Source organism: Streptomyces sp. NPDC058701 (assembly GCF_042715295.1).
In the GTDB taxonomy this organism is placed as follows: domain Bacteria; phylum Actinomycetota; class Actinomycetes; order Streptomycetales; family Streptomycetaceae; genus Streptomyces.
Window position 1 is genome coordinate 116720 of the sequence record NZ_JBHXSY010000006.1, and the last position, 114950, is coordinate 231669.

Genomic DNA, 114950 nt, shown 5'->3' on the forward strand with positions numbered 1-114950 from the left:
CGGGCTGCCCCGGACGTCGGTCGAGGTCGAGGCCTGGATGGCGCGCCTCAAGGGCTGACCCCGGCGGCTCGGCGGCCGCAGTCGACCGCGCGGCCGTCACAGCACCCTGCGATGGGCGGGACCCCGAACGGGGCCCGCCCATCGGCGTACCCGCGGCGCGCACGGCCCGGGCGGCTAGGACACCCTCAACAGCGCGCCGTCGCGCCACTTCAGCATCTTGTCGAAGCTCACCACCGCGCCGCGTCCCGGCCGGTTGCGGAAGCGCACGTGGTCGGAGAGTTCCGCGATCAGGTGCAGGCCCCGGCCGTGCTCGGCCAGGGAGGGTCTGCGGCGGGCCACCGTCGCGGCGGGGAAGCCCGGACCCGAGTCGGTCACCTCGATGCGGCAGCAGTCTCCGTCCAGGTAGGCCGTGACGTCGTACGCCCCGGCCCCGTCGTCCGGGGGGCCGCCGCACCCGCCGTGCTCCACCGCGTTCGCACAGGCTTCGCTCAGTGCCAGAGAGAGATCGAAAGAGATGTCCGGGTCCACCCCCGCGGTCTCCATCGTCCCCAGCAGCAGTCGCCTGGCGAGCGGAACGCTCGCGGCTTCGCGCCTCAAGTGGAGAGACCACCAGATGCTCATACGGATACCTATTGCCTCCCTCGGGGAGCGGTAAGCGCCCTGCGGCCGACGGAGCGCGCATTGACCTCGTTCAGCCGATGCGGCACTCCCGGGCCGCGGGGTACGCGGGGCGCGTGCGGCAGCCTGCCCGCAGCGGTGGCGGGGCGAGGGCCGGGGCCCGGGGTGTCCGTGTGCCGGGCGCGGACCGTCCGCACAAGGGGACTCATGGGACCTTCCGGACCTGCCGTATGGAGCGACTGAGCGCAGTGCGATGATGACCGGGCCATGACTGCCCCCCACGCGACGCACGCCGGAGTCGGCCTCCGGCTGATCCGGGCCGCGGTGTTCACCGCGGTCTGCGTCGTGCTGTCCGCGGCAGGGCACGCCCTGGCATCCTGCGCGACCGTGCCCTGGTGGTCACTGTGCATCGGCTTCGTCGCGGTGTTCTCGATTGCCGCCCCGCTCGCGGGACGCCGGCGCACCCTGCCCGGGCTCGCCGCCGGTCTCACCGCCGGACAGCTCGCCCTGCACGTGTTGTTCGGCCTCGGCCAGCACGGTGCCGCCGCCGCGCAGGCGCCGACGCCGAGCGCCGCCGACGCCTCGCTCGCGACGCTCGCCGCCCGGCTGGTGTGCGGCGGCAACTCCATACCCGTCAGCCCCGCTGACGCCCGGCAGATCCTGGAGACCGCCGGTCTCGACCCGGCCGCGCTCGCCGCCCAAGCCGCGGTGCAGGGCCACGGGGCGCACGCGCACCTCAGCCAGGCGGCCGCTGCGGCGCCCGACACCGGCCTGTTGAGCCCGGCCATGCTGGCCGGGCACCTGCTGGCCGCGCTCGGCGCGGGCTGGCTGCTCGGCCGGGGCGACGCCGCGCTGTTCCGGCTCGTGGACCTGTCCCGGCTGTCCCGCGAAGCCGCACCCGTACGACCGCTGCGTGCCGCGCTGGCCTTCGTACGCGCCCTCGGCGCCGGGCTCGCGGGCACGGCCTCCCGTACACCGCGGACCCGGCGGACCGGTTCCGCGCCCGACCCGTCCACCGGCCGGGCGGCCCTCCAGCACACGGTGATCAGGCGCGGGCCCCCCGGGGCGCTCGCCCTCGCAGCCTGACGCGGCACCCCCCTCCCCGAAACCGGGGCGGGAGCACCGGTGCCGCGAACTCCGTGCGCGCCCGCGTGCGGAGCCAACGCCACCCTGCTTCCGTGGAGTGTTTCTGCCGTGAAGACCTCTCGCGTCTCCTTCGCCGCCGCCCTCGCCGCCGGTACCGTCCTGGTCCTGTCGGGCCCCGCCTTCGCGCACGTCAGCGTGCAGCCCGGCGAGGCCACCAAGGGCGGCTACGCGACGATCAACTTCAAGGTGCCCAACGAGCGCGACAACGCCTCGACGACCCAGCTCGAGGTCAACTTCCCGGTCGACCAGCCGCTCACGTCCGTCATGCCGCAGGACATCCCGGGCTGGACCGTGAAGGTCGAGACCAGCGACCTCGACAAGCCGCTCACCGTGCACGGCAAGCAGATCACCAAGGCCGTCACCAAGGTGACCTGGTCGGGCGGCAAGATCGAGTCCGGCAAGTTCCAGCAGTTCCCGCTCGCCGTCGGCAAGCTCCCCGAGGACGCCGACCAGATGGTCATCAAGGCGATCCAGACCTACGACAACGGCGAGGTCGTCCGGTGGATCGAGGAGGCCAAGGAGGGCGCCGCGGAACCGCAGAACCCCGCGCCCGTCCTGAAGCTGACCGCCGCCAAGGCCGACGACCACCACGACGGCGGGGACAAGAAGGCCGACGACGCCAAGAACGCCGACAAGGACACCAAGGCGGGCCACGACGAGGCCGCGTCCGAGCACGGCTCCGACACGACCGCGCGGGCCCTCGGCATCACGGGCATCGTGGTCGGGCTCGGCGGTGTCGCCTTCGGCATCGCCTCACGCCGGCGCTCGGCCTGACCTGACGTACCCGCGGGCACTGCCCTTCGGACCATCCGTACTTTCCCCGATCCCAGGGACACCTCCTCATGCGCACCACTCGTGTGACGGTCGCCGCTCTCGCAGCGGCGGCCGCACTCACCCTCACCGCCTGCGGCGGTGAGACCGCCAAGACCGGTTCGGTCACCCAGATCTCCGGCGGCCAGAACGGCGCGAAGGCCGCGACCGTTCTGGACCGCCCCTTCGCCAAGCCGGAACTCGTCCTCACGGACACCAACGGCAAGCCGTGGAACCTGCGCGAGCAGACCAAGAACAAGCCGACCCTCATCTACTTCGGCTACACCCACTGCCCGGACGTGTGCCCGCTGACGATGAGCAACATCGCCGTGGCCAAGAAGGCGCTCCCCAAGGCCGACCAGGACAACCTCCAGGTCGTCTTCGTCACCACCGACCCCGCACGGGACACTCCCGAGTCCCTCGCTCCGTGGCTCCGATCCCTCGACCCGGCCTTCACCGGGCTGACCGGGGACTTCGCCGCCATCCAGGCCGCCGCACGCTCGCTCGGCATCGGTATCGAGGCCGCCACGACGGGACCCGACGGCAAGGTCGTCTCCATGCACGGAGCCCAGGTCATCGCGTTCTCGCCCAGGACCGACGAGGGCTACGTCCTCTACGGCGAGGGGACCACCGTCGACGACTACACCAAGGACCTGCCGAAGATCATCAAGGGAGAGAACCCGTGACCGCCCGCACCACCCGTACCCTCGCCGTCGCCCTCTCCCTGACGGCCGCGCTCGCCATATCCGGCTGTTCCTCCGACGCGGACCAGCCCGCGATGAAGGTCAGCCAGGGCTTCATTCCCGAACCGGTGAACGACGAGATGGCCGGCGCGTTCATGGTCATCAAGAACGGCTCCGCGACCGCCGACAAGCTCACCGGCGTCTCCTCCCCGCTCTCCGACGATCTCCAGATCCACGAGACGAAGGACCAGAAGATGCAGCAGGTCCCGTCCCTGGACGTGCCTGCCAACGGCGAGCTCCGACTGGAGCGCGGCGGGAACCACGTCATGTTCATGGGCCTGAAGAGCACTCCGAAGGTCGGCGAGAAGGTCACCGTCGAGCTGCGCTTCGAGAAGGCCGGCCCCGTGAAGGCCGAACTCGACGTGAAGGAACGGACGTACACCGCGCAGAACTCCAACGCCCACTGACGGACCGAGGAACCGACACGCCATGACGGCCACCGCCCCCGCACCTTCCGCGGCCCGCGTCCATGCCACGGCACTCCTGCCGCGGCTCGCGCTGGTCCTCGCAGCCCTGCTGGCAAGCCTGTTCACCGCGGCCTCCCCGGCCGCGGCGCACGCCGCACTCACCGCGAGCGACCCCAAGGAAGGGGCGGTGGTCGCCACGGCCCCCGCACAGGTCTCGCTCTCCTTCTCGGAGCAGGTCGCCATGGGCGACGACTCCATCCGCGTACTGGACCCCCAGGGCAGGCGGGTGGACACCGGCGAACTGCGCGACATGTGCAGCGGACACATCATTCGCTACGGCACCGCCCTGAACTCCGGCCTGCCCGAAGGGACGTACACCGTCGCCTGGCAGGCCGTCTCGGCCGACAGCCACCCCATCTCCGGCGCCTTCACGTTCTCCATCGGCGCACCCTCGGCCACCAACGTCACGCTCCCCACCCGGGAGGCCGGCGGCGGCCCCGTCGGCATCGCGTACGGGATCGCGCGCTACGCCGCCTACGCCGGATTCACCGTCCTCGTCGGCGGCGCCGCCTTCATCCTGCTCTGCTGGCGCCGGGGCGCCGCCGCGCGGCCGCTCCAGAAGCTCGTCGTGCGGGCATGGGTCACTCTGACCGCGGCCACCCTCGCGATGCTGGTCCTGCGCGCTCCGTACACCGGGTCCGGGCAGTTCGCCGACGCCTTCGACCTCGCCGGGATGAAGACGGTGCTGGAGACGAAGACCGGTGCCTCGCTCGTCTCCCGGCTGCTCCTGCTCGGTGCCGCCGCCCTGTTCATCGCGGTCCTCTTCGGTGTCTACGCACGGCGCCAGCAGGGCGCCGGAACCGCCGGTGAGGACAAGGACACCAGCGACCTCACCTTCGGCCTGGCGATCGGCGGCGCCGTGGTCTCGGGCGGCATCGCCGCGACCTGGGCCCTGTCCGAGCACGCCTCAACCGGGATCCAGCCGGGCATCGCCATGCCGGCGGACATCCTGCATCTCCTCGCCGTCGCCACCTGGCTCGGCGGTCTCACCGCCCTGCTCGTCGCCCTGTACAAGGTTCCGGGGATCGAGAGCGAAGCGGTACGGCGGTTCTCGAGGGTGGCGTTCGTCAGCGTGGTGGTGCTCGCGGTCACCGGCGTGTACCAGTCCTGGCGCCAGCTCGGCAGCTGGTCCGCCCTGACCGGGACGGACTACGGACGGCTGCTGCTCCTCAAGGTCGGCCTCGTCGCCGTCCTGGTCGGCATCGCCTACGTGTCCCGTCGGTGGACCGGTCGGTTGCTCGACGGGCCGCCGGACGCGGAGCGGGGGAACGAGCGGGCTCTCGCACCGCTCGTTGTTTCACGTGAAACAACAGGCGGTGTTTCACGTGAAACCGAGGGCGTTTCACGTGAAACGGAGGCCGTGACCTCTCCGGCCGACCCGAAGCGCGCCGCCCAGCTCGCCCGACAGCACGCCGCCCGGGAGACGGCACGCGAGAAGCAGGTCCGCGACGCCGATCCGGACCGCGCCGGACTGCGCCGCTCGGTGCTCGCCGAGGCGGGTGTGGCCGTGGTCCTGCTGGCCGTCACCACGGTGCTCACGAGCACCGAGCCGGGCCGCGCGGTGGAGCGCGAGGCCGGGCGCGGCTCCACCTCCACTGCCGTTCCGGACCGCGCGGTCAAGATCACCCTGCCGTTCGAAACCGGTGGCCCGAGCGGCAAGGGCGACGTCCGGCTCGAACTCGACCCGGGCCGGGTGGGCGCCAACACTCTGCACGTCTGGGCCGACTCCCCCGACGACCAGCCGCTCGACCTCCCCGAGGTCAAGGTCGCCTTCACCCTCCCGGCCAAGGATGTCGGGCCGTTGCCGCTCGTTCCCGACCGCGCCGCGCCGGGGCACTGGACGTCCTCCGGGGTACAACTTCCGCTGGCCGGAGAATGGCGCATCGACGTGACCCTCCGTACCTCCGACATCGACCAGACGACCGTCCAGAAGACCGTGAAGATCGGCTGAACAGCGTGACCGAGAGCACCCCCGACATCGAGATCTCCCGACGACGCCTGCTCGGCACCGTCGGCGCCGCGGGCGCCGCGGGGCTCGCGCTCGGCGCCGCCGGTGGCGCCTTGGCGCACGCGGCCGCGGCCGACGCGGGAACGGCGCCCCCCGGCGGTTCCGCCGGGAGCCTGTCCTCCCTCGGTGCCACCCAGGTCGCCTTCCACGGCGACCACCAGGCCGGCATCACCACACCGCTGCAGGCCAAGGGACATCTCATCGCCTTCGACCTCGCGGCGGGCGCGGGCCGCACGGAGGCCGCCGCGCTGCTGCGGCGCTGGTCCGACACAGCACGGCTGCTCATGGCGGGCAAGAGCGCCCCGGACGCCGACACGGGCATCGCCCTCGATGCCGGCCCGTCCTCCCTCACCGTCACCTTCGGCTTCGGCCACTCCTTCTTCGAACGGACCGGCCTCACCGGCCGTCGTCCCGTCGCCCTCGACCCGCTGCCGGACTTCTCCTCCGACCGGCTCGACGAGCGCCGCAGCAACGGCGACCTGTGGGTCCAGATCGGCGCGAACGACGGACTCGTCGCCTTTCACGCCTTGAGGGCTCTGCAGCGGGACGCCGGGCAGGCGGCCCGTGTCCGCTGGCAGATGAACGGCTTCAACCGGTCCCCCGGGGCCACCGGCACCCCGATGACCGCACGCAACCTCATGGGGCAGATCGACGGCACCGGAAACCCCAAGCCCGCCGAGCCCGATTTCGACCGGCGCATCTTCGTGCCGGGCACGGGTCCCGGTCCGGCCGAGCACGCCTGGATGGCCGGCGGCTCGTACGCCGTCGTCCGGCGCATCCGCATGCTCCTCGACGACTGGGACAAGCAGTCGCTCGCCCGGCAGGAGCAGGTCATCGGCCGGAACAAGGCAACCGGCGCCCCGCTGACGGGTGGCAGCGAGACCACCGAGCCGGAGCTCACCAAGATCGGCGCCGACGGGAAGCCGGTCATCGCGGCCAACGCCCACGCGCGGATCTCCGCGCCCGAACAGAACGGCGGGGCGGCCATGCTGCGGCGCCCGTTCTCCTTCCACGACGGGATCGACGCGGACGGCGCTCCCGACGCCGGGCTCCTGTTCGTCTGCTGGCAGGCCGATCCGCTCCGCGGGTTCGTCCCGGTCCAGCGAAAGCTCGACCGGGGGGACGCGCTGTCGGAGTTCATCCGGCACGAGTCCAGCGGCCTGTATGCCGTCCCGGCCGCTCCCCGTTCCGGGGAGTACGTGGGGCAGCGGTTGCTCGAAGGATGAACAGCGCCGCGGCGTGGAGCACCCCGGCACTAGGCTGATCACATGACGGCCACGCGCTTCACCTATCTCGGTCCCGAGGGCACTTTCACCGAGGCCGCCCTCCGTACGCTGCCGGAAGCCGCGACCCGGGAACTGGTCCCGATGGTCTCGGTGCCGGCGGCACTGGACGCGGTGCGCAACGGCGAGGCCGCGGCCGCGCTCGTCCCGATCGAGAATTCGGTGGAGGGCGGGGTCACCGCCACCCTCGACGAGCTGGCCTCGGGCAAGCCGCTGATGATCTACCGCGAGGTACGGCTGGACATCGCCTTCGCGCTGCTCGTGCGGCCAGGTACCGCCCTGTCGGACGTCAAGACCGTGACCGGGCACCCGGTGGCCCAGCCCCAGGTGCGCAACTGGCTCCGCACGAACCTGCCCGATGCGGTGTGGGAGTCCGCGGCCTCCAACGCCGACGGAGCCCGGCTCGTCCAGGAGGGACGGTTCGACGCCGCCTTCGCCGGCGAGTTCGCCGCCGCCACCTACGGGCTCGTCCCGCTGGTCACCGAAATCCACGACGCGGAGAACGCAGAGACCCGCTTCGTGCTCGTCGGGCGGCCGGCCCGGCCCGCCGCGCCGACCGGCGCCGACAAGACCTCCGTCGTGCTCTGGCTCGCAGACGACCACCCGGGCGCCCTGCTCGAACTCCTCCAGGAGTTCGCCGTGCGCGGGGTGAACCTGATGCTGATCCAGTCCCGGCCGACCGGCGAGGGCATCGGCAACTACTGCTTCGCCGTCGACGCCGAGGGGCACATCTCCGACCGTCGGGTCAGTGAAGCGCTCATGGGCCTCAAGCGCACCTGCCCCCAGGTCCGCTTCCTCGGCTCCTATCCGCAGGCCGGCGTCGCTCTGAGTGATGTACGGGCCGCACGGCCGGGAACCTCCGAAGCCGACTTCACTGCCGCCTCCGACTGGCTGACGCGCTGCCTGGACGGCAGGGCGTAGGGCTTCGTCCACTGTCCACAGAGTTATCCACAGGGCGCGATGGCAACCTGGGGACAAGTCGACAGAACAACACGACAAGGTCGACAAATCGGCTGTGGGTCCAGGTTTCGCGCTGGGGAGCGGAGGGTGAACGTTGTCACCCGCGCGTCGCCGATCAACTCGTTGGGGCGAGCCATTCCCACCCGAATGAGCGTGTGAGGGTGGTTTGAACCCCGAGTCGACCCAGCCGACTACAGAACAGGATTGATCTATTCCCCTATCCACAGAGGGGACGCACAGCCTGTGGATAACCTGGGGAAGGTCCCAATTCCTGTGGACAAAGAGCCTCCTGCCGCGCTGCTCAGGGCATGCCCAGCCGCCACCCCCGAGGTCCATTTCGTGGAAAGGCGCGACATTTATCGACCGCGGGAGAAGGACCTCTTCCGGCCGACCTGCGAGACTTATCCAATAGCGGCAATTGGGGCATAGTGACACGCAGCGTGATATCGGTGTGCTCCCCGGAACCCCAGCCCGGTAGCCTGGAGGGGTGATTGACCTCCGGCTGCTCCGTGAAGACCCTGACCGTGTCCGCGCCTCGCAGCGCGCCCGTGGAGAGGACGTCGAGCTCGTCGACGCACTGCTCTCCGCCGATGAGCGCCGCAGGTCCTCCGGCATGCGCTTCGACGAACTGCGCAATGAGCAGAGGTCCCTCGGCAAGCTCATCCCGAAGGCCTCTCCGGAGGAGCGGGCGGAACTCCTGAAAAGAGCCGAACTGCTCAAGCAGGACGTCAAGGCGGCCGAGTCCGAACAGAATGAGGCGGACGAGGCTGCCAAGCAGCTCCTGCTGCGGCTCGGAAACATCGTCCACGTGGACGTCCCGGTCGGCGGCGAGGAGGACTTCACCGTCCTCGAGACGCACGGGACCATCCGCGACTTCGCCGCCGAGGGGTTCGAGCCCAAGGACCACCTGGAGCTGGGCGAATCTTTGGGCGCCATCGACGTCGAGCGCGGCGCCAAGGTGTCGGGCTCGCGCTTCTACTACCTGACCGGTGTGGGCGCCCTGCTGGAGCTGGCCCTGGTCAACGCGGCCATCGCGCAGGCCACCGAGGCCGGCTTCATCCCAATGCTGACCCCGGCCCTGGTCCGTCCCCGCGCCATGGAGGGCACCGGCTTCCTCGGCCAGGCCGCGGAGAACGTGTACCACCTGGAGAAGGACGACTACTACCTCGTCGGCACCTCCGAGGTAGCCCTCGCCGCGTACCACATGGACGAGATCATCGACGCCGACAAGCTGCCGCTGCGGTACGCGGGGTTCTCCCCCTGCTTCCGCCGCGAGGCCGGCACGTACGGCAAGGACACCCGCGGCATCTTCCGCGTCCACCAGTTCGACAAGGTCGAGATGTTCTCGTACGTCGCGCCGGAGGACGCCGAGGCCGAGCACCAGCGCCTCCTGGAGTGGGAGAAGCAGTGGCTGACCAGCCTGGAGCTGCCCTTCCAGGTGATCGACGTCGCCACCGGTGACCTCGGCTCCTCCGCCTCGCGCAAGTTCGACTGCGAGGCGTGGATCCCGACCCAGGGGAAGTACCGCGAGCTGACCTCCGCGTCGAACTGCGACGGATTCCAGGCCCGCCGCCTGTCGATCCGCTACCGCGACGGCAAGAAGACCCAGCCGCTGTCGACGCTGAACGGCACCCTGTGCGCCGTGCCGCGCACGATCGTCGCGATCCTGGAGAACCACCAGCAGGCCGACGGCTCGGTGCGGGTGCCCCAGGCGCTCCGTCCGTACCTCGGCGGCCGCGAGGTCCTGGAGCCGATCAACAAGTGAGCCCGGCCCCATTCCCGTACAAGCTCGTCGCAACGGATCTCGACGGGACCCTGCTGCGCGGCGACGACACCGTCTCGGAACGCACCCGCGAAGCGCTCGTCGCCGCCACCGCGGCCGGTGCGGCGCACATCATCGTCACCGGCCGGGCCGTGCCCTGGACCCGGCACGTCCTGGACGACCTCGGCTATCGGGGGATCGCTGTGTGCGGGCAGGGCGCGCAGGTCTACGACGCGGGATCGCACCGGTTGCTGACCTCGGTGACGCTGGACCGGCAGATGGCCGGTCTGGCGCTGTCGAAGATAGAGGCCGAGATCGGTCCGCTGGCCCTCGCGGCCAGTCGGGACGGGATCGACGGCGAGGTCCTGATCGGACCCGGCTACCAGGTGCAGGAGGGTCTTCCGGCCGTCTACCTGGAGGACACCACCGCGGTGTGGACCGCACCGTTGAACAAGCTCTACATCCAGCACCCGGGCCTTGACGACGACGCCCTCGTCAAGGTGGCCCGGCAGACCGTGGGCAGCCTCGTCGACATCGTGATGGCGGGTCCGGGTGTGGTGGAGATCCTGCCTCTCGGCCTGACCAAGGCCACCGGCCTGTCACTGGCCGCTCGTCGGCTGGGCGTGAAGGCCGCGGAGACCATCGCCTTCGGCGACATGCCCAACGACATCCCCATGTTCGGCTGGGCCGCGCACGGGGTGGCGATGGCCAACGCCCATCCGGAGCTCAAGAGCGTGGCGGACGAGGTGACGACCTCCAACGAGCAGGACGGCATCGCGGTGGTGCTGGAGCGCCTGCTGAGCGCCGCCTAGCACGTACGACGGAGGAGGAGGTCCGGGGCTGCCCGCGCCGAAGGCGCGCTCGAAGTGGCTGCCCCGGACCTCTTGTTGCTCCCCACACGGCTCACTCTGCCCCGGGCGCCAGCCGCGGACCAGTGAATTTCCGCGCATCAGCCGTCAATCCGGCGGCGCCGCGGGAAGGGACGCGAGCATGGAGCACGGCGCCCCCGAAGGCAGTGCCCGGCTATCCCTGTTTCACATGAAACACGGGTCGTGTTTCACGTGAAACAACGCGACGGGTGAGTGGCCAGGAGAGCAGGCCGACCGCGAGGGCGATGGCGTGTCCGAGGTCGGTGAAGGTCCCGCCGGTGGCCAGAGGAAGTCCGAAGAAGGCCACCACCCCGGCGAGGTAGAACCATCTCCAGGGACCTGGCAGCCGGTAGGCAAGCACGCCCGCGGCAGCCGCGAGGCCGTAGCTGACGCCGATGTCGACGACGTGGGTCATGGTCCGCGGGGCTCGATGATCCTGAATGGCCGTCAGGAGGACCTTCTGGCTGACCAGGGTGGCGACGATGTGGGCGGTCGCGACGATCAGGAGCCAGCGCAGGGTGCCGAGCCAGCGCTCGACGGGTGCGTGGAAGACCTCGAAGAGCAGCGCATAGAGGGCGAGTGAGGCCGGGTTCTCGATCCAGAAGGCGCTGCTGAGGAGCGCCCGCACCGGATGCTGGACGAGCTGGTGGATGTTGCTGCTGTTGCGGTGGAGCAGGACATGGTCCACTCGGTCGGGCGCGATCACGACGACGATGCTGGTGACGGCGATGATCAGCAGCCAGAGATGCGTTCCGGGCGAGGAGCGTATCCAGGACAGCACAGGCCTGGAGGGCTCCGGCTCGGTGTGCTCGATCATGCACCGATGATGCCGTGTGCAACTGTGCCCCGCCCGGCCGGTGGGCCGGGCGGGGCACGGGGTCCGTCGTGGTGTGCCGAGGGTCGACCGGGGCCTATTCCTCGCCGGCCAGCGTGAGGCGGCGCAGCTTCTGGCCGGCGTAAACGGTGGCTCCGACGGTGACCACCGCGAGCAGGACCACCGCGGTGGGCAGGCCGACGGTGGCGTCGACGTATCCCTCGCCCGCGACCTTCTCGGCCAGGGAGAGGGCCCACTGCTGAACGCTGAGGGTCTTGGCGCCCGAGACCAGGCTGCCGAAGAGGGATTCCCAGATCAGCGCGTAGACGAGGCCGAAGACCACCGCGTGCCGGCTGACGGTGCCCAGCAGCAGGAACAGCGCGCTGTAGGCGATCGAGGCGACGAGGGCGGCGACCGTGTAGGCGATGGCGATCTGCTGGCCGTTGCCGTTGAGGATGAAGCCGGCGATCAGGGTGGGAATGGCGGAGAAGGCCATCGTGACGGCGATGGCGACGATCAGCTTGGTCATGATGATCGTCGGTCGCTTCACCGGCTTGGAGAGCAGGTAGACGATCGATCCGTCGTCGATCTCCGGGCCGATGGCCCCCGTGCCGGCGATGACGCCGATCAGCGGGACCATCGTCGCCAGGGCGAAGCCGCCGAGCAGGTCGGCGGCGACCTTGTCGTCCACCCCGGTGAGGGCGCGGACGGCGATGGCGATGACGATCAGCAGGGCCGGGAGGAGGAAGAGGATCAGCGCGCGGCGGCGGCCGAGCAGGGCCCGGTAGGTGAGCCGGGCAACGGTGGGGTTGTACATGGGTGCCAGCTCCTTCAGGCCGAGACGAGGTAGGAGAAGACCGACTCGAGGGACTCGTCGGAGGGCGAGACCGTCAGCAGCCGGATGCCGTGCGCGCGGGCGACCCGCGGCAGCAGTTCGGTGAAGCGTCCGAAGTCGACGGCCTGGATGCGCAGCGCGCCTTCCTTCAGGTCGACCTCGATACCGGCGGTGGACGGATCGGCGATCAGGGCCGCCGCGAGGATCCGGTCGTCGGAGGAGCGGACGAGATAGCGGTGGGGGCGGTCGGTCATCAGACGGCGGATCTTGCGGAAGTCGCCCGAGGCCGCGTGCCGGCCGGCGACGACCACCTCGATGTGGGAGGCCAGCTGCTCGACCTCCTCCAGGATGTGCGAGGAGAACAGCACGGTGCGGCCTGCATCACCCATGCGCCGCAGCAGGTCCATGAGCTGCATGCGCTGGCGGGGGTCCATGCCGTTGAACGGCTCGTCGAGGAGCAGTACGGCCGGGTCGTGGACCAGGGCGGAGGCCATCTTCACGCGCTGGCGCATGCCCTTGGAGTACGTGGAGATCTTGCGGTCCTGGGCGTACTCCATCTCGACGGTGGCCAGTGCCCGCCGGGCGGCCGCGTCATCGAGCCCGTGCAGTTCGGCATTGGCGACGACGAACTCGCGCCCGGTAAGGAAGTCGTACATGGCTTCGCGCTCGGGCACGACGCCGATCTGCTTGTAGACCTGTTCGTTGCGCCAGATCTGCGTCCCGTCGATCGTGACCGTGCCCGTGGAGGGGGCCAGGAATCCGCCCATCATGTTGATGAGCGTGGACTTGCCGGCGCCGTTGGGGCCCAGCAGCCCGGTGACGCCGGGGCCGATGCGCATGGTCACGTCGTTGACGGCGACGACGTTCCCGAACCAGCGGGACGTGTGGTCGATGTCGATGATGGTCACAGCCCGGCCTTCCGGTAGCGGGCCATCAGAGCGGCGTAGGAGCCGACGATGAGGCCGAGGGCGACGAGCAGGTAGACGAAGCCGGTGCCGGCCGCGGGGCCTTCACCGCCGGGGAAGGCGGAGGTGGCGCCGAGGAAGGCGGTCTGGATGCCGTCGATCAGGGTGATCGGGGAGAACAGGCCCATCCAGTCGATGGCTCCGGTGTTGCCCGTGCTGTAGGCGATGCCCTGGACCGCGGTCACGGCGCCGTAGGGGATCAGCAGCACGGCGATGATGGCGGCGACGCCGAAGCCGCGGCGCGGGGTGAGCGCGGCCATGATCAGGCCGAGGCCCGAGAACAGCAGCGACAGCAGAAGTACCGACACCAGTCCCTGCCCGAATCCCTTGGTCTGATCGCCGAAGTCGAACTTGGCCAGCAGCGAGCCGATCCACATGATCAGCAGCGGCGTGGCAGTGAGGATGAACAGGGCCGAGGCCATGGCCGCGAACTTGGCGACGACGTAGTCGACGCGCTCGATGGGCCGAGAGAAGTACAGCGGCACGGTCTTGAAGCGCAGGTCGCGCGAGACCGACTGGGGTGCCTGGGAGGCGAGGAAGAGCCCGATGACCACCTGGGTGGTCAGGGCGTACGTCGTGTACTTGATCGGCAGGTCGGTGCTGCCGGGGACGGTGATGGCCACCGCGACGAGGATCAGCGCGGGCACGCACATCACCGCGAAGAGGATCATCGGCAGCACCTTGGACTTGGCGGAGCGGCCGAGCCCGTACGCGCCCCGCAGGGACTGCGAGAACAGCGACTTTCGGGCGTAGGAGCGGCCGAGCCGGGCCCCGTCGTAGGACCGGTAGCCGATGTTGTGGATCTGGGTCGAGGTGTCAGGCGCCATCGGAACCGGCTCCCTTCTGCTGGGCGGTGTGGACGGACTGGTCGTTGTCGCGGAAGACCTCCGCGATGTGGTGGCGGCGCTGCTCCATGCGGACCAGGCCGAGGCCCAGGTCGGCGACGGTGTCGCGGACGGTGTCGTAGGTCTGGTCGCCGGTGGCCTCCACGAGCAGGACGTGGCCGGCGCCCGGCAGGCCCTGCTCCTCTCCCGCGTGGAGGGTGAGCCCCACCTCGGTGAGCGCCTTGCGCAGGGCGGCGGTGCCGTCCGGGTGCTCGTCGGAGTCGGTCACCTCGACCGCGAGGGTCGCGGTGCTCTGGGTGAAGTCGCTGGTGGAGCTGGAGCGCAGCAGCTTGCCGCCGTCGACGACCACGACGTGGTCGCAGGTCCGCTCCAGCTCTCCGAGGAGGTGGGAGGTGACCAGGACGGAGATGCCGAAGTCCGTGTAGATGCGGCGGATGAGTCCGAGCATCTCGTCGCGGCCGACGGGGTCCAGGCCGTTGGTGGGCTCGTCGAGGAGGACCAGCTGCGGGTCGTGGACGAGCGCCTGCGCCAGCTTGACGCGCTGCTTCATGCCGGTGGAGTAGCCCCCGATGGGGCGGTAGCGCTCCTCGTACAGGCCGACGTGGCGCAGGGTGTCGGCCGTCCGTTCGCGGGCGGCGGTCGGCGGGAGGCCGGACATGCGGGCCATGTGGACGACGAACTCGGTGGCCGAGACGTCGGGTGGCAGGCAGTCGTGCTCGGGCATGTAGCCGACGCGTTCACGGATGGCGCTGCCATGCGTGGTGACGTCGAGGCCGAGCACGGCGGCACTGCCCTCGGTGGCGGGGGACAGTCCCAGCAGAATCTTGATCAGCGTGGACTTGCCGGCTCCATTGGCACCCACGAGGCCGGTCACACCAGGCCCGATGTCCAGGGAGAGCCGGTCGAGGGCGGTCACTCGGGGGTACCGCTTGCTCAGGCTTTCGGTCGCGATGACAGTCACGGGTTCGACGTTAGTGGTCCGGACCCCGCGAATCGTCAGACCTTGAGCTGGCTCCCGTCTCCGCCTTCAGGCGTACGTGCCCGTACTGGAGGCTGATGTGACCCGGACAAGATTGTCCACAGGTCCGTGCACGGGCCTTGACGTGATCTCCAGTCATTGTCACATTCATCAGTGTCAGCTTACGGGCGCGTACGGCTACAGGGACGGACTGCTGGGATGGCTGGGGACACCAAGCAACGCACCGCGCAGCTCATTCCCGAACTGCGCGGGTTCAGGGAAGTGCAACGGCTCGCGTACGAGTGCGCGGAGGCCGTCGCCGCGGAGCTGCGGCCCGGGGTGACCGAGCGGGAGGCCGCGCGGATGCAGCGCGAATGGCTGCGTGAGCGGGGCGTGCGGGACTGGTTCCACCTGCCCTTCGCCTGGTTCGGCGACCGCACCGCCTTCGTGAACTTCAGAATCCCGCTGCAGTTCTTCCCGACGAATCGGAAGCTGGAGCCGGGGATGCCGTTCATCCTCGACATGGCACCGGTCTTCAAGGGCTACGCGGCCGACGTCGGCTACTCGGGCAGCCTCGGGCTGAACCCGGTCCAGGACCGGCTGATGTCCGATCTGCACGCACACCGCGTGCTGATCCTGGAGCAGGTGCGCGAGCGCCGCCCGCTGCGCGAGATCTACGAGAACGTCGAGCGGCTGATGACGCGCCAGGGCTACACCAACCGGCACCGCGCCTACCCCTTCGGCGTGATCGCGCACAAGATCGACCGGGTCAAGGAGCGGCGCTGGTCACCCACCGCGTTCGGATTCGGCACCCAGTCCCTGAAGGGGCTGGCGGGTGACGCCCTGCACGGGCACCGTGACGGCTGGTCCCCGCTGTGGAGCCCGTACCGCTTCTCCGACCACCCGCCGCAGCCCGGCCTGTGGGCGGTGGAGCCGCACCTGGGCTTCCGGGGCACCGGCGCGAAGTTCGAGGAGATCCTGGTGGTCACCGATTCCCGGGACCCCGGGGAGAGTGCGTTCTGGCTGGACGACGATCTGCCGCACGTGCGGCGCTGGGCTGAGGAGGAGGCGGCATGAGCGGGACGAGCGGGACAGGACCGGCGGGACTGGCAGATGCGCGCGAGCGCCGGGTGATCACCGGCGGCGTCGAGCTGTGCGTCGCCGAACTCGGCGAGGCGGGCCGGCCGACCGTCGTGCTGGTGCACGGCTACCCGGACAGCAAGGAGGTCTGGTCGGAGGTCGCGGAGCGGCTGGCGACGCGCTTCCACGTGGTGCTGTACGACGTACGCGGCCACGGGCGCTCCAGCGCGCCGCAACCGTTGCGCGGCGGGTTCACGCTGGAGAAGCTGACGGACGACTTCCTGGCGGTCGTCGACGCGGTCAGCCCCGACCGACCGGTGCACCTGGTGGGCCATGACTGGGGCTCCGTACAGGGTTGGGAGTTCGCGACGGTCGCCCGCACCGAGGGCCGGATCGCCTCCTTCACCTCGATGTCGGGGCCTTCCCTGGACCACTTCGGGCACTGGATCAAGAAGCGGATGGCGCGGCCCACCCCGCGCCGGGCGGCGCAGCTGCTCGGCCAGGGTGCCAAGTCCTGGTACGTGTACATGCTGCACACCCCCGTACTGCCGGAGCTCGCCTGGCGCGGGCCGCTCGGCAAGCGCTGGCCGGCCATCCTCCAGCGCGTCGAGAAGGTGCCGGCCGGGACCTACCCCACGGCGTCGCTGCCCACGGACGCCGCGCACGGCGCCTGGCTCTACCGGGACAACATCCGGCCCCGGCTGCGCCGCCCGCGCGCCGACGCCTACGCGCACGTACCCGTGCAGCTGATCACCCCGACCGGGGACGCCTTCCTGTCCGAGCGGCTCTACGACGACCTGGAGCGGTGGGCCCCGGATCTGGTGCGGCGGACCCTCCCCGCCAAGCACTGGGTACCCCGGACCCGGCCGGACCAGCTCGCCGCGTGGATCACCGACTTCGTCACCTCCCGGGAGGAGCCGTCCGCGCGGGCACCGCACCAGCGGGCTCCGGGCAGGTACGCGGACCGCTTCGGCGGGCAGCTCGTCCTGGTGACCGGTGCAGCCAGCGGCATCGGCCGTGCCACCTCCTTCGCGTTCGCCGAGGCGGGGGCCCGGGTGGTGGCCGTGGACCGGGACGGCGAGGGCGCGGCGCGCACCGCCGAGATGGCCCGGCTCGTCGGCGCCCCCGAGGCCTGGGGCGAATGCGTGGACGTCAGTGACGAGCAGGCGATGGAGAAGCTCGCGGTGAAGGTCGCCGCCGAGTACGGGATCGTGGACGTCCTGGTGAACAACGCCGGAATCGGCCTGTCCGGAGCCTTCCTCGACACCAGCGCCGAGGATTGGAAGAAGGTCCTCGACGTCAACCTGTGGGGCGTCATCCACGGCTGCCGGATCTTCGGCCGCCAGATGGCCGACCGCGGCCAGGGCGGACACATCGTCAATACCGCCTCCGCCGCCGCCTACTTGCCGTCGAAGACCCTTCCCGCCTACAGCACCTCGAAGGCCGCGGTACTGATGCTGTCGGAGTGCCTGCGCGCGGAGCTGGCCTCGAAGTCGATCGGCGTCTCCGCCATCTGCCCCGGCATCGTCAACACCAACATCACCGCCACCTCGCGCTTCGCCGGGGTGGACGAGACCGAGGAGAAGCGCCGCCAGGAACGCTCCTCGCGGCTGTACGGCCTGCGCAACTTCCCGCCGGAAAAGGTCGCCGACGCGATCCTGCGGGCCGTGGTGCGCAACGAGGCCGTGGTGCCGGTGACCCCCGAGTCCAAGGGGGCCCTGTGGATGTCCCGCTTCGCCCCGCGCACCCTGCGGGCCATCGCGAAGCTGGAGCCCCCGCTGTGAACCCGGGCGGGAGCGCGTACGCGATCGGTCCGCGCCGGGTGGCCATGGACTGGCAGGCCACTCGGTGCACCGGATACCCGGCGAGCGCGCCGCCACCCGCGTGATCAGCGTCCTGTACCTGCTGCTCCCCGCCGGGTAGCGGTGGTTCGTCCAGGTCTTCGTCCAGGTCTTCGTCCTTGTCTTCAAGGAGGCCCTGCCGCGGGTCACCGATCCGGAGCTGCGCAAGGACAACGGGCGGACGGCCGCGCTCTTCGCTCGGCGGCCACCACCGGGCGGTGGCCAAGGGGCTACCGCCCACCGGGAGAGAGCTGGGCACGGCCATACCCCGCTCCTTCCGGCGGTCGTACCATCCCTCGCAGGAGGGCTCGCTGCGCAGGGCGGTCGAGTACCTCGCGGCCTCGCCCGCCGCCCGGACCGCAAGCGGGTACGGTCGGCCGAGCCGCGATGTCGTAGGGAGCCAGGATTGTCCGAGCAGACGGTAGCCGAGTACCGGATCGAGGATCTGGCGCACCACAGCGGGGCCACGGTGCGCACGATCCGGGCGTACCAGGACCGCGGTCTGCTGCCGAAGCCGGAGCGGCGGGGCCGCTCCAACGTCTACCGGGACACGCACCTGTCGCGTCTGCGCCAGATCGCGGACCTGCTGGACCGCGGCTACACGCTGGCCTCCATCAAGGAACTACTGGAGGCCTGGGACGCAGGCCGCGGGCTCGGCGGCGTCCTCGGGCTGGTCGCCGAGGTGCACGGTCCGTGGACCGACGAAGAGGCGGCGTGGATATCCCGGGAGGAGCTGAACGAACGGTTCGGTGGCAGGCCGGACGACGACGCCGTGGGTGAGGCCTGCGAGCTGGGGGTCCTGGAGCGCATCCCCGACCGGCCGGACCAGTTCCTGGTGCCCTCCCCACAGGAGCTGGCGGTGGCCGCCGAGCTGTACGCGGCCGGCGTGCCGCTTGCGGCGATCACCGGGCACCTGCGGGAGCTGCGGGGGCAGGTGGAGCACATCGCCTCCCGGTTCCTGGAGTTCACCACCGAGCACGTCTTCGCCCGCTATCTCGGCGAGGTGCCGCCCACGGACGCCGACGCGGCGGAAGCGGCGACGATGGTGCGGCGGCTGCGGCCGCTGGCCCAGCAGACGGTCGACGCCGAACTGGCGCGGGCCATGCGCCTTTTCGCGACGCGCCACCTCCAGCAGCACCTCGGGGCACCCGGCGTCGTCCGGCCGACGGGGCCGTCGCCGGTGGCCCTTCCGGCCGGCACGGTGCGGGCCGTGCAGGAGCTGGTGGGCGCCGATCACGTGGCGGAGTTCGTCCGGGCCGCCACGGAGCGGGAGCTCCAGGCCCGGACGATGAACGATCTGGCCCGCCGGGGCGAGCGGTAGGGTCGGGTGCCGATCGACTGGCGGCGCCGGGTGGTGGGCGGTACGCGGCCCGTGGTGCGCCGCCTGTGGTTCCCGGTGCCGATCGGCCGGTAGTCCACAGGGCGATCACGCGTTTGCCGTCAAAACGTGCCCAAACGGCTGTGGACAACCGGCCCTTCCTGTGGGCAACGGGGTTCCGGCTGGACCGTTCCTCAACCGATGGTCTCGTACGACGCCTTGCTGGTGGCCGTGCCCTGCGCCGCTCCGGCCTCGGACAGGGACTCGGCCCCGGCCTCCTTCTCCACCGGGACGTCCACCACGACGTCCACCACGGCAGGCGCCGCGGCGACCGGGGTGACGGCGACCGGCACGACGACGACAGGAGCCTCCGCCGCCGAATCGTCCGTACGCGCGCCCCGGGCGCCTCCGTACAGCAGGGCCGCGAGGGCCAGGCCGACCGCCCCGCCGAGCAACTGGGCGGCGACGAAACCGGGCAGCGACTGCGGGGCGATGCCGGTGAAGGAGTCGCTGAAGCTGCGCCCGATGGTGCCGGCCGGGTTGGCGAAGGAGCCGGACGAGGTGAACCAGATCGCGGCGGCGATGTACGCGGCGACGGCGGCGGGTATGAGCTTGGCCCGCCCGATGCGCCCGAGGCCCTGGATGACGAGGACCAGTCCGGCCGTGGCCACGACCTCGCCGACCAGCAGATGGCCGCCGTCGCGGACCTGGGTGGCGAACGCACCCGGGAACCGCCCGAACATGGTCTCCGCGAGGACGGCGCCGCCGATGGCCCCGGCCGTCTGGGCCGTCGCGTAGGCCAGCGCCTCCCACCCTCCGAGCCCTTCCCCTCCGGTGCGCCGCGCCCACCAGGAGGTGAGGGTCACCACCGGGTTGAGGTGGGCTCCGGACAACGGCCCGAAGAGCGTGATGATCAGCCCGAGGCCGATGGCCGAGGCGAGCGAGTTGGCGATGAGGGCGACACCGGTGTCGCGACTGAGTTCGGCGGCCTGGATTCCGGAACCGACCACGACCACGAGCAGACCGGCGGTGCCGATCAGTTCGGCAACCGCGCGGCGTGGAAGAGAGGTATGGACTGTCATGGTTTCTCCCCTGGGGCAGAAGTTGCAGCGGAAAATGTATTCCGTATCTTGGAATCGCGATAGGGGGTGTCCACCCGTGTCCACCCCGGTCGCCGCCGCGAAATTCGCTGCCCGAACGGCCTCCGACCGGGCACCCTGAGGCCATGGATGACAAACGCACCGTGAAGGTGTCCAAATACGTATCGAAACACCTCCGGCATCAGCCGGAGCGCATCGGACTGGTGCTCGACCCGCGCGGGTGGGTGGAGATCGACGACCTGTTGCGCGCGGCCGCCGGCCACGGCTTCGCCATCAGCCGCGCCGAGCTCGACCACGTCGTGGCCGCCAACGACAAACAGCGGTTCGCCGTCGAGGGCACCCGCATCCGGGCCAGCCAGGGGCACACCGTCGCCGTGGACCTCGATCTGCCGGAGGCGGAGCCGCCCGCGTACCTCTACCACGGCACCGTCGCGGCGGCCCTGGACGCGATCCGCGCCGAGGGCCTGCGCCCGATGGCCCGCCACCACGTGCACCTGTCGCCCGACCGGGAGACCGCGACCCGGGTCGGCGCCCGCCGCGGCCGGCCCGTCGTGCTGAGCGTCGACGCGGGGGCGATGCGCGCGGCCGGGCACGTCTTCCGGATCAGCGCCAACGGCGTGTGGCTGGCAGAGGCCGTTCCGCCGGACTTCCTGCGTTTTCCGTAGCACTGTCCCGGTGGGAAAACACCGGGGAATTGTCAGATCATCCCCCTACTCTGTTCCCACTCCGGGATCCGTGAGGGGGGAACCTCGCGATCGCCGAACCACCCCTGAACGCACGCGAGGTGACGCCTTATGACGTCCACGTCCCCGTCCACGCCGCCCTCCTCGTCCGAGGCCCCGCCCGCGGACCCGTCCGCGCCCCACAGCTTCCAGGTCGATCTGCGCGGCCTGGTCGACCTCCTGTCCCACCACCTCTACTCCAGTCCGCGTGTGTACGTCCGCGAGCTGCTGCAGAACGCCGTGGACGCGGTCACCGCCCGCAACGCCCTCGACCCGGAGGCGGAGGTCCGCATCCGGCTGTCGGCGTCCGACGGGCGCGTGACCATCGAGGACAGCGGAATCGGCCTCACCTCCGACGAGGCCCACTCCCTCTTGGCCACCATCGGCCGCAGCTCCAAGCGCGGCGGCGAGCACGGACTGGAGGTCACCCGCCGGGAGTTCCTCGGTCAGTTCGGCATCGGCCTGCTCGCCTGCTTCGTCGTGGCCCGCCAGATCCGCGTCGTCACCCGGTCCGCCCGCGACCCGCAGGCCGCGCCCGTCGAGTGGCTGGCCACGGACGACGGTTCGTACACCATCCGCGAGCTGCCCCACTCGGCACGCCCCGAGCCCGGCACCACCGTGGTCCTGGAGGCACGACCCGGTGCGGCCGAATGGACCGTCCCGGCCAAGGTGGAGCAACTGGCTCGCGACTACGGCTCCCTGCTGCCCTATGACATCACCTTCGACGACGGCCTCGGCGGCGAACCTCGCCCCGTCACCGATCGCCCCGCCGTGTGGGCCCGGTCCTTCCCGACCCCGGTAGCGCGCCGCGTCGCACTGGCCGGGCACTGCGCGCAGCTCTTCGGCTTCACCCCGCTCGACACCATCGACCTCGACCTGCCGGTGGCCGGGGTGCGCGGAGTGGCGTACGTCCTCCACGAACCGACCAGCCCCGCCCACCGGGCCGGACACCGTGTCCACCTCAAGGGCATGCTGCTGACCGACCGGGCCGACAACCTGCTGCCGGACTGGGCGTTCTTCGTCCGAGCCGTCCTCGACACGGACACGCTGCGGCCCACGGCGTCCCGCGAGAACCTCTACGACGACGAAACCCTCTCCGCCGTACGGGACGCCCTCGGCACCCGCATCCGCGGCTGGCTCGCCGAGCTCGCTGCGAGCGACCCGGAGCGGCTGGCCGCCTTCCTGCGCGTCCACCACCTCGGCGTGAAGTCCATGGCGCGGCACGACTCCGAGCTGCTCGCCCTGATGCTCCCGTGGCTGCCGTTCGAGACCAGCGACGGCTCGATGAGCCTCGTGGAGTTCACGGCCGCCCACACGGAGGTCCACTTCACGCGCACCGTCGAGGAGTTCCGCCAGATCGCGCCGATCGCCGCGGCCCACGGCCTCGGCGTCATCAACGCCGGCTACACCTACGACGCGGACCTGCTGGCCCTCCTGCCCTCCGTACGCCCCGAGCTCAAGGTCACCGAGCTCGACGCCGGAGCCGTCACCGAACGCCTCGACCAGGTGCCGACCTCCGCCGAGCTGGCACTGGCTCCCTTCCTGGCCACCGCGCGCACCCGCCTGGAGCCCCTGGGCTGCGACGTGGTGCTGCGCGCCTTCCAGCCCGTCTCGGTACCCGCGCTCTACCTCGACGACCGCCAGGCGCGGCAGGAGCGCGACCGGACCGCCGCGCTGGAGAGCGCCGACTCCCTGTGGAGCGGCATCCTCGGAGCGCTGCGGGGCTCCGCACCCCGGGCCCGGCTCGTCCTCAACCACAACAACCCCCTGGTCCGCCGGATCTCCACGCTCCCCGACGGGGAGCTGACCGGCACCGCCGTCGAATCGCTGTACGGGCAGGCCCTGCTGATGTCCCAACGGCCCCTGCGCCCCGCCGACTCCACCCTGCTCAACCGGGCCTTCCTCGGGCTCCTGGAATGGGCGACCCACTCCACCGGCCCCGCGGAGGACCAGAAGTGACGACGACCCGTGAACAGATCGAGCAGGGGCTGGTCCAGAACCGCGAATCGCCGAACGGCTCCGCGCGCAACGCGCACGCCGAGGCCCTGGTCGGGGCAGCGGAGGCGAGCGGCGACCGGGCCCTGTTCCGCGAGACGCTCGACAACCTGATCAACGCCTATCTGTACAGCTCGGAGTCGTCGAAGATCCTGGTGCCCTTCGCCCGACTGCTCCAGGAGTACGACAAGGACCCGGCCGCCTTCTCCGAGTGGGAGGCGCACTCCCTGTTCTGGCAGTTCAAATGGGTGGCCTCGGCGATCTCCGACTCCCCGGACATCCCATTGGAGTCGGCGGCGGGCTGGCTGGACGAGATGGAGCGCCGCTACCGGGTCGCGGGCTACAGCGAGCGGCCCGTACGCGAGGCCGAGCTCTGGCTCGCCCACACGACCGGCGACGACGAGCGCGCCGAGCGCGCCTTCGGGCGCTGGATCGCGGCGGACCGCGACGACATGAGCGACTGCCAGGCCTGCGAGCTCAACAGCCAGGGCCAGTACGCCGTCCTGCACGGCGACGACGCCCAGGCCTTGGAGCTCTGGAAGCCCGTTCTGGCGAGTGACCTGACCTGCGCGGAGGAGCCGCACCGGGTCCTGGCCACCTCGCTGCTGCCGCTGCTCCGGCTCGGCCGGGCCGACGAGGCCCGCTCCCACCACCTGCGCGGCTACCGCATGGCCCGCGGCAACGAGAGCCTGCTGCCGACGATCGGCAAGCACATCGAGTTCTGCGCCCTCACCGGGAACGAATCCCGCGGCCTGGAGATCCTGGCCGAACACGCGCACCACGTCGGCCCGCTCGCCAACGTCGACGACCAACTCGCCTTCCACGGCGGCGTCCTGGTTCTGCTGCGCCGCCTGGAGCGGCTGGGACACGGCGGGAGTCCCGCCGTCCCCTACGAGGGAACCCCGCGGACCGTTTCCGAGCTGTACGGGATCCTGTACGCCGACTGCCTCGGCATCGCCCGGCGCTTCGACACCCGCAACGGCACCACCCGGATCTCGGACCGCTTCCTGGAGCGGATCGGGCGCGAACCGCTCCTCGGGGCGCTGCCGCTGGGGGTGCGCAGCGCGGCGCTGCCACACGACGGGGCGGCAGCCGCTCCCACACCCGTCCGGCTGCCCGCCTCCGCTGTGTCCGCAGCGATGCCCGGCTTCGAAGAGCTGGTCGAGCGGGCCCGTCGCGCCCGGGACCTGGGGCACCCGGGTACCGACGCGCTGTGGGCGGAGGTCGGCGTACGGCTGGACGCGCGGCCGGAGCCCGACCCCCTGGTCTCGGCCGACCTGGAGGACCAGCGGGCCCTGGCGGCCGCGCGACGCGGGGACGAGGACGCTCGCGAGCTCCTGACAGCGGTACGGGACACGTACCGGGCGCTGGGCCGGGAAGAGCGCGCCGCGCTGGCGGAGCTGCGGCTGGCCGGCGTGGCCGCCCGGGCCGGGGCGGCGCCCGCGGAGATCCGGGCGCTGTTCCGGGTGGCGGCGCGGGCGGCGGAGGCGCTCGACCCGGCCGAGCCGTCGCGGACCCGCCGGATCGCCCTGGTGGAGCTTTCGGTGATCCGCGTGGAGTCGTACCTTCGCTCGCTCGAAGCGCCCCACGACCACGACCACGACGGCGCCCACGGCCGCGGTGAGGTAGTGGCGGAGCTGACCGATTTCGTCACCGCCTACGCCGGCTCGGCCCCCGATCTCGCAGCGGAGGCGGAGGAGATGGCGGGCCGTCTCGCCCTGTCCCAGGGCGACCCCGACCGCGCCGTGGTGCTGCTGGCATCCGCCGCGGAACGGGCGGTCACGGCCGGTCGTCCCTGGCAGGCCGTGGACCCGTTGGCGCTGAGGGCGGGGGTGCTGATGTCGCTCGGCCGGCCGGTGGAGGCGGAGGCCGCCGCGCGGTCGGGTCTGGCGCATGCCTCCGAGGTCACCGACGCCGAGGCGCAGGGCGCCATCCGGCTGACCCTCGCGGACGTCCTGCTGCGCCGCGGCGACGCGGTGCGGGAGGCGGCGGGGCACGCCCTGTCCGGGGCCCACTGGTTCGACCAGGCCGGGCTCACCGCCGACGGCGGGGCCCAGGCGCGGCTGATGCTGGCGCGGGCGTACGCGCGGGACGGCCGCACCGCCGAGGCGGCCGAGGTACTGCAGTCGGCGTTGCCCGACCTGCTGGAGCACGGAGAGGAGCAGGTCGTGTCCGCGCGGGAGTTCCTGGGCGATCTCCTGCGCGAGCTCGGCGAGTCCCGTCCGGCGGCGGAGCAGTACCTGCTGGCGGCGGAGGCGGCCAAGGGCTGGGAGAACCCGCGCCCCCAGGCGCACCTGGCGCATTCGGCCGCGGAGGCCCTCGCCGGCGCGGGCCTGGCCCTGGAGGCGACCGCCGCCTACGAGCGGGCCCTGGACCTGTACCGCCTGACCGGGGACGCTCCCGTCCCCGAGATCCGCGTCCTGCGGTCCCTGGCCTGGCTGGGGCTGCGGGAGGAGGTCACCGACCCGGCGGTGGACCGGGCGCGCGAGCTGATGGCCGAAGCCGCGAGGGTGCTGGAGACGGCCCTGGCCGCCGACCCCGACGACCGGGAGCTGCGGTCGGAACTCGCCCAGACCTGGCACCAGCTCGCGCAGGTGCTGGACCGCCGGGTCAGTGAGGACGTGGCGGCCGACGACGCGGAGGACGACGCCGACACCGGGGAGGAAACCGCGGCGGACGAGTCCGCCGACCGCCCGGAGGCTGTGGGGAGGCTGGGCGAGGCCCGGGTCGAGGCCCTGCGCGTCGAGGAGATCGAGCTGTGGGACCGGGCCGCCGCGCTTTACGCGGAGCTCGGACCGGATCACCTGCGGGACCGGTTCCAGTGCCTGAACAACGCCGCCTGGACCGAACAGGAGCGGGGCCGCCCCGAAGCCGGCGCCGCCCGGGTCTCGGCCCTGGTCGACGAGGTACGTGCCTGGCCCGAGGACGCCGTCCCCGACTGGCTGCTGCCGTCGGCCGAGCACCTGCGCAAGCAGTTGGCCGGCTGACCCGGCACCGGCGCCGCTGCCCCTGGGGAACGGCGCCGGTGAAGGCGTTCAGCCGTCCAGCTGAGCCGGGGCCTCGGTCGCGATCCGCTCGAAGACGGTTTCGTCGGCGGCGAACTCGGATCCGGGGATCGGAGCGTGGATCACCAGCTCGGTGAAGCCCAGTTCCCGGTGCCGGCCCGCGAAGTCGACGAACGCGTCCACGGACTCCAGCAGCGTGTTGCGCTCGGGCGTGAAGCCGGTCAGCAGGACCTTCTCGATGGAATCGGGCTTGCGCCCAGCCTCCGCCAGGGCCTGGTCGAGCCGTTCCGCCTGCCCACGGAGGGCCTCCAGCGACTGGCCGGGGGTTCCCTCCTCGAAGAGCTTCGGGTCTCCGGTGGTCACCCACGCCTGCCCGTATCGGGCGGCGAGCTTCAGCCCACGGGGCCCGGTCGCGGCGACCGCGAACGGGAGCCGGGGCGTCTGCACGCAGCCGGGGATGTTGCGGGCCTCCTCGGCCGAGTAGAACGCACCGCGTGCACTGACCGCTCCCTCGGTCAGCAGCCGGTCCAGCAGCGCCACGAACTCGGCGAAGCGGTCGGCTCGTTCACGCGGGGTCCAGGCCTCCTGCCCCAGCGCGGTCGCGTCGAAGCCGTTGCCGCCCGCGCCGATACCGAGGGTGACCCGGCCGTCGGATATGTCGTCCAGGCTGATGAGGTCCTTGGCGAGCGTCACCGGGTGGCGGAAGTTCGGCGAGGTGACGAGCGTCCCGAGCCGGATCCGCTCGGTCACCGCGGCGGCCGCGGTCAGGGTGGGCACCGCACCGAACCAGGGAAGGTCCCGGAAGCCCCGCCAGGAGAGGTGGTCGTAGGTGTAGGCGGTGTGGAACCCGAGGCGCTCTGCCCGCTGCCACTGGTCGCGGCCGCCCTCGTGCCATCGACGGACCGGAAGGATCACCGTACTCAGACGCAGACTCATGCGATCGAGCCTACGGGGCCGGGTACGACGCCCGCACGTCACCCGCCGGAGGCCCCGGCCTCGGGATACCGGTCGTGTTTCACGTGAAACACGATCGCGGCGCCGACGTTTCACGTGAAACACGGGCCACCCCCGGCGCGGCCTTCCGATCATGGTCCGTCCGCTCGGGACCATGGGCGAAGATGGAGCCGTGACCTCGGCTCCCCAGTGCCCGGAAGGGCCCACCCCCGCGCCCCGGCTGATCGCCACCGATCTCGACGGCACGCTGCTGCGCGACGACAAGTCGCTCTCGCCGCGTACCATCGCCGCGCTCGCCGCCGCGGAGGACGCCGGCATCGAGGTGTTCTTCGTGACCGGACGTCCGGCGCGGTGGATGGGCGTGGTCAGCGACCACGTGCACGGCCACGGACTCGCGATCTGCGCCAATGGCGCGGCGGTGGTCGACCTCCACGCTGGACCGGAGTTCGTCCAGGTCAGGGCCCTTCCCCGGGAGGCGGCGAACTCCGTCGTACAAGCCCTGCGGGCCGCCGCACCCGGCACCTCCTTCGCGGTCGAGCTGACCACCGGCATCAACTACGAGCCGGAGTACCCGCCTTTCTTCCAGGACCCCGGTGCCAAGGTCGCCACCGCCGAGAAGCTCCTGCACGAGGACACGGATGACAGCGCCGCACCCGTGCTCAAGCTGCTCGCGCACCACACCGACCTCGACCCCGACGCGTTCCTGGCGCTGGCCCGCTCCGCCGCCGGCGCGTACGCGTCCATCACCCGCTCCAGTCCGACCTCCCTGCTGGAGATCAGCGGCCAGGGCGTCTCCAAGGCCAGCACCCTGGCCCTGTGCTGCGCCGAACGGGGCATCACCCCGGCGGAAGTCGTCGCCTTCGGTGACATGCCGAACGACGTGGAGATGCTCAGCTGGGCGGGCACCTCGTACGCGATGGGCAACGCCCACCCGGACGTGATCGCGGCCGCGTCCGGTCGTACGACCGCGAACAACGAGGACGGGGTCGCCGCCGTCATCGAGCGGATCCTGGCCGAGCGCATCGCGGCCATCACGGCGGCGGAGCAGCAGAACGCCTGACCTTGCCACCCGGTCCGGAACGCCGACCCGCGGACCTGACAAGATCCGAAAGAGACCCCTAGAGCGGGGCCTCCCACACCAGAGTGGTCCCGCCGCCGTCCTCACCGAGGCCGGGGCCGTACGAGCTCGCGCCGCCCAGCGACTCCGCCCGTCGGCGGAGGTTGCGCAGACCGCTGCGGCGCCCGCCCTCCGGGATGCCCACGCCATCGTCGGCGACCTCCAGCCGTACCCCCGGTCGCCCGTCGGCCAGCGCGATCGTGGAGTCCACGACGACTTCGATCCGGGAGGCCTCAGCGTGCCGGAAGGCGTTGGACAGGGCCTCGCGAAGCGCGGCGATCAGGTTCTTGCCGACCAGCTCGCCGACGACGGCGTCAATCGGTCCGAGGAAGCGGTGGGCGGGCTTGAAGCCCAACGGCACCGCAGCCATGTTGATCTCCCGCAGCACCCGGGTGCGCAGCCCCGAGGGCGCCTCCGCCGGGCCCTGCTGGAGGGCGAAGATCGCCGTGCGGATCTCCTGGATGGTCACGTCCAGCTCGTCCACGGCCTTGCCCACACCGTCGCGGACCTCCGGGACGATGGACCGCCGCTGGGCCCCCTCCAGCATCATCCCCGTGGCGAACAGCCGCTGGATGACCAGGTCGTGAAGATCGCGCGCGATCCGGTCGCGGTCCTCGAACACGGCGAGCCGCTCCCGGTCGCGCTGCGCTTCGGCCATCATCAGCGCCAGCGCCGCCTGCGAGGCGAACTGCGTGGCCAAAGTCCGCTCGGCCTCGGTGAACGGCCGCTGGCCGCGGGCCCTGGGCGTCACCAGCGCCCCGAGCACCCGCCCGCCGCTGTGCAGGGGCAGCATCATGCAAGGGCCGTACTGGCTGGTCATCTTGCTGATCATGCGCGGGTCGGAGGCCGCGTCGTCCACGAAGACGGCCTCGCCCTGGAGCAGCCTGTCCACCACCGGGCTCTCGGCAGGGATCACCACACCGAGGGAGGTCGCCGGATTGTCGGCGGATACGGCCACGATCTCCATCCCGCCGTCCTCGGCCGGCAGCATGACGATCCCCGCCGAGGAGTCGGCCAGACGGCGGGCCTGCTCTGCCACCACAGCGAGGGCGTCGTCCGCGTCCCCGCCGGACAGCAGCGCCGTGGTGACGGCCACCGAGCCGTCGATCCAGCGCTCGCGCTGGGTGGCGGCCTCGTACAGCCGGGCGTTGCCGATGGCGATGCCCGCCTCGGTGGCCAGCACCCGGACCATGTGGACGTCGTAGTCGTTGAACTCGCCGCCGCCGTTCTTCTCGGCGAGGTACAGATTGCCGAAGATCTCCCCCTGCACCCTGATCGGGACGCCTAGGAAGGTCTTCATGGGCGGATGGTGCTCCGGGAAGCCGGCCGAGCGCGGATCCTTGGTGAGATCGGGGAGGTGCACCGTGTCCGGGTGGGAGATCAGGGCGCCCAGCAGGCCCCGCTTCCCGTCCGGGCGGTGGCCGATCTTCCGCGCCGTCTGGGAACTGATCCCGAAGGTGACGAAGTCCGACAGGCCCCGGCCCTCCGTGTCGACGACGCCGATCGCCGCGTAGCGGGCGTCGGCGAGCTCGGCCGCCGTCTCACAGATGCGGTCCAGCGTGGAGTGCAGCTCGAGACCCGTACCGACCGACCTCATGGCCTCCAGCAGCTGGGGTACTCGCGCGGTGAGCTCGGTGGACAGGCCTTGCAGACTCCTGGCGGCCTGGGTGGCGGCCTCCAGCGGGTCCGGCGTTCCGGGTGATGGGTCCGGCGATTGCTGCGACTCCTGCGCTGACATGCCCTTGAGACTAGTTAGTCCCTTTTACTGGGGAAAGTCGGCCGACGTCCGGTCCGTCGCTGTCTCCCGCTCCAGCAGTTGGCGCAGCGGCCCGTCCACGGCGGCCAGCTCCGCGTAGCCGCCGCGCTGGGCAACCTCTCCGCGGTCCAGTACGAGCACCTCGTCGACGGCCTCCAGACCGGCCAGCCGGTGCGTGATCAGCACGGTGGTACGGCCTTCGGTCGCGGCCAGCAGGTCCGCCGTCAGGGCGTCCGCCGTCGCCAGGTCAAGGTGCTCGGCCGGCTCGTCGAGGACCAGGACGGGGAAGTCCGCGAGCAGCGCCCGGGCCAGGGCGAGGCGCTGGCGCTGGCCGCCCGAGATCCGCTCGCCGTGCTCGCCGACCAGAGTGTCCAGTCCGTCCGGCAGGCCGTCGGCCCACTCCAGCAGGCGCGCGGCCGCCAGTGCCTCCCGCAGCTCCTCCTCGCTCGCTCCGGTCCGGGCCAGCCGCAGGTTTTCCCGTACCGAGCTGTCGAAGATGTGGGCGTCCTGGGCGCAGAGCCCCACGCGTGCCCGTACGTCGTCGCCGTCGAGCGTGCGCACGTCCGCGCCGCCCAGGGTGTACACCCCCTCGCGGGGGTCCAGGAACCGCAGCAGTACCTGGGCGAGGGTGGTCTTGCCGGAGCCCGAGGGGCCGACCACCGCGATGCGGCGCCCGGCCTCCAGGGTCAGGTCCAGTCCGTGCAGCGCGTCCCGCTCCTGGCCGGGGTGCCGGGCGGTGAGACCCGTCAGCCGCAGGGGGAACGGCGAGGCGGGCGGCTCGCAGGCCCGCTCCGGTTCGGCGACCGGAACCGGAGCATCGATCACCTCGTAGACCCGCTCGGCACTGCGGCGCACCCGCTGGCGGTACTGAACCGCGAGCGGAAGGCCGTTGACGGCCTCGAACGCGGCGAGGGGGGTGAGCACCGCGACGGCCATGGCCACCCCGGACAGCCTCCCGTCGTGGACCGCGTTCGCGGCGGCGGCCGCGGCGGCCACCACGGTGAGTCCGCAGATCAGGGCCGACAGCCCGCTGCCCAGCCCGGTCGCGGCGGCGCCACGGGCGGCGATGCGCGTCAGAACGCCGTCGCTCTCGCGAGTCCGGCCCTTGCGCTCCTCCAGCGCCCCGGCGACGGTCAGCTCCGCGGTACCGGTGAGGAGGTCGGCCACCCGGGTGGCGAGCTCACCCCGGGCCGGCGCGAGTCGGAGCTCGGCCCGGCGGGCGGTCGCCCCGCTGATGAGCGGCACCCCGATCCCGGCGGCGAGGAGGCCGACGGCCAGGACGGCTCCTGCCTCGGGCAGCAGCCAGGCGGTGAAGGCGACCGAGCCGGTTCCGACGAGCACCGCGGTACCGACGGGGAGGAGCCAGCGCAGCCAGTAGTCCTGCAAGGCGTCGGCGTCGGCGACCAGCCGGGCCAGCAGGTCCCCCCGCCGGTGCTCCCGCAGCCCGGCGGGGGCGATGCGCTCCAGCCGGCGGTACACCGAGACCCGGAGGTCGGCGAGCATCCGCAAGACGGCATCGTGCGACACGAGCCGCTCGGCGTACCGGAAGACGGCCCGGCCCATCCCGAAGGCGCGGGTGGCGGTGACGGCCACCATCAGGTAGAGCACGGGAGGCTGTTCGGAGGCCCGCGAGATCAGCCAGCCGGACACGGCCATCAGGCCCACACTGCACCCGACGGCCAGGGCGCCGAGCAGCAGGCCGAGCCGGAAGCGCCCCTGCCATGCCCTGGCCACCGCCCGCACCCGGCGCAGCGGGTCCGCCCCGCCCGCGTCGGTTCCGCCCCCGGTCCGCACCCGCTCGGGCGCGGCGCCGAGGATCCACTCGCCGGCGTCCGGATCGGAGGCCGGCTGCCCGGCCTCCGTCCCGACCCCGGCCCGAGGGCCCGCGTTCCGGGGGAAGGCCCGCGCCGGAGCGCCCGTGGCCGCCATCGGGACCACGCGGTCCGCGACGGCGAGCAGCGCCGGGCGGTGCACCACCAGCAGCACGGTGCGGCCCACGGCGAGCCGGCGTACGGCGTCCACCACCGCGGCCTCGGTCTCGCCGTCCAGCGCGGCGGTCGGCTCGTCCAGCAGCAGGACGGGCCGGTCCGCAAGGAACGCCCGCGCCAGGGCCAGGCGCTGGCGCTGCCCGGCGGAGAGGCCCACGCCGCCCTCGCCCAGCGCGGTCTGTACTCCGAGGGGCAGGGCGGCCACGAACTCCGCCGCCCCGGCGTTGTGCAGTGCCTCGGCCACCTCGGCTTCGGAGGCATCGGGGCGGGCCAGCCGGACGTTCTCGGCGATCGTTCCGGCGAACAGGTGGGGGCGCTGCGGCACCCAGGCGATCCGCTCGCGCCACTGGGCGCGCGACAGCTCGGCCAGGTCCACGCCCGCGACCCGGACCCGGCCGGCGGTGGGTTCCACGAATCCCAGCAGCACCTGGAGGAGCGTGGACTTCCCCGCCCCGCTCGGGCCGGTGAGGGCGACGACCTCGCCCGGCCCGACGGTCAGCGAGACCGGGCCGGGGGAGTCCTCGCCGCGGCCCTCGTACCGGACGGCGACTTCGTCGATCTCGATCCGCAGGGGGGCGCCGGCGGGCAGGAGGGCTCCGCCGCCCGGGTGCGCGTCGGGCGTCTCCAGAACCTCGAAGATCTGCTCGGCGGCTGCCAGGCCCTCCGCGGCCGCGTGGTACTGCGCACCCACCTGCCGCAGCGGAAGGTAGGCCTCGGGCGCCAGGATCAGGATGACCAGGCCGGTGTAAAGGTCGAGCTCGCCGTGGACCAGCCGCATGCCGATGGTCACGGCCACCAGGGCCACCGACAGGGTGGCGAGCAGTTCGAGCGCGAAGGAGGAGAGGAAGGCGATGCGCAGGGTACGCATCGTCGCGCGCCGGTAGTCGTCGGTGATCGTGCGGATCGACTCGGCCTGCGCCTTCGCCCGGCCGAACACCTTGAGGGTCGGCAGCCCGGCCACCACGTCGAGGAAGTGCCCCGACAGCCGGGACAGCATCCGCCACTGGCGGTCCATCCGGGACTGGGTGGCCATACCGATGAGAATCATGAACAGGGGGATCAGGGGGAGCGTGACCACGATGATGGCGGCCGATACCCAGTCCTCGGTGACGATCCGGGCCAGCACCGCCACCGGCACCACCACCGCGAGCCCGAGCTGGGGCAGGTAGCGCGAGAAGTAGTCGTCGAGGGCGTCCACGCCCCGGGTGGCCAGCGCCACCAGGGAGCCCGTCCGCTGCTTGTCGATCCGGCCGGGCCCCAGGTCCGCGGCCCGGGCCAGCAGCCGTCCCCGCAGTTCGGACTTGACCGCCGCGCCCGCCCGGTGCGCGGCCAGCTCGGTCAGCCAGGCCACCAGGGCACGCCCGAGGGCCACCGCGGCCAAGAGCAGCAGCGGAGTCCTGAGCGCGGCGCCGTCCAGACCGTCTTCGAAGGCGCCGACCACGATCTCGGCCATCAGCATCGCCTGACCGACGACCAGCCCCGCCCCGGCAAGGCCCAGCACCACCACCGCCCCGAGGAAGAGGCGGGTGGAGCGGGCGTACCGGAGCAGGCGCGGGTCGATCGGTTTCACGTGAAACATCCCCCAGGGGCAGGGTCAGTCAGGCAGGTGGGCCGGAGCCGGGCTCCGAGACGCTCAGTGCGCGTCGACGATGTGCTGCGTACCGATCCGCTTGCGGAACACCCAGTACGTCCAGCCCTGGTAGAGCAGGACGAGCGGAGTGGCCACGCCCGCGCACCAGGTCATGATCTTCAGGGTGTACGCGCTGGACGAGGCGTTGGTGACCGTGAGGTTCCAGGCGTCGTTCAGCGAGGACGGCATGACGTTCGGGAAGAGGGTCAGGAAGAGCATCGCCACGGCCGCCGCGATGGTGATGCCGGACAGGGCGAACGACCATCCCTCGCGGCCCGCCAGGTTGAGGCCCAGGGCCCCGAGCAGGGCCAGCACCGCGACGGCCATAGCGATCAGGCTCTTGCCGTCGCCCCGTGAGACCTGGGTCCAGACCAGGAAGACCAGGGCCAGCACGGCGGTGACCACGCCCAGCCGGGTGGCCAGCCGGCGTGAGCGGACCCGGATGTCACCGACCGTCTTCAGCGAGGTGAAGACCGCGCCGTGGAAGGTGAACAGGGTGAGGGTGACCAGGCCGCCGAGGACCGAGTACACGTTGAGCAGGTCGAGGAAGGTGCCGACGTACTCCTTGTGTGCGTCGATCTTCACGCCCCGCACGATGTTGGCGAACGCCACGCCCCAGAGGAACGCGGGGATCAGCGAGGTCCAGAAGATCGCGTGCTCCCAGTTGGTCTGCCACTTGTCCTCGGGGCGCTTGTGCCGGTACTCGAAGGCGACGCCGCGGATGATGAGGCAGACCAGGATGAGCAGCAGCGGCAGGTAGAACCCGGAGAAGAGGGTGGCGTACCAGTCGGGGAAGGCGGCGAAGGTCGCACCGCCGGCGGTGAGCAGCCAGACCTCGTTGCCGTCCCACACGGGCCCGATCGTGTTGATCAGGACCCGCTTCTCCGTGCGGTTGCGGGCCAGCAGCTTGGTCAGCACGCCGACTCCGAAGTCGAAGCCCTCCAGAAAGAAGTAGCCGATCCACAGGACGGCGATGAGCACGAACCAGACGTCGTGGAGTTGCATGATGTGGACTCCTGAGCCTTAGTACGAGAAGGCCATCGGCCGGTCGGGGTTCTTGTCGTCCCCACCGATCTTGGTGGGCGGGTTGAGATCGGCCTCGGTGAGCTCGGGCGGGCCGGCCTTGACGTACTTGACGAGGAGCTTGACCTCGATGACCGCCAACACGGCGTACAGGAGGGTGAAGCCGATCATCGAGGTGAGGACCTCGCCCTGGGAGACGTTCGGCGAGACGGCGTCCCGGGTGCGCAGGACCCCGTAGACCACCCACGGCTGGCGGCCCATCTCGGTGAAGATCCAGCCCCAGGAGTTGGCGATGAGCGGGAAGCCCATCGTCCAGAGGGCGACGATCCAGTACAGGTTGGCGAAGCGGGGACTCAGGGCCTTCTTGAAGAGGACGAGGTGCGGGACCTCGTCCGCGCCGGTCCGCAGGCCCGGCGGTAGCAGGAACTTCTTGCGGGTCAGCCACAGACCCAGCGCTCCGATGCCGAGGGAGGCCATGCCGAAGCCGATCATCCATCGGAAGCCCCAGTAGGCGACGGCGATGTTCGGCCGGTAGTCGCCGGGCCCGAACTTCTCCTGCTGGGCCTTGTTGACGTCGTTGATGCCGGGGACGAAGGAGGTGAAGTCGTCGTTGGCCAGGAACGAGAGGAGGCCGGGGATCTCGATGGCGACCTTGTTGTGGCCCTTGTCCACGTCTCCGTACGCGAAGACCGAGAAGGGTGCGGGCGCCTCTCCGTCCCAGAGCGCCTCGGCGGCCGCCATCTTCATCGGCTGCTGCTTGTACATGACCTTGCCGAGCAGGTCGCCGCTGATGGCCGTGCCCATACCGGCGATGATCATGACGATCAGGCCGAGCCGCAGCGAGGACCGCATCACCGGGATGTGCTTCTTGCGGGCCAGGTGGAAGGCCGCTATGCCGGCCATGAACGCGCCGCCGACGAGGAACGCGGCCGTGATGGTGTGGAAGAACTGGGTGAGCGCGGTGTTCTGGGTGAGCACCAGCCAGAAGTCGGTGAGCTCGGCCCGGCCCCGCTCCTCGTTGATGCGGTAGCCGACCGGGTGCTGCATCCAGGAATTGGCCGCCAGGATGAAGTAAGCGGACAGGATGGTGCCGATGGACACCATCCAGATGCAGGCGAGGTGGATCTTCTTCGGCAGCTTGTCCCAGCCGAAGATCCACAGACCGATGAAGGTCGACTCGAAGAAGAAGGCGATCAGCGCCTCGAAGGCCAGCGGGGCCCCGAAGACGTCACCGACGAACCGCGAGTAGTCGGACCAGTTCATCCCGAACTGGAACTCCTGGACGATGCCGGTGACGACACCCATCGCAATGTTGATCAAGAAGAGCTTGCCCCAGAACTTCGTGGCCCTGAGGTACTTCTCCTTCTCGGATCGCACCCACGCGGTCTGCAGCCCGGCCGTGAGCGCGGCGAGCGAGATCGTCAGCGGGACGAAGAGGAAGTGATAGACGGTGGTGATGCCGAACTGCCATCGCGCCAGGGTCTCCGGCGCCAAAGCGAGGTCCACGTCATCTCCTTCGGCCGTGAGGGACAGCGGCATTTGCCTGGTGCATCCCACTCAACTCGGGAGGAAGCGGGACACGCTTGTGAACGCGTTCACATTCACAAGCATTATGTCCTACTGCATTTTGATCTTTTGAAGGGGGGTACCTCTAGCCAACCACCTCAACAAATTGTTGAATGCGGCTCATGCAGATACGAATCTCCTGGCCCGCCGGCCAGCTCACGGCGACCCTGGACGAGACCCCGACCAGCAAGGCGCTGGCCGAGGCCCTTCCGATCTCCGCCTCCGCCGATCTCTGGGGCGAGGAGGTCTACTTCGACACCGGCGTGTCCGTGGCTCTGGAGCACGATGCCCGGCAGGTCGTGGACCCGGGCACGATCGCCTTCTGGACCGAGGGCGACGCGCTCGCGCTCCCCTACGGACCCACACCCGTATCGCGCGGCGGCGAGAGCCGCCTGGCGAGCCCGTGCAATGTGCTCGGCTCGTTCGACGGCGACCCCCGCCTGCTGTCCACCGTCCGGGAGGGCGACCCCGTCCGCGTGGAACTCGCCTAGCGACCGGGCCCGGCCCCAGTCCGGGCGCATCGGCCGGCACACCGGTCCGCGCACCGGCCGGCGAACCGGCCGCCGCTCCGCCTACAGCTCCTTGAAGAACGCCCCCGCCGTGTGCAGGAAGAGGTCGTTCGCCTCGGTCTCACCGATCGTGACCCGCAGGCCCTCACCCGCGAAGGGCCGGACCACCACACCGGCCTTCTCGCAGGCCGCCGCGAAGTCGGCGGTCCGCTCCCCCAGGCGCATCCACACGAAGTTCGCCTGCGTGTCCGGGACCGTCCAGCCCTGCGCGAGGAGGGTCTCGTGCACCCGGGCGCGCTCGCCCACCAGCGACCCGACCCGGCCCATCAGCTCGTCCTCGGCGCGCAGCGAAGCCACCGCCGCGTCCTGGGCGAGCTGGCTGACCCCGAAGGGCACCGCCGTCTTGCGCAGCGCGGCGGCCACCGGCTCGTGCGCCACCGCGAAGCCGACGCGCAGGCCGGCCAGACCGTACGCCTTGGAGAACGTACGCAGCACGGCGACGTTGGGGCGGTCGCGGTACAGCTCGATACCGTCCGGCACGTCCGTGTCGCGCACGAACTCGCGGTACGCCTCGTCCAGCACCACTAGGACGTCCGAGGGCACCCGGTCCAGGAACCGCTCCAGCTCGGCGCGGCGCACCGCGGTGCCGGTGGGGTTGTTGGGATTGCAGACGAAGATCAGCCGGGTCCGCTCGGTGATCGCGTCGGCCATCGCGTCCAGGTCGTGCACGTCACCGTCGGTCAGCGGGACCTCCACGGAGGTCGCACCCGAGATCCGCACGATGATCGGGTAGGCCTCGAAGGAGCGCCAGGCGTAGATGACCTCGTCGCCCGGGCCGGCGGTCGACTGGATCAGCGACTGGGCCACGCCCACCGAGCCCGTGCCGGTGGCGATGTGCTCGACCGGCACCCCGAACCGCTCCGCCAGTTCGTTCACGAGCCCGGTGCAGGCCATGTCCGGGTAGCGGTTGAAGTTGCCGGCCGCGGCGATCGCGCTCTCCAGCACCCCGTGCAGCGGCGGGTACGGATTCTCGTTCGACGACAGCTTGTACGCGACGGCTCCGCCCGCGGCCGCCGGTTTGCCGGGCTTGTATGTCGGAATGCCGTCCAGCTCGGCGCGCAGCTTCGGGCTCTTCTCGCTCACCGCAGGTCCTCCTCGACCGTCCCGTACGACGTCGCCGTCGACTCAATACTGCTCACCTTATGAGGATTCCTCGCTCCCGAGAATGGGGGCGCCTGGAATGCGGGGGAGCGCGCGCATATATGCGCGCGCCGGTGGCCTGCGCCGTGGCGCGCATCCCTCGTGCAGGTGAGTTGAGACCGGTGCGGGACCGCACCGTTTTGGCATGCCCGGTCCCGACGACAAGCGCCACACCTCCCACTTACCTCCAAGTACCTTCATTTCCAAGGTCATTGGGGGTGGCGAACCATGCAGAAACGTGCCTGTCAACGCGTGCATATGCACCCGGACCACCCACCCCTCCGAGCCCTACTATCGGCTCGCCATGACACCAGCAGGGAAGCATCAGGTGAGCCGGACCGAGACCACCCGGCGACCGGCCGGCCGACAGGGCCGGGCCGGCATCAGGGACGTGGCCGCCGCGGCGGGCGTCTCCATCACGACCGTCTCCGACGCGCTCAATGGCAAGGGGCGGCTGCCGGACGCCACCCGCAGCCACGTTCGAGAGGTCGCCGACCGGCTGGGCTACCGCCCGTCCGCCGCCGCCCGCACTCTCCGTACCGGAAAGTCGGGCCTGATCGGTCTGACCGTGACGACGTACGGGGATGAACCTTTCACCTTCACCGAATTCGCCTACTTCGCCGAGATGGCCAGGGCCGCGACCTCAGCGGCGCTCGCGCGCGGCTACGCCCTCGTCATCCTCCCCGCCACCTCCCGACACGACGTGTGGTCCAACGTCGCCCTCGACGGCACCGTCGTCATCGACCCCTCGGACCACGATCCCGTCGTCACCGAACTGGTCCGCCAAGGCCTGCCCGTCGTCTCCGACGGCCGCCCGGCAGGCTCCCTCCCCGTCACCGCCTGGGTCGACAACGACCACGAGGCGGCCGTACTCAACCTGCTCGACCACCTCGCCGCCGCCGGCGCCCGGCGGATCGGACTCCTGACCGGCACCACCACCGACACCTACACCCGGCTCTCGACCACCGCTTACCTGAGCTGGTGCGAGCGGGTCGGCCAGGACCCCGTCTACGAGTCCTACCCCGCCCACGACCCGTGCGCGGGCGCCGTCGCCGCCGACCGGCTCCTGGCCCGACCCGACCGGCCCGACGCCGTGTACGGGCTCTTCGACCCCAACGGCACCGATCTCCTCGCCGCGGCCCGGCGGTACGGCCTGCGCGTCCCCGAGGACCTGCTGCTCGTCTGCTGCAGCGAGTCCACCGTCTACGCCACCACCGAACCGCCCATCACCACGCTCTCCCTCAAACCGCGCCGCATCGGCACCGCCGTCGTGCAGCTCCTGATCGACGCGATCGAGGGGGTCGACACCGGGCGGCCCGTCGAACAGGTCGTCCCGACCGAACTGATCATCCGCACGTCTTCGCAGCGCAGGCAGCCTCGCACCACCGTCAGCCCACCCCGTTCACCGGCTCAGGACTGACCTCCACACCGCCCTGAAACGCGACCGAAGGCCCCGTCAAAGATTTCACCCACACCGATATCGGGGGAAAACGGCAGGAAGGATCGGCTCCGGAAAGGATTCACCACCCCTGGTGCGTCACAGAGCGCGAGCCGCATTCCTATGATGGGCGCACGACATCACGGACCCTCCTCCTTTGAGGTCAGGAGGGTCCGCAGGTGTACGACAGCGCGACGGTGGTGGAGGGGTCGATGACTCAGGGGGCCGGTCAGGGACCCGCGATGCGGACGGAGACGCTGCGGGACTTCCGAGTTCCGGTCACCGAGCCCGCCCCGTACGAGGTGTCCAAGGGGTTTGCCGGAGAGCAACCCGTCTACGGCTCGTACCCCGCGTACTACGGCGACCGGGCCGCGCCCGCAGTCGCCGTGCCCGGACCGGCGATGTCCCACGAGCCCGAGCCGGAGGATCCCGAGGGCTACACGCCCACCCAGCGCGACCTGCCCGTCATCGGGCGCGGTGCGGCCGGCGGCGGCCCCGGGGACACCGTGCAGGTCCACTACGTCCCCCAGGAGACCGCTCCCGGTGGTCCCGGGCCGCTCTACGTGGTCGGCGACGTCCACGGCTACCTCGACGAGCTCGTCACCGAACTCGGCGTCCAAGGCCTGATCGACGCGGAACGCCGCTGGTCCGCCGGGAACGCCCGGCTCTGGTTCCTCGGCGACTTCACCGACCGCGGTCCCGACGGCATCGGCGTCATCGACCTCGTCATGCGGCTGTCCGCCGAGGCGGCCGCCGCCGGCGGCTACTGCAAGGCGCTCATGGGCAACCACGAGCTCCTGCTCATCGGCGCGAAGCGGTTCGGCGACACCCCCGTCGCCTCGGGCGCCGGCACCGCCACCTTCCAGGCCGCCTGGCTGCTCAACGGCGGCCAGCGCACCGACATGGAGCGCCTGCAGGACGTGCACCTGCAGTGGATGTCGCGGCTGGACGCGGCCGTCCTGGAGGAGGACCACCTGCTGCTGCACTCCGACACCACGGCCTACCTCGACTACGGCGACTCGATCGAGGACGTCAACGACACCATCCACGAGCTGCTCAACCGCAACGACGCCGACATCACCTGGGACCTGTTCCGCAAATTCACCAAGCGTTTCGCCTTCCGCGACGAGGACACGGGCCCCCAGGCCGTACGCGAACTGCTCGGCACCTACGGCGGCAGCCGCGTTGTCCACGGCCACAGCCCGATCCCCTACCTCCTCGGCGAAGTGGGCACGGAGGACGGCGACTCGGCCCGTGGACCCGAGGCGGTGGACGGCCCGCACGTGTACGCCGACGGGCTCGCCATCGCCATGGACGGCGGGGTGACGATGGCGGGCAAACTGCTGGTCGTACAACTTCCGTTGAACAACTGAGCGTCACCGCGGCAGGCTATTTCCGGAAAGCCCCTGTCAACCGGTGGCGTAGGCGCTCTACCATCGCTCTATCCGTAGCAGGCTCTCCTCCGTTTGTGCCGGCGCCCGGGTCTACGCGGGCATACCGGCTTCTACGGAGCATCGGGGGATGCACATGACCAGCGCTCCGCACCTGCTGACCGAAGACCGACCGGAATTCGAGCGCCTCCTCGACGAGGCGCTGCGCACAGCACCCGAGCGTCCCGAGCTCGCCACCCTCGGCGAGCGCTTGAACGCCGAACAGCTGCGCACGATGGCCATGGGGGCCAGTGCGCTGCTGTCGGCCGCCGCCGCGGCCGAATACGACCATTACGTGAAGGTCCGCGCGGAACGGCGCGACGAGCTCCTCTCCACTCCGGGATCATCGGGTGAGGAGATCGACGGACAGGGCGGCGACGGTGCCGGAGCGGGCGCCGTCATCGCGGTCCTCGCACCGGTACTGGCGGGCACCGCGATGCTGATCTTCCTGCTCGTGGGCTACGGCCTGAAGTTGATTGAGCCGGAACCCGCCTTCGCCGAAACCATGCTGACGGCGGGTTGGCTCTTCGGCGCGCTCACCGTGGCGGGCCTGCTGTGCGCCGTGATCGCCCTGTTGGTGACCGCCGTCCGCAACAGCTCCACCGAGGTCGTGGCCGACGAGTCCGAGGCGGTGCCCGACGAGGTGGCCCGGGCGCGCGAGGCTTGGCGTCACGCTCTGCTGGAGCGCGGCATCATGCCGTTCCTCCGGGACGCGCTCGCCGACCCGAGTGCGGGCCCGGGTTTCCCTCTCCCGCGCGGACGCGGCACCCGGATTCCCAGCCTCGGTTACACGGCTCCCGATTTCACCAGTCCGGGCGCCCCTGCCGAGGGGCCCGCGCCCGGCTACTCACCCCCGGACTTCACGAGCCCTGACTTCGGCGGACCGGAGCACGACCCGAAGTGAGGCGTCCGCCCGTTCGCGGGCCGTCCCCACCACGCTTCCTGTTTCACGTGAAACATCGGTCCGGAGGGGACGGCGCCCGCTGGCCGGCGGCTCGTTCCGCCAGCGGTCGCCTCCGCCGGGCGGCGTCGGTCAAGGGCGGCGGGCGCCATGCCCCGTCCGGCTGAACCAGCCGGACATCATCGTGCCGAGGCAGTGTGCGCTGACCGCTATGCCGGTCCCACCGAGAAATCGGTATCTCATGGTCATGGGCCCGCACGCTAGGAGTTCGAGCACGCTCCAGCGCAAGGGGTGGCGAGGGCGCCGCCCGGGCACAACGGCCGCCGAGGCGACGCCCTCTGTCGGTGCGTCAGTCGGCGAGCGGAAGGTAGACCCGGTTACCCGAGGCCGCGAACTCGGCGGACTTCTCCGCCATGCCCGCCTGGATCTCGTCGGCCTTGAGGTCCCCGCCGTGCTGTCGGCGGATGTCCTGCGAGATCTTCATGGAGCAGAACTTGGGACCGCACATGGAGCAGAAGTGCGCGGTCTTGGCCGGCTCGGCCGGAAGGGTCTCGTCGTGGAACTCACGGGCGGTGTCCGGGTCGAGGGCCAGGTTGAACTGGTCCTCCCAGCGGAACTCGAACCGGGCGTCCGACAGCGCGTCGTCCCACTCCTGGGCTCCGGGGTGGCCCTTGGCCAGGTCCGCCGCGTGCGCCGCGATCTTGTACGTGATGACACCGGTCTTCACGTCGTCCCGGTTGGGCAGGCCCAGGTGCTCCTTGGGCGTGACGTAGCAGAGCATCGCGGTGCCCCACCAGGCGATCATCGCGGCGCCGATGCCCGAGGTGATGTGGTCGTACGCGGGCGCCACATCGGTGGTCAACGGGCCGAGCGTATAGAACGGCGCCTCCTCGCAGATCTCCTGCTGAAGGTCGATGTTCTCCTTGATCTTGTGCATCGGGACGTGGCCCGGGCCCTCGATCATGGTCTGGACGTTGTGCCGCTTGGCGATCGTGTTCAGCTCGCCCAGCGTCTTGAGCTCGGCGAACTGCGCCGCGTCGTTGGCGTCCGCGATGGACCCGGGGCGCAGGCCGTCGCCCAGCGAGTACGTGACGTCGTACGTCGCGAGGATGTCGCAGAGCTCCTCGAAGTGCGTGTAGAGGAAGTTCTCCTTGTGGTGCGCCAGGCACCAAGCCGCCATGATCGAGCCGCCGCGCGAGACGATGCCGGTCTTTCGACGTGCGGTCAGCGGCACGTAGGGGAGCAGCACGCCGGCGTGGACCGTCATGTAGTCGACGCCCTGCTCGGCCTGCTCGATGACCGTGTCCTTGTAGATCTCCCAGGTCAGGTCCTCGGCACGGCCGTCGACCTTCTCCAGCGCCTGATAGAGCGGCACGGTGCCGATCGGGACGGGAGAGTTGCGCAGCACCCACTCGCGCGTGGTGTGGATGTTGCGGCCCGTCGAGAGGTCCATGACCGTGTCGGCGCCCCACTTGGTCGCCCACGTCATCTTGTCGACCTCCTCCTCGATGGAGGAGGTGACCGCGGAGTTGCCGATGTTGGCGTTGACCTTCACCAGGAACCGCTTGCCGATGATCATCGGCTCGATCTCGGGGTGGTTCACATTGACCGGGAGCACCGCGCGGCCCGCGGCGATCTCCTCGCGGACCACCTCGGGGGAGACGTTCTCGCGGATCGCGACGTACTCCATCTCCGGGGTGATCTCGCCGCGCCGGGCGTACGCGAGCTGCGTGACGGCGGCGCCGTCACGGCCCCGGCGGGGCTGACGGGGACGGCCCGGGAACACCGCGTCGAGGTTCTTCAGGCCGCCGCGCGGCGACGTGTGCTTGATCCCGTCGTCTTCGGGGCGCGCGGGGCGACCCGCGTACTCCTCGGTGTCTCCGCGCGCGATGATCCAGTTCTCGCGCAGCGGGGCGAGGCCCCGGCGGACGTCGGTCTCGATCTGCGGATCGGTGTACGGCCCGGACGTGTCGTAGAGCGTCACGTCCTTGCCGTTGGTGAGGTGGACCTGCCGGACCGGCACCCGGAGGTCGGGGCGGGAGCCCGCCACGTACCCTTTGTGCCAGCCCGGCTGTCGCTCGGTCTGGCCGTCGCCCTGGTTGACGGCAGGCGTGCGTGCGTCCTGAATGGTCATGAGACCTGATCTCCCTACGCCGGCATTACCCGGTAACAGGTTCGGCGGTCGACGCAGCCTCTTCCCGTACGCATGGGTGATGCGCGTACGGTGATCAGCGTCCTCTCAGCCCGGTGCTCCGAGCTCCCGCGTTGTGCAAAGGTGCCCCCACGCTAGCGTCATCTATGGCGTGCTGAACAGTGGGCCCCCTCATCTCTTGCGATGATCAGTCAGTGACGTCCTCGCCGCAGCCCCCCACCGAGCCCACTGACCCCAACGGCCACGCAGGCCATGCGCACGCAGGTCACGGTCCGACCGCGGGCCACTCCCACAGCCACAGCCACGGCCCGGCGGCCCCTGTCTCGAAGCACCTGCGCAAGGTCATCGCGGCCGTCCTGATCCCCTTCGCCACCGCCGTCTTCGTCGGCCTGGTGGTGCTCTGGCCGGGCGGCGCGCCCGGCCACGAGCGCACGGGGGTCGGCTTCGACCGGCAGACCCAGCAGGGCAAGGTCGTCTCGCTGGCCTTCGTCGACTGCAAATCCGTGAACGCCTCGCAGGTGCCGTCGACCGGGGACACGTCCACTCCCGAAGGCCGCGAGGCCGAGGCCGCGCAGACCGGCGAGTGCAAGAAGGCCACCGTCGAGGTGGGCAGCGGACCGGACAGGGGCCGGACCTTCGTGGAGGTCGTCCAGCCGGGTGCGCCGCGCCAGTTGGAGGACGGCCAGGAGGTGGTGGTCGCCTACGCTCCGGACGCCCCCCGCGATCTCCAGTACTCGGTGATCGACGTCAACCGGAAGTTCCCTATGGCGGTGCTGGCCGGCATCTTCGCGGTCTCGGTCGTCCTCGTCGGCCGGATGCGCGGGCTGTTCGCACTGATCGCGCTGGTCGTCAGCTTCGGCGTGCTGACCCTCTTCATCCTGCCCGCCATCCTCCAGGGCTCGAACCCGCTGGTCGTGGCGATCGTGGGAGCGAGCGCGATCATGCTGATCGGGCTCTACATGTGCCACGGCCTGACCGCCCGGACCTCGGTCGCCGTCCTCGGCACCCTCGTCTCGCTGCTGCTGATCGGCTTGCTGGGCTCGGTGTTCATCGACTGGGCCTTCCTCAGCGGCAACACCGACGACAACACCGGCCTGATCCACGGTCTCTATCCGGACATCGACATGAGCGGTTTGCTGCTCGCAGGCGTGATCATCGGTTCGCTGGGCGTCCTCGACGACGTGACGGTCACCCAGACCTCCGCCGTCTGGGAACTGCACCAGGCCGACCCGTCGATGGGATCGCGCAGCCTGTACCGAGCCGCCATCAGGATCGGGCGGGACCACATCGCCTCGGTCGTCAACACGCTGGTGCTCGCCTACGCGGGCGCCGCACTGCCCCTGCTCCTGCTGTTCTCCATCGCGAACAGCAGCATGGGGTCCGTGGCCAACAGCGAGCTGGTCGCGGCGGAGATCGTACGCACGCTCGTGGGCTCGATCGGGCTCGTGGCGTCGGTCCCGGTGACGACGGCGCTCGCCGCCCTCGTCGTCTCCGCCGACCGCCCTGGGGCCCCGGCCGCCGGTCCCAGCGCCGGGGCCAACCAGGGCCCGGCGCGCAGCGGCCGGGGCCGGCGGCGCAAGCGCTGACGGCGGCGGGGCACCCGGGGCGGCGGGCGGTGGCATGCCGCGCGCCGACGCCGCGGGTCGGGTCGGGTCCCGTAGGCCGACGGCCGACGGCCTGTCCACAATTCCCTTCGATGACAGTCAGTCACGGTTCAACGGCGGCACGGCGTCGCCTCAGCCGGCATTCTGCTCGTTCTGCCGCGACCCGGCGAGGATCTTGCCGAGCGCTTCGTCGAGGTGCTCCTCGAAATCACCCAGATTCCTCTCCTGACCGAGCGGAACAAGCCGGTCGGTGCGGTCGAGGAACGCGACGAGCGGCGCCGCGCTCGCGCGGAACAACGCCCGGTCACCGCCCACCTGCAGGCGGATGTGGACATCGGACAGCTCCTCCGGTTCGGAGGGAGCGATGTGCACATCACCCTCACCGCACGGCTTGTTGATGCCGTCAAGAAGGAGCTCCCGACCGAACGCCCAGGTCACGGGCGCGTCACCGGGAAGGTGGAAGGTAAGGCGGACTGCGTACGGATCACGAGCGTCGTACCGGAGTTCCACCGGGATCCGGAACGAGAGCTCCTCGGAAACGAGGAAGTTCATCATGACCTCTGCCTGCACCGACTCGCGCATTGCCTACCCCGCTGTTGTGGAAGTGGCCAGGAATGGTCCCCAAGGGCCTCTTGACAAGAGTGGTGGAAGCGCTTGCAGATCACAAGGAGTGAGTTTTCAGATACTGATAGAGAACGCGAGGGTGCTCAACAGCGCGCCTACTTCATTGCGTAGCCGATCAATTGCAGACAGCAACCGACTCTCTTGGTGCAGAGGAAGAGAAATGGCCACGGTTGCCGGTGCGTCGCCAACCGCGATCGGAATGGCTGCGCACACGGTGCCGAGGGAGTACTCCTGACGCTCAGTAACAGGCTGCATCCGTTCGAGGGATCCGATCCGATACTCCAGGGAGCGCAGATCCTGAACGGTGTACGGGGTGATGGCCTCGACCGGATGACGGTCGTAGTAGTCCTGGCGCGACCTCCCGTCGAGCTGGCCGAGCAGGCACTGGCCGATGGCGTGGGCGTGCCCGGTGACGCGGAAGTCGGCCCACTCCTCGCAAGCGGGGCTGGCCGGAGTGTCCGAGACGCCCACGACCTCGATCTCCCCCTCGCGATAGACCGCGAAGTAGACCGGGGCCCTCACCACGTCGCGGAAGTGGGCGAGGGAGTCGAGGATCATGCTGCGACGTTTCTGCTGGATCCCACCGCAGGCCAGTCGCGCAGCCGCGTCACCGAGTACGAAGACCCCGTTCTCCCGGCGCAGGTAGCCCTCGTGCGTCAGGGTGCGTAGCAAGTGGTACGCCGTGGGCAGCGGGAGCCCGGCCTCCCGCGCCAGCTGTTTCGCCGGGGCTCCCCCACTGTGGGACCCCACGGCTTCGAGCAGCCTCAACGCCCGTTGCACAGAGCCGATCAGCGTCGGCACACCACCGTTGTGAACCGTGGACAAAGCTCACCCCCAGGCGTGGCGGCGGGCTTTCGGGCAGGCCCGCCCTGCGGGGGCCGCCCCCGCGCGTGCCGAGGTTCCTGGGGGTCGTGCTCGGCGGGTGCATTGACATCACCGCTGGTCAAAACGGTGTTACCGGCTTCTCGAGTGCCCAGGGAACGGCACAGATTGCCACTCTATCCACCGATACCCGGGGTGCGAGCGGTTTCGGGCCTTACGTTCCCTCACCTGGCTCAATCGCGGAGCGGCACCCCAGACCCGGCTACCACTCCCGGGAGGAGGACTTCGAGCCGCCGCCGGCCTTCTTCACCACGAAGACGAGACCGCCGACGAGGGCGGCGAAGAGGAGCAACTTGAAGGCGATCGTGATCAGCGCGCCGAGCACGCTGGCGATCACGCCGCCGAAGACGAACAGCGCCAGCAGCGGAACGGCGACCCACTTAACCCACCAGGGCATGCCTGCGAACGTCTCTCGGATGCCGTCCATGTCCTCGACCTCTTCTTCCTCGACCTTGACTTCCTGCACTCGATGCTAGGAGCCGGCCGCTCCCCGCGGGGGCCCGTGAGCCCCCGGAGTCCCCTGACCCGACCCCTAGGGGGATCAGGGGAGCGACCCTCAGCCGACCGGTCCCCTCAGCCCTCCGGCGGGGAGAACACCACCATCACCCGCAGGTCCTCGGTGATGTGGTGGAACTTGTGCGGCGCCCCGGCGGGCACGTAGACGACGCTGCCGCGCGCCACGGTCGTCGTCTCCTCCCCGACCGTGATCGAGGCACGGCCGCTCACGACGAAGTAGACCTCGTCCTGACGGTGCGGTGTCTGCGGGTCGCTCCGCCCCGCGTCGAGCGCATAGAGCCCGACCGACATGTTCCGCTCGCGCAGAAACTGCAGATAGGCGCCGTCATTGGCGGCCCGCTCCGCTTCGAGCTCATCCAGCCGGAAGGCCTTCATCGTCCTCGTGCCCCTTGTGGTCAGTCGCGCCTTCGCATCCGCTGATCTGCGGATGTCCCGCCGGGATCTTCTCTGCAACGATCAGACACATGACGAATTTCGTAGTCAAGACGCTCGCCAACGCGGCTGCACTGGCCGCCGCCATCTGGCTCCTCGCCGACATCACTCTGGACGACGGCAGCAGCCTCGGGCGACGGACCCTCACCCTCATTCTGGTCGCCTTGGTCTTCGGCCTGGTCAACTTCATCGTCAAGCCCGTGGTGAGGCTGCTCTCACTGCCGCTGTTCGTCGTCACCCTGGGCCTGTTCACTCTCGTCGTGAACGCCCTGATGCTGCTCCTGACCTCCTGGCTGGCCAAGCAGCTCGACCTGAGCTTCTACGTCGAGGGCTTCTGGACCGCCGTCCTCGGCGGCTTCATCATCTCCGTCGTCTCCTGGGTCCTGAACATGGTCCTGCCCGACAAAAATTGAGCCGGCCTCCCATGTACCGCGTGTGCTTCGTCTGTACGGGCAACATCTGCCGCTCGCCCATGGCCGAGTCCGTGTTCCGCGCCCGCGTCGCCGAGGCCGGGCTCGGCGGCCTGGTGGAGGTCGACAGCGCCGGCACCGGCGGATGGCACGAGGGCGACGGCGCCGACCCGCGCACCGTGTCCGTCCTGGAGACCGCCGGGTACCCGCACGACCACCGGGCCCGGCAGTTCCGCTCCTCCTGGTTCGCCCGCCTCGACCTCGTCATCGCGCTCGACTCCGGGCACCTGCGGGAACTCCGGGCGCTCGCGCCCACGCCCGAGGACGCGGCCAAGGTCCGGCTGCTGCGCTCCTACGATCCCGCGGCCGGCGCGGATACCGACGTACCCGACCCCTATTACGGCTCCCTCGACGGATTCGAGGAGTGCCTGAACCTGCTCGAGGCTGCGAGCCCGGGCCTGCTGGCCGCCGTGCGCGAGGCCGTGAAGGAGCACACCGAATGAACGACCGCGACCGAGGCCGACCCCTGGGCGATGGCACCATCGCCGTACGCGCCGGACTGCCCGAGCCCGTCAAGAACGAACCGACCCTCCCCGGGCCCGTCTTCGCCGCGCACTTCCACCTGCCCGGCGACGTCGAGGGCCCGTACACCTACGGCCGTGACACCAATCCCACCTGGACCCTGCTGGAGCAGGCCATCGGGGAGCTGGAGGCGCCCGGCCAGGACGTCCACACCGTCGTCTTCGCGTCCGGGATGGCAGCGATCTCCGCCGTCCTCCTCTCCCACGCGCACACCGGGGACACCGTCGTCCTGCCCGACGACGGCTACCAGGCCCTCCCGCTGCTGAGGGAACAGCTGGAGGCGTACGGGATCCGCGTCCGCACCGCCCCGACCGGTGGGGACGCGCAGCTTGAGGTACTCGACGGCGCCCGGCTGCTGTGGATCGAGACCCCCTCCAACCCCGGCCTCGACGTCTGCGACGTGCGCCGCCTCGCGGACGCCGCGCACGCCGGCGGGACGCTGGTCGCAGTCGACAACACCCTCGCGACCCCGCTCGGCCAGCGCCCCCTGGAACTGGGCGCGGACTTCTCCGTAGCCAGCGGCACCAAGGGCCTCACCGGCCACGGTGACCTGCTCCTCGGGTACGTCGTCTGCCGCGACGCGGAGCCGGCCGCACGCGTCCGGAGGTGGCGGAAGATCGTCGGCGCCATTCCCGGACCCATGGAGGCCTGGCTGGCCCACCGTTCCTTGGCCACCATCCAGCTCCGCACGCAGCGCCAAGGGGAGAACGCGCTGGCCGTCGCCGAAGCGCTCGCCGGGCACGCCGACGTGACCGGTCTGCGCTACCCCGGCCTGGCCGCCGACCCGTCCCACAAGACGGCGGCCCTCCAGATGCGCGGCTTCGGATCGGTGGTCTCGTTCACCCTCCCCGACCGGGCGCACGCCGAACGCTTCATGGAGGCTCTGCGCCTGGTCGAGGACGCCACGAGTTTCGGTGGAGTACGGTCCACGGCCGAGCGACGCGGGCGGTGGGGCGGGGACGCCGTGCCGGAGGGGTTCATCCGCTTCTCAGCCGGCGCCGAGGACACCGCGGACCTGGTCGCGGACGTCCTGCGCGCCCTCGTCATCGCAGGTGGCGGGGGCTGAAAGCGGTACGGAAGGGCGGTCCGAGCCTCCCCCCTAGTGGCTCGGACCGCCCCGGGTTCCGCGCGCGAAGAACCACGCGACAAGGCTAGTTGACTCTTCGTCAGAGTCCAATCACGGTAACGACAGGTGCCTATCCGGATATTTATAGTTGTAGGTCCCCACCGAGAGGTGTCGCCGTGGACCTGGCCTTGCTGCGCACCTTCGTCGCCGTCCACCGAGCCGGGTCGTTCACCCGGGCCGCAGTGCTCCTCGGACTGTCGCAACCCGCCGTCACCTCACAGATCCGCACCCTCGAACGGCAACTCGGACGCCCCCTGTTCCACCGCCGCGCCCGCGGCGTCACGCCCACCGCGATCGGCGACGAACTCGCCCACAAGGCCGCTCCCCACCTCGACGCCCTGCTGAGGATCACCGAGGCCGAGCAGGACGCCGCAGGCGAGATGCGCACCCTCCACCTCGCCGGACCGCCCGAGTTCCTGAGCCTGCGCGTGCTCCCGGCCCTCGCGCCCCTCATCGGCCGGGGCCACTCCCTGCGCACCACCTTCCGGACCGGGGCCGAGGAGACCCTCGACGGGCTGGCCGCCGGTCACCACGACCTCGTCGTCACCACCGCCCAGCCCCGCGGGGAGCTGTTCAGCGCCACCGCCCTCTGCGACGAGGAGCACGTCCTGGTCGCCGCCCCCTACTGGGCCGCCTTCGTCGATCCGGAACGGCTGCGCGCCGAAGGGCCCGCGGCATTCGACGGCATCCCCCTGGTCGAGGTCCACGAGTCCCTGCCGCTCGTGACCCGTTACTGGGCCGCCGTCTTCGACACCGTGCCCGACGCCAGGCTCCCCGCCGCCACCGTGGTCGTACCCGACCTGCGCGCCGTACTGGAATGTGTCCGGGCCGGCGCGGGGCTCGCGGTCCTCCCCCGGTACCTGTGCCGGGAGGCCCTCGACTCCGGGAGGATCGTGGCCCTGCCCGAGCCCGCGGTCCCTCCGCTGCGCACCTGGTTCCTGGTCGTACGCGCCGGCAGCCTCGCGCTCGCGCACCTCGCACGGGCGCACGACAGCCTCCTGCACGCCGCCGTGCGCTGGTGATCCCGGACTGATCAGGCCGTGGCGCGTTTCAGAAGCGGAGCCGTGGGCCACTCTTCTCCCATGACCGAACGTCCCGTGGTCAAACGCACCGCCCGCGCGATCCTGCTCGACGGTGACGACCTGATCCTCATCAAGCGCACCAAGCCCGGCCTCGATCCGTACTGGCTCACTCCCGGCGGGGGAGTCGAACCCTCGGACGCCACCGTCGTCGACGCCCTCCACCGGGAGGTCCACGAGGAACTCGGCGCGAAGATCACCGATGTGGTGCCCTGCTTCGTCGACACGGTCGAGCACATCGCCGAGCGCGGAGTGACCGGCGTGAAGGTGCAGCACTTCTTCGTCTGCCACCTCGAATCGATGGACCCCAGCCAACGGCACGGACCCGAGATCGACGAGCCCGAGGGCGAGTACGAGATCGTCCGCGTGCCGTTCAGCCGGGTCGGCATCGCGGCCGTCCATCTCGTCCCGCTGTCCCTGCGGCACTACCTCGACGGCAACATCGAGGGCGTGCGGGCCATGCACGCCGCCGACTTGGGCTGACCCCACCCACCGGCGGAGGCCTCGCGTCACCGCCGACCGCTCACCTCACCGGCCGAGAGCGGCGGACTTCCCGCCGCTCTCAGCCGGCCACACCGGCCAGCTCCTCCACCGCGTCGTGCCGGATCCGATCGTCAGGGATCCCGATCCGCTTGAGCTCGTCGACACCACTGCGGATCATCGCGGGCGGACCCGACACGAAGGCGTCGTACGAACTCCATGGCCCGTGGGGGCCGACGGCCTGCGGCAGCTGCCCGGCCAGACCGTCGCCGACCACCGGGCGCACCGACAGCCACGGGTGGGAGCGCTGGAGACCCAGCAGGGTGTCCTTGTCGTACAGGTCGTTGTCACTGCGCGCGCCGAAGAACACCTCCATCGGCCGCCGTTCGCCGTGCTCGGCCACGTCCTCGATGAGCGCCTTGATGGGCGCGATGCCGGTTCCGCCCCCCAGGCAGAGCATCCCGTTGTCCGAGGTGTGGTCCACCACCATCGACCCGGACGGCGGGCCGAGGCGCAGCACGTCTCCCGGGCGGGCGTGGCGCACCAGCGCGTTGGAGACCCAGCCCGCGGGAACGGCTTTGACGTGGAAGGAGAGCAGCCCGTCGGAGCGCGGCGCCGAGGCAAAGGAGTAGTGCCGCCATACCCGGGGCCACCACGGCGTCTCCAGGCTCGTGTACTGGCCGGCCACGAAGGCGTACGGCTGGTCGGGGCGGACCGTCAGCACGGCGATGTCCGGGGTGCGCAGATCGTGGGAGACCACCTCCGCGTGCCACCAGGCAGGGGCTGCGTCCTCCGCCGCCGCGTCGATCATGATCTGGGAGATCGCGGTGTACGCCCGGACCCAGGCGGCCTCTGTCTCCGGCCCCCAGGTTGCCTCCGCGTAGCGGGCCAGCGCACCGACCAGGGCCTCTCCCACGGCCGGGTAGTGACCGGGCAGGGTGCCGTACTTGCGGTGCCCGGTGCCCAGCCGGCGCAGGTACGGCACGAGCACGTCCGGGTTGTCGATGTGCTCGGCGGCCGTCAGCAGAGCCTTGAGCAGCCGGTCGCGCTGTACGTCCATGGCGACGGGGAACAGGCTCCGCAGCTCCGGATGCCCTATGAACACCAGGGCGTAGAAGTACGAGGTCACCTTGTCGGCGACGGGTCCGATCTCAGCGAGGGTCCGGCGGATGAGCACGGCATCCGGCGAGGGCTCGGCCGTACCGGCCCCGGAGGGTATCGGGGCTGTCTCCCGTCTTGCCGATCTGGTTTGCGGAGCGTCCATGCGGTGCCTCGCTTCGAGCATCTCGGTCGGTCTGCACAGCCACGGGCTGTGCATCCGTGGTTCCCGGTTCCACAGCGTGCCAGCCGACCTGGAGCCCTGCGGGGAAACGCGGAAAATCTGCGTTCCGAGCCCCCTATCCCCTTAAGATGCCTCAGCTCCCGGGCGTGCCACCCCTACGAGCTGGTATGCCTCCCGGAGATCCCGGCCCTCGTAGACATGCGTCGCGCGTTCCTGCAGATAAGGACGCGCATTGACCGCCACCGAAACCGGAACCACCTCGAAGAGCACGGAATCGGTAATCGAGTCCCCGTACGCGACGCAGTCGCCCCAGGTTACTCCGAACCGCGTGCACAGTCGGTCCGCCACGGTGACCTTGGCCTCGGGGGTGAGGATGCCGGCCACCTCTACGGGCCGGGTGAACGGCACCTCGGGGAAAACCGAGCCGTGCGCGGCGTGCGCGCCCCACTCCAGGAGGAGTTCCACGAAGAAGGAGGGTGACAGCGAGATGACCGCGCAGTAGTCCCCGCGTTCCCGGATCTCGCGCCACACGTCCCGGATGCCGGCCAACCACGGGGACCCGTCGAACGCCGCCCGGACGTGTGCGGGTGTCAGGCCGGCCCACAGCGCGTGGACGGCCACCGAGAACTCGTGGGGGCCCATCCGGCGCGCGGCGAAGGCCTGCTCCAGCTCCGCGATCTCGGCGCTCACCCCGAGCTGGCGGGAGATCTCGACCGGTGCCGCGGAGCCGTACATCAGGGTTCCGTCGAGGTCGAAGAGGTGCAGGGTGGTCATAGCCCCAGAGATTAGTGCCTCTGTTTCTCGCGAAACAGCGCGTTTCACGTGAAACGAGCGATCGGTTTCACGTGAAACATTGGGGTTGTGTTTCACGTGAAACACCCGCCTCATCAACCCTCTGGACGCTCAGCGGCTGATGATCCAGTCTGAGTCGGTGACACCACCACATCTCACCGATCTACCGATCCGAGCACTGGCCGCGGACGACCTCCGCCGGTGCGCCGACCTGTCCGAGGACCGCGGCTGGCCCCGCGAGGACCACAAGTGGGGACTTCTGCTCGCCGCCGGGAACGGTTACGGCGTGGACGCTCCTGACGGTCAGGGGCTCGCGGCCGCCTGCGTCGTCACCGAGTACGGCCTGGCCAACGGCGGACCGGAGCTCGCCGCCGTCGGGATGGTCCTCGTCGCCGCCCGCTACGACCGCCAAGGCCTGGGCCGCCGCCTGATGAAGTACGTATGCGACGACGTGCTCAAGGGCGTCCCTCTCACCCTGCACGCCACCCCCTTCGGCCGCCCCCTCTACGAGGAGCTCGGCTTCGACACCACGGGCCGTGCCGAGATGCTCCGCGGAACCTTCCGACACGAGGACGCCTCCGGTCCGTCCGGTGCCGGTCCGTCCGGTGATCCCGCGGTACGGCCGGCGCACGCCGAGGACCTCGCGCGCATCCTGCGTCTGGACGCCGAGGTGTTCGGCACCGACCGCACGCACATGATCATCCGGCTACCAGCCTTCGCGGACCGGCTGGTCGTCGCCGAGGACACCGACGGCACGCTCAGCGGCTACGCCGCGGCCTGGCCCAACATGGAGACCCATGTGATCGGTCCGCTGGTCGCGCGTGACACCGGCACCGCCAAGGCCTTGGTCTCCGCGCTGGCCGCGGGGACAGACCGACCACTGCGCACCGATGTCGACGTACGCCATGAGGAGTTCCTCGGCTGGCTGAAGGAGCGCGGCCTGAAGTCCGTGGCCTTCAACGCCGTCATGACCCGCGGCATCCCCGGCCTGCCCGGTGACTGGACCCGGCGCTGGGCTCCGCTCACCGTCGCCGCGGGCTGAGAGAGGCACACACCACGATGACCGATTCCTCCGAGTTGACCATCCGCCGCGCCACCGAGGCGGATCTGCCCGCAATCGTCGCCATGCTCGCCGACGACCCCCTGGGCGCCACGCGCGAATCTCTCGACGACCTCACTCCGTACCGGACGGCCCTCAAGCACCTCTCGGAGGACCCGAGCCAGCACGTGGTCGTCGCTGTCCGCGCGGGCCGCGTCGTGGGTACCCTCCAGCTGACGATCGTCCGGGGCCTCTCCCGCAAAGGGGCCACCCGCTCGATCATCGAAGGGGTCCGGGTGCATGCCGACGAGCGCGGCAGCGGCCTCGGCACCCTGTTCATCGAATGGGCCGTCGAACGGTCCCGGACCGAGGGGTGCAGCCTCGTGCAGCTGACCTCGGACGCGTCGCGCACCGACGCGCACCGCTTCTACGAGCGGCTCGGCTTCACCGCGTCCCACGTCGGATTCAAGCTCGCTCTCTGAGGCACCGAGCCCACGGGCCGGGCCGTGTCGGCGGCCCGGCCTAGGATCCGGAGGATGAGCGCATGCCTTCCCCTCATCAGCACCGCCGAGCGGCGGCACCGGCTCGGCCGGCGTCACCGGCTGGCTCCCTCGGTCCGGGGCGCGACGGTGGTCCAGGCGGCGGACGCCGTCGTCGCCCTGCACGCCACGGACGCGGCGACGGTCTTCCTTTCCGCACGCGCCCGGATGGCCGACGGTGGTCCTGACACCGTCGAGCGGGCGCTCTACGAGGACGTCGGCCTGGTGCGGCTGCTGAGCATGCGCAACACGCTCTTCGCGGTCTCCACCGCCCTAGCCCCGTACGTCGACGCCTCCACCGCCCGCGGCATCGCGGTCAAGGAGCGGCGTTCCCTCCTCAAGCACCTCGCCGAGGACGGCCAGGGCCTCGATGCCGAGTGGCTGGCCGGGGCGGAGAGAGCCGCGCTCGACGCCCTCGATGCCCGCGGCCCGTCGACGGGAAACCAGCTGTCGGCTGCCGTGCCCCTCCTCCGCCAGAAGATCACCATCGACCGCGGCAAGAAGTACGAGGCGCAGACCGGCGTCGCCACCCGGGTCATCCGCCTGCTGGCCGCCGACGGCAGGATCCGGCGCGACCGGCCGCGCGGGTCGTGGACCTCCAGCCAGTTCCGCTGGGTCCACACGGACCCCTGGCCCGTCCTGCCCGCGGCGGAGGCCCGCGCCGAGATCGCGCGACGCTGGCTCCAGGCGTACGGTCCGGCCACCGAGGCCGACCTCAAGTGGTGGACCGGCTGGAGCCTCGGCGATGTCCGAACGGCCCTGGCCGCTGCCGGCACGGAGCAGGTCCGCCTCGACGACGGCACCACGGCGCTGGTGAGCCCCGGCGACACCGGCGCCGAGCCGGCCCCTGAGCCCTGGGCCGCCCTGCTGCCGGCCCTCGACCCCAGCAGCATGGGCTGGGCGGACCGGGGCTTCCACCTCGATCCCGCCCACCGGCCCGCCCTCTTCGACTACGCCGGCAACATCGGCCCGACCGTCTGGTGGAACGGCGAGATCGTCGGCGGCTGGGCTCAGCGGTCCGACGGCCGGATCGTCTGGCGGCTGCTGGGCAGCCCGGGCCGAGAAGCCGAGAAGGCGATCACCGAAGAGGCCTCGCGCCTGACCGCGTGGGTGGGCAACGCCCGGATCACCCCGCGCATGCGCACTCCGCTGGAACGCGAACTCGCGGCCTGACCGGGGCGCGCTGTCCCGTGCGGGACCGTCAGCCGATGCCGCGCCAGCCCTGTGGGTCGACTCCGCCGGGCACCGGGGCCTGCGCGTCGTACGGCTCCCGGGTGAAGACGAACGACGCGAGGTCGAGGTGACCGACCGAGCCGTCCTCGCGCCGCACCGCCCGCAGCGTTTCCCCCGCGTAGTAGCCGGAGAGCCCCGTCCAGGTGCCGTCCGGTTCCGCCCGGAAGCGCGCCGCCCGCCCGGTGGGGCCGACCGGCCCCAGCTCCAGCGACCCGTCCGAGGCCAACCGCACGACCTGGGCCGACGTACCCCAGTACCAGGGCCCGCACAGCTCCAGTGCCACCGGATCGGCCTCGCGGAACGGCCGCCACGGCTCCGGGAACCTCGGTTCCGCGTCGGCGACGATCGCCACCAGGTCGGCGGCCACCGCCGCGGACGGGAGGCCCGACGTGCAGTTCGCCAGGACCACCGCCGCCACGTCGTCGGCCTCGCTCAGCCACAATGCCGCGAGGAACCCCGGCAGCGAGCCGCTGTGCCCCACGAGTCGGCGCCCGGCGTCGGACGTGAGCTGCAGGCCCAGCCCGTAGCCGGCCTCCGCGATGCCCGGCTCCGGGGGCGAGACCGGCGTGCGCATCTCGCGTACGGTCCGTTCGCTCAGCACCCGGTCGTCACCCCGCAGGAGGAATCCGGCGAACCGCGCCAAGTCTCGGGTGGTCGACCACAGCTGACCGGCCGAGGCCATCAGTCCCAGGTCTTCCATCGGCTCCGGCATCATCACGTCCGCCCACGGGTGCACCGCCCAGCCACCGGCGTGGGGGACCTCGGGTGCCGCGCTCGTACGGTCCAGCCCCAGAGGCTCCAGCACCTCCGCCCGCAGCACCTCCGCCCACGGCTTGCCCCGCAGTGCCTCGATGACCGAACCCAGCAGTGCGTAGCCCGGATTGGAGTAGTGGAACCTGCGCCCCGGCGCGTGCCGGAAGGGCTCCCCGCCCAGTACGTCGGCCAGCTCCGGCCGCGTCGATCCGGGCGTGCGCTCCCACCACTCACCGGGCGTCTCGGCAGCCAACCCCCCGGTGTGGGAGAGCAACTGGGCGATCGTCGCCTCCCCGGCGCGGGTGCCGGGCACGTGCTTCTCCAGGGGGTCGGCGAGGTCCAGCAGCCCCTCGTCCCGCAGCCGCATCACCAGGACGGCCGTGAACGTCTTGCTGATGGAGCCGATCCGGTACTGGACGTTCCCGTCCGGGCCGTGCCCCGGGACGGAGGTCCGCGAGCCCTCCCAGACGGTCGCCCCGCCGCGCGCGACGGCAGCCACCACGGAGGGGGCACGGCCATCGCTCTGCGCCACGGCGATCCGGTGGTCCAACGCGCGGCGGGTGGCAGGAAGAAGGGCCAGGTCCTCGGAAAGCTCATCCATGATCGGATGCTACGTGTTGGCCATGTCCACGAACCTCGAATAGTGACCCTGGAAGGCGACCGTGATCGTCGCCGTCGGACCGTTTCGGTGCTTCGCCACGATCAGGTCGGCCTCTCCCGCCCGGGGGGACTCCTTCTCGTACGCGTCCTCACGGTGCAGCAGGATCACCATGTCGGCGTCCTGCTCGATCGAGCCGGATTCACGCAGGTCGGAGACCATCGGCTTCTTGTCGGTGCGCTGTTCCGGTCCACGGTTCAGCTGCGAGAGCGCGATCACGGGGACCTCGAGCTCCTTCGCCAGCAGCTTGAGGTTTCGGGACATGTCCGAGACCTCCTGCTGGCGGCTCTCGGGACGGCGGGACCCGCCCGACTGCATCAGCTGGAGGTAGTCGATGACCACGAGCGAGAGGTCGCTGCGCTGCTTGAGCCGACGGCACTTCGCCCGGATCTCCATCATCGACAGGTTGGGGGAGTCGTCGATGTACAGCGGTGCGGCGGAGACGTCCGGCATCCGGCGGGCCAGCCGGGTCCAGTCGTCGTCCGTCATCGTTCCCGAGCGCATGTGGTGGAGCGCGACCCGGGCCTCCGCCGAGAGCAGGCGCATCGCGATCTCGTTGCGTCCCATTTCGAGGGAGAAGATCACGCTCGGCAGGTTGCTCTTGATCGAGCAGGCCCGCGCGAAGTCCAGGGCGAGCGTGGACTTGCCCATCGCGGGACGGGCGGCGATGACGATCATCTGGCCCGGGTGCAGGCCGTTGGTCAGCGAGTCCAGGTCGGTGAACCCGGTCGGGACGCCGGACATCTGGCCGCTCCGGGACCCGATCGCCTCGATCTCGTCGAGGGCGCCCTCCATGATGTCGCCGAGCGGCATGTAGTCCTCGGACGTCCGCTGCTCGGTGACGGCGTAGATCTCGGCCTGGGCGCTGTTGACGATCTCGTCGACGTCGCCGTCGGCCGCGTACCCCATCTGCGTGATCTTCGTGCCGGCGGCGACCAGGCGCCGCAGGACCGCTCTCTCGTGGACGATCTCGGCGTAGTACTCGGCATTGGCCGCCGTGGGAACGGACTGCACGAGCGTGTGCAGGTACGAGGCCCCGCCGACCTTGCTGATCTCGCCGCGCCGGGTCAGTTCGGCACCGACGGTGATCGGGTCGGCCGGCTCGCCCTTGGCGTAGAGGTCGAGGATGGCCTGGTAGATCGTCTCGTGCGAGGGCCGGTAGAAGTCGTGGCCCTTGATGACTTCTACGACGTCGGCGATCGCGTCCTTGGAGAGCAGCATGCCGCCGAGCACCGACTGCTCGGCGTCGAGGTCCTGCGGAGGGACGCGCTCGAAGCCGCCGCCCCCTCCGCCACCCCCGCCGTCGTCCCAGGAGCCGTCCTCACGGCCCCGGTCACGCTGGCCGTCCCCGCGGCCCCGACCCTCGCTGTTGCGGCGCGGACGGGCGGGCAGACGGTCACCCGGACCGCTGTCGGCCCAAGGGTCGTCCGTGGGCTCGGGCATGCTCACCGGGCCACCTCCTCCCGTCCGCAACGCGGACCTCGCCGTGTCACTCTTTCTACGACACGGCTCTGACATTTGGGGCACCCGGATCGGCTGTCGGCGAGTCGGGCAACGCACCACGGTAGGGCCGGGAGCGGCGTCAGCCAATCTTGTTATCCACAGGCTGTGTGGATGAGATGTGGACGACGGCGCCAATGCTGTGGGTAACTCGCCGGAAGCTGTGTACGGACCGGGGGACGACGCTGTGGACAAAATCACCCGCCCTGCCGCGTTACCCCTGCTGACCTGCCATTTCTCCCTCCGGAGCCCAGGTGTCGGAAAAAAACTCGCCACTGTCCTGAGATCGCCTCCAACGGGGTGGGAAGAACGCGCAAGTCAGCGCACCTGTAAGGATCCCAGCACCCTTGCATCCATTACCTGTGGAAGATTAGATTGACCGCATGACACAGGCCCCCGCCGCGCCGAAGGCTGCGCCGAGACGACACGACCGAGAGATCTTCGCTCTCGCCGTACCCGCCTTCGGCGCGCTCGTCGCCGAACCCCTCTTCCTGATGGCCGACAGCGCCATCGTGGGACACCTCGGCACTCCCCAGCTGGCCGGCCTCGGCATCGCCGCCGCACTGCTCACCACCGCCGTGAGCATCTTCGTCTTCCTCGCCTATGCCACCACCGCGGCCGTCTCCCGCCGGGTGGGGGCCGGTGACCTGAGGGCGGCGATCCGGCAGGGCATGGACGGCATTTGGCTCGCCCTTCTGCTCGGCGCAGCCGTCATCGTGGTCGTCCTGCCCGCCGCACCCTGGTTCGTGTCCGTCTTCGGCGCCTCCGACACCGTCGCCCCGTACGCCGTCACCTATCTGAGGATCTCCACGCTCGGCATCCCGGCCATGCTCATGGTCCTGGCCGCCACCGGCGTCCTCCGCGGCCTCCAGGACACCCGTACGCCGCTCTACGTCGCCATCGGGGGCTTCGCCCTCAACGGAGTCCTGAACGTCGCCCTCGTCTACGGAGCGGACCTCGGCATCGCCGGCTCGGCGTGGGGCACCGTCATCGCCCAGTGCGCCATGGCCGCGGCCTACCTCGTCGTCGTCGTGCGCGGAGCACGGCGGCACGGCGCCTCACTGCGGCCCGACGCCACCGGGATCCGGGCCTGCGCCAAGGCCGGAGCGCCGCTGCTGGTCCGTACCCTCTCCCTGCGCGCCGTCCTGCTGATCGCGACCGCAGTGGCCGCGCGGCTCGGCGACGCCGACATCGCGGCGCACCAGATCCTGCTCTCCCTATGGAGCCTGCTCGCCTTCGCCCTGGACGCCATCGCCATCGCGGGACAGGCCATCATCGGCCGCTACCTCGGTGCGGGCGACACCGCGGGCGCCAAAGCCGTATGCCGCCGCATGGTCCAGTGGGGAATCGTCTCGGGTGTCGTCCTCGGCCTGCTCGTGGTCCTGGCCCGCCCGGTGTTCGTTCCCCTGTTCACCAGCGATCCGGCAGTGGAGGACGCCCTGCTGCCCGCACTGCTGGTGGTGGCCGTCTCCCAGCCGGTCTCCGGCATCGTCTTCGTCCTCGACGGGGTGCTGATGGGCGCCGGAGACGGCCGCTACCTGGCCTGGGCCATGCTGCTGACACTGGCGGTCTTCACCCCGGCCGCACTGCTCGTCCCGGCCGTGGGCGGAGGCTTGACCACGCTCTGGTGGGCCATGACGCTGATGATGCTGGTCCGCATGGTCACCCTCCAGCTCCGGGCACGCTCGGGCCGGTGGCTGGTCGCGGGAGCCACCCGCTAGGGCGGTGTTTCACGTGAAACACGACGCCCAACCTGGTTTCACGTGAAACACGAAGGCACACGGCCGACGCTGTTTCACGTGAAACAGCGCGTGCCCGACGGCTTTGGATACGAAGAAGGGCCGCACCCCACCGGGGTGCGGCCCTTCGTGTGCAGCCCTTAGGCGGCGACGACCTCGATGCCCACGTTCGCGGCCACGTCGGCGTGCAGACGCACGGAGACCTGGTACGAACCGAGGGTCTTGATCGGGGCGCCCAGCTCCACGCGGCGCTTGTCGACCTTCGGGCCGCCCGAGGACTCGATCGCCGTGGCGATGTCGGCCGGGGTAACGGAACCGAAGAGACGACCGGCGTCACCCGCGCGGGTGGCCAGACGGACCTTCACGCCCTCGAGCTTGGCCTTGAACTCATTGGCCTGCTCGATGGTCGCGATCTCGTGGATCTTGCGGGCGCGGCGGATCTGCGCCACGTCCTTCTCGCCACCCTTGGTCCAGCGGATCGCGAAACCACGCGGGACCAGGTAGTTGCGAGCGTAGCCGTCCTTGACGTCGACGACATCGCCGGCGGCACCGAGGCCAGAGACCTCGTGGGTAAGGATGATCTTCATTGGTCGGTCACCCTTTCCTTATCGCGCGGTGGACGTGTAGGGCAGCAGTGCCATCTCACGGCTGTTCTTCACAGCCGTGGCGACGTCACGCTGGTGCTGCGTGCAGTTGCCGGTGACGCGGCGGGCACGGATCTTGCCGCGGTCGGAAATGAACTTCCGCAGCATGTTCGTGTCCTTGTAGTCCACGTACACGGTCTTGTCCTTGCAGAACGCGCAGACCTTCTTCTTAGGCTTGCGCACAGGCGGCTTCGCCATTGTGTCTCTCCTGTGTGATCAAGAAGTGGGGGTGAGAGCTGCCCTAGAAGGGCGGCTCCTCCGAGTAGCCACCGCCGGTGCCGCCGGAGCTTCCGCCCCAGCCGCCCCCGCCGCCGCTCTGCGGCTGCTGGCCGCCGGCCGGCGCGCTGGACGCCCACGGGTCGTCGGAGGGACCTCCGCCGCCCTGCGGGGCGCCGCCACCGGGGGCTCCGCCCCAGTTGCCGCCGCCGCCACCCTGCTGCTGACCGCCGCCGCCGTATCCACCCTGGCCACCGCGACCGGTGGTCTTGGTGACCTTGGCCGTGGCGCTCTTCAGGCTGGGGCCGACTTCCTCGACGTCCAGCTCGTAGACCGTGCGCTTGACACCCTCACGGTCCTCGTAGGACCGCTGCTTCAGCCGGCCCTGCACGATGACGCGCATGCCCCGCTGAAGGGACTCGGCGACGTTCTCCGCCGCCTGACGCCAGACCGAGCAGGTGAGGAACAGGCCTTCGCCGTCCTTCCACTCATTGGTCTGCTTGTCGAAGATGCGGGGAGTGGACGCGACACGGAACTTCGCGACCGCCGCACCCGAGGGGGTGAAGCGCAGCTCGGGGTCGTCGACGAGATTGCCGACGACCGTGATGACGGTCTCGCCTGCCATGGATGAACCTCTCGGCGGGGATTGCTGCTGGGCTGCTGTGCTACTCGGTCCCGATTACCGCTGAACCGAAGTTCAGTGGGTCTCGGGGCGAAGGACCTTGGTCCGGAGAACCGACTCGTTCAGGTTCATCTGTCGGTCAAGCTCCTTGACGACCGCAGGCTCGGCCTGAAGGTCGATGACCGAGTAGATGCCCTCGGGCTTCTTCTTGATCTCGTAAGCGAGACGACGACGGCCCCAGGTGTCGACCTTCTCGACCTTTCCGTTGCCCTCACGGACGACGGAAAGGAAGTTCTCGATCAGCGGGGAGACAGCGCGCTCCTCGAGATCGGGGTCGAGGATGACCATCACTTCGTAGTGACGCATGTGGAACCCACCTCCTTTGGACTCAGCGGCCACGGTCGATCCGTGGCAGGAGGGTCGTGATGCGTGATGCACGGCATCCGTGAACAGACACCGCGCAGACCGTACAGACTACCCCGTCGACTCCTTCCGGTTGAAATCCGGCAGGAGGAGGCCACAATCTGTATCCATCGGGTGTGCTCGGTGCTATGCCCCCGGCCGGTCCGGAGGCAGGCCCCGCTGCACCGCTCTGCTTCAGCCAGGAGGTGCCTTCCGATGGCACAGGCAATGCGACGCCAGTCCTCCATCTCGCTCTTCGCGACCGACGGCAAGCCCCACCCGCTGCAGGACACCCTGATGGCGGTCACCCTGGTCCTCGGCGCCGTGGCGTTCGTCACGGCCTTCTTCGATCAGTTGCACCTGATCAGCTCGTGGACGGGCCTGATCGGCATCCTGACCGGTGCGTACGGACAGTTCGTCTCCGTGACGACACGCGAGCGCTTCGCGCTGATCATCGGCCTTGGCGCGTCTGCCTTCGGCTTCTACATGGGGATGGCCCACGGCGGCCTGTTCGGGGGCTGGCTGGGCTGACGGGACGCCTCCGCGACAGGGCACCGGCCGCGAGTCGGCCCGGGCCCCGGGCCCGTCCCCCAGATGGGTGGCGCCCCTGTCGCAGTAGGCTTCGCGCCATAGCCAGCGAAGCCGCCGGAGGAGACGCCCCGCATGAGCCTGTCCCTGAGGACCATCAGCCGAGAGCAGCATCTGGGTTACCTCCAGAGCCTGCCGTCGGCGAGCCACTGCCAGGTCCCGGCGTGGGCCGACGTGAAGAACGAGTGGCGTTCGGAGAACCTCGGTTGGTTCGACGGCTCCGGTGAACTCGTCGGCGCCGCGCTCGTCTTGTACCGGCAGCTGCCCAAGGTGAAGCGGTACCTCGCGTACCTTCCCGAGGGGCCGGTCATCAACTGGTACGCCCCCAACCTGGAGGAGTGGCTCCAGCCTATGCTGGCGCACCTCAAGCAGCAGGGTGCCTTCACGGTGAAGATGGGTCCGCCCGTCGTCATCCGGCGGTGGAACTCGACCGCCATCAAGGCCGGCATCCAGGACCCCGACGTCAAGCGCCTGCGCGACGTGGAGGCGTCGGTCATCGAACCCCGCGCCTTCGAGGTCTCGGACAAGCTGCGCCGCATGGGCTGGCAGCAGGCCGAGGACGGCGGTGCCGGCTTCGGCGACGTCCAGCCGCGCTACGTCTTCCAGGTGCCCCTGGCCAACCGTTCGCTCGACGACGTCCTCAAGGGCTTCAACCAGCTGTGGCGCCGCAACATCAAGAAGGCCGAGAAGGCCGGTGTCGAGGTCGTCCAAGGCGGCTACGAGGACCTGCCGACCTGGCAGCGCCTCTACGAGATCACGGCCGAGCGCGACAAGTTCCGCCCTCGCCCGCTCAGCTACTTCCAGCGCCAGTGGACGGCCCTCAACTCCGAGGATCCCAACCGGATGCGGCTCTACATCGCCACGCACGAGGGGGAGCCGCTCGCCGCCGCCACGATGCTCACCGTCGGCCAGCACGTCTGGTATTCGTACGGAGCGTCCGCCAACCACAAGCGCGAGGTGCGGCCGTCGAACGCGATGCAGTGGCGCATGCTGCGCGATTCCTACGCGCTCGGAGCCAGCGTCTACGACCTGCGCGGCATCTCTGACACGCTGGACGAGAACGACCACCTGTTCGGCCTCATCCAGTTCAAGGTCGGCACGGGCGGCGAGGCCGTCGAGTACGTCGGCGAATGGGACTTCCCGCTCAACAAGGTGCTGCACAAGGCCCTCGACATCTACATGTCGCGGCGCTGACCGCACCTCATCCCACCCACACCCCACACCGCTGCACCACGCAGCTCCACAGGAGAGGTTCCGGACGGGCATGGCGCTCACGCTCTACGTCGACACCGCGCGCTGGCGTGCGCACCAGAAGCAGATCCAGGACCAGTTCCCCGGGATGGTCCCGGTCTGCAAGGGCAACGGCTACGGCTTCGGCCACGAACGGCTGTGCGAGGAGGCGACCCGCATGGGCGCCGACGTCCTGGCCGTCGGGACGACGTACGAGGCCGCCAGCATCAAGGACTGGTTCGGCGGCGACCTGCTCGTCCTCACCCCGTTCCGTCGGGGCGAGGACCCGGTCCCGCTGCCGGACCGGGTCATCCGCTCGGTGTCCTCGCTGGACGGGGTCCGCGGTCTCGTGGGCGCCCGCGTGGTCATCGAGTGCATGAGCTCGATGCGCCGGCACGGCATCTCCGAACAGGACCTCGGCCAGCTGCACAGCGCCATCGAGGACGTCCGGCTGGAGGGCTTCGCCCTGCACCTGCCGCTGGACCGCCCAGACGGCTCGGACGCCGTCGAGGAGGTCATCGGCTGGATGGACCGTCTGCGCGCGGCCCGGCTGCCGCTGCACACCATGTTCGTCAGCCACCTGCGGGCCCAGGAGCTGGCGCGGCTCCAGCAGCAGTTCCCACAGACCCGCTTCCGGGCCCGCATCGGCACCAGGCTGTGGCTGGGGGACCACGAGGCGACCGAGTACCGCGGCGCGGTCCTCGACGTCACGCGCGTCTCCAAGGGCGACCGGTTCGGCTACCGCCAGCAGAAGGCCGCGTCCGACGGCTGGCTCGTCGTGGTCGCCGGCGGCACCTCGCACGGGGTGGGCCTGGAGGCCCCCAAGGCGCTGCACGGCGTGATGCCGCGGGCCAAGGGCGTCGCCCGGGCGGGCCTGGCCACCGTCAACCGGAACCTGTCGCCGTTCGTGTGGGCCGGCAAGCAGCGCTGGTTCGCGGAGCCGCCGCACATGCAGGTGTCGATCCTCTTCGTGCCCTCGGACGCCACCGAGCCGAAGGTCGGCGACGAGCTGGTGGCGCACCTGCGCCACACCACCACGCAGTTCGACCGGGTGCTCGACGCCTGAGCCCTCAGGGTCACTTCCCGGGGCGCACGCCCCAGCCGACCTGCTGTCCCTCCGAGGGCGCCGCGTACCGCGGCGCCCTCGCTGCGTCCGACAGCACGAACACGTCCGCGGCACCGTCCAGGACGCCGCCCGAGGGGTCATCCGAGCCGTCCCGGCGCACGACGTCCCGCTCGGGCATCAGGATGTCCCGCACGACGACCCCGCACAGGTACAGCGTGGCCAGCAGGTGGGCCGCGATGGCCAGCTGGTACCCCTCCACGGGCAGGCCCTGGTGCTTGTCGCCGCTGCTCGTGTAGGCGAGGTAGAACCAGATCCCGAAGAAGTAGACGATCTCTCCGGCCTGCCAGACCAGGAAGTCCCGCCAGCGCGGCCGGGCCAGCGCGGCGAGCGGGATCAGCCACAGCACGTACTGCGGCGAGTAGACCTTGTTGGCCAGGATGAACGCGGCGACGACCAGGAAGGCAAGCTGCGCGAAACGGGGCCGCCGCGGGGCGTACAGCGTGAGCAGCCCGATGGCGGCGCACAGCAGGAGCGTCAGGGCGGTCGCGTACGTGTTGGCACCGTCGAGGGGGTTGCCCGAGCGCTGGGAGATCAGCAGCCACACGGAGCCGAAGTCGATGGGGCGTTCCTGGCTGAAGGTGTAGAACTTCGACCAGCCGTCCCGGGCGAACAGCATCACCGGCAGGTTCACCGCGAGCCAGGCCACGGCCGCGCCGAGCACGGCTCCGCCGAAGGCCCGCCACTTCCCCGCCCGCCAGCAGAGGACGAACAGCACCCCGAGCAGCAGAACGGGGTAGAGCTTGGCAGCGGTGGCGAGGCCGATGAGGACGCCGAAGAGCACCGCCCGGCCGCGGGACCACGCGAGCATCCCGGCGGCGGTGAGAGCGATGGCCAGCAGGTCCCAGTTGATCGTCGCCGTGAGCGCGAAGGCGGGTGCGAGGGCGAAGAGCAGGGCGTCCCAGGGGCGGCGCCGGTGGGTGCGGGCGACGCACACGGCGATCACCGCGGCGCAGGCCATCAGCATGCCCGCGTTGACCATCCAGTACATCTGCTCGCGATGCTGCATGGAGCCGCTGCCCGGGGTCAGCCAGGAGGCGACCTCCATGAAGAGCCCGGTGAGCACCGGGTACTCCAGATACTCCATGTCGCCGGGGAGCCGGTCGAAGTACGGCGTCAGGTTGTCGGCGAAGCCCCGAACGGCGTACAGATGCGGGATGTCGGAGTAGCACGCGTGCGTGTACTGCGAGCCCGCTCCCCGGAACCACGCCCAGTCGTAGCAGGGCAGCTTCTGCACCATGCCGAGCGCGAACATGCCGATGGCGAGGAGGGCCACGACGCGGACCGGTCCCAGCCAGTGCCCGCCCAGCCGGGCGTAGCGGCCGAGCGGGCCGCCGATGAGCTCGCTGCCGGCCGCGGCAACCTCGTCCTGCTGGGTGGGCAGTACGGGGAGGTCCTCTTGCACCTTCGTCATGCGCTCATCCTGCCGTACGGGGCCGGACACGGGGGAAGGCCGTCGCACGGGGTGCGACGGCCTTCCTGTCCGGCTCGGGCGGCGGGTCAGCCTTCCGGGTTGCCGGTGGGCCACCCACCGCTGACGCCGCCCGGACGGCCCGGCCGGGTGTTCGACGGAGACGGCCCGCCGGTGGCGCCGCCGTCAGCGCCGCCGATGATGCCGCCGTTGTTCGCGCCTCCGCTGTCGGCACCACCGTTGGCACCGCCGTTGTTCGCGCCCCCGTTGTTGGCACCACCGTTGGCCGCTCCGGCCGCCGTGTTCGGGTCGCAGTACAGCTCCCACGGCTTGCAGGTGGGCTTCCCGCTCTTGGACGGCGTCGGGGACGGCGTCGGCGAGGGGCGGGAGGGGGAAGGCGAAGGTGACGAGGACGGGGAGGGAACCGCCGACGGCGTAGGGGACGGCGCGCCCGAGGAGTCCGCCTTGACGCCGATGTCCTCGGCCTCGGGGAAGTCCTTGACCGGTGCGTCCTTGAGCGCTTCGCGCATGTACTCGGTCCAGATGACGGCGGGGATGTCACCACCGTGGATGGAGTCGGTACCGCCCACGCCGTTCATGGACATCAGCTTCTTGTCCGCGGAGTTCGGGTCCGTGCGGAAGAGGGCCACGGAGGTGGACAGCTCCGGGGTGTAGCCGACGAACCACGCCGACTTGTTCTGGTCGGTGGTGCCGGTCTTGCCCGCGGCGGGCCGGCCCAGCTTCTTGACCTTGGTGCCGGTGCCGTTCTTGACCACGTTCTCCAGGACCTTGGTGACGTTGTCGGCGACGGCGCTGTCCATGGCCCGCTGTTCCTTGGGGGCCTCGAAACCGGACAATGGCTGCCCGTCCTTCGTGACCTCACTCACCGAGTACGGCTCGCGGTGCTTGCCGGAGGCCGCGAAGGTGGCGTAGGAGTCGGCCATGCGGATGGCGCTGGGGGTGGAGGTTCCGAGTGCGAAGGACGCGTTGTTGTTCTTGTCCATCGAGTCCTCGAGGATGCCCGTGGACTTGGCCATCTCGCGGACCTTGGAGTGTCCGACGTCGAAGACGAGCTGGGCGAACGGCACGTTGATGGACTTCTCCATCGCCTCGTTGAGGGTGACGTAGCCGAAGGGGGTCGGGCTCTCGTTCTTCTGCCGGAACGGCTTGCCGTCCGCGGCGAGCAGCGGCTTGCCCTGGCGGTTCTTGATCACCGTCAGGTCGTCGGCCATGTACTTGCTGTCGACCGAGATGCCCTCGCCGTTCGAGTTCTGGGTGCCGTGCTCCATCGCCGCGGCCAGGACGTACGGCTTCCAGGTCGAGCCGACCGGGACGCCGATGGTGTTGGCGTTGTTGCTGAAGTACTTCTGGTCCCAGCCCGGACCGCCGTACAGGGCCACGATCGCGCCGGTCTTCACGTCGACGGAGGCCGCGCCGAACTGCACGAAGGTGTCCAGTTCAGGGCGCAGTTTCTCGTCGAGGAAGTCGTTGCGGGTGTCCTCCACGGCCTTGACCAGGGCGTCCACCTTCGGCTTCTGGAAGGTGGTCTTGATCCGGTATCCGCCGAGGGCCATCTTTTCGGCGCTGATGTCCTTGGTCTTCATCACGTACTGCTTGGCCGTCTCGACCAGGTAGCCGATCTGGCCGGACATGCCGCGCGCCTGCGCCGACTCGACGAGGGCGGGGAAGGCCTCGGGCTTGTACTTCGCCCGCTCGTCCTTGGACATCCTCCCGACCTGCACCTGGCGGTCGAGCACCCAGCTCCAGCGCTGCTTCGCGCGCGCGGTGTTGGCCTCGGGCGTGGCCGAGGCGCCGATGCCGCCGTCCGGGTTGTACAGGTTGGGACCCTTGAGGACCGAGGCCAGGAAGGCGGACTCGGACGGGTTCAGCTCCTTGGAGTCCTTGCCGAAGTAGGCGCGGGCCGCGGCCTGGATGCCGTAGGCGTCCCGGCCGTAGTACGCGGTGTTGAGGTACCCGGCGAGGACCTTGTCCTTCTCCTCGGTGACACCGAGCCTGATCGAGATGAAGAGCTCGGTGACCTTCCTCTTGAGCGTCTGCTCGGAGTCCAGGAAGTTGTTCTTCACGTACTGCTGGGTGATGGTCGAGCCGCCCTGGGTCGAACCGCCCTTGGCCATGTTCCACACGGCGCGGACGATGCCCATGGGGTCGACGCCCTTGTCCGTCTCGAAGGACTCGTTCTCCGCGGCGATCACGGCGTTCTGCATCGACAGGGGGATCTGGTCGATGCCCACGATCTGCCGGTTCATCGATCCGCCGGTGGCCACCATCTGGGTGTCGTCGGCCCAGAGGAAGACGTTGTTCTGTGCCTCGGCCGCCTTGTTGGGGTCGGGGGTGCTCACCATGGCGATGCCGATGCCGGCTCCGGCCACGATGACCGCGAAGAAGCCCAGCACCGTCCCGCCGACGAGCTTCCAGGAGGGTACGAAGCGCTTCCAGCCGCCCCGGTCGGACCGCGGGTAGTTGATGAGTCGCTTGTCCGGGCGGCCGGCGCCGCGTCCCTGCTGCGCTCCACCGCCCCTTCCGCGGCCCGCGGAACCTCTCTGGGCGGCCCTGCGGGCCTCGGCACGGCTGCCGCGGGAGGGCTGTTCTGCGTACGGGCCGCTGGGCGACGCGGTGGGCACGCCGCGTCCGGCCTCGGCGCCCCGTCCGGGGCGTTGCGGGGCGGCCCGGCGGGACGAGGCGCGTCCACCGCCCTGGGGCTGCGGCGGTTTGCGGCGATGCTCGCTCATCGAACGACTACTCCTCGGGCAGGCGAGTGGCCTGGAAGCGGCGGGTGAATTCCGGTTCCCCCGGTGTCATGGCCCACAGACTACGCACGCTCAAAACCCGAACAGTGCCGAAGTTCACCCCAAATCAGGCAACTTGCCTCGTACGAATTCGTGATGTGATGCCGGTCACCATGTCGCCCCTTGTCGCAAGAGGCTGCTCGATCTATCGTCTGGATGTATCGAGTCGATACATCAGCTCGACATAAGACCTCAGAGTCGGAGGAGGGGCAGGCGGATGAGCAGGCGCTCAGGCATCCTGGAATTCGCCGTCCTCGGCCTGCTTCGCGAATCCCCCATGCACGGATACGAGCTGCGCAAGCGGCTCAACACCTCGCTGGGGGTGTTCCGGGCGTTCAGCTACGGGACGCTCTATCCCTGCCTCAAGACGCTGGTCACCAACGGCTGGTTGATCGAGGAACCGGGCAACGCTCCGGAAGACGCTCTCGCCGCTTCACTCGCAGGGCGCCGCGCCAAGATCGTCTATCGGTTGACGGCCGCGGGCAAGGAGCACTTCGAGGAGCTGCTCTCCCACACGGGGCCCGACACCTGGGAGGACGAGTCCTTCGCCGCCCGCTTCGCCTTCTTCGGTCAGACCGAGCGAGAAGTGCGCATGCGGGTACTGGAGGGCCGCCGCAGTCGGCTGGAGGAGCGCCTGGAGAAGATGCGCGCCTCAATCGCCCGCACACGGGAGCGTCTCGACGACTACACGCTGGAGCTGCAGCGGCACGGCATGGAGTCGGTGGAGCGCGAAGTGCGCTGGCTGAACGAGCTCATCGAGAGCGAGCGGGCGGGACGGGATCAGAGACGATCCGGTCCGTCCGACGAAACTGCAAAATGAGGCCTGCATCTCGCAGGCCTCGTCCGAGAACAAACAGGGAGCAACCGGAATGGGTTCGGTTCGCGTAGCCATCGTCGGCGTAGGCAACTGCGCCGCCTCGCTGGTGCAGGGCGTCGAGTACTACAAGGACGCCGACCCGGCGGCCAAGGTCCCCGGTCTGATGCACGTCCAGTTCGGCGACTACCACGTGCGTGACATCGAGTTCGTCGCCGCGTTCGATGTCGACGCGAAGAAGGTCGGCCTCGACCTTTCGGACGCCATCGGCGCCAGCGAGAACAACACCATCAAGATCTGCGACGTCCCGAACGCCGGTGTGACCGTTCAGCGCGGCCACACCCTGGACGGCCTGGGCAAGTACTACCGCCTGACGATCGAGGAGTCCACCGAGGCTCCGGTCGACGTGGTCCAGATCCTCAAGGACCGCCAGGTCGACGTCCTGATCTGCTACCTGCCCGTCGGCTCCGAGAACGCGGCGAAGTTCTACGCGCAGTGCGCCATCGACGCCAAGGTCGCCTTCGTCAACGCCCTCCCGGTCTTCATCGCCGGCACCAAGGAGTGGGCTGACAAGTTCACCGAGGCCGGTGTCCCGATCGTCGGCGACGACATCAAGTCCCAGGTCGGCGCGACCATCACGCACCGTGTGATGGCGAAGCTGTTCGAGGACCGCGGCGTCCGTCTTGAGCGCACCATGCAGCTCAACGTCGGCGGCAACATGGACTTCAAGAACATGCTCGAGCGCGACCGCCTCGAGTCGAAGAAGATCTCCAAGACGCAGGCCGTCACCTCGCAGATCCCGGACCGGGACCTCGGCGAGAACAACGTCCACATCGGCCCGTCCGACTACGTCGCGTGGCTCGACGACCGCAAGTGGGCCTACGTCCGCCTCGAGGGTCGCGCCTTCGGCGACGTCCCGCTGAACCTCGAGTACAAGCTCGAGGTGTGGGACTCCCCGAACTCGGCCGGTGTCATCATCGACGCCCTGCGCGCCGCGAAGATCGCGAAGGACCGCGGTATCGGTGGCCCGATCCTGTCGGCCTCCAGCTACTTCATGAAGTCCCCGCCGGTGCAGTACTTCGACGACGAGGCCTACGCCAGCGTCGAGAAGTTCATCAAGGGCGAGGTCGAGCGCTAGTCGAGCCCAAGGGTCCTCCGGACACCTGGACTTAGGCTGTTCTTCCGCGGAGGGTCCCCGGGCAATGTGCCCGGGGACCCTCCGCGTATGTGACCCTTGCCCTCATGCCTGCCGTACGTCATCTGCGCGTACTCCTGCGCCTGAGGGACTTCCGGAACCTGCTCGCCGTACGGCTGTTCTCACAGTCGGCCGACGGTGTCTACCAGGTCGCTCTCGCGGCCTACGTGGTCTTTTCACCGGAGAAGCAGACCTCTCCGGCTGCCATCGCCTCGGCCATGGCCGTGCTGCTGCTTCCCTACTCGGTCATCGGCCCCTTCGCCGGGGTCCTCCTCGACCGCTGGCGCCGCCGACAGGTCTTCCTCTACGGCAACCTCCTGCGCGCCTTCCTCGCCTGCGTCACCGGGATGCTGATCGTCGCCCACGTGCCCGACTGGCTGTTCTACGCCTCGGCCCTGTCGGTGACGGCCGTCAACCGGTTCGTGCTGGCCGGACTGGCCGCGTCCCTGCCCCACGTCGTCGGTCCCGAACAGCTCGTGACGGCCAACGCCCTCTCGCCCACGGCCGGAACGCTCGCCGCGGTCGCGGGCGGGGGGCTGGCCTTCCTCGTCCGGGTGCTGGCGGCCGACTCCGACGCGCTCGTCGTACTTCTCGGAGCCGGCCTCTACCTGTGCGCGGCCCTGGTCTCCCTGCGCCTTGCCATCGGCCTCCTGGGGCCCGACCACCCTCCGGGCCGGCTCCGCCCGTCGGTCGCCGAGGGAGCCGCCCACACCGTGCGGGGCATGGTCGAGGGGCTGCGGCACCTGGCCTCCCGGCGGGAAGCCGCCCAAGCGCTCGCGGCCATGACCCTGATGCGGTTCTGCTACGGGGCCCTGTTCGTCATGCTGCTGATGTTGTGCCGCTACTCCTGGTCGGACAACGAGTCCGACGGTCTGGCGCTGCTGGGCATCGCGATCGGTGTCTCGGGGGCCGGATTCTTCGCGGCCGCCCTCATCACTCCCTGGCTGGTGGGCCGGCTCGGCACCCGCGGGACGATCACCGTCTGCGCCGCGGGCGCTGCGGTGCTGGTGCCGTCCCTCGGGCTGTTCTTCACCCCCGGCCCGATGCTGGCCGCCGCGTTCGTCCTGGGGCTCGCCACCCAGGGCGCCAAGATTGCGACCGACACGGTCGTGCAGTCCCAGGTGGACGACGCCTACCGCGGCCGCGTCTTCGCCCTCTACGACGTGCTGTTCAACATCGCGTTCGTCGGAGCAGCGGCGGTCGCCGCCCTGATGCTCCCCGTCGACGGGCGCTCCGTGACGCTGATCGTCAGCGTGGCCGCCCTGTACGCCGCGACAGCGGCGCTGCTGGGTCGGCAGGGGCGACGTTTCACGTGAAACGTGGCTCCCGCCGACCCGTGCCGTATCGATGTTTCACGTGAAACACCGCCACGGGCCCTCCTGCCTCAGTCCTGCGAGGCCCACCACTCCTTGAGCGCGGCGACGGCCGCCTCCCGCTCCATCGGCCCGTTCTCCAGGCGCAGCTCCAGCAGGAACGCGTACGCCCGGCCGATGACGGGGCCGGGCCCGACGTCCAGCACCCGCATGATCTCGTTGCCGTCCAGGTCGGGGCGGATCGAGTCCAGCTCCTCCTGGTCCTGGAGCTGCGCGATGCGCTCCTCCAGCCCGTCGTAGGTCCGGGACAGGGCGTTGGCCTTGCGCTTGTTCCGCGTGGTGCAGTCGGACCGGGTCAGCTTGTGGAGACGCTCCAGCAGCGGGCCCGCGTCACGGACGTAGCGCCGCACCGCCGAGTCGGTCCACTCCCCGTCCCCGTAGCCGTGGAAGCGCAGGTGCAGCTCCACCAGGCGGGACACGTCCTTGATCATGTCGTTGGAGTACTTCAGCGCGGTGAGGCGCTTCTTGGTCATCTTCGCGCCCACCACCTCGTGGTGGTGGAAGGAGACCCGGCCGTCGCTCTCGAAACGGCGGGTGCGCGGCTTGCCGATGTCATGCAGCAGGGCCGCGAGCCGCAGCACCAGGTCGGGACCGTCCTCCTCCAGCGCGATCGCCTGCTCCAGCACGATCAGGGAGTGGTCGTAGACGTCCTTGTGCCGGTGGTGTTCGTCACTCTCCAGCCGCAGCGCGGGCAGCTCGGGAAGCACCCGGTCCGCCAGCCCGGTGTCCACGAGCAGGCCCAGCCCCTTGCGCGGATGGGCGGAGAGGACGAGCTTGTTCAGCTCTCCCTGCACCCGCTCCGCGGAGACGATCTCGATCCGGTCGGACATGGCCTTCATCGCGGCCACGACCTCCGGGGCCACCTCGAAGTCCAGCTGCGCCGCGAACCGGGCCGCCCGCAGCATGCGCAGCGGATCGTCGGAGAAGGAGTCCTCGGGCGTGCCGGGCGTACGGAGGATTTCCGCGGCCAGGTCCTCCAAACCGCCGTGCGGGTCGATGAACTCCTGTTCCGGCAGGGCCAGGGCCATGGCGTTGACCGTGAAGTCCCGCCTGACCAGGTCTTCCTCGATGGAGTCGCCGTAGGAGACCTCCGGCTTGCGGGAGGTACGGTCGTACGCCTCCGAGCGGTAGGTGGTCACCTCGATCTGGAAGCCGTCCTTCTGCGATCCGACGGTGCCGAAGGCGATGCCGACGTCCCACACGGAGTCGGCCCACGGTCGGACGATCTTCAGCACGTCCTCGGGGCGGGCGTCGGTGGTGAAGTCGAGATCGTTGCCGAGACGCTCCAGCAGCGCGTCGCGGACGGACCCGCCGACCAGGGCGAGGCGGAAGCCCGCCTGCTGGAAACGGCGGCCGAGATCGTCGGCGACAGGGGCGATCCGCAGCAGTTCGCTCACCGCGCGGCGCTGCACCTGACTCAGGGCACTGGGGCTGTCTTCGTTGGCATTCGGCACAACAGAAAAGGGTACGTGGCCTGCCCGGTCCGGGCTTCCCCGTTTTGTTGCCACCCCGGTACGCAACCGCCCCGGGGCGGAGCCGATCATGTGGAGCAAGACGCGGCACTCGCGCACAGCGGGTCTCGTTACCATCAGTGGACGCACAGACGACGACCACTGACACTTCGAGGAACGGGCTAGCGCGTGGCCGAGGCGGCAGAGATCAAGGGGGCGTCCCCCGCCCCTGTCCGGCGCCGGTGGATGCGACGGGCGGTGGTCCTGCTCGCGGGAACGCCCGTGCTGGCCGCTCTGATCTACTCTCCCGCCCCCGAGGCCCAGGCTGCCCCCGGACCCTCGGTCGACGTCCAGCTGACGTCCATGGCTCCCGCGGCCCCGGTCAAGGGCGACACCCTCACCATCTCCGGCACCGTGGTCAACAACGGCTCCGACACGATCACCGACGCCCACGTCGGGCTGCGGGTCGGTCCCGCTCTGGCGGACCGGGCCTCCATCGACGACGTGGCGGACCGCACCGGTTTCCGGGCCGGCACGGACCCGGGCGAGATCGACCCGGCCTACGCCGCGAAGATCCCCTCACTGCCCCCGAAGGCCGGCCAGGACTTCACCCTCTCGGTCCCGGTGAACAAGCTGGAGCTGGACAAGGACGGCGTGTACCAGCTCGGCGTCTCGCTGTCCGGGGCGACCGACCGGCGGCCCTCCGAACAGGTCCTCGGCATCAAGCGGACCTTCCTCCCCTGGCAGCCGGACGCCGCCGCCAAGCGCTCCAGCCTCACCTTCGCGTGGCCGCTGATCGCCCACACCCGGGTGACCGCGGAGACCGGCTCCGACGAACTGCAGACCCCGGTCTTCCTCGACGACTCGCTCGCCCAGGAGCTTGAGCCCAGCGGCCGCCTGGGCCAGATGATCACTCTGGGCAAGGACCTCCCCGTCACCTGGGTGATCGACCCCGACCTGCTCTTCACGGTCGACGCGATGACCAAGGGCTACCGGGTCCGCGGTCCCGACGGGAAGATCGTCCAGGGCAGGAAGAAGGCCGTCGCCGAACAGTGGCTGAGCTCGCTGGAAGCCGCGGTGCAGGGCAAGAAGGTCGTCGCGCTGCCCTTCGCCGACCCCGACCTCGCCTCCCTCGCACACCAGGGCAAGGACGTCTCGGGGACCCTGGGCCAGCTCCGGCCCGCCACCGACAAGGCGAAGGACGCGGTCGAGACCGTCCTGCACGTCCCGGCCTCCACCGATTTCTCCTGGCCCGTGAACGGCGCCATCGACCCCTCGATCGTCAACGTCGCCACCTCGGCCGGCGCCCACAACGTCCTGACCCGGAGCGACAGCCTCACGGAGACCGGGGCCCTCGGCTACACGCCCTCGGCCGCCCGGCCCATCGGCGCGGGCACCACGGCGGTCGTGGCGGACGAGGAGCTCTCCACCGCCTTCGAGGGCGACATGCTGCGCGCCGAGAACTCCACGCTCGCCGTGCAGCGGTTCCTCGCCCAGAGCCTCGCCCTCAACCTGCAGAAGACCGACGAGCAGCGCAGCTTCGTCGTCGCCCCGCAGCGCATGCCGTCCGCCAGCCAGGCGAACTCGATGGCCACCGCTCTGCGCAGCCTCCAGGCGGGCCGCTGGACCCAGCCCGGCGACCTCGAGTCCGCGGCCGCGGCCAAGCCCGACCCCGGCGCCGCCACCCAGGTACCCGGAGCGGGGGAGTACCCCGAGGCACTGCGCAAACAGGAACTGCCGGTGGCGGCGTTCGAGAAGATCCGCACCACGCAGAACACCCTCGACCACTTCAAGGTCATCCTCGCCGCGCCCGACCGCGTGGAGATCCCTTTCGGCAACGCCACCAACCGGGAGATGTCCACCTCCTGGCGCGGGCGTCCGGAGGAGGCCAAGGTCTACCGGGACCAGGTACAGGACTATCTGATCGGCCTGACGGAGAAGGTCAAGGTCATTCCCAAGTCCGACGCCACCCTGTCCGGTCACAGCGCCACCATCCCGGTCAGCGTCCAGAACAGCCTCGTCCAGGATGTGCACAACCTCGTCCTGCGGGTGAAGTCGGCGAACCCGACCCGCCTGATGTTCAGCGACAGCGAACAGGAGGTCACCGTCCAGGGCGGGCACAGCCAGACCGTAAAGTTCACCGCGAACGCCACGGCGAGCGGCCCGGTCGAGGTCACCGCACAGCTCTTCACCGAAGACGGCGTCCCCTACGGCAAGGCACGCACCTTCACCGTCGAGGCCACCGAAATCACCCCCACCGTCATGCTGGTCATCGCCGGCGGTGTGCTCCTCCTCGTCTTGGCGGGCATCAAGATGTACGCCAGCCGCAAGCGCGTCGCGGCGCGCGCGGCCGCCGAGGAGAGCACGCAGCCGAGTGACGAGTCCACGGACACCGGACCGCAAAGCACCGACGCGTCCGGCACGGGTGAGACAGTGGACCGTTGAGCGACGCCGTGGCCGGTCGGCCTGGGGACGATGAGGTGGGGTTTCGATGAACGCGCCGTACGACGGTGACCGCGCGCAGGGCACTGGCGGGCCCGCGCCCAGCCAGGGCACTGCCCCGGGCACCCCGGTGCCCGGGCAGGTTCCCGCGCCCGCGCCCGCACCGGACCACGACCCGTATGTCCAGGGAGCCTACGACTACGACCCGTACCGGTCGCAGGACCTGTCGGCCCAGGACCCCGTCGCCGAGGTCCTCTACGACCGGGCCTCGCACCCCCCGCCGCCGCCCGGCACCTACCAGGAGCCGGGCCCGCTCTACGCGGCCCCGTCCGCACCCCCGTACTCCCCCGACCCGCGCGTTTGGGCCCAGACTCCGCCGCCCGAGCCGGACGGCCCGTCGAGACACCTGCCGTACGGGGACCGCTCCACGACCACCCAGTTCGTCGGCGTGGACTCCCTCGTGACCAATGCCTCGGACGAGCAGCCCGCACCGGACGCCTTCGCGCACCTGTACCGGGACCAGGAGGCGGCGCCCCGCACCCCGGCGGAGGACGCCCCGGTGGCGGCCCCGGCACCGGCCAAACCGGCCGGTCGGACATCCAGCCTGCTCAAGTCCAGCGCACTGATGGCCGCCGGCACGATCGTCTCCCGCATCACCGGCTTCCTGCGGACCCTGGTCATCGCCGGTGCCATCGGCGTCGGCACCTTCAACGACACGTACCAGATCGCCAACACGCTGCCCACGATGATCTACGTGCTGGTCGGGGGCGGTGCGCTCAACGCCGTCTTCATCCCCCAGCTCGTCCGGGCCATGAAGAACGACAGCGACGGCGGACAGGCGTACGCCAACCGGCTGCTCACGCTCGTCGTGGTGCTGCTCGCCGCGATCACCACCGTCTGCGTGCTGGCCGCCCCGGTGTTCATCACGATGATGTCGCCGAAGATCGCCTCCGACCCCCAGCAGATGGACGTCGCGGTCGCCTTCGCCCGCTACTGCCTGCCCACCATGTTCTTCATGGGCGTCCACGTGGTCCTCGGTCAGATCCTGAACGCCCGGGGCCGGTTCGGCGCGATGATGTGGACCCCGGTCCTCAACAACATCGTCGTCATCGCCACCTTCGGTGCCTTCATCTGGGCGTTCGGCGGCTTCACCACCTCCGGCGTCAACGCCACCACCGTCACCGCGGACGGCGTCCGTCTGCTGGGCCTGGGCACCCTGCTGGGTCTGACCGTCCAGGCCCTCGCGATGCTGCCCTACCTGCGCGACGCCGGCTTCGCCCCGCGCCTGCGCTTCGACTGGAAGGGCCACGGCCTGGGCAAGGCCGCCCGCCTGGCCAAGTGGACGTTCTTCTTCGTCCTCGCCAACCAGGTCGGCCTCGTCGTCGTCACCCAGCTCGCCACGTGGGCCGGTTCGGTCGCCGAGAAGCAGGGCCACCCCGGTACGGGCATCACCGCCTACAACTACGCGCTGCTGCTCTGGCAGATGCCGCAGGCCATCATCACCGTCTCCGTCATGACGGCCGTCCTCCCCCGGATCTCCCGCTCGGCCCACGACGGGGACGCCGCGGCCGTCCGTGACGACATCTCGTACGGGCTGCGCACCTCCGCCGTCGCGATCGTGCCCTGTGCCTTCGCGTTTCTCGCCCTCGGCGTCCCGATGGCGACCCTGCTCTACGCCGGCTCCGGCTCCGGCGCCCAGAACATCGGCTACGTCCTGATGGCCTTCGGCCTCGGACTGATCCCGTACTCCGTCCAGTACGTCGTCCTGCGCGGCTTCTACGCCTACGAGGACACCCGGACGCCCTTCTACAACACGGTCATCGTCGCCGCCGTCAACGCGGCGGGCTCCGCGGCCTCCTTCTTCCTCCTGCCCGCGCGCTGGGCCGTCGTCGGCATGGCCGCCGCCTACGGCCTCGGCTACGCCGTCGGCGTCGGCGTCGCCTGGCGCCGGCTGCGCAACCGGCTCGGCGGTGACCTCGACGGCGCCCATGTGATGCGCACCTACGCCCGCCTGACCGGGGCGTGCGTCCCGGCCGCCGCGGTGGCGGGAGCCGCCGCGTACGGGATCACCCAGTGGCTCGGCAGCGGAGTGGCCGGCTCCGCCGCCGCCCTCGTCGCCGGCGGAATCGCCTTGGCGGCGGTGTTCCTCATCGCCGCCAAGCGGATGAGGATCGAAGAGCTCAACGCGATGGTCGGAATGGTCCGCGGACGTTTGGGGCGCTGATGCGCACAACCGTCGGGCCCCATCGCGTGTCGTGCATAGCGTCGGACTGTGGGCACAATTGGCATGGCTTCGCAGACTGGCCTACAGCGCGCAACGGATGGGGAGGCGGAACCGACGGTGGCGGAACGTAGCACGGCTGCCGTCGGCGTGGCCGACAACAGCGGCGATGAGCCGCTGGCCGCAGATGCGGCCAAGGCCACGGCCGACGGGGTGGACACCCAGAACGGACGAGCCGCGGACGGGCCCGTGCTCGAAAAGGACGGCGAACGGATCGGCGCGGCCCCCGCGGCCGCCCCCGAACTCCACAGCGGCCACAAGCTCGCCAGACGCTACCGCCTCGAGGAATGCGTCACCCGTGTGGACGGATTCAGCAGCTGGCGTGCGATGGACGAGAAGCTGCGCCGGGCCGTGGGCGTGCACCTGCTGCCCGCCGACCACCCGCGGGCCCGCTCCGTGCTGGCGGCGGCCCGCTCCTCGGCCCTCCTCGGCGACCCCCGGTTCGTACAGGTCCTCGACGCCGTGGAGGAGAACGACCTCGTCTACGTCGTACACGAGTGGCTGCCCGACGCCACCGAGCTGACCGCGCTCCTGGCCGCCGGCCCGCTGGAGGCCCACGAGGCCTACCAGCTCGTCAGCCAGATCTCCCAGGCGATGACCGCCGCGCACCGCGAGGGCCTCGCCCACCTGCGGCTGACGCCCAGCGCGATACTGCGTACCTCCTCGGGCCAGTACCGCATCCGCGGCCTCGCCGTGAACGCCGCTCTGCGCGGCATCACCAGCGAAACCCCGCAGCGCGCCGACACCGAAGCCATCGGCGCCCTCCTGTACGCCGCCCTGACCCAGCGCTGGCCGTACGAGAACGATGCCTACGGGCTCACCGGCCTGCCCAAGGGCGTGGGCCTGATCGCACCCGACCAGGTACGCGCCGGGGTACACCGCAGCCTGGGCGAGCTCGCCATGCGCGCGCTCGCCAACGACGGCGCGACCGCCTCCCGTCAGGAGCCCGCCTTCACGACCCCGGAGGAGCTGGCCAAGGCCGTCGCCGCGATGCCCCGCATCAGGCCGCCGGAGCCCACCTTCACCGCTCCGCCCGAGTACCAGCACACGACCTATCAGCAGGGCAGCTACGGCCGTCCCACGCCCCCCGGCACCCCCACGGCACCGTCGGTCGTGGTCGTCCCGCCGCCCCCGCTGCAGAGCCGCACCGGACGGGCGCTCAAGTGGGGCGTCGCCGCCCTGCTGATCGCCGCACTGGGCCTGGGCAGCTGGCAGCTCGCCGACACGCTCCTGGACCACCGGAGCCAGAGCGACAACGGCACGACGCAGGACGAGCCCGCCAAGACCGGTGACGACCCGAAGCCCGAGCCGGTCAAGGTCCCCATCAAGGGCGCCCTCGAGTACTACCCGGACGGAACGGCGCAGAACGCCGAGGACGTCGCGAACAGCTACGACACCGATCCCGCGTCGTACTGGCGGACCAAGGTGTACAGCGACGGTCCCGACATGGACCCCTCCTTCAAGGCGGGCGTCGGCATCGTCTACGACCTGGGCTCCGAGCAGCAGGTCAACGCCGCGTCGATAGCGTTCAAGTACGGCGGCGACCACACCACCGCCACCCTGTACGCGACCAACAGCACGTCGTCCGCGACGCCCGTCGGCTCCATGCAGAAGATCGTTACCGGCAAGACCTCCGGCAAGCAGCTCGACCTCGCCACGGAGAAGCCGGTCATCACGCGCTACGTGGTCCTGTGGATCACTGCCATGCCGAAGTCCGGCGCGCATGAATTCAGCGGGTCCGGCTACAAGCAGGCCGTCACGAACGTCTCGTTCTCGCACAATTCCTAGTGGCAGAGAAAGCCGCAAACGCATTCCGGGGCCAGGGGAGCCCGATTTCCACAGCCCCGGAATGCGGTCGTGCTCGCTCGGGAATACGCGTCGACCCTCGGCCACTCGACTCGACGGGCCTGGCCGGACAGCACGGGCGGCCGGGTGCCAGGTGCCGAGTGCCGCACACCAGCAGGCGCGGGGAGCCCCCGAGAATTCCCCGGAAGCACCGCGCAGCGCAACGGCACCGCCAGGGCACGGAAATCCATTCCCCTCGATCGGCAACGGCAGAAGCACCGTCCAGGGTGACTGGAATGCCCGATTCTCGTCGTTTACTTTCTGCGGCAAACCCGATTCAATACCTGCACGGATCCGACCAGGGAGGGGAATCATGACGTCCCCGGCTGACGACCCCCGCTCGGGCACCGACCAGGACCTGCTCGCCCGCCACGTGGCCGGCGACCCCGAAGCCTTCGGCGAACTCGTACGACGCCACCGGGACCGCCTGTGGGCCGTCGCCCTGCGCACCCTCGGCGACCGCGAGGAGGCCGCCGACGCGGTGCAGGACGCCCTCGTCTCCGCATACCGGGCCGCCCACACCTTCCGCGGGGAATCGGCCGTCACCACCTGGCTGCACCGCATCACCGTGAACGCCTGCCTCGACCGCGCGCGCAAGGCCGCCTCCCGCAAGACCGCGCCCCTGGACGACACGGACCGCCTGGAGCGGCTCCTGGAGCCCCACGAGTCCGCCGAGGCCCCCGCGGAGCGCCAAGACCTCCACCGGCAGCTCCTGGCGGCCCTGGGCACCCTGCCGGCCGAGCAGCGGGCCGCGCTGGTCCTCGTGGACATGCAGGGGTACCCCGTCGCCGAGGCCGCCCACATCCTCGGCGTGCCCACCGGGACGGTCAAGAGCCGGTGCGCGCGGGGGCGGGCCAAACTGGCCCCGCTCCTCACTCATCTGCGCGCGAATGCCGGGGATAACACCGTCTCCGGCCGGGGAGGGAACCGGACGCCGGGCCCCTCCGTCACACCGTCGGCAGAACCCAGGCATCCAGACCCAGACGCTGTGAAGGGCGGAGGTGGACGACCGTGAGCCCCACGAGCGGCACGACCAGGCACCCGGACGTCTCGGAGATCTCCGACCTGGCCGAGGGGCTCCTCTCGCCCGCCCGCACCACCGAGGTCCGCCGCCATCTCGGCGACTGCGCCCTGTGCGCGGACGTCCGTGCCTCCCTGGACGAGATCCGCGGCCTGCTGGGCACCCTTCCGGGCCCTGCCCGCATGCCCGTGGACGTCGCCGGACGCATCGACGCGGCCATCGCCGCCGAAGCGCTCCTGGACGCCGCCCAGCACCCCGCGTCCTCCTTGGCCGCGCCCCGGAGCGACACCGCGGCCCCGGATGTTTCACGTGGAACAGCGTCCGGCTCGACCACCGGAAGCGACGTCCGTCGGCCCTCCGGTCACCCGGTCGGCCCAAGCGGCCCCGGTCGGCGCCGCGCCCGCCGCCGGATCGCCGTCATCACGGGCCTGGCCGGAGCCGCCGCCTGCGCCCTCGGGGTCTTCCTCTTCACCGACCTCTCTGGCGCCCCCGCCCAGAACGCCACCGCCCGCGGCGACGCCGCGTCCTCCGCGGCCCCGCCCACGGCTGGGGACGGGATCTTCACAGCCCAAGGCCTCCAGGACGACGTCCGCGAGCTGCTGGCCTCCGGTCCCGGCGCCAAGACGGCCCCACAGGAGCAGAACAACACCTTCGGCATGGAGAACATGTCTCCGGCGCCCGGAGTCGCCGAAGGCGGCGACCGTGCGGCCCCCGCCGTCCCCTCCTGCGTCCAGAACGGGACCGGGCGCCCCGACACCCCGCTCGCCGCCGCGCGCGGCAGCTACCGGGGCGCCCCGGTCTACCTCTTGGTTCTTCCGCACCCCGGCGACGCGTCCCGGGTCGACGCCTATCTCGTGGAAACCTCCTGCGAGTCCACCGGTGCGGACGCCCCCGGGAAGCTCCTGCTGTCGAGCACCCACCCGCGAAGCTGACCCCGCCGGATCGCGGCGGACAGCCGGGGAATGCGCGCGCCGTAGGATCCGTTGGGTGGGGTGAGAGTCCGCACCGGCCCCCGGTAGGCAACAAGCAGTCCGCAGAGACGAGGAAGAAACCCGTGAGCGACGTTCGAAACGTGATCATCATCGGCTCCGGGCCGGCCGGTTACACGGCCGCCCTGTACACCGCACGCGCTTCGCTCAAGCCCCTGGTCTTCGAAGGCGCGGTCACCGCGGGTGGCGCCCTGATGAACACCACCGAGGTGGAGAACTTCCCCGGATTCCAGGACGGCATCATGGGTCCGGACCTGATGGACAACATGCGAGGCCAGGCAGAGCGGTTCGGCGCCGAGCTGGTGTCCGACGACATCGTGTCCGTGGACCTCACGGGTGAGATCAAGACCGTCACCGACACCGCCGGCACCGTGCACCGCGCCAAGGCCGTCATCGTCACCACCGGCTCGCAGCACCGCAAGCTCGGCCTTCCCAACGAGGATGCCCTGTCCGGACGCGGCGTGTCCTGGTGCGCCACGTGCGACGGGTTCTTCTTCAAGGACCACGACATCGCCGTCGTCGGCGGCGGCGACACCGCGATCGAGGAAGCGACCTTCCTCTCCCGGTTCGCCAAGTCCGTCACCATCGTGCACCGCCGCGACAGCCTGCGCGCCTCCAAGGCCATGCAGGATCGCGCCTTCGCCGACCCGAAGATCACGTTCGCCTGGGACAGCGAGGTCGCCGAGATCCACGGTGAGCAGAAGCTCTCCGGCCTCACCCTGCGCAACACCAAGACCGGTGAGACCTCCGAGCTGCCCGTGACCGGCCTCTTCATCGCTGTCGGCCACGACCCGCGCACCGAGCTCTTCAAGGACCAGCTGGAGCTCGACGACGAGGGCTACCTCAAGGTCGCCGCCCCGTCCACGCGGACCAACGTCACCGGCGTCTTCGGCGCGGGCGACGTCGTGGACCACACGTACCGTCAGGCCATCACCGCTGCGGGAACCGGCTGCTCGGCCGCTCTCGACGCCGAGCGCTTCCTCGCTGCCCTCGCGGACGCCGAGAAGGCCCACGCAACGGTCTGACACCCTTACAGTCCCCACCCCACACCCCGCAGGAAGAACAAGGAGGCCGCTGTGGCCGGCACCCTCAAGAACGTGACCGACGCTGACTTCGACGCCGAGGTCCTCAGGAGCGACAAGCCCGTACTGGTGGACTTCTGGGCCGCGTGGTGCGGACCGTGCCGTCAGATCGCCCCGTCCCTCGAGGCCATCGCCGCCGAGTACGGCGACCAGATCGAGATCGTCAAGCTGAACATCGACGAGAACCCGGCCACGGCTGCCAAGTACGGCGTCATGTCCATCCCCACGCTCAACGTGTACCAGGGTGGCGAGGTCGCCAAGACCATCGTCGGCGCCAAGCCGAAGGCCGCCATCCTGCGTGACCTCGCCGACTTCGTCGAGGTCAAGGCCGTCTGAGTCGAAGCCGTCCGCGTCGGGACGGCCCGACGGCAACGGTGTTTCACGTGAAACGGGGCCGCCCCAGGGGCGGCCCCGTTTCGCTTCCCCGGATCACAGCGGACGCAGGGCCGGCTCCTTGCGCGCCCCGCCCAGCAGCCGGTCCAGCGCCATCTCCACGTCTTCCTTCCACGACAGCGTGGAGCGCAGCTCCAGCCGCAACCGCGGGTGCACCGGGTGGGGCCGTACGGTCTTGAAGCCCACCGCGAGCAGATGCTCCGCCGGCAGCAGACACGCCGGGCCCTCCCAACGGACGTCCCCGAAGGCCTCGATCGCCCGGAACCCACGGCGCAGCAGATCCTTCGCCACCGTCTGGACCATCACGCGGCCCAGTCCCTGGCCCTGATACCCCGGCATGATCCACGAGGTGATCAGCTGTACGGCGTCGGGCGAGACGGGGCTGGTCGGGAACGCGGTGGCCCGGGGCACGTATGCCGGGGGCGCGTACAGCACGAATCCCACCGGAACGTCGTCCACGTAGACCACGCGTCCACACGAACCCCACTCCAGGAGGACGGCCGAGATCCACGCCTCCTTCTCCGACTCCGCGGTGCCCGCCTTCACGGCGGCCTCACCACTGACCGGATCCAGCTCCCAGAACACGCAGGAGCGGCAACGCCGCGGCAGGTCCGGGAGGTTGTCCAGCGTGAGCGGTACCAGCCGACGACCCATGAGCGCATCGTATCCACTGGCCCCCCTTTTTCGACGGGCCGCCGCCCCGGGGCGGCACACGGCGAAGGGGCGGACCACACCGGTTGTCACCAGTGCGATCCGCCCCTGTAGGCCTGGGGTTACTCCCCGGACGGCCCCTGCTCCAGTACCCGGCCTTCGCCGGGGGCGAGCGTCCCGAGAATCCGCTCCAGATCCTCCATCGAGGCGAACTCGACGGTGATCTTCCCCTTCTTCTGACCCAGGTCCACCTTCACCCGCGTCTCGAACCGGTCCGACAGGCGCGTCGCCAGCTCGTTGAGCGCCGGAGCCACCCGGGCGCCGGCCCGCGGCCCCTTCGGCTTGACCGAGCTGGAGGGCTCCGACGCCATCAGCGTCACGATCTCCTCGACCGCCCGCACCGAAAGACCCTCGGCCACGATCCGGTGCGCCAGCCGGTCCTGCACTTCGGAGTCGTCCACCGACAGCAGGGCCCGCGCGTGACCCGCCGACAGGACGCCCGCGGCCACCCGGCGCTGCACCGACGGCGACAGCCTCAGCAGCCGCAGGGTGTTGGACACCTGCGGACGGGACCGCCCGATCCGGTCGGCCAGCTGGTCATGCGTGCAGTTGAAGTCCCGGAGCAGCTGGTCGTACGCCGCAGCCTCTTCCAGGGGGTTCAGCTGCGCACGGTGCAGGTTTTCCAGCAGGGCGTCCAGAAGCAGCTTTTCGTCGTCCGTGGCACGGATGATCGCCGGAATGCTCTCCAGCCCGGCCTCGCGGCAGGCCCGCCAGCGGCGCTCCCCCATGATCAGTTCGTAGCGACCGGAGGCGGCCTGCCTGACGACCACCGGCTGGAGCAGACCCACCTCCTGGATGGAGGTCACCAGCTCGGCGAGGGCGTCCTCGTCGAACACGTCACGCGGCTGCCGGGGATTCGGCGTGATGGCGTCCATCGGAAGCTCCGCGAACGTCGCCCCCGCCACCACATTGGCCTCGGCCACCACCGGATCCGGCTCTGACGGAACGACGACGAGCGATGTTTCACGTGAAACATCGGCCTGCGTCAGCGCGGCGAGCTTCGCCGCCGCGACCCCGCGCTCCGAGGTCAGCACCGGAACCGCCGACGGGGACGTCGATCCGGCGCCGATCACCGGCGGTGTCTTCTCTTGCGGGGCTGCGGGGATCAGCGCACCGAGTCCCCGCCCCAGACCCCTACGTCGCTCACTCACTGGATCCCCTCCGCCATACTCTGCGTGCTGTTCGTGCCCGCGCCCAGATGGGCGTGCCGGGCGTCGTAGTGCATTCCGACCCCGCGATACGCGATCTCTCGCGCCGCCTCCAGGTAGGAGAGGGAACCGCTGGAACCCGGGTCGTACGTGAGAACCGTCTGTCCGTAGCTCGGCGCCTCGGAGATGCGCACCGACCGCGGGATGCTGGTGCGCAGCACCTCCTTGCCGAAGTGGGTGCGCACCTCCTCCGCCACCTGCGAGGCCAGCCGGGTCCTGCCGTCGTACATCGTGAGCAGGATGGTCGAGACGTGCAGCGTCGGGTTCAGGTGCGCGCGCACCAGGTCGACGTTGCGCAGCAGCTGGCCGAGCCCCTCCAGCGCGTAGTACTCGCACTGGATCGGGATCAATACCTCCGCACCCGCCACGAGTGCGTTCACGGTGAGTAGCCCCAGCGAGGGCGGGCAGTCGATCAGGATGTAGTCGAGCGGCTGCTCGTACGCCTGGATCGCCCGCTGGAGCCGGCTCTCCCGCGCCACGAGCGATACCAGCTCGATCTCGGCGCCCGCCAGATCGATCGTGGCCGGGGCGCAGAACAGGCCCTCCACGTCAGCCACCGGCTGGACCACTTCGAGAAGCGGCCGGCTGTCGACGAGCACGTCGTAGATCGACGGCACATCGGCGTGGTGATCGATGCCCAGCGCCGTGGACGCGTTGCCCTGCGGGTCGAGGTCGACCACCAGGACCCGCGCGCCGTGCAGTGCCAGCGAGGCCGCCAGGTTCACGGTCGTGGTGGTCTTGCCCACCCCGCCCTTCTGGTTGGCGACCACGATGATCCGGGTCTGATCCGGGCGGGGAAGCCCCTCTCCGGCGCGCCCCAGCGCCTCGACGGCCAGCTGGGCGGATCGGCCGATGGGGGTGTCGTTGTCTACAAGGGGCGGAGGCGATGTTTCACGTGAAACATCCTCCCCCGCCGATTCAGAGCGGGGACCGGGGACCGGATCGGCCATCGGCCCCGCGAGGTTGGCGTCGGACCGCACGGTGTCACTCTCCTCGACATCAGGCTCGCGATGCACAGAGCCTGCCATGTCACCCGGGTCGCGAACCAGCGGGGCCCGTACTCCTGTGGATGAATCCACCGTTGTGGACAACTCCGTCCCCCTCGCGTCCTTGCGGGGGCGAGGGGCCGCAGCCGCCCGACCGCGGCTGATGATTCCGTGCAGCAGAGAGCGACGTTTCACGTGAAACACGATGCCCGGACGGAGTCTTCAGGCCGCTACGACACTCCGAAATCCATACCTATAGGGCTCAACACAGGCCAAATCTCCCACCTATGCTCCTGGAGCAGCAGGATCAACGGCGACGGCGGACCCGTCCCGCCCGCGCCGCCTTAGCCCGCTTGGCCGCGAACCTCACCCCACCGGGGCTCTCTCCGACCTCGACGCGGACCACCGTGGACAGCGGATCCACGACGCCCTCGCCCACCTGGAGCACCGAGGTCTTCACCACACCGAGCTTCGCCAGCGCGACCTTCGCCGCCACCAGCTCCTCGTCGGCGGTGCCGCCCTTGAGCGCCAGCATCTCCCCGTAGGGACGCAGCAGGGGCACGCCCCAGCCGGCCAGCCGGTCCAGCGGGGCGACCGCGCGCGCCGTCACCACGTGCACCGGCTGCAGCTTGCCAAGGACCTCCTCGGCCCGCCCGCGCACCACCGTGACGTGGTCGAGGCCGAGCAGCTCCACGGCCTCCTGGAGGAAGGTCGTCCGGCGCAGCAGCGGTTCGAGCAGCGTGATCTTGAGATCGCGCCGCACCAGGGCCAGGGGAATGCCGGGGAGCCCGGCGCCCGAGCCCACGTCGCACACGGTGACGTTCTGCGGCACCACTTCCGACAGCACAGCGCAGTTCAACAGGTGCCGCTCCCACAGCCGCGGCACCTCGCGGGGCCCGATCAGGCCCCGCTTGACTCCCGCATCGGCCAGCAGCTCCGCGTAGCGCACAGCTTCCGGGAAAAACTCACCGAACACCGCGCGCGCCTCTTCAGGCGCCGGGGGAAGCTCAGCTGCCTCCGTCACGGGGACCGTCCTTCCGTACCGCATGGTTCTGAAGACCACGTCTTCACGATGGTGCGTTGTTCACTTGCCAGGCTGACAAACATCGGCCCCGCCTGCGACACAGACGGGGCCGAACACTCACGCGACAGGTCAGGCGGGGAGTACCACGACGAAGCGCTGCGGCTCTTCGCCCTCGGACTCGCTGCGCAGGCCCGCGGCCGCCACCGCGTCGTGGACGACCTTCCGCTCGAACGGGGTCATGGGCGCCAGCTTCAGGGGCTCGCCGGACGCCTTCACGTCCGCCGCGGCCTGAGCGCCCGCTGCCGTCAGCTCCTCGCGCTTCTTCGCGCGGAACCCGTCGATGTCCAGCATCAGCCGGCTGCGGTCCCCGGTCTCCCGGTGCACGGCAAGGCGCGTCAGCTCCTGCAGAGCCTCCAGGACCTCACCCTCGTGGCCGACGAGCTTCTGCAGGTCGCGAGTGGCCGAGTCACTGACGATCGACACCGCGGCCCGGTCGGCCTCGACGTCCATGTCGATGTCCCCGTCGAGGTCGGCGATGTCGAGCAGACCCTCGAGGTAGTCGGCCGCGATCTCGCCCTCCTGCTCGAGGCGAGTGAGGGTGTCGCCACCCTCAGCGGCGGCGGTGGTGGTGCCTTCCGTCACGGGAGGGACTCCTTCTTACTTCTTGGGAGAGGGCTTGGTGGGCGTCTGGCGCTGCGACTTCGACTGGCGCTTCGGCTGCTGCCGCTTGGCGGCACCACCGCTCGCCGCGTCAGAGTCTGCCGTGGCCTCGACGCTCTTGGACACAGAACCATCGGCCTGAGCGGCCAGACCCTGCTTCGTCAGCGCGTTGATGAACTTGCGCTCGTTGTCGTTGCGGTCCGGGCCCTTGGCCACGATCCCCGCAACGATCTTCTTCTTGCTCCGGCCCTTGACGTTGCCGTTCGCGCTGATGTGCTTCAGCAGACGGGTCAGGTACTGGTCCTGCGCCATGCTGCCCGGCGTCGGGTTCTGGTTGATCACGTACATCTGCTGACCCATGGTCCAGACGTTCGTCGTGAGCCAGTAGACGAGGACACCGACGGGGAAGTTGACGCCCATGACCGCGAAGATCAGCGGGAAGATGTACATCAGCATCTTCTGCTGCTGCATGAACGGCGTCTTGACCGACAGGTCGACGTTCTTCTGCATCAGCTGGCGCTGCGTGTAGAACTGCGACAGCGACATCAGGACGATCATGACGGCGGTCACGATGCGCACGTCGGTGATCGAAGCGCCGAGCTTCGCGACATCTTCCGCGGAGTCCGTGAACTTGGAGGCCAGCGGGGCGCCGAAGATGTGTGCCTGACGGGCGCTCTCCAGCAGCGACTGGTTGATGACGCCGATGGTCTCGCCGTTGGCGATGCTGGCGAGCACGTGGTAGAGGGCGAAGAAGAACGGGGACTGCGCCAGGATGGGAAGGCACGAGGAGAGCGGGTTGGTACCCGTCTCCTTGTACAGCTTCATCATCTCTTCGGACTGACGCTGCTTGTCGTTCTTGTAGCGCTCCTGGATCGCCTTCATCTTCGGCTGGAGCGCCTGCATGCCACGCGTCGCCTTGATCTGCTTCACGAAGAGCGGGATCAGGCAGATACGGATCAGGATCACCAGGGACACGATGGACAGGCCCCAGGCCCACCCACTGTCCGGTCCGAAGACCGCGCCATAGACGCTGTGGAACTGGACGATGATCCACGAGACGGGTGTGGTGATAAAGCTGAACAGACCGGCAATCGTGTCCACTAATCAGGCTCCTTGAGCATTGCGAGATCTACGCAACGCACTGCGCAGCTGCTCGTGCCAACGCGGGCGTTTACGGGGTGGGACGTGGTCCACGCCGCCCGGGGACCACGGATTGCACCGCAGGATCCGCCAGGCGGTCAGGACCGTCCCCTTCACCGCACCATGCCGGTCGATGGCCGCGTACCCGTAGTGCGAACACGAGGGGTAGTACCGGCACACCGGGCCGAGCAGCGGACTGATCGTCCACTGGTACAGCTTGATCAAAGCGAGCAGCGGGTACTTCATCGAGCGACGCCTCCCAGGAGCCGCGTCAGTGCGGCATCCAGGTCCCGGGCCAGTTCGTCGGGGCCGGCGTCGCCCGATCCGGGCAGCGCGCGTACCACCACCAGGCTACCGGCGGGCAGCTGGGACAGCCGCTCGCGGACGAGATGGCGCAAACGGCGCTTGACCCGGTTACGGACGACGGCGTTGCCCACGGCCTTGCTGACGACGAAACCCGCACGCGTCGAGGGATCGATCTCCCCCGGCTCGTGCGGGTCCGTTGCACCGCTTGTACGTAGGTGGACGACGAGGAGAGGGCGACCGGCCCGACGTCCTCGACGTACCGCGCTCGCGAAGTCCTCGCGCCGCCTCAGCCGATTTTCGGGAGACAGCACGACGTCACGACCTGCGTCTGTTGGTTACGCGGAAAGGGCGGCGCGGCCCTTGCCACGGCGGTTCGCCAGGATCGCGCGACCGGCACGGGTACGCATCCGGAGACGGAAGCCGTGGGTCTTGGCACGACGGCGGTTGTTCGGCTGGAAGGTGCGCTTGCTCACTCGGGGGCTCCAGAGAATGAATCGTTGTGGCGGGACATCGCCTGGCTGTCACCGTGCGCCCACGAGGAAACAACTCGCGTGTTCGCCCGAGTGGCACCGCAATCGATCACGTTCGGTGATCTTCGCCCATCGGTAGGCAGGCGGCAGCAGCCATCGACAACTCGACCTCGTTACGGTACGCGCGGCTACGCCATCCGGTCAAACCGAGCCGACGGTGCCCCACACTGTGCACAGGCTGTGGACAACGACTTGAACCGTACCCGTCGCCCTGACTACCGTTGACTGACCCCTCATTTTTTGTCCCGACCGTCCCAAAGAACCACACATTCGTGGGACCCCCGTGAGAGAGCGTGCTCTGTGGCTGACGTACCTGCCGATCTTGCCGCAGTGTGGCCAAGGGTGCTCGAAAAGCTCCTCGGGGAGGGACAGCCGGGTATCGAGCCCAAGGACAAGCAGTGGGTCGAGCGCTGTCAGCCCCTGGCCCTCGTCGCCGACACCGCGCTGCTCGCCGTCCCCAACGAATGGGGCAAGCGCGTCCTCGAAGGCCGGCTCGCGCCGCTCATCAGTGACGCGCTGAGCCGGGAGTGCGGGCGCCCCATCCGGATCGCCATCACCGTGGACGACTCCGCGGGCGAGCCCGCTCCCCCCGCCCAGTCCTCCCAGCAGCGCGACGGCTACGAGCCGTACGGCGGCCAGCGCTCCGGCGGTGGCCCGGACGACCAGCTCCCCAGCGCCCGCCCCGCCTACCCGGACTACCAGCAGCCCCGCCCCGAGCCCGGTTCCTGGCCGCGGGGCGGACAGCAGGACGACTACGGCTGGCAGCAGCCGCGCCTCGGCGGTTTCCCGGAGCGCGACCCGTACGCCTCCCCGCAGCCGGGGTACCTCCAGCAGTCCGAGCCCTCCGGCTACGACCAGGGCTCGTACGAGCAGCAGAAGTACGAGCAGTCCCCGTACGAGCCCCAGCAGTCGCGGCAGTCCCATCAATACGAGCAGCAGCAGTACGAGCAGCCGGCGCCGCGCCAGCCCCAGGGCCGGCCCTCGGCGCCGGCCCCGTCCGGCGGCTCGACCTCGGGCCCGCTGGAGCCGACCGCCCGGTTGAACCCCAAGTACCTGTTCGACACCTTCGTCATCGGCGCCTCCAACCGCTTCGCGCACGCCGCCGCGGTGGCCGTCGCCGAGGCCCCCGCCAAGGCGTACAACCCCCTCTTCATCTACGGGGAGTCGGGCCTCGGCAAGACGCACCTGCTGCACGCCATCGGGCACTACGCGCGGAGCCTGTACCCGGGGACCCGCGTGCGGTACGTGAGCTCCGAGGAGTTCACCAACGAGTTCATCAACTCCATCCGTGACGGCAAGGGCGACGCCTTCCGCAAGCGGTACCGGGAGATGGACATCCTGCTGGTCGACGACATCCAGTTCCTCGCGAGCAAGGAGTCGACGCAGGAGGAGTTCTTCCACACCTTCAACACGCTGCACAACGCCAACAAGCAGATCGTGCTGTCCTCCGACCGGCCGCCCAAGCAGCTGGTCACCCTGGAGGACCGGCTCCGCAACCGCTTCGAGTGGGGCCTGATCACCGACGTCCAGCCGCCCGAGCTGGAGACCCGTATCGCGATCCTGCGCAAGAAGGCCGTCCAGGAACAGCTCAACGCCCCGCCGGAGGTACTGGAGTTCATCGCCTCACGGATCTCGCGCAACATCCGAGAGCTGGAAGGCGCGCTCATCCGGGTCACGGCCTTCGCGAGCCTGAACCGGCAGCCGGTCGACCTCGGCCTCACCGAGGACGTCCTCAAGAACCTGATCCCGGGCGGCGAGGACAGCGCGCCCGAGATCACCGCCTCGGACATCATGGCGGCCACCGCGGACTACTTCGGGCTGACGGTGGACGACCTCTGCGGGTCGTCCCGCAGCCGGGTCCTGGTGACCGCCCGGCAGATCGCCATGTACCTGTGCCGGGAGCTCACCGACCTCTCCCTGCCCAAGATCGGGGCGCAGTTCGGCGGCCGCGACCACACCACCGTCATGCACGCGGACCGCAAGATCCGGGCCCTGATGGCCGAGCGGCGCTCCATCTACAACCAGGTCACGGAGCTCACCAACCGCATCAAGAACGCCTGAGACGGCCCGCAGGAGCGGTGCCAGGGCCCCTTCACACGCACGCAGAGGGCGCTCCCGGACCACAACGGGGGCGCCCTTCTTCGTCCGTGCGCCCCTCGCCTGTTCGAATACGCCCCCTGGAGAGCAAGTCATCCACAGATTCCCGGACTTTCTTCCGTCCACAGCCTGGGGACGGGATCCGTCACCCACAATCTGTCCACAGGGCAACCGGGTGAGTGTCCATCAGGGCAGGTCAGCCCCCTGTGGAATTGTGCGCAACCGTCATCCACAGCCTGTGGACAAAAATTTCGTCCACAGGGCTTTCCACGGCTCTGTCCACCGGCAGCCCACAGCTTCGCCGTCCCTGTGCACAGGATCCGAGGACTTCTCCACACCGTTGTCCACTGTTCGGCAACGCGCCACCCCCTCTCACCGCCCCGAGTGAAAGCGGTCACACGGAAGTAGACGTTTGGGTTGTGGAGTACCGGGGGAAAGCTGGGGACACACCTGTGGAGTAGTAGGGCTCTCCTGGGGACGGCCTGTGCAGAAGTTTTCGTTCTCCACAGGGACACCGTGTTGTCCACCGGTGCCGCCCACAGGCCCGGTGGATAAAAAACGCACCCTGACCTGCGAAAACGGTTTTATCCACTGTATCCACAGCCCCTACTACTACCCCCATAGAGAGTTAGCCCGGATTCGGTTTTCAAGCAGGTCCTGTGCACAACTCGGTGGGCGGGCTCGCCGACACCTCGTCCCCGACTTGACCGTCGGCCGCACCGAGTGTCGGCGCCGTACGTCAGACTGGTCCCCGGCATCGGTCGAGGCATCGACGAGCCGACGACGAAGGCCGGCAAGACGAGCGAGCAACAGCAGGAGGCGGTTCCGGTGAAGATCCGGGTGGAGCGCGACGTACTCGCGGAGGCGGTGGCCTGGACGGCCCGCAGCCTCCCGGCCCGGCCGCCGGTCCCCGTTCTCGCGGGCCTTCTCCTGAAGGCCGAGGACGGCAAGCTCAGCCTCTCCGGATTCGACTACGAGGTCTCGGCCCGGGTCTCCGTCGACGCTGACGTCGAGGAGGACGGCACGGTCCTGGTGTCCGGCCGGCTGCTCGCCGACATCTGCCGCGCCCTCCCCAACCGGCCGGTGGAGATTTCCACAGACGGTGTACGGGCGACCGTGGTCTGCGGCTCCTCACGATTCACACTCCACACCCTGCCTGTGGAGGAGTACCCGGCACTGCCGCAGATGCCGACCGCGACCGGCACCGTGCCCGGCGAGGTCTTCGCCTCCGCCGCCGCCCAGGTCGCCATCGCCGCGGGCCGCGACGACACGCTGCCCGTGCTGACCGGTGTGCGCATCGAGATCGAGGGCGACCGCGTCACCCTCGCCTCCACCGACCGCTACCGCTTCGCGGTCCGCGAGTTCCTGTGGAAGCCGGAGGACCCGGAGGCCTCCGCCGTGGCCCTGGTGCCCGCGAAGACCCTCCTGGACACCGCGAAGTCCCTGACCAGCGGTGACACCGTCACCCTGGCGCTTTCCCGCTCGGGCCAGGGTGAGGGGCTCATCGGCTTCGAGGGCGCCGGCCGCCGCACCACCACCCGGCTGCTCGAGGGCGACCTGCCGAAGTACCGGACGCTCTTCCCGACCGAGTTCAACTCCGTGGCCGTGATCGAGACCGCCCCGTTCGTCGAGGCCGTCAAGCGTGTGGCGCTGGTCGCCGAGCGCAACACTCCCGTCCGGCTCAGCTTCGAGCAGGGCGTGCTCATCCTGGAAGCCGGTTCCAGCGACGACGCACAGGCTGTGGAGCGCGTCGACGCCATGCTCGAGGGCGACGACATCTCGATCGCCTTCAACCCGACCTTCCTGCTGGACGGCCTGAGCGCGATCGACTCGCCCGCCGCCCAGCTCAGCTTCACCACGTCCACGAAGCCGGCCCTGCTCAGCGGCCGTCCCGCGGTCGACGCCGAAGCGGACGAGGCGTACAAGTACCTGATCATGCCGGTACGCCTCTCCGGTTGATCGTTCGCAGGTCAGGCCCGGTTTCGCAGTCCGCGGGACCGGGCCTGGCCGCGTCACGGTTCCCGTGCGCCCCGTGAAGCCGGGAGGCCCGCCCCGGCGTAGGCTCGGGGCCGGGGGTGTCTCCGGGAAGCAGGGGACCCCCGGTACAGACGGCCACAACGCTTAAGGAACCACCTGATGGAGCTTGGTCTCGTCGGTCTCGGCAAGATGGGCGGCAACATGCGCGAGCGCATTCGCCGCGCAGGCCACACCGTCATCGGATACGACCGCAGCCCGGACCTCGCGGATGTCCACAGCCTGCGGGAACTCGTGGACAGCCTGCAGGCCCCCCGCGTGGTGTGGGTGATGGTCCCGGCAGGCGCGGCGACCCAGTCCACCGTCGACGAGCTCGCCGAGCTGCTCTCCCCGGGCGACGTCGTCGTCGACGGCGGCAACTCGCGCTGGACCGACGACGAGAAGCACGCGGCGGAGCTCGCCGCCAAGGGCATCGGCTTCGTCGACTGCGGCGTCTCCGGTGGCGTCTGGGGCCTCGAGAACGGCTACGCCCTCATGTACGGCGGTTCCGCGGACGACGTCGCCCGCGTCCAGCCGGTCTTCGACGCCCTCAAGCCCGAGGGCGACTTCGGCTCCGTGCACGCCGGCAAGGTCGGCGCGGGCCACTTCGCGAAGATGGTCCACAACGGCATCGAGTACGCCATGATGCAGGCCTACGCCGAGGGTTGGGAGCTCCTGGAGAAGGTGGACTCGGTCACCGACGTCCGCGAGGTCTTCCGCTCCTGGCAGGAGGGCACCGTCATCCGCTCCTGGCTGCTGGACCTGGCCGTGAACGCCCTGGACGAGGACGAGCACCTGGACCAGCTGCGCGGCTTCGCCCAGGACTCGGGCGAGGGACGCTGGACCGTGGAGGCGGCGATCGACAACGCCGTTCCGCTGCCCGCGATCACCGCGTCGCTGTTCGCCCGCTTCGCCTCGCGCCAGGACGACTCCCCGCAGATGAAGATGATCGCCGCGCTGCGCAACCAGTTCGGCGGCCACGCGGTCGAGAAGGCCTAGCGCCACGGCAGCACCACAGCACGGCAGCACCACAGCACGACAGAGCAGCAGGAAGCCGGGGGAGGTCGGCGCCGTATGCATGTTTCGCATCTCTCGTTGGCCGACTTCCGCTCGTACGCCCGGGCCGAGGTACCCCTCGACCCGGGCGTCACCGCGTTCGTGGGTCCCAACGGCCAGGGCAAGACCAACCTCGTCGAAGCCATCGGCTACCTGGCGACCCTCGGCAGCCACCGCGTCTCCTCGGACGCCCCGCTCGTCCGGATGGGCGCGGAGCGGGCGGTCATCCGCGCCGCCCTCACCCAGGGCGAGCGCCGGCAGCTGGTGGAGCTGGAACTGAACCCGGGGCGCGCGAACCGGGCCCGCATCAACCGCTCCTCGCAGGTCCGGCCGCGGGACGTGCTGGGGATCGTCCGCACGGTGCTCTTCGCCCCCGAGGACCTGGCCCTGGTCAAGGGCGACCCGGGCGAGCGACGGCGGTTCCTGGACGAACTCGTCACCGCGCGCTCGCCGCGCATGGCGGCGGTCCGGTCCGACTACGAGCGGGTGCTCAAGCAGCGCAACACCCTGCTGAAGTCCGCGGCGATGGCCCGCCGGCACGGCGGCCGCTCGATGGACCTGTCCACCCTCGACGTGTGGGACCAGCACCTGGCACGCACGGGCGCGGAGCTGCTGGCGCACCGCCTGGACCTGATCGCGACGCTGCTGCCCCTGGCGGACAAGGCGTACGAGCAGCTCGCGCCCGGCGGCGGCCCGCTGGGCCTGTCGTACAAGTCCTCCGCCGGCGAGGCGGCCGAGGCCGTGGACGGCGGCGCCGTGCGGACCCGCGAGGCGCTGTTCGAGGCCCTGCTGGCGGCCCTGGCGGAGGTGCGCAAGCAGGAGATCGAGCGGGGGGTGACCCTGGTCGGCCCGCACCGCGACGACGTGCTGCTGCGGCTGGGCGAGCTGCCCGCCAAGGGGTACGCCAGCCACGGGGAGTCGTGGTCGTACGCGCTGGCGCTGCGCCTGGCCTCGTACGAGCTGCTGCGCTCGGAGGGCAGCGAGCCCGTGCTGATCCTGGACGACGTCTTCGCGGAGCTGGACGCACGGCGCCGGGAGCGGCTGGCGGAGCTGGTGGCGCCGGGCGAGCAGGTCCTGGTGACGGCGGCTGTGGACGATGACGTTCCGGGTGTGCTGGCGGGAGCGCGGTTCGGAGTGTCCGGCGGTGAGGTGACCCGGCTGTGAACGATCAGGGAGACGGCGGCCCCCGGGCCGGACAGGAGCCGCGCAGGGTTCCGGAGGCGTCCGGGGTGGACCTGGCCCGCCAGGCCCTGGCGGCGGCGCGGGAGCAGGCGCGGGCCCGGGGCAACGCGGCGGGCGGCCGCAAGCGGCAGTACCAGCCGGGGCTGCGCTCCGGCGCCCGGGCGGACGGCCGCGACCCGATGCCGCTGATGGCGGCGCTGGACCGGCTGCGCACCGAGCGCGGCTGGGAGATGCCGATGGCGGTCGCGGGCGTGATGGAGCGCTGGCCGGAGATCGTCGGCCCGGACATCGCCGCGCACTGTGAACCGGAACGCTACGAGGACCGTGAACTGGTCGTGCGGTGCGATTCCTCGGCGTGGGCCGCCCAGCTGAAGCTGCTGGCCCCGCAGCTGGTCGCGCGGCTCAACGCGGACCTGGGGCAGGGCACCGTACGGCTGATCAAGGTGCACGGCCCCGGCGGGCGTCCCAAGGGGTACGGACCGTGGCGGGCGCCCGGGAGCAAGGGCCCGGGGGACACCTACGGCTGAGCCGGCCCCGGCCTCCCGCACCCCGGTCCTCGGCGCCCGAGGCCGGGCGGGGAGCCGTCGGCGGCCTGCTCCCGACCGGGCCGCCACCCGCCCCGGCAGCGGGTCGTCCGTACGGATCTCCCGTGCGGGACCGGCCGTGGGCGGTGCCGGAACGCCCGCGGGGCGCGGGGTCCGGCCGCGGTTCGCGCGTGGTATCCCTCACGGTAGCGGGACGTTGACAGGCCGAAGCGCTGGATGCCCGTGTGAGCCTCTTTGGGCCCCTCCCCGTATATGGGGAGTCGGAGAGAGGAGGTTCAGGGCGGCACATGTGGACTCAGGTACCGGCAAACCCCCATTCATGTCGGCGGTACCGGTAGACTGGAGCCAATCCCGCCCCATCGCGGGATCCCGTCGACTTACGCCGACAACACGCTGACAACGCAGATCGACGCAGCCGCTCCCGCTCGCATGCCTGCTGGCCCGGAGTACGGCCTGTGCTGTGCCAGAAAGGGCGCTTCGTGGCCGATTCCGGCAACCCCAACGACAAGAACGAGTCCACCGCCGGCGGCGAGGCCGCCGAGGCAGGTGGATCTTCGTACACCGGAAGCAACATCCAGGTCCTGGAGGGCCTGGACGCGGTCCGCAAGCGGCCCGGCATGTACATCGGATCGACGGGTGAGCGCGGTCTGCACCACCTCGTCTACGAGGTCGTCGACAACTCGGTCGACGAGGCGCTGGCCGGGCAAGCGGACACCATCGACGTCACGATCCTCGCCGACGGCGGGGTCAAGGTCGTCGACAACGGCCGTGGCATCCCGGTCGACATCGTGCCCTCCGAGGGCAAGCCGGCCGTCGAGGTCGTGCTGACCGTCCTGCACGCGGGCGGCAAGTTCGGCGGCGGCGGCTACGCCGTCTCCGGCGGTCTGCACGGCGTGGGCGTCTCCGTCGTGAACGCGCTGTCCAAGAGGGTCGCGGTCGAGATCCGGCGTGACGGCTACCGCTGGACCCAGGACTACAAGCTGGGCACCCCCACCGCGCCCCTCGCGAAGAACGAGGAGACCGACGAGACCGGCACCTCGGTGACGTTCTGGGCCGACGCCGACATCTTCGAGACGACGGAGTACTCCTTCGAGACGCTGTCGCGGCGCTTCCAGGAGATGGCCTTCCTCAACAAGGGCCTGACCCTGTCGCTGACGGACGAGCGGGAGTCCGCGAAGGCGACGGTCGGCGCGGACGACCCGGACGCGGACGTGGTCGAGCCCCCTGCGCGCACGGTGAAGTACTACTACGAGGGCGGCATCGTCGACTTCGTGAAGTACCTCAACTCGCGCAAGGGCGAGCTGATCCACCCGACCGTCATCGACGTCGAGGCCGAGGACAAGGAGCGCATGCTCTCGGTCGAGATCGCGATGCAGTGGAACTCGCAGTACACGGAGGGGGTCTACTCCTTCGCGAACACGATCCACACCCATGAGGGCGGCACGCACGAGGAGGGCTTCCGCGCGGCGCTGACCGGCCTGGTCAACCGCTACGCGCGCGAGAAGAAGTTCCTGCGCGAGAAGGACGACAACCTCGCCGGCGAGGACATCCGCGAGGGTCTGACGGCGATCATCTCGGTGAAGCTGGGCGAGCCCCAGTTCGAGGGTCAGACGAAGACCAAGCTGGGCAACACCGAGGCCAAGACCTTCGTGCAGAAGGTCGTCCACGAGCACCTCAACGACTGGTTCGACCGGAACCCGAACGAGGCCGCGGACATCATCCGCAAGTCGATCCAGGCGGCCACGGCGCGCGTCGCGGCCCGCAAGGCCCGCGACCTCACCCGCCGCAAGGGCCTGCTGGAGAGCGCCTCGCTGCCGGGCAAGCTGTCCGACTGCCAGTCGAACGACCCGACCAAGTGCGAGATCTTCATCGTCGAGGGCGACTCGGCCGGCGGCTCCGCGAAGTCCGGCCGCAACCCGATGTACCAGGCCATCCTGCCCATCCGCGGCAAGATCCTGAACGTCGAGAAGGCCCGCATCGACAAGATCCTCCAGAACACCGAGGTCCAGGCGCTCATCAGCGCCTTCGGTACCGGCGTCCACGAGGACTTCGACATCGAGAAGCTCCGCTATCACAAGATCATCCTGATGGCGGACGCCGACGTCGACGGCCAGCACATCAACACCCTGCTCCTGACCTTCCTCTTCCGCTTCATGCGGCCGCTGGTCGAGGCCGGGCACGTGTACCTCTCCCGCCCCCCGCTGTACAAGATCAAGTGGGGCCGGGACGACTTCGAGTACGCGTACTCCGACCGCGAGCGCGACGCCCTGGTGGAGCTCGGCAAGCAGAACGGCAAGCGGATCAAGGAAGACTCGATCCAGCGCTTCAAGGGTCTGGGCGAGATGAACGCCGAGGAACTGCGCATCACCACCATGGACGTGGACCACCGCGTGCTCGGCCAGGTCACCCTGGACGACGCGGCACAGGCCGACGACCTGTTCTCGGTGCTGATGGGTGAGGACGTCGAAGCCCGGCGCTCCTTCATCCAGCGCAACGCCAAGGACGTCCGCTTCCTCGACATCTGAGTCGGCTCAGCTGACCGCCTGAAAGGATCTTGACCAGCAATGGCCGACGAAACCACCCCCACCGCGGAGAACTCCGCGGAGGAGCCCGTCATGCGTATCGAGCCCGTCGGGCTCGAGACGGAGATGCAGCGCTCCTACCTCGACTACGCGATGTCCGTCATCGTCTCGCGCGCCCTGCCGGACGTGCGGGACGGGCTCAAGCCGGTCCACCGCCGCGTGCTGTACGCGATGTACGACGGCGGCTACCGGCCCGAGAAGGGCTTCTACAAGTGCGCCCGCGTCGTCGGCGACGTCATGGGCACCTACCACCCGCACGGCGACTCCTCGATCTACGACGCGCTGGTCCGCCTGGCCCAGCCGTGGTCGCTGCGGATGCCGCTGGTGGACAGCAACGGCAACTTCGGCTCCCCGGGCAACGACCCGGCGGCCGCGATGCGCTACACCGAGTGCAAGCTGATGCCGCTGGCCATGGAGATGCTCCGGGACATCGACGAGGAGACCGTCGACTTCACGGACAACTACGACGGCCGCAACCAGGAGCCGACGGTCCTGCCGGCGCGCTTCCCGAACCTGCTGGTCAACGGCAGCGCCGGCATCGCGGTCGGCATGGCCACCAACATCCCGCCGCACAACCTCCGCGAGGTCGCGTCCGGCGCCCAGTGGGCGCTGGAGCACCCGGAGGCCTCGCACGAGGAGCTCCAGGACGCGCTCATCGAGCGGATCAAGGGCCCTGACTTCCCGTCGGGCGCCCTGGTCGTGGGCCGCAAGGGCATCGAGGAGGCGTACCGGACCGGGCGCGGCTCCATCACGATGCGCGCGGTGGTGGAGGTCGAGGAGATCCAGAACCGCCAGTGCCTGGTGGTCACGGAGCTCCCGTACCAGACCAACCCCGACAACCTCGCGCAGAAGATCGCGGACCTCGTCAAGGACGGCAAGGTCGGCGGCATCGCCGACGTCCGCGACGAGACGTCCTCGCGGACCGGCCAGCGCCTGGTGATCGTCCTCAAGCGCGACGCCGTCGCCAAGGTCGTGCTGAACAACCTGTACAAGCACACCGACCTGCAGACGAACTTCGGCGCGAACATGCTGGCGCTGGTGGACGGCGTGCCGCGCACGCTGTCGATCGACGCGTTCATCCGCCACTGGGTGACGCACCAGATCGAGGTCATCGTCCGGCGTACGAAGTTCCGCCTGCGCAAGGCGGAGGAGCGGGCGCACATCCTGCGCGGCCTGCTCAAGGCGCTGGACGCGATCGACGAGGTCATCGCGCTGATCCGGCGCAGCAACACCGTCGAGATCGCCCGCGAGGGCCTGATGGGCCTGCTGTCGATCGACGAGATCCAGGCGAACGCGATCCTGGAGATGCAGCTCCGCCGCCTGGCGGCCCTGGAGCGGCAGAAGATCGTCGCCGAACACGACGAGCTCCAGGCCAAGATCAACGAGTACAACGCGATCCTGGCCTCGGAGTCGCGCCAGCGCACCATCGTCAGCGAGGAACTGGCCGCGATCGTCGAGAAGTTCGGCGACGACCGGCGCTCCAAGCTGGTCCCCTTCGACGGCGACATGTCCATGGAGGACCTGATCGCCGAAGAGGACATCGTCGTCACGATCACGCACGGCGGCTACGTCAAGCGGACCAAGACCGAGGACTACCGCTCGCAGAAGCGCGGCGGCAAGGGCGTTCGCGGGACGAAGCTGAAGCAGGACGACCTGGTCGACCACTTCTTCGTCTCGACCACGCACCATTGGCTGCTGTTCTTCACCAACAAGGGCCGCGTCTACCGCTCCAAGGCGTACGAGCTGCCGGACGCCGGCCGTGACGCGCGCGGGCAGCACGTGGCGAACCTGCTGGCCTTCCAGCCGGACGAGAAGATCGCCCAGATCCTCGCGATCCGCGACTACGAGGCGGCGCCCTACCTGATCCTGGCCACCAAGGGCGGCCTGGTGAAGAAGACGGCGCTCAAGGACTACGACTCGCCCCGTTCGGGTGGCGTCATCGCGATCAACCTCCGGGAGACGGAGGACGGCAGCGATGACGAGCTGATCGGCGCGGAGCTGGTGTCCGCCGACGACGACCTGCTGCTCATCAGCCGCAAGGCGCAGTCGATCCGCTTCACGGCGACCGACGACTCGCTGCGCCCGATGGGCCGCGCGACCTCGGGCGTGAAGGGCATGAGCTTCCGCGGCGGGGACGAGCTGCTCTCGATGAGCGTGGTCCGGCCGGGTACGTTCGTGTTCACCGCGACCGACGGGGGCTACGCCAAGCGCACGCCGGTCGACGAGTACCGGGTCCAGGGCCGTGGCGGACTGGGCATCAAGGCCGCGAAGATCGTGGAGGACCGCGGGTCGCTCGTAGGGGCGCTCGTTGTGGACGAAACGGACGAGATTCTTGCCATCACGCTCAGCGGTGGTGTGATTCGTACGCGCGTCAACGAAGTCAGGGAGACCGGCCGTGACACCATGGGTGTCCAGCTGATCAACCTGGGGAAGCGCGATGCCGTGGTGGGCATCGCTCGTAACGCCGAGGCCGGTCAGGAAGCTGACGAGGTCGACGAGATCGAGACGGATATCGAGACCGAGGCAGCCGATGGACAGGCCGCCGAGGCCGCCGGGGGCACGCAGCCTCCGGCCGGGGAGCACGAGGAGTAAGTCGTGAGTGGAGCCACGGGCGCCGGACCGGCCAAGACTGGAGCGAACGGTGCCCGTGGCCCCGCCGCGGACTCCCAGGGGGGAACCGTGACGGATACCCGGGGGCCGCAGCCCGCGGGCGGGGCGGGCACCGGTACGAGTACCGGCGCCGGCGCCGGCCAGGACCGGCCCGCACAGCCGTACCAGCCGCCGCAGGCCTACGCGGCGCCTCCCGGCCAGGGGACGCAGCGGGGCGGCGGCGCGGCCGCACAGCGCGCGCCGCGTACGGGGACGCGCACGGCGCCCCGGACGCGCAAGGCGCGGCTGCGGGTGGCCAAGGCCGACCCGTGGTCGGTGATGAAGGTCAGTTTCCTGCTGTCGATCGCGCTGGGCCTCTGCACGATCGTCGCCGCGGTGGTGCTGTGGATGGTCATGGACGCGATGGGCGTCTTCTCGACCGTCGGCGGCACGATCAGCGAGGCGACCGGCTCCAACGAGAGCAACGGCTTCGACCTCCAGTCGTTCCTGTCGCTGCCGCGCGTGCTGGTCTTCACGTCGGTGATCGCGGTCATCAACGTGGTGCTGGCGACCGCGCTGGCGACGCTCGGCTCCTTCATCTACAACCTGTCCGCGGGGTTCGTCGGCGGTGTCGAGCTGACGCTCGCCGAGGACGAGTGACCTGCGCAGACGCGCGGTCAGAACCGGTTTTGGAGCTACCGCGTCTGTGCGCTAATCTTCAGGAGTCAGCGCGCAGCGCGGATGGGGCTATAGCTCAGTTGGTTAGAGCGCATCCCTGATAAGGATGAGGCCACAGGTTCAAATCCTGTTAGCCCCACAGTGTCGAAGACCCCCAGGCCCTAAACCTGGGGGTCTTCGTCGTTGGGCCAGTTGGTGGGTTGCCAGGTCACCGATCGGTATCGGTCGGTGTGTATTGTTGGGCGCCAGAAGTCCCCTACGTCAACGAAAGACGAGGTCGCGCGGTGAAGAAGCTGCTCCTGGTCGCACTGGCCGCCATCGGCGGGCTCCTCGTGTACCGCCAGATCCAGGCGGACCGCGCCGAGCAGGACCTGTGGACGGAGGCAACTGACTCCGTGCCCTCTGGTTCCGGTGTGTGAGACCCAAGGTTGATCCCATGAAGCCCCGGCTGCCGCTGCTGCCGGGGCTTTGTGCTGTTCTGTGACGAAAAGTTGCATTATGCAAAGATTTTGCGTGCGCTAGCAAACTCGGGGTGGGCGTGATGGGTCGGGTACGTCGGACAGGTCGGGTGCGGGTACGCCGGGCCCCGCGGGTGCGCAGGACCGCGCTCCTGGGAGCAGCGGCCCTGGCCGCCGCGGCGGGGGCGCCCGTGGCGGCGCACGCCGAGGAGGCGGCCCCGCGGCCCGTGCCGACGTACCGGGCCGCCGAGGGCGCCAGGGTGGTGGAGGGGAAGCCCTCCACCGCGGACGCCCCGCTGGTGGAGGCGGGCCACACCTACGCGGACACCCTGGCGCCCGGGGAGCGGGTCTACCGGCTCGTCCTGGAGCAGGACCGGTCCGACGTGTACGTCTCCGCCGTGGCGCGGCCGGGGCCCGGCGCCAAGGTCGGCTACAGCGACGGCATCGCGGTGGAGGTCATGACCACCGCCGGGCGGACCTGCCCGGGCGGTTCCGGCCGGGCCTCCTTCGGCTACGACCCGGTCCCCATCAGCGCCGCGGGCGTCCGGCGGGGCGCGGAGGACCACGACTGCGCGCCGGGCGGGGTGTACTACGCGAAGGTCACCCGGACCGCCGCGAAGGGCTCCGACCAGAGCCCGTGGCCGCTGGAGCTCCGGGTCCAGCGCGAGCCCGGCACCGGCGCGGGCGGCCCCACCGCGGCGCCCAGCGCCTGGCCCTCGGGGACGCCCGTCCTGCCCGGCAGCGAGCCGGTGCCCCGGACCGGAGGCACCGGCTTCAACGACGCCCGGGCCCTGACGTCCGGGGTGTGGCGCGACGAGCTGCTGCCCGGCCAGACCCGGTACTACCGGGTCCCGCTGGACTGGGGACAGCAGCTGGGCGTCGGCGCCGAACTGGCCGCGGCCCGGATGACGAAGAGTTACGGGTCGGCGTCGAACGGGCTCACCGTCGCGCTGTACAGCCCGTACCGGGCCCCGGTCTCGGACGAGAGCGCCCCGTACGACGGCAAGCAGGCCGGGCTCACGCTGGAGAAGACGCCGCCCGTGGCGTACGAGAACCGCTTCTCCGGTGACCGGGACGTCGAGGCGGTGGCGACCGCCGGCTGGTACTACATCGGCGTCACCATGGGCGGAAAGGTCGCCGAGTTCACGCAGGACGCCGCTCCGGTGCCGCTGACCCTGCGGACGGACGTCAGCGGCAGTCCGGGGAAGGGGCCCGCCTACCGGGAGGACCCCGCCGCGGGCGGGTTCGGCGTCGGGACCGCGGACCGGGCGGCGGCCCGGGACGGGCTGACCGCGCCGGAGGCGAGCGAGGACGCCGCGAACCGTTCGTCGATGCGGCTGGTGGCCGGGGCGGGCTTCGGCACCGGGACGCTGCTGCTGCTCGTCCTGGGCGGCTGGGTGCTGCTGGCCCGGCGGGGCCGGGGCGCTACTGCTGGATGACGGTCCAGACGCCGACCGCGAAGCAGAGCAGCGCCGCGAGGAGGATGCCGGCCGTCACCCGGGCCGGGGGCGGGGTGATGCCGCCGGTACGGGCCGCCGGGGCGGTGGGGGCCGTCGGGGCCGGGTGCGGGGCGGGGGCCGGGGGCGGCAGGTGGAAGCTCCCGGTCGCCGAGGGGCCGGACGCCCGGGCGGGCGCGGCGGCGTGGGGCGGAGCCGGATGGGGCGCGGCGGCGTGGGGCGGAGCCGGATGGGGCGCGGCCGTGTGGGACGGAGCCGGATGGGGCGCGGCCGCGTACGGGGCGGCGGTGGTCCCGCTGTGGGGTGCTGCGGGGGCGGCGGGTGCCGTGGCCCCGGCCAGCATCCGGGCCGCTTCCCGCGGATCGGCGGGGGCGGGCTGCGGCGCGGTGCCAAAGGACGTGGGAGGGGACCCGGGAACGGGCGTCTGAGCGCCCGACGGGGCGGTGGCGACCGTGCGGGCCCCCGGGGTCACGGCAGACGTGCTCAGCGGCCCCTGGGGGCCGAAACCGGCGGGGATGGGGCCGAGTTGGTCGAACACCTCCACCGGTTCCTCGTCGGGGGCGGGCGGCGGGAGGAGCTCGACGGCCTCGGCGAGCGCCTTGCGGGCGCCCGTGGCCGTGCGGAACCGGCTGTGGGGGTCAGGCTGGAGGAGGGAGGAGAGGACGTCCCAGAGCGGCGCGGGGACGCCTTCGGGAGCGCCGGGGGTGCCGTGGGCGAGGAAGTGCTCCACCAGGGCCTGGGAGTCGGGCTTGCGCCCCTGCAGCAGGTACAGGGCCACCAGGCCGGTGGCGAAGAGGTCCGCGGAGAAGTCGGGCTCGGCGCCCAGCAGTTGCTCGGGGGCGAAATAACCAGGGGTGCCGACCACGTGGTTGGTCTCGGTCAGCCGGGGCTCGCCCTTGCGCATGGAGATGCCGAAGTCGGACAGCCGCAGGTGCGGCCGCCCGGTTCCGGTGGCCTCCATCAGGATGTTGGCCGGCTTGATGTCGCGGTGCACGACACCCTCGGCGTGCACCGCGGCCAGCCCGGACAGGAGCTGGTCGAGCAGCGTGCACACGAAGCGGGGCGGGAGCGGTCCGTAGTCGCCGATCACGTGGGCGAGGGAGCCGCCGCCGACCAGGTCCATCGTGAAGAGGACCTTGTCGTCGTCGGCCGCCCAGCTGGCCGGCGCCAGTACGTGGGGGTGGTCGATCCGCAGGGCCTGTTCCCGAACGAAGCGCAGCAGCGTGTGGGCGTCGCTCTGCAGGAGGACCTTCGCGGCGACGTACCGTCGACGCCTGTGGTCCCAGGCCCGCCACACGGCGCCCGCACCACCGCGCCCGATCGGATCGATCAGCTCGTACCGACCGGCGAAGATCTCACCCACGCTGTGCCCGTCCCCCCGTCACCCTCGTCCGACGCCGTGCGTGTCAGTTCTGATGGGCCTCGTAGTGGGCCACCGCGTCCGCGGTGCGGCCCGCGCCGTACACCCGGAGGAACTCTGCCAGTTCCGGGTGGCTGGGGGCGAGGGTGTCGGCGGCGTCGATGATGTCGCCGGCCGCGGAGACCGAGCGCAGCAGCGACTGGATCTCCCGGACGACCCGCTTCACGGTGGGGGCTCCCGAATGGGTCGCGGTCTGGCCGCTGTTGCTCAGGACGGAGCCTCCCTGGGTCTTCTTGATCTCGTCCATCCGGTCGGCGGCCTCCCCGGCACTGACGCTCCCGTCGGACACCTGTCCGGCGAGGTCCTGGAGGGCCTGGACGCGCTGCACCACGGCAGGGTTGCCGATCTTGGCACGCTGGCCGCTCATCAGCTGGGACAGCATGGGCGCCGACAGTCCGAGGACGGCAGCGAGGCGGGCCTGGTTCAAGCCGAGGTCATCTATGAGTCGGCGGAAGAGCGCGCCGAGCGGCTCCCCGTACCAACTGCGCTGAAGCTCTCTGGCTCTGGCCGTGGCCTCTTGTTGTACTGCGTCCACTCTTACTACTCCCCTTCGCTGGTGCGAACCTCGCGAGCATCTTACGGAGAGTGGTCGCGGGGCGGGAGTCCCTATCATTTTGCGAGATGAGGGGGTACACCCGGTACTCTGTTCTGCGGAACGACCCCTCCTCGTACGGGGACGGGTGCGTCCACATGCTCGGGGCCTTAGCTCAGTTGGTAGAGCGCTGCCTTTGCAAGGCAGATGTCAGGAGTTCGAATCTCCTAGGCTCCACATCGAAATGCCCCCCCTGACCTGCGGAAACGCAGGCAGGGGGGTTTTTGGTGCACCCGCGTCCGGGGCGTCCCGGCTACCCGCCGGCGTTGTTTCACGTGAAACAACGCCCGCAGGAGGGCTCGCGGCGAGGGCGGTGGCCGTCCGCCCGGCCGCGTGCGTCCCCCGGACGGCCCCGTCGCGGGGCCCTCCGGGGCCCGGTGTCCGACAGTGGGAGAAGGCGTACCGCCCAGGGGGGCACCACCACGCCGGAGGCGTACAGACATGGGACTCTTCGACTTCCTGAAGTCCGACAAGCAGAAGCGGGACGAGGCCGCCGAGAAGGTGCGGGAGCAGGTCCAGCAGCAGGCATCGGCGCCCGCCGCGGCTCCCGCGAGCTCCGCCGCCGACGCCGCCGCGGCCACCCGGGCGGCCGCCGACCGGATGGCGGCCGCGGCGCCGCCCAAGGCCGCGCCGCCCAAGGCCGCGCCGACCCGCCCCGGGGCCGGTCCCGTCCGGCCCGCGTCCGCGGCGCCCGGGCCCACCCCGCCCAGGCCCGCGGCGCCGACCCCCGCGTCGGCCGCGCACAAGGCCGTCCCCGTGGCCCCCAAGCCCGCCGTCGTGCCGCCGAAGCCCGTCGCGCCCGCCAGGGGTCCCGCTGCGCCGCACACCCCGTCGCCCGCCTCGGCCGCGCACAAGGCGGTCCCGGTGGCGCCCGCCGCCAAGAAGCGCACGTACACCGTCCGGCCCGGCGACTCGCTCTCCCTGATCGCCCGCCGCGAGCTCGGCAACGAGGGCCGCTGGCGGGAGCTGTACGCCGTGAACAAGGCCGTCATCGGTTCCGACCCCGACGTCATCCGCCCGGGCATGGTCCTCGTCCTTCCCAACTGACGCCGCAGGGCACACGCCGAAGGGGCCCGCATCCTGCCGGATGCGGGCCCCTTCGGCGTACGGATGATCCGCGGGTCAGGGCCGCTCGCCCTCGACGGTCGGCCCCGCGTCCGCGTCGCGCTCCTTCTCCGCCAGCTCGTCGTCGAAGCTCGCCGGGCCGGCGTCGCGCGCCGACAGCTCGGTGGCCGCCGGCGGCTCGACGAGCCAGTCCGGGTTCGACTGCTGGTCCCACCACTTCCACGCCGCGTAGGCACCGCCGGCCAGCAGGCCGACCAGGGCCACACCGCGCAGCACGCGGCCCGTGCGCGCCCGGCGTTCGTGTCGCCGCACCAGCCGCTGCACCTCCTTCGCCGACACCTGGCCGCGCAGCGCGGCGAAGGCGGCGGTCGACCGCGAGGCGGCCTCCTCGGCGACCGGGGCGGCCGCCGCGATCGCGCTCTCGAGCTTCGGCTGCGTGTAGTCGGCCGCCTGACGCGCTGCCAGGCGCGTCTGCATCACCGCACGCGTCGCCGCCCGGTCCACATTCGGCGGCACGTGGGAGCGTGCCGACTTGAGCACGGGGTGCAGATGGTTGTCGTACGTCGTACGTGCCTGCTTCGCGGCCTCGTTGGCCGCGTACGACACCTTGGGCGCCAGCCGCTCGTTCGCCTCATGCGCGTAGTGCACCGCGGCATCCTTGGCGGTTTCTGCGTACGGCGCCACCACTTCCGACGCGTGCCGCACAGTCTCCCTGGCGCTCTCGGCGGCCAGGCGCACGCTGTCCTTGCGGGTCACGGAATTCCTCCTCCTCGGTGGCGGACACAGTTCACCTTTCCACCCTTTGTCGGATCATGCCTGCCATCACGTCGACGGGCATGCGTGACAGGGCATACGGGGGAGGATTTTCTGTGCGGCGCAGCCCTCCGTGCGACTATCTGGACCGACAGTGATGACTAAGGAAGGCAGATCCGTGGCCGAGAAGCTCTACGCCACCCTGAAGACGACCCACGGCGACATCGAGATCGAGCTCCTGCCGAACTTCGCTCCGAAGACCGTCCGGAACTTCGTCGAGCTCGCCACGGGCGCCCGTGAGTGGACCCGGCCGACCGACGGACAGAAGACCACGGACCCGCTCTACGACGGCACCGTCTTCCACCGCGTCATCAGCGGCTTCATGATCCAGGGCGGCGACCCCCTCGGCAACGGCACCGGCGGCCCGGGCTATCAGTTCGCCGACGAGTTCCACCCCGACCTGACCTTCACCAAGCCCTACCTGCTCGCCATGGCCAACGCCGGCCCGGCCACCAACGGCTCGCAGTTCTTCGTCACCGTCGCCCCCACCGCGTGGCTGACGCGGAAGCACACCATCTTCGGCGAGGTCACGGACAAGGCCTCCCGGCAGGTCGTGGACGCCATCGCCGGCCTGGCCACCAATCCGCGGACCGAGCGTCCCCTGGAAGACGTGATCATCCAGTCGGTCGTCGTCGAGAAGCGCGGATCCGCCGCCCTGGACAAGCACTGACCGAGCGGGTCCTTCGCCGGCGGGGAACCTTTCCGCCCCGCCCGTCCGTCCTGGATACACGTACCGGACCGACGGGGCGCCCCCCGCGCCCCGCCGCCGACCGAGGGGACCGATGGACACGGACCGCCTGCCGGGTTGCTACCGCCACCCGGACCGCGACACGGGGATCAGCTGCACCCGCTGCGATCGCCCCATCTGCCCCGAGTGCATGATCAGTGCCTCGGTCGGCTTCCAGTGCCCGGAGTGCGTGCGGGAGGGTTCCGGCACCGGACACCGGCCCTCGGCCAACGCGCCGCGCACCATCGCCGGCGGGGTGGTCGCCTCGGACCCCCAGCTGGTCACGAAGGTCCTGATCGGCCTCAACGCCGCGGTGTTCCTCTTCTGTCTCGTCGTGCCGACGGCCGCCCGCCCGCTCGAGCTGCTCGGCCGGTACGCCGATTACTACGGGGCGCCGGCCCACGGCGTGTCCAGCGGCGAGTACTACCGGCTGATGACCTCGGTGTTCCTGCACGCCGAGTGGTGGCACGTCATCGGCAACATGGTCGGCCTGTGGGTGATCGGCGGCCCGCTGGAAGCGGCGCTGGGCCGCGCCCGCTATCTCGCCGTCTACCTGTTGTCCGGCCTGGGCGGCAGCGCCCTCGTCTATCTGCTGACCGAGCCGAACGTACCGACCATCGGCGCGTCCGGAGCCGTCTTCGGCCTGCTCGGCGCGACCGTCGTCCTGGCCCGGCGGCTGCGGTACGAGATGCGGCCGGTGCTCGTGATGGTCGGACTCATGCTGCTGCTGAGCTTCGTGTCGTTCGGCAGCCTGCGGGTGTCCTGGCAGGCCCATGTGGGCGGCCTGGTCACGGGGGCGCTGGTGGCCCTGGGGATGCTCCTGCCCGCCGCGGGCAGGAGCCGCACCCTCATCCAGTGGGGCACCTGTGCAGTGGTGTTCCTGCTGGCCGCGGCCGTCGTACTGATCCGGACGGCCGCACTCACCTGATCACACCGGCGTCAACTCTCCACAGGGTTATCCACAGATCTTCTGTCTTTTCCTCAGGTGTGGATGACGCTGTGGATAACTCATGGGGAGAGCTTCCCTCGGCGGTCGAGAGGTGCTACTTCCACTGTGTGGAAACGCCGAATCCCGCCGCGATGAACCCGAAACCGACCACGATGTTCCAGTTGCCCAGCGCCTCGACCGGCAGCTGGGTCTCGGTCACGTAGAAGACGACGATCCAGGCGAGTCCGATCAGGAAGAGGGCCAGCATGACCGGGGCGACCCAGCTGCGGTTCGTCAGCCTGATGGCCTGCGGCTGCCGCGCCGGCGGCGGCGTGTAGTCGTCCTTCTTGCGGATGCGTGACTTCGGCACGAGGGGCTCTCCTGTCGATGGGCTGGGGACCTTGCCTGCCCCGGGCGTCCGTTAGCGTAGTGGACCTGTGGCGTTGAAGGAGAAGGGTACGTTGAGCAATTCCGACGACTCCTCCGCGGGTCCCCGTCGCCGGGCCAGGCCGGTCCGGCTGCTGACGGCCGCGGTCTTCGCCCTGGCCGGTCTGATCTTCGTCACCAGCTTCAACACTTCCAAGGGTACGAACATCCGGACCGACGCCTCCCTCCTGAAGCTGTCGGACCTCATCCAGGAGCGCAGTCAGAACAACGCGGAGCTGGAACAGAGCACCGGAGCCGTCCGCAGCCGGGTGGACACCCTCGCCGAGCGCGACGACGGCAGGACCCGGGCGGAGGACGCCAGGATGGCCGCCCTGCGCAAAGCCTCCGGCACCGAGGAGCTCTCCGGCAAGGGCCTGACCGTCACGCTGAACGACGCCCCGCCGGGCGCCACCGCCCGCATCCCCAGCGTGCCCGAGCCGCAGCCCAACGACCTGGTGATCCACCAGCAGGACCTCCAGGCCGTGGTCAACGCCCTCTGGCAAGGCGGCGCCCAGGGCATCCAGGTCATGGACCAGCGGCTCATCTCCACCAGTGCGGTGCGCTGCGTGGGCAACACCCTGATCCTCCAGGGCCGCGTGTACTCGCCCCCGTACAAGATCTCGGCGGTCGGCGACCCGGGCGTGCTGCGCAAGGCCCTCGCGGCCTCCCCCGCCCTGCAGAACTACCAGCTGTACGTGAACGCGTACGGGCTGGGCTGGAAAGTGGACGAACACAAGGCGCTGACACTTCCCGGCTACTCCGGCACAGTGGACCTCCACTATGCGAAGCCGGTGGAACCGACGCCCTGAGCGGGTCAGCGCCGATGTCGTCCTGCGCCTGGTGGTCCGGACGCTCAGCGAGGTGTGCCTGACGGCGGGCACGCTGATCGTGCTGTTCACGGCCTACGTCCTGCTGTGGACCGGGGTCAAGGCCGACCGGGCCATGGACGGCGAGATGGCCCGGCTGCGCGGCGGCTGGGCGGCCGCCGGAGCCCCCGAGCGCACGCCCGCCTCCCCGCGCCCGTCCGGGACGCCCGCACAGCCGGAGCAGCCGGAGCAGCCGCCCGGCACCGCGAAGGAGCCGCTGCCCGCCGCGTACCCCGCCGGACGGCCCTTCGCCGAGATGACCATCCCGCGCTTCGGGCCGGACTGGAGGAAGCCCGTCCTGGAGGGGACCGGCACCGAGCTCCTCAAGAAGGGCCTCGGCCACTACGCCCGCACCGCCCGCCTCGGCGCGACCGGGAACTTCTCGGTCGCGGGGCACCGGCGCACGTACGGCGACCCCTTCAAGGACTTCCCCGCCCTGCGCCCCGGGGACGCCGTCATCCTCAAGGACGCGACGACGACGTACACCTACACGATCCGCGGCGGGCCCGTGCGCACGCTGCCGACCGACGTCGCCGTGGTCGACCCGGTACCCCGGAAGTCGCCCTTCACCGTCCCCGGCCGCTACCTGACGCTGACCACCTGCGACCCCGAGTGGGGCCACAGCCACCGGCTGGTCGTGTGGGCGGAACTGACCGGCACCCGGATGTCCCGACAGGTCGGATCCGGGGGTTTGCCGAGGTGACCCACCCCGCCGGGCCGCTGCCTTTAGGCTGTTCGCGTACCGCCCCCGCGGTGCGTGGAACGATCGTGGACGAAAAGGAATCAGACGGCATGTACGGCTGGATCTGGCGGCATCTGCCGGGAAACGCGTGGATGCGCGCGCTGATCTCGCTCGTACTGGCCCTCGCGGTGGTGTTCGTGCTGTTCCAGTACGTCTTCCCGTGGGCCGAGCCGCTCCTTCCGTTCAACGACGTGACGGTGGACGAGGGATCGGGAGCGACTCCGTGAGCGCGCGCATTCTGGTTGTCGACAACTACGACAGCTTTGTCTTCAACCTGGTCCAGTACCTCTACCAGCTCGGCGCCGAATGCGAGGTGCTGCGCAACGACGAGGTCGCGCTCTCGCACGCGCAGGACGGGTTCGACGGCGTCCTGCTGTCCCCCGGCCCCGGGACCCCCGAGGAGGCCGGAGTCTGCATCGACATGGTCCGGCACTGCGCGGACACCGGCGTCCCGGTCTTCGGCGTCTGCCTCGGGATGCAGTCGATGGCGGTCGCGTACGGCGGCGTCGTCGACCGCGCCCCGGAACTGCTGCACGGCAAGACCTCGCCCGTGGTCCACGAGGGCCTCGGGGTGTTCGAGGGGCTGCCGTCGCCCTTCACCGCGACCCGCTACCACTCGCTGGCCGCCGAGCCGCTGGCCCTCCCCGGCACGCTGGAGGTCACGGCGCGCACGGAGGACGGGATCATCATGGGCCTGCGTCACCGGGAGCACGACGTCGAGGGCGTGCAGTTCCATCCCGAGTCGGTGCTCACCGAGTGGGGGCACCGGATGCTCGCCAACTGGCTGGTGCGCTGCGGCGACGCCGGTGCCGTGGAGCGTTCGGTGGGGCTGGCCCCGGTGGTGGGCAAGGCCGTCGCGTGACCACGCTCGCGCCGTCCGCGCCCACCGAGGGCCGGGCCGCGCGACGCAGGGCCGCGCAGGAGGCGGCGAAGCGGGCCGCGAAGCAGACGCGGCGGCGCGGCGGACGGCGGCGCAGGCGGCCGGCGTCGGGCGGACCGCTGGTCGTCGCGAGCCGGCTGGGCGGCGAGCTGTTCATCACGCTGGGCCTGGTGATGCTGTTGTTCGTCGCCTACCAGCTCTGGTACACGAACCTCCTCGCGCATCGGACGGCGGACGGCGCGGCGGGCACGCTCCGGCAGAC

103 protein-coding genes, 2 tRNA genes, 1 pseudogene and 1 riboswitch (2 of these 107 running past the window's edge) are annotated in these 114950 nt (G+C 70.3%); of the genes and pseudogenes, 64 read left to right on the forward strand and 42 right to left on the reverse strand.

The window, feature by feature from the left end; genetic code table 11:
- On the forward strand, positions 1-58 hold the final stretch of the coding sequence (locus tag ACFWW8_RS08435) for an aminopeptidase P family protein (RefSeq protein WP_386525366.1). It extends 1409 nt beyond the left edge of the window; 58 of the gene's 1467 nt are visible here — the last part of the coding sequence; its start codon lies beyond the left edge, outside the window; the stop codon is at positions 56-58.
- Between the two features lie 116 nt (positions 59-174).
- On the opposite strand, the gene ACFWW8_RS08440 is transcribed toward ACFWW8_RS08435, so the two are convergent.
- Positions 175-621, reverse strand: a complete 447-nt coding sequence (locus ACFWW8_RS08440) for an ATP-binding protein (protein ID WP_386525369.1) — start codon at positions 619-621, stop codon at positions 175-177.
- Positions 622-885: 264 nt separating this feature from the next.
- Between ACFWW8_RS08440 and ACFWW8_RS08445 the strand changes: the two genes are divergently transcribed.
- The 9 genes from ACFWW8_RS08445 to ACFWW8_RS08485 all read left to right on the forward strand — a co-directional run bounded on the left by ACFWW8_RS08445 (position 886) and on the right by ACFWW8_RS08485 (position 10609).
- The gene (locus ACFWW8_RS08445) at positions 886-1704 is read left to right on the forward strand and encodes a hypothetical protein (protein ID WP_386525372.1); all 819 of its coding nucleotides are present in this window, start codon (positions 886-888) and stop codon (positions 1702-1704) included.
- A 108-nt stretch (positions 1705-1812) separates the two neighbouring features.
- Positions 1813-2538 carry a YcnI family protein gene (locus ACFWW8_RS08450; protein WP_386525374.1) on the forward strand — a complete coding sequence of 242 codons (726 nt, stop codon included), beginning with the start codon at positions 1813-1815 and terminating at the stop codon, positions 2536-2538.
- A 68-nt stretch (positions 2539-2606) separates the two neighbouring features.
- Positions 2607-3260: an SCO family protein gene (locus ACFWW8_RS08455; RefSeq protein ID WP_386525376.1), complete on the forward strand. Its 654-nt coding sequence runs from the start codon at positions 2607-2609 to the stop codon at positions 3258-3260.
- Positions 3257-3724: a copper chaperone PCu(A)C gene (locus ACFWW8_RS08460; protein ID WP_386525379.1), complete on the forward strand. Its 468-nt coding sequence runs from the start codon at positions 3257-3259 to the stop codon at positions 3722-3724. Before ACFWW8_RS08455 ends, ACFWW8_RS08460 begins: the two co-directional genes overlap by 4 nt.
- Positions 3725-3746: 22 nt before the next feature.
- On the forward strand, positions 3747-5735 hold the full coding sequence (locus ACFWW8_RS08465; protein ID WP_386525381.1) for a copper resistance CopC/CopD family protein: 1989 nt from the start codon (positions 3747-3749) through the stop codon (positions 5733-5735).
- On the forward strand, positions 5660-7018 hold the full coding sequence (efeB, locus tag ACFWW8_RS08470) for an iron uptake transporter deferrochelatase/peroxidase subunit (RefSeq protein WP_386525383.1): 1359 nt from the start codon (positions 5660-5662) through the stop codon (positions 7016-7018). The genes ACFWW8_RS08465 and efeB overlap by 76 nt, the downstream gene beginning before the upstream one ends.
- 42 nt (positions 7019-7060) lie before the next feature.
- Positions 7061-7996 carry a prephenate dehydratase gene (gene pheA / locus ACFWW8_RS08475; protein WP_386525386.1) on the forward strand — a complete coding sequence of 312 codons (936 nt, stop codon included), beginning with the start codon at positions 7061-7063 and terminating at the stop codon, positions 7994-7996.
- A 526-nt stretch (positions 7997-8522) separates the two neighbouring features.
- The gene (gene serS / locus ACFWW8_RS08480) at positions 8523-9800 is read left to right on the forward strand and encodes a serine--tRNA ligase (RefSeq protein WP_386525389.1); all 1278 of its coding nucleotides are present in this window, start codon (positions 8523-8525) and stop codon (positions 9798-9800) included.
- Complete coding sequence (locus ACFWW8_RS08485; RefSeq protein ID WP_386525392.1) at positions 9797-10609, forward strand: HAD family hydrolase; 813 nt, start codon at positions 9797-9799, stop codon at positions 10607-10609. The genes serS and ACFWW8_RS08485 overlap by 4 nt, the downstream gene beginning before the upstream one ends.
- A gap of 211 nt (positions 10610-10820) precedes the next feature.
- On the opposite strand, the gene ACFWW8_RS08490 is transcribed toward ACFWW8_RS08485, so the two are convergent.
- The 5 genes from ACFWW8_RS08490 to ACFWW8_RS08510 all read right to left on the reverse strand — a co-directional run bounded on the left by ACFWW8_RS08490 (position 10821) and on the right by ACFWW8_RS08510 (position 15086).
- A complete protein-coding gene (locus ACFWW8_RS08490; RefSeq protein WP_386525394.1) occupies positions 10821-11483 on the reverse strand; it encodes a rhomboid-like protein in 663 nt (220 codons plus the stop codon).
- Positions 11484-11577: 94 nt separating this feature from the next.
- A complete protein-coding gene (locus tag ACFWW8_RS08495) occupies positions 11578-12297 on the reverse strand; it encodes an ABC transporter permease subunit (RefSeq protein WP_383926465.1) in 720 nt (239 codons plus the stop codon).
- Positions 12298-12311: 14 nt separating this feature from the next.
- On the reverse strand, positions 12312-13223 hold the full coding sequence (locus ACFWW8_RS08500; protein ID WP_386525397.1) for an ABC transporter ATP-binding protein: 912 nt from the start codon (positions 13221-13223) through the stop codon (positions 12312-12314).
- Entirely contained in the window at positions 13220-14107 is an 888-nt protein-coding gene (locus tag ACFWW8_RS08505; RefSeq protein WP_386525400.1) for an ABC transporter permease, read from the reverse strand. The genes ACFWW8_RS08500 and ACFWW8_RS08505 overlap by 4 nt, the downstream gene beginning before the upstream one ends.
- The gene (locus tag ACFWW8_RS08510; protein WP_386525403.1) at positions 14097-15086 is read right to left on the reverse strand and encodes an ABC transporter ATP-binding protein; all 990 of its coding nucleotides are present in this window, start codon (positions 15084-15086) and stop codon (positions 14097-14099) included. The genes ACFWW8_RS08505 and ACFWW8_RS08510 overlap by 11 nt, the downstream gene beginning before the upstream one ends.
- Before the next feature lie 216 nt (positions 15087-15302).
- Here ACFWW8_RS08510 and ACFWW8_RS08515 point away from each other — a divergent pair, with 216 nt between their 5' ends.
- The 3 genes from ACFWW8_RS08515 to ACFWW8_RS08525 all read left to right on the forward strand — a co-directional run bounded on the left by ACFWW8_RS08515 (position 15303) and on the right by ACFWW8_RS08525 (position 19325).
- Positions 15303-16160 carry a M24 family metallopeptidase gene (locus ACFWW8_RS08515; RefSeq protein WP_386525405.1) on the forward strand — a complete coding sequence of 286 codons (858 nt, stop codon included), beginning with the start codon at positions 15303-15305 and terminating at the stop codon, positions 16158-16160.
- Complete coding sequence (locus ACFWW8_RS08520; RefSeq protein ID WP_386525407.1) at positions 16157-17947, forward strand: SDR family oxidoreductase; 1791 nt, start codon at positions 16157-16159, stop codon at positions 17945-17947. The genes ACFWW8_RS08515 and ACFWW8_RS08520 overlap by 4 nt, the downstream gene beginning before the upstream one ends.
- A gap of 463 nt (positions 17948-18410) precedes the next feature.
- Entirely contained in the window at positions 18411-19325 is a 915-nt protein-coding gene (locus ACFWW8_RS08525) for a MerR family transcriptional regulator (RefSeq protein WP_386525409.1), read from the forward strand.
- A gap of 191 nt (positions 19326-19516) precedes the next feature.
- Here the strand turns inward: ACFWW8_RS08525 and ACFWW8_RS08530 are convergent, their stop codons facing one another.
- Complete coding sequence (locus ACFWW8_RS08530; protein ID WP_386525410.1) at positions 19517-20404, reverse strand: aquaporin; 888 nt, start codon at positions 20402-20404, stop codon at positions 19517-19519.
- A 143-nt stretch (positions 20405-20547) separates the two neighbouring features.
- Between ACFWW8_RS08530 and ACFWW8_RS08535 the strand changes: the two genes are divergently transcribed.
- From ACFWW8_RS08535 to ACFWW8_RS08545, 3 genes are all read left to right on the forward strand, one after another.
- Positions 20548-21087, forward strand: coding sequence for an RNA 2'-phosphotransferase (locus ACFWW8_RS08535; RefSeq protein ID WP_386525413.1), 540 nt, complete (start codon positions 20548-20550; stop codon positions 21085-21087).
- Between the two features lie 129 nt (positions 21088-21216).
- Complete coding sequence (locus ACFWW8_RS08540; RefSeq protein WP_386525415.1) at positions 21217-23103, forward strand: HSP90 family protein; 1887 nt, start codon at positions 21217-21219, stop codon at positions 23101-23103.
- On the forward strand, positions 23100-26126 hold the full coding sequence (locus tag ACFWW8_RS08545) for a tetratricopeptide repeat protein (RefSeq protein WP_386525418.1): 3027 nt from the start codon (positions 23100-23102) through the stop codon (positions 26124-26126). The genes ACFWW8_RS08540 and ACFWW8_RS08545 overlap by 4 nt, the downstream gene beginning before the upstream one ends.
- Before the next feature lie 48 nt (positions 26127-26174).
- Here the strand turns inward: ACFWW8_RS08545 and ACFWW8_RS08550 are convergent, their stop codons facing one another.
- Entirely contained in the window at positions 26175-27080 is a 906-nt protein-coding gene (locus ACFWW8_RS08550) for an LLM class flavin-dependent oxidoreductase (RefSeq protein WP_386525420.1), read from the reverse strand.
- A 172-nt stretch (positions 27081-27252) separates the two neighbouring features.
- Between ACFWW8_RS08550 and ACFWW8_RS08555 the strand changes: the two genes are divergently transcribed.
- A complete protein-coding gene (locus tag ACFWW8_RS08555; protein ID WP_386525423.1) occupies positions 27253-28158 on the forward strand; it encodes a Cof-type HAD-IIB family hydrolase in 906 nt (301 codons plus the stop codon).
- A 58-nt stretch (positions 28159-28216) separates the two neighbouring features.
- Here ACFWW8_RS08555 and ACFWW8_RS08560 read toward each other — a convergent pair whose 3' ends face one another.
- From ACFWW8_RS08560 to ACFWW8_RS08575, 4 genes are all read right to left on the reverse strand, one after another.
- A complete protein-coding gene (locus tag ACFWW8_RS08560) occupies positions 28217-29953 on the reverse strand; it encodes a GAF domain-containing sensor histidine kinase (protein WP_386525425.1) in 1737 nt (578 codons plus the stop codon).
- Positions 29954-29977: 24 nt separating this feature from the next.
- Positions 29978-33529: a thiol reductant ABC exporter subunit CydD gene (gene cydD, locus ACFWW8_RS08565; protein WP_386525428.1), complete on the reverse strand. Its 3552-nt coding sequence runs from the start codon at positions 33527-33529 to the stop codon at positions 29978-29980.
- A gap of 63 nt (positions 33530-33592) precedes the next feature.
- Positions 33593-34594, reverse strand: coding sequence for a cytochrome d ubiquinol oxidase subunit II (gene cydB, locus ACFWW8_RS08570; protein ID WP_386525431.1), 1002 nt, complete (start codon positions 34592-34594; stop codon positions 33593-33595).
- A gap of 18 nt (positions 34595-34612) precedes the next feature.
- Complete coding sequence (locus ACFWW8_RS08575) at positions 34613-36118, reverse strand: cytochrome ubiquinol oxidase subunit I (protein ID WP_386525434.1); 1506 nt, start codon at positions 36116-36118, stop codon at positions 34613-34615.
- A gap of 182 nt (positions 36119-36300) precedes the next feature.
- On the opposite strand from ACFWW8_RS08575, the gene ACFWW8_RS08580 reads away from it, so the two are divergent.
- Positions 36301-36669, forward strand: coding sequence for a cyclophilin-like fold protein (locus ACFWW8_RS08580; protein WP_386525437.1), 369 nt, complete (start codon positions 36301-36303; stop codon positions 36667-36669).
- 81 nt (positions 36670-36750) lie between these two features.
- Here ACFWW8_RS08580 and hisC read toward each other — a convergent pair whose 3' ends face one another.
- A complete protein-coding gene (gene hisC / locus ACFWW8_RS08585; RefSeq protein ID WP_386525440.1) occupies positions 36751-37830 on the reverse strand; it encodes a histidinol-phosphate transaminase in 1080 nt (359 codons plus the stop codon).
- Positions 37831-38191: 361 nt separating this feature from the next.
- On the opposite strand from hisC, the gene ACFWW8_RS08590 reads away from it, so the two are divergent.
- The 3 genes from ACFWW8_RS08590 (at position 38192) to ACFWW8_RS08600 (ending at position 41659) form a co-directional block, all read left to right on the forward strand.
- Positions 38192-39307: a LacI family DNA-binding transcriptional regulator gene (locus ACFWW8_RS08590; RefSeq protein ID WP_386525442.1), complete on the forward strand. Its 1116-nt coding sequence runs from the start codon at positions 38192-38194 to the stop codon at positions 39305-39307.
- A 215-nt stretch (positions 39308-39522) separates the two neighbouring features.
- Entirely contained in the window at positions 39523-40698 is a 1176-nt protein-coding gene (locus ACFWW8_RS08595) for a metallophosphoesterase (RefSeq protein WP_386525752.1), read from the forward strand.
- A 148-nt stretch (positions 40699-40846) separates the two neighbouring features.
- Positions 40847-41659 (forward strand): hypothetical protein, encoded by an 813-nt coding sequence (locus tag ACFWW8_RS08600; RefSeq protein ID WP_386525444.1) that lies wholly within the window; start codon positions 40847-40849, stop codon positions 41657-41659.
- 346 nt (positions 41660-42005) lie between these two features.
- Here the strand turns inward: ACFWW8_RS08600 and thiC are convergent, their stop codons facing one another.
- Entirely contained in the window at positions 42006-43790 is a 1785-nt protein-coding gene (gene thiC, locus ACFWW8_RS08605) for a phosphomethylpyrimidine synthase ThiC (protein WP_386525446.1), read from the reverse strand.
- Positions 43785-43930: riboswitch (TPP riboswitch) on the reverse strand. Its footprint overlaps the gene before it by 6 nt.
- A 72-nt stretch (positions 43931-44002) precedes the next feature.
- Here thiC and ACFWW8_RS08610 point away from each other — a divergent pair.
- A complete protein-coding gene (locus ACFWW8_RS08610; protein ID WP_386525449.1) occupies positions 44003-45394 on the forward strand; it encodes a YibE/F family protein in 1392 nt (463 codons plus the stop codon).
- Between the two features lie 150 nt (positions 45395-45544).
- Here ACFWW8_RS08610 and ACFWW8_RS08615 read toward each other — a convergent pair whose 3' ends face one another.
- From ACFWW8_RS08615 to ACFWW8_RS08630, 4 genes are all read right to left on the reverse strand, one after another.
- Positions 45545-45994 carry an SsgA family sporulation/cell division regulator gene (locus tag ACFWW8_RS08615; protein WP_386525451.1) on the reverse strand — a complete coding sequence of 150 codons (450 nt, stop codon included), beginning with the start codon at positions 45992-45994 and terminating at the stop codon, positions 45545-45547.
- 96 nt (positions 45995-46090) lie between these two features.
- On the reverse strand, positions 46091-46828 hold the full coding sequence (locus ACFWW8_RS08620) for an IclR family transcriptional regulator (protein WP_386525754.1): 738 nt from the start codon (positions 46826-46828) through the stop codon (positions 46091-46093).
- Between the two features lie 292 nt (positions 46829-47120).
- The gene (locus tag ACFWW8_RS08625) at positions 47121-47345 is read right to left on the reverse strand and encodes a DUF5326 family protein (RefSeq protein WP_386525756.1); all 225 of its coding nucleotides are present in this window, start codon (positions 47343-47345) and stop codon (positions 47121-47123) included.
- 146 nt (positions 47346-47491) lie between these two features.
- Complete coding sequence (locus ACFWW8_RS08630) at positions 47492-47809, reverse strand: cupin domain-containing protein (protein ID WP_383915889.1); 318 nt, start codon at positions 47807-47809, stop codon at positions 47492-47494.
- Between the two features lie 89 nt (positions 47810-47898).
- Here ACFWW8_RS08630 and ACFWW8_RS08635 point away from each other — a divergent pair, with 89 nt between their 5' ends.
- From ACFWW8_RS08635 to ACFWW8_RS08655, 5 genes are all read left to right on the forward strand, one after another.
- Complete coding sequence (locus tag ACFWW8_RS08635; protein WP_386525454.1) at positions 47899-48279, forward strand: phage holin family protein; 381 nt, start codon at positions 47899-47901, stop codon at positions 48277-48279.
- A gap of 11 nt (positions 48280-48290) precedes the next feature.
- Positions 48291-48779: a low molecular weight protein-tyrosine-phosphatase gene (locus ACFWW8_RS08640; protein ID WP_386525456.1), complete on the forward strand. Its 489-nt coding sequence runs from the start codon at positions 48291-48293 to the stop codon at positions 48777-48779.
- Entirely contained in the window at positions 48776-49924 is a 1149-nt protein-coding gene (locus tag ACFWW8_RS08645) for a cystathionine gamma-lyase (protein WP_386525459.1), read from the forward strand. Before ACFWW8_RS08640 ends, ACFWW8_RS08645 begins: the two co-directional genes overlap by 4 nt.
- A 176-nt stretch (positions 49925-50100) precedes the next feature.
- Positions 50101-51006 carry a LysR family transcriptional regulator gene (locus ACFWW8_RS08650; protein ID WP_386525462.1) on the forward strand — a complete coding sequence of 302 codons (906 nt, stop codon included), beginning with the start codon at positions 50101-50103 and terminating at the stop codon, positions 51004-51006.
- A 60-nt stretch (positions 51007-51066) separates the two neighbouring features.
- Positions 51067-51546, forward strand: coding sequence for an NUDIX domain-containing protein (locus ACFWW8_RS08655; protein WP_386525464.1), 480 nt, complete (start codon positions 51067-51069; stop codon positions 51544-51546).
- 79 nt (positions 51547-51625) lie between these two features.
- On the opposite strand, the gene ACFWW8_RS08660 is transcribed toward ACFWW8_RS08655, so the two are convergent.
- Together ACFWW8_RS08660 and ACFWW8_RS08665 are read right to left on the reverse strand one after the other, a co-directional pair.
- Positions 51626-52807, reverse strand: a complete 1182-nt coding sequence (locus tag ACFWW8_RS08660) for a globin domain-containing protein (protein WP_386525467.1) — start codon at positions 52805-52807, stop codon at positions 51626-51628.
- A 141-nt stretch (positions 52808-52948) separates the two neighbouring features.
- A complete protein-coding gene (locus ACFWW8_RS08665) occupies positions 52949-53599 on the reverse strand; it encodes an HAD family hydrolase (RefSeq protein WP_386525470.1) in 651 nt (216 codons plus the stop codon).
- Positions 53600-53738: 139 nt separating this feature from the next.
- Between ACFWW8_RS08665 and ACFWW8_RS08670 the strand changes: the two genes are divergently transcribed.
- Genes ACFWW8_RS08670 through ACFWW8_RS08680 form a run of 3 tightly spaced genes read left to right on the forward strand, consistent with a single transcriptional unit; the run spans position 53739 to position 56368 of the window.
- The gene (locus ACFWW8_RS08670; RefSeq protein ID WP_386525473.1) at positions 53739-54659 is read left to right on the forward strand and encodes a GNAT family N-acetyltransferase; all 921 of its coding nucleotides are present in this window, start codon (positions 53739-53741) and stop codon (positions 54657-54659) included.
- A 17-nt stretch (positions 54660-54676) separates the two neighbouring features.
- A complete protein-coding gene (locus tag ACFWW8_RS08675; RefSeq protein ID WP_386525475.1) occupies positions 54677-55138 on the forward strand; it encodes a GNAT family N-acetyltransferase in 462 nt (153 codons plus the stop codon).
- A 54-nt stretch (positions 55139-55192) separates the two neighbouring features.
- On the forward strand, positions 55193-56368 hold the full coding sequence (locus tag ACFWW8_RS08680) for a winged helix DNA-binding domain-containing protein (protein WP_386525478.1): 1176 nt from the start codon (positions 55193-55195) through the stop codon (positions 56366-56368).
- 28 nt (positions 56369-56396) lie between these two features.
- Here the strand turns inward: ACFWW8_RS08680 and ACFWW8_RS08685 are convergent, their stop codons facing one another.
- Together ACFWW8_RS08685 and dnaB are read right to left on the reverse strand one after the other, a co-directional pair.
- Entirely contained in the window at positions 56397-57782 is a 1386-nt protein-coding gene (locus tag ACFWW8_RS08685; RefSeq protein WP_386525481.1) for a serine hydrolase domain-containing protein, read from the reverse strand.
- A 9-nt stretch (positions 57783-57791) separates the two neighbouring features.
- Positions 57792-59282 (reverse strand): replicative DNA helicase, encoded by a 1491-nt coding sequence (dnaB, locus tag ACFWW8_RS08690; protein WP_386525759.1) that lies wholly within the window; start codon positions 59280-59282, stop codon positions 57792-57794.
- 440 nt (positions 59283-59722) lie between these two features.
- Here dnaB and ACFWW8_RS08695 point away from each other — a divergent pair, with 440 nt between their 5' ends.
- Entirely contained in the window at positions 59723-61060 is a 1338-nt protein-coding gene (locus ACFWW8_RS08695) for an MATE family efflux transporter (RefSeq protein ID WP_386525484.1), read from the forward strand.
- Positions 61061-61218: 158 nt separating this feature from the next.
- Here ACFWW8_RS08695 and rplI read toward each other — a convergent pair whose 3' ends face one another.
- The 4 genes from rplI to rpsF form a co-directional block, all read right to left on the reverse strand.
- Positions 61219-61665 carry a 50S ribosomal protein L9 gene (gene rplI, locus ACFWW8_RS08700; protein ID WP_383915913.1) on the reverse strand — a complete coding sequence of 149 codons (447 nt, stop codon included), beginning with the start codon at positions 61663-61665 and terminating at the stop codon, positions 61219-61221.
- Positions 61666-61683: 18 nt separating this feature from the next.
- Positions 61684-61920 carry a 30S ribosomal protein S18 gene (gene rpsR, locus ACFWW8_RS08705; protein WP_003956534.1) on the reverse strand — a complete coding sequence of 79 codons (237 nt, stop codon included), beginning with the start codon at positions 61918-61920 and terminating at the stop codon, positions 61684-61686.
- A gap of 43 nt (positions 61921-61963) precedes the next feature.
- On the reverse strand, positions 61964-62563 hold the full coding sequence (locus ACFWW8_RS08710; protein WP_386525488.1) for a single-stranded DNA-binding protein: 600 nt from the start codon (positions 62561-62563) through the stop codon (positions 61964-61966).
- 72 nt (positions 62564-62635) lie between these two features.
- Positions 62636-62926 carry a 30S ribosomal protein S6 gene (rpsF, locus tag ACFWW8_RS08715; protein ID WP_004950685.1) on the reverse strand — a complete coding sequence of 97 codons (291 nt, stop codon included), beginning with the start codon at positions 62924-62926 and terminating at the stop codon, positions 62636-62638.
- A 252-nt stretch (positions 62927-63178) separates the two neighbouring features.
- On the opposite strand from rpsF, the gene ACFWW8_RS08720 reads away from it, so the two are divergent.
- From ACFWW8_RS08720 to ACFWW8_RS08730, 3 genes are all read left to right on the forward strand, one after another.
- On the forward strand, positions 63179-63493 hold the full coding sequence (locus ACFWW8_RS08720; protein WP_386525490.1) for a hypothetical protein: 315 nt from the start codon (positions 63179-63181) through the stop codon (positions 63491-63493).
- Between the two features lie 132 nt (positions 63494-63625).
- Positions 63626-64744: a lipid II:glycine glycyltransferase FemX gene (locus ACFWW8_RS08725; RefSeq protein WP_386525492.1), complete on the forward strand. Its 1119-nt coding sequence runs from the start codon at positions 63626-63628 to the stop codon at positions 64742-64744.
- A gap of 70 nt (positions 64745-64814) precedes the next feature.
- Positions 64815-65846, forward strand: a complete 1032-nt coding sequence (locus tag ACFWW8_RS08730; protein ID WP_386525495.1) for an alanine racemase — start codon at positions 64815-64817, stop codon at positions 65844-65846.
- Positions 65847-65856: 10 nt separating this feature from the next.
- Here the strand turns inward: ACFWW8_RS08730 and ACFWW8_RS08735 are convergent, their stop codons facing one another.
- Together ACFWW8_RS08735 and ACFWW8_RS08740 are read right to left on the reverse strand one after the other, a co-directional pair.
- Positions 65857-67317: a glycosyltransferase family 87 protein gene (locus ACFWW8_RS08735; RefSeq protein ID WP_386525498.1), complete on the reverse strand. Its 1461-nt coding sequence runs from the start codon at positions 67315-67317 to the stop codon at positions 65857-65859.
- Between the two features lie 86 nt (positions 67318-67403).
- Positions 67404-70064, reverse strand: coding sequence for a transglycosylase domain-containing protein (locus tag ACFWW8_RS08740; RefSeq protein WP_386525501.1), 2661 nt, complete (start codon positions 70062-70064; stop codon positions 67404-67406).
- Positions 70065-70338: 274 nt separating this feature from the next.
- Between ACFWW8_RS08740 and ACFWW8_RS08745 the strand changes: the two genes are divergently transcribed.
- The 3 genes from ACFWW8_RS08745 (at position 70339) to ACFWW8_RS08755 (ending at position 73446) form a co-directional block, all read left to right on the forward strand.
- Positions 70339-70941, forward strand: a complete 603-nt coding sequence (locus ACFWW8_RS08745) for a helix-turn-helix transcriptional regulator (RefSeq protein WP_386525504.1) — start codon at positions 70339-70341, stop codon at positions 70939-70941.
- A gap of 49 nt (positions 70942-70990) precedes the next feature.
- On the forward strand, positions 70991-72073 hold the full coding sequence (locus ACFWW8_RS08750) for an inositol-3-phosphate synthase (protein ID WP_386525507.1): 1083 nt from the start codon (positions 70991-70993) through the stop codon (positions 72071-72073).
- 104 nt (positions 72074-72177) lie between these two features.
- Positions 72178-73446 (forward strand): MFS transporter, encoded by a 1269-nt coding sequence (locus tag ACFWW8_RS08755; protein WP_386525510.1) that lies wholly within the window; start codon positions 72178-72180, stop codon positions 73444-73446.
- 68 nt (positions 73447-73514) lie between these two features.
- On the opposite strand, the gene ACFWW8_RS08760 is transcribed toward ACFWW8_RS08755, so the two are convergent.
- Complete coding sequence (locus ACFWW8_RS08760) at positions 73515-74957, reverse strand: CCA tRNA nucleotidyltransferase (RefSeq protein WP_386525513.1); 1443 nt, start codon at positions 74955-74957, stop codon at positions 73515-73517.
- Between the two features lie 186 nt (positions 74958-75143).
- Between ACFWW8_RS08760 and ACFWW8_RS08765 the strand changes: the two genes are divergently transcribed.
- From ACFWW8_RS08765 to trxA, 7 genes are all read left to right on the forward strand, one after another.
- Positions 75144-77399, forward strand: a complete 2256-nt coding sequence (locus tag ACFWW8_RS08765) for a DUF6049 family protein (RefSeq protein WP_386525516.1) — start codon at positions 75144-75146, stop codon at positions 77397-77399.
- A gap of 46 nt (positions 77400-77445) precedes the next feature.
- On the forward strand, positions 77446-79620 hold the full coding sequence (murJ, locus tag ACFWW8_RS08770) for a murein biosynthesis integral membrane protein MurJ (protein ID WP_386525519.1): 2175 nt from the start codon (positions 77446-77448) through the stop codon (positions 79618-79620).
- 117 nt (positions 79621-79737) lie between these two features.
- Entirely contained in the window at positions 79738-81465 is a 1728-nt protein-coding gene (locus ACFWW8_RS08775; protein ID WP_386525522.1) for a protein kinase family protein, read from the forward strand.
- 370 nt (positions 81466-81835) lie between these two features.
- A complete protein-coding gene (gene sigM / locus ACFWW8_RS08780; RefSeq protein WP_386525525.1) occupies positions 81836-82537 on the forward strand; it encodes an RNA polymerase sigma factor SigM in 702 nt (233 codons plus the stop codon).
- On the forward strand, positions 82534-83475 hold the full coding sequence (locus ACFWW8_RS08785) for a hypothetical protein (RefSeq protein ID WP_386525527.1): 942 nt from the start codon (positions 82534-82536) through the stop codon (positions 83473-83475). The genes sigM and ACFWW8_RS08785 overlap by 4 nt, the downstream gene beginning before the upstream one ends.
- A 122-nt stretch (positions 83476-83597) precedes the next feature.
- Positions 83598-84557, forward strand: coding sequence for a thioredoxin-disulfide reductase (gene trxB, locus ACFWW8_RS08790; protein WP_386525529.1), 960 nt, complete (start codon positions 83598-83600; stop codon positions 84555-84557).
- 51 nt (positions 84558-84608) lie between these two features.
- On the forward strand, positions 84609-84950 hold the full coding sequence (gene trxA / locus ACFWW8_RS08795; protein ID WP_386525531.1) for a thioredoxin: 342 nt from the start codon (positions 84609-84611) through the stop codon (positions 84948-84950).
- A 93-nt stretch (positions 84951-85043) separates the two neighbouring features.
- Here the strand turns inward: trxA and ACFWW8_RS08800 are convergent, their stop codons facing one another.
- The 9 genes from ACFWW8_RS08800 to rpmH all read right to left on the reverse strand — a co-directional run bounded on the left by ACFWW8_RS08800 (position 85044) and on the right by rpmH (position 91515).
- Positions 85044-85661 carry a GNAT family N-acetyltransferase gene (locus ACFWW8_RS08800; RefSeq protein ID WP_386525534.1) on the reverse strand — a complete coding sequence of 206 codons (618 nt, stop codon included), beginning with the start codon at positions 85659-85661 and terminating at the stop codon, positions 85044-85046.
- A gap of 119 nt (positions 85662-85780) precedes the next feature.
- Positions 85781-86869 (reverse strand): ParB/RepB/Spo0J family partition protein, encoded by a 1089-nt coding sequence (locus ACFWW8_RS08805; protein WP_386525537.1) that lies wholly within the window; start codon positions 86867-86869, stop codon positions 85781-85783.
- On the reverse strand, positions 86866-87954 hold the full coding sequence (locus ACFWW8_RS08810) for a ParA family protein (RefSeq protein ID WP_386525538.1): 1089 nt from the start codon (positions 87952-87954) through the stop codon (positions 86866-86868). The genes ACFWW8_RS08805 and ACFWW8_RS08810 overlap by 4 nt, the downstream gene beginning before the upstream one ends.
- Positions 87955-88219: 265 nt before the next feature.
- Positions 88220-88960: a 16S rRNA (guanine(527)-N(7))-methyltransferase RsmG gene (gene rsmG, locus ACFWW8_RS08815; protein WP_386525761.1), complete on the reverse strand. Its 741-nt coding sequence runs from the start codon at positions 88958-88960 to the stop codon at positions 88220-88222.
- 105 nt (positions 88961-89065) lie between these two features.
- Entirely contained in the window at positions 89066-89578 is a 513-nt protein-coding gene (locus tag ACFWW8_RS08820) for a protein jag (RefSeq protein ID WP_386525541.1), read from the reverse strand.
- Positions 89579-89593: 15 nt separating this feature from the next.
- Positions 89594-90697, reverse strand: coding sequence for a membrane protein insertase YidC (gene yidC / locus ACFWW8_RS08825; RefSeq protein WP_386525544.1), 1104 nt, complete (start codon positions 90695-90697; stop codon positions 89594-89596).
- Positions 90698-90700: 3 nt separating this feature from the next.
- The gene (gene yidD, locus ACFWW8_RS08830) at positions 90701-90982 is read right to left on the reverse strand and encodes a membrane protein insertion efficiency factor YidD (protein ID WP_078904056.1); all 282 of its coding nucleotides are present in this window, start codon (positions 90980-90982) and stop codon (positions 90701-90703) included.
- Positions 90979-91353: a ribonuclease P protein component gene (gene rnpA, locus ACFWW8_RS08835; RefSeq protein ID WP_383915954.1), complete on the reverse strand. Its 375-nt coding sequence runs from the start codon at positions 91351-91353 to the stop codon at positions 90979-90981. Before rnpA ends, yidD begins: the two co-directional genes overlap by 4 nt.
- Before the next feature lie 24 nt (positions 91354-91377).
- On the reverse strand, positions 91378-91515 hold the full coding sequence (gene rpmH, locus ACFWW8_RS08840) for a 50S ribosomal protein L34 (protein ID WP_008741645.1): 138 nt from the start codon (positions 91513-91515) through the stop codon (positions 91378-91380).
- Positions 91516-91872: 357 nt separating this feature from the next.
- Between rpmH and dnaA the strand changes: the two genes are divergently transcribed.
- The 11 genes from dnaA (at position 91873) to ACFWW8_RS08895 (ending at position 106211) form a co-directional block, all read left to right on the forward strand.
- On the forward strand, positions 91873-93633 hold the full coding sequence (gene dnaA, locus ACFWW8_RS08845) for a chromosomal replication initiator protein DnaA (protein ID WP_386525548.1): 1761 nt from the start codon (positions 91873-91875) through the stop codon (positions 93631-93633).
- An 864-nt stretch (positions 93634-94497) separates the two neighbouring features.
- A complete protein-coding gene (dnaN, locus tag ACFWW8_RS08850; protein ID WP_386525762.1) occupies positions 94498-95628 on the forward strand; it encodes a DNA polymerase III subunit beta in 1131 nt (376 codons plus the stop codon).
- A 177-nt stretch (positions 95629-95805) separates the two neighbouring features.
- Entirely contained in the window at positions 95806-96681 is an 876-nt protein-coding gene (gnd, locus tag ACFWW8_RS08855; protein WP_383915960.1) for a phosphogluconate dehydrogenase (NAD(+)-dependent, decarboxylating), read from the forward strand.
- 75 nt (positions 96682-96756) lie between these two features.
- Positions 96757-97902 carry a DNA replication/repair protein RecF gene (recF, locus tag ACFWW8_RS08860; RefSeq protein WP_386525552.1) on the forward strand — a complete coding sequence of 382 codons (1146 nt, stop codon included), beginning with the start codon at positions 96757-96759 and terminating at the stop codon, positions 97900-97902.
- Entirely contained in the window at positions 97899-98447 is a 549-nt protein-coding gene (locus ACFWW8_RS08865) for a DUF721 domain-containing protein (RefSeq protein WP_386525555.1), read from the forward strand. The genes recF and ACFWW8_RS08865 overlap by 4 nt, the downstream gene beginning before the upstream one ends.
- 473 nt (positions 98448-98920) lie before the next feature.
- On the forward strand, positions 98921-100990 hold the full coding sequence (gyrB, locus tag ACFWW8_RS08870) for a DNA topoisomerase (ATP-hydrolyzing) subunit B (protein ID WP_386525558.1): 2070 nt from the start codon (positions 98921-98923) through the stop codon (positions 100988-100990).
- A gap of 39 nt (positions 100991-101029) precedes the next feature.
- Positions 101030-103639, forward strand: a complete 2610-nt coding sequence (gyrA, locus tag ACFWW8_RS08875) for a DNA gyrase subunit A (protein WP_386525559.1) — start codon at positions 101030-101032, stop codon at positions 103637-103639.
- An 87-nt stretch (positions 103640-103726) separates the two neighbouring features.
- On the forward strand, positions 103727-104296 hold the full coding sequence (locus ACFWW8_RS08880; protein ID WP_386525561.1) for a DUF3566 domain-containing protein: 570 nt from the start codon (positions 103727-103729) through the stop codon (positions 104294-104296).
- A gap of 83 nt (positions 104297-104379) precedes the next feature.
- Positions 104380-104453 (forward strand) — tRNA-Ile (locus ACFWW8_RS08885).
- 145 nt (positions 104454-104598) lie between these two features.
- Positions 104599-104733, forward strand: coding sequence for a DLW-39 family protein (locus tag ACFWW8_RS08890; RefSeq protein WP_208809277.1), 135 nt, complete (start codon positions 104599-104601; stop codon positions 104731-104733).
- Between the two features lie 173 nt (positions 104734-104906).
- The gene (locus tag ACFWW8_RS08895) at positions 104907-106211 is read left to right on the forward strand and encodes a hypothetical protein (protein WP_386525563.1); all 1305 of its coding nucleotides are present in this window, start codon (positions 104907-104909) and stop codon (positions 106209-106211) included.
- Here the strand turns inward: ACFWW8_RS08895 and ACFWW8_RS08900 are convergent.
- Together ACFWW8_RS08900 and ACFWW8_RS08905 are read right to left on the reverse strand one after the other, a co-directional pair.
- Positions 106198-107592 (reverse strand): protein kinase, encoded by a 1395-nt coding sequence (locus tag ACFWW8_RS08900; RefSeq protein WP_386525566.1) that lies wholly within the window; start codon positions 107590-107592, stop codon positions 106198-106200. The two genes, ACFWW8_RS08895 and ACFWW8_RS08900, sit on opposite strands and share 14 nt — an antisense overlap.
- Before the next feature lie 43 nt (positions 107593-107635).
- Positions 107636-108184 (reverse strand): helix-turn-helix domain-containing protein, encoded by a 549-nt coding sequence (locus ACFWW8_RS08905; RefSeq protein WP_386525568.1) that lies wholly within the window; start codon positions 108182-108184, stop codon positions 107636-107638.
- A gap of 161 nt (positions 108185-108345) precedes the next feature.
- Between ACFWW8_RS08905 and ACFWW8_RS08910 the strand changes: the two genes are divergently transcribed.
- A tRNA-Ala gene (locus ACFWW8_RS08910) sits at positions 108346-108418 on the forward strand.
- A 264-nt stretch (positions 108419-108682) separates the two neighbouring features.
- Positions 108683-109288: a LysM peptidoglycan-binding domain-containing protein gene (locus ACFWW8_RS08915; protein ID WP_386525570.1), complete on the forward strand. Its 606-nt coding sequence runs from the start codon at positions 108683-108685 to the stop codon at positions 109286-109288.
- Between the two features lie 75 nt (positions 109289-109363).
- Here ACFWW8_RS08915 and ACFWW8_RS08920 read toward each other — a convergent pair whose 3' ends face one another.
- Positions 109364-110062, reverse strand: coding sequence for a DUF5324 family protein (locus tag ACFWW8_RS08920; protein WP_386525572.1), 699 nt, complete (start codon positions 110060-110062; stop codon positions 109364-109366).
- 175 nt (positions 110063-110237) lie between these two features.
- Between ACFWW8_RS08920 and ACFWW8_RS08925 the strand changes: the two genes are divergently transcribed.
- Both ACFWW8_RS08925 and ACFWW8_RS08930 read left to right on the forward strand, forming a co-directional pair.
- Positions 110238-110789: a peptidylprolyl isomerase gene (locus tag ACFWW8_RS08925; protein WP_386525575.1), complete on the forward strand. Its 552-nt coding sequence runs from the start codon at positions 110238-110240 to the stop codon at positions 110787-110789.
- 112 nt (positions 110790-110901) lie between these two features.
- On the forward strand, positions 110902-111774 hold the full coding sequence (locus ACFWW8_RS08930) for a rhomboid family intramembrane serine protease (RefSeq protein ID WP_386525578.1): 873 nt from the start codon (positions 110902-110904) through the stop codon (positions 111772-111774).
- 115 nt (positions 111775-111889) lie between these two features.
- On the opposite strand, the gene crgA is transcribed toward ACFWW8_RS08930, so the two are convergent.
- Entirely contained in the window at positions 111890-112144 is a 255-nt protein-coding gene (gene crgA, locus ACFWW8_RS08935; RefSeq protein WP_267726974.1) for a cell division protein CrgA, read from the reverse strand.
- Positions 112145-112235: 91 nt separating this feature from the next.
- Between crgA and ACFWW8_RS08940 the strand changes: the two genes are divergently transcribed.
- The 5 genes and pseudogenes from ACFWW8_RS08940 to ACFWW8_RS08960 all read left to right on the forward strand — a co-directional run.
- Entirely contained in the window at positions 112236-113009 is a 774-nt protein-coding gene (locus ACFWW8_RS08940) for a DUF881 domain-containing protein (RefSeq protein WP_386525582.1), read from the forward strand.
- Positions 112981-113769 carry a class E sortase gene (locus ACFWW8_RS08945; RefSeq protein ID WP_386525585.1) on the forward strand — a complete coding sequence of 263 codons (789 nt, stop codon included), beginning with the start codon at positions 112981-112983 and terminating at the stop codon, positions 113767-113769. The genes ACFWW8_RS08940 and ACFWW8_RS08945 overlap by 29 nt, the downstream gene beginning before the upstream one ends.
- Positions 113770-113834: 65 nt before the next feature.
- Complete coding sequence (locus tag ACFWW8_RS08950; protein ID WP_386525785.1) at positions 113835-114035, forward strand: hypothetical protein; 201 nt, start codon at positions 113835-113837, stop codon at positions 114033-114035.
- On the forward strand, positions 114032-114670 hold the full coding sequence (locus tag ACFWW8_RS08955; RefSeq protein ID WP_386525588.1) for an aminodeoxychorismate/anthranilate synthase component II: 639 nt from the start codon (positions 114032-114034) through the stop codon (positions 114668-114670). The genes ACFWW8_RS08950 and ACFWW8_RS08955 overlap by 4 nt, the downstream gene beginning before the upstream one ends.
- Positions 114671-114810: 140 nt before the next feature.
- Positions 114811-114950 (forward strand): annotated as a pseudogene (locus ACFWW8_RS08960) (class E sortase) (its annotated part continues 541 nt past the right edge of the window); the annotation flags it as partial.

Bases quoted from the DNA above. Each gene is read 5' to 3' on its own strand.
- sigM (WP_386525525.1), top strand. From the start codon at position 81,836: ATGACGTCCCCGGCTGACGACCCCCGCTCGGGCACCGACCAGGACCTG.
- recF (WP_386525552.1), top strand. From the start codon at position 96,757: ATGCATGTTTCGCATCTCTCGTTGGCCGACTTCCGCTCGTACGCCCGG.
- ACFWW8_RS08720 (WP_386525490.1), top strand. From the start codon at position 63,179: ATGGCACAGGCAATGCGACGCCAGTCCTCCATCTCGCTCTTCGCGACC.
- ACFWW8_RS08725 (WP_386525492.1), top strand. From the start codon at position 63,626: ATGAGCCTGTCCCTGAGGACCATCAGCCGAGAGCAGCATCTGGGTTAC.
- ACFWW8_RS08580 (WP_386525437.1), top strand. From the start codon at position 36,301: ATGCAGATACGAATCTCCTGGCCCGCCGGCCAGCTCACGGCGACCCTG.
- ACFWW8_RS08685 (WP_386525481.1), bottom strand. From the start codon at position 57,782: ATGGATGAGCTTTCCGAGGACCTGGCCCTTCTTCCTGCCACCCGCCGC.
- ACFWW8_RS08740 (WP_386525501.1), bottom strand. From the start codon at position 70,064: ATGAGCGAGCATCGCCGCAAACCGCCGCAGCCCCAGGGCGGTGGACGC.
- thiC (WP_386525446.1), bottom strand. From the start codon at position 43,790: ATGACCATTCAGGACGCACGCACGCCTGCCGTCAACCAGGGCGACGGC.
- ACFWW8_RS08550 (WP_386525420.1), bottom strand. From the start codon at position 27,080: ATGAGTCTGCGTCTGAGTACGGTGATCCTTCCGGTCCGTCGATGGCAC.
- ACFWW8_RS08660 (WP_386525467.1), bottom strand. From the start codon at position 52,807: ATGGACGCTCCGCAAACCAGATCGGCAAGACGGGAGACAGCCCCGATA.
- ACFWW8_RS08465 (WP_386525381.1), top strand. From the start codon at position 3,747: ATGACGGCCACCGCCCCCGCACCTTCCGCGGCCCGCGTCCATGCCACG.
- ACFWW8_RS08615 (WP_386525451.1), bottom strand. From the start codon at position 45,994: ATGCGCGAGTCGGTGCAGGCAGAGGTCATGATGAACTTCCTCGTTTCC.
- ACFWW8_RS08730 (WP_386525495.1), top strand. From the start codon at position 64,815: ATGGCGCTCACGCTCTACGTCGACACCGCGCGCTGGCGTGCGCACCAG.
- ACFWW8_RS08930 (WP_386525578.1), top strand. From the start codon at position 110,902: ATGGACACGGACCGCCTGCCGGGTTGCTACCGCCACCCGGACCGCGAC.
- pheA (WP_386525386.1), top strand. From the start codon at position 7,061: ATGACGGCCACGCGCTTCACCTATCTCGGTCCCGAGGGCACTTTCACC.
- dnaB (WP_386525759.1), bottom strand. From the start codon at position 59,282: ATGCCCGAGCCCACGGACGACCCTTGGGCCGACAGCGGTCCGGGTGAC.
- ACFWW8_RS08645 (WP_386525459.1), top strand. From the start codon at position 48,776: ATGAACGACCGCGACCGAGGCCGACCCCTGGGCGATGGCACCATCGCC.
- ACFWW8_RS08505 (WP_386525400.1), bottom strand. From the start codon at position 14,107: ATGGCGCCTGACACCTCGACCCAGATCCACAACATCGGCTACCGGTCC.
- ACFWW8_RS08680 (WP_386525478.1), top strand. From the start codon at position 55,193: ATGAGCGCATGCCTTCCCCTCATCAGCACCGCCGAGCGGCGGCACCGG.
- ACFWW8_RS08695 (WP_386525484.1), top strand. From the start codon at position 59,723: ATGACACAGGCCCCCGCCGCGCCGAAGGCTGCGCCGAGACGACACGAC.
- ACFWW8_RS08535 (WP_386525413.1), top strand. From the start codon at position 20,548: ATGGATGACAAACGCACCGTGAAGGTGTCCAAATACGTATCGAAACAC.
- ACFWW8_RS08655 (WP_386525464.1), top strand. From the start codon at position 51,067: ATGACCGAACGTCCCGTGGTCAAACGCACCGCCCGCGCGATCCTGCTC.
- ACFWW8_RS08635 (WP_386525454.1), top strand. From the start codon at position 47,899: ATGACGAATTTCGTAGTCAAGACGCTCGCCAACGCGGCTGCACTGGCC.
- ACFWW8_RS08540 (WP_386525415.1), top strand. From the start codon at position 21,217: ATGACGTCCACGTCCCCGTCCACGCCGCCCTCCTCGTCCGAGGCCCCG.
- ACFWW8_RS08750 (WP_386525507.1), top strand. From the start codon at position 70,991: ATGGGTTCGGTTCGCGTAGCCATCGTCGGCGTAGGCAACTGCGCCGCC.
- efeB (WP_386525383.1), top strand. From the start codon at position 5,660: ATGGCGCATCGACGTGACCCTCCGTACCTCCGACATCGACCAGACGAC.
- rsmG (WP_386525761.1), bottom strand. From the start codon at position 88,960: ATGCGGTACGGAAGGACGGTCCCCGTGACGGAGGCAGCTGAGCTTCCC.
- ACFWW8_RS08800 (WP_386525534.1), bottom strand. From the start codon at position 85,661: ATGGGTCGTCGGCTGGTACCGCTCACGCTGGACAACCTCCCGGACCTG.
- ACFWW8_RS08555 (WP_386525423.1), top strand. From the start codon at position 27,253: ATGGGCGAAGATGGAGCCGTGACCTCGGCTCCCCAGTGCCCGGAAGGG.
- ACFWW8_RS08495 (WP_383926465.1), bottom strand. From the start codon at position 12,297: ATGTACAACCCCACCGTTGCCCGGCTCACCTACCGGGCCCTGCTCGGC.
- ACFWW8_RS08560 (WP_386525425.1), bottom strand. From the start codon at position 29,953: ATGTCAGCGCAGGAGTCGCAGCAATCGCCGGACCCATCACCCGGAACG.
- ACFWW8_RS08590 (WP_386525442.1), top strand. From the start codon at position 38,192: ATGACACCAGCAGGGAAGCATCAGGTGAGCCGGACCGAGACCACCCGG.
- ACFWW8_RS08520 (WP_386525407.1), top strand. From the start codon at position 16,157: ATGAGCGGGACGAGCGGGACAGGACCGGCGGGACTGGCAGATGCGCGC.
- rplI (WP_383915913.1), bottom strand. From the start codon at position 61,665: ATGAAGATCATCCTTACCCACGAGGTCTCTGGCCTCGGTGCCGCCGGC.
- ACFWW8_RS08490 (WP_386525394.1), bottom strand. From the start codon at position 11,483: ATGATCGAGCACACCGAGCCGGAGCCCTCCAGGCCTGTGCTGTCCTGG.
- cydB (WP_386525431.1), bottom strand. From the start codon at position 34,594: ATGCAACTCCACGACGTCTGGTTCGTGCTCATCGCCGTCCTGTGGATC.
- ACFWW8_RS08735 (WP_386525498.1), bottom strand. From the start codon at position 67,317: ATGACGAAGGTGCAAGAGGACCTCCCCGTACTGCCCACCCAGCAGGAC.
- rpsF (WP_004950685.1), bottom strand. From the start codon at position 62,926: ATGCGTCACTACGAAGTGATGGTCATCCTCGACCCCGATCTCGAGGAG.
- ACFWW8_RS08755 (WP_386525510.1), top strand. From the start codon at position 72,178: ATGCCTGCCGTACGTCATCTGCGCGTACTCCTGCGCCTGAGGGACTTC.
- ACFWW8_RS08600 (WP_386525444.1), top strand. From the start codon at position 40,847: ATGCACATGACCAGCGCTCCGCACCTGCTGACCGAAGACCGACCGGAA.
- ACFWW8_RS08670 (WP_386525473.1), top strand. From the start codon at position 53,739: ATGATCCAGTCTGAGTCGGTGACACCACCACATCTCACCGATCTACCG.
- ACFWW8_RS08915 (WP_386525570.1), top strand. From the start codon at position 108,683: ATGGGACTCTTCGACTTCCTGAAGTCCGACAAGCAGAAGCGGGACGAG.
- ACFWW8_RS08530 (WP_386525410.1), bottom strand. From the start codon at position 20,404: ATGACAGTCCATACCTCTCTTCCACGCCGCGCGGTTGCCGAACTGATC.
- ACFWW8_RS08710 (WP_386525488.1), bottom strand. From the start codon at position 62,563: ATGGCAGGCGAGACCGTCATCACGGTCGTCGGCAATCTCGTCGACGAC.
- ACFWW8_RS08445 (WP_386525372.1), top strand. From the start codon at position 886: ATGACTGCCCCCCACGCGACGCACGCCGGAGTCGGCCTCCGGCTGATC.
- gnd (WP_383915960.1), top strand. From the start codon at position 95,806: ATGGAGCTTGGTCTCGTCGGTCTCGGCAAGATGGGCGGCAACATGCGC.
- ACFWW8_RS08945 (WP_386525585.1), top strand. From the start codon at position 112,981: ATGCGAAGCCGGTGGAACCGACGCCCTGAGCGGGTCAGCGCCGATGTC.
- ACFWW8_RS08675 (WP_386525475.1), top strand. From the start codon at position 54,677: ATGACCGATTCCTCCGAGTTGACCATCCGCCGCGCCACCGAGGCGGAT.
- ACFWW8_RS08640 (WP_386525456.1), top strand. From the start codon at position 48,291: ATGTACCGCGTGTGCTTCGTCTGTACGGGCAACATCTGCCGCTCGCCC.
- yidD (WP_078904056.1), bottom strand. From the start codon at position 90,982: ATGAAGTACCCGCTGCTCGCTTTGATCAAGCTGTACCAGTGGACGATC.
- ACFWW8_RS08810 (WP_386525538.1), bottom strand. From the start codon at position 87,954: ATGGCAGGCTCTGTGCATCGCGAGCCTGATGTCGAGGAGAGTGACACC.
- ACFWW8_RS08630 (WP_383915889.1), bottom strand. From the start codon at position 47,809: ATGAAGGCCTTCCGGCTGGATGAGCTCGAAGCGGAGCGGGCCGCCAAT.
- ACFWW8_RS08745 (WP_386525504.1), top strand. From the start codon at position 70,339: ATGAGCAGGCGCTCAGGCATCCTGGAATTCGCCGTCCTCGGCCTGCTT.
- ACFWW8_RS08515 (WP_386525405.1), top strand. From the start codon at position 15,303: ATGGCTGGGGACACCAAGCAACGCACCGCGCAGCTCATTCCCGAACTG.
- gyrA (WP_386525559.1), top strand. From the start codon at position 101,030: ATGGCCGACGAAACCACCCCCACCGCGGAGAACTCCGCGGAGGAGCCC.
- ACFWW8_RS08455 (WP_386525376.1), top strand. From the start codon at position 2,607: ATGCGCACCACTCGTGTGACGGTCGCCGCTCTCGCAGCGGCGGCCGCA.
- rpsR (WP_003956534.1), bottom strand. From the start codon at position 61,920: ATGGCGAAGCCGCCTGTGCGCAAGCCTAAGAAGAAGGTCTGCGCGTTC.
- ACFWW8_RS08440 (WP_386525369.1), bottom strand. From the start codon at position 621: ATGAGCATCTGGTGGTCTCTCCACTTGAGGCGCGAAGCCGCGAGCGTT.
- ACFWW8_RS08665 (WP_386525470.1), bottom strand. From the start codon at position 53,599: ATGACCACCCTGCACCTCTTCGACCTCGACGGAACCCTGATGTACGGC.
- murJ (WP_386525519.1), top strand. From the start codon at position 77,446: ATGAACGCGCCGTACGACGGTGACCGCGCGCAGGGCACTGGCGGGCCC.
- ACFWW8_RS08625 (WP_386525756.1), bottom strand. From the start codon at position 47,345: ATGGACGGCATCCGAGAGACGTTCGCAGGCATGCCCTGGTGGGTTAAG.